The 113,420-nt window shown below is 61.2% G+C and carries 107 protein-coding genes, 3 tRNA genes, 1 pseudogene and 1 other annotated feature; of the genes and pseudogenes, 30 read left to right on the top strand and 81 right to left on the bottom strand.

Annotation, left to right across the window (positions count from 1 at the left end; genetic code table 11):
* Nucleotides 1–39: 39 nt before the first annotated feature.
* The 5 genes from H7A77_RS15395 to H7A77_RS15380 form a co-directional block, all read right to left on the bottom strand.
* Complete coding sequence (locus H7A77_RS15395) at nt 40–1,722, bottom strand: PhoX family phosphatase (RefSeq protein WP_370528330.1); 1,683 nt, start codon at nt 1,720–1,722, stop codon at nt 40–42.
* Nucleotides 1,723–1,787: 65 nt separating this feature from the next.
* Nucleotides 1,788–1,886, bottom strand: a complete 99-nt coding sequence (locus H7A77_RS25750) for an MYXO-CTERM sorting domain-containing protein (RefSeq protein ID WP_225735559.1) — start codon at nt 1,884–1,886, stop codon at nt 1,788–1,790.
* A gap of 223 nt (nt 1,887–2,109) precedes the next feature.
* A complete protein-coding gene (folA, locus tag H7A77_RS15390) occupies nt 2,110–2,592 on the bottom strand; it encodes a type 3 dihydrofolate reductase (RefSeq protein ID WP_033637073.1) in 483 nt (160 codons plus the stop codon).
* A gap of 143 nt (nt 2,593–2,735) precedes the next feature.
* On the bottom strand, nt 2,736–3,200 hold the full coding sequence (locus tag H7A77_RS15385; RefSeq protein ID WP_033651687.1) for a threonine/serine exporter: 465 nt from the start codon (nt 3,198–3,200) through the stop codon (nt 2,736–2,738).
* Nucleotides 3,197–3,997: a threonine/serine exporter ThrE family protein gene (locus H7A77_RS15380; RefSeq protein WP_033641829.1), complete on the bottom strand. Its 801-nt coding sequence runs from the start codon at nt 3,995–3,997 to the stop codon at nt 3,197–3,199. The genes H7A77_RS15385 and H7A77_RS15380 overlap by 4 nt, the downstream gene beginning before the upstream one ends.
* 128 nt (nt 3,998–4,125) lie before the next feature.
* Here H7A77_RS15380 and H7A77_RS15375 point away from each other — a divergent pair, with 128 nt between their 5' ends.
* Nucleotides 4,126–4,740 carry a LysE family translocator gene (locus H7A77_RS15375; RefSeq protein ID WP_182074375.1) on the top strand — a complete coding sequence of 205 codons (615 nt, stop codon included), beginning with the start codon at nt 4,126–4,128 and terminating at the stop codon, nt 4,738–4,740.
* Between the two features lie 34 nt (nt 4,741–4,774).
* Here H7A77_RS15375 and kefC read toward each other — a convergent pair whose 3' ends face one another.
* The 8 genes from kefC to pvcA all read right to left on the bottom strand — a co-directional run bounded on the left by kefC (nt 4,775) and on the right by pvcA (nt 16,506).
* Nucleotides 4,775–6,628 carry a glutathione-regulated potassium-efflux system protein KefC gene (kefC, locus tag H7A77_RS15370; RefSeq protein WP_033651689.1) on the bottom strand — a complete coding sequence of 618 codons (1,854 nt, stop codon included), beginning with the start codon at nt 6,626–6,628 and terminating at the stop codon, nt 4,775–4,777.
* The gene (gene kefF, locus H7A77_RS15365; protein ID WP_033641826.1) at nt 6,621–7,178 is read right to left on the bottom strand and encodes a glutathione-regulated potassium-efflux system oxidoreductase KefF; all 558 of its coding nucleotides are present in this window, start codon (nt 7,176–7,178) and stop codon (nt 6,621–6,623) included. The genes kefC and kefF overlap by 8 nt, the downstream gene beginning before the upstream one ends.
* A 170-nt stretch (nt 7,179–7,348) precedes the next feature.
* Nucleotides 7,349–10,573 carry a carbamoyl-phosphate synthase large subunit gene (carB, locus tag H7A77_RS15360; RefSeq protein ID WP_025301533.1) on the bottom strand — a complete coding sequence of 1,075 codons (3,225 nt, stop codon included), beginning with the start codon at nt 10,571–10,573 and terminating at the stop codon, nt 7,349–7,351.
* Nucleotides 10,574–10,589: 16 nt separating this feature from the next.
* Nucleotides 10,590–11,738, bottom strand: coding sequence for a glutamine-hydrolyzing carbamoyl-phosphate synthase small subunit (gene carA, locus H7A77_RS15355; RefSeq protein WP_071883584.1), 1,149 nt, complete (start codon nt 11,736–11,738; stop codon nt 10,590–10,592).
* A 470-nt stretch (nt 11,739–12,208) separates the two neighbouring features.
* A complete protein-coding gene (dapB, locus tag H7A77_RS15350) occupies nt 12,209–13,030 on the bottom strand; it encodes a 4-hydroxy-tetrahydrodipicolinate reductase (RefSeq protein WP_042783670.1) in 822 nt (273 codons plus the stop codon).
* A gap of 263 nt (nt 13,031–13,293) precedes the next feature.
* The gene (locus tag H7A77_RS15345) at nt 13,294–14,553 is read right to left on the bottom strand and encodes a glycosyltransferase (protein WP_033641823.1); all 1,260 of its coding nucleotides are present in this window, start codon (nt 14,551–14,553) and stop codon (nt 13,294–13,296) included.
* 25 nt (nt 14,554–14,578) lie between these two features.
* Entirely contained in the window at nt 14,579–15,442 is an 864-nt protein-coding gene (locus H7A77_RS15340; protein ID WP_147880099.1) for a TauD/TfdA family dioxygenase, read from the bottom strand.
* A 95-nt stretch (nt 15,443–15,537) separates the two neighbouring features.
* On the bottom strand, nt 15,538–16,506 hold the full coding sequence (gene pvcA / locus H7A77_RS15335; RefSeq protein WP_004932937.1) for an L-tyrosine isonitrile synthase: 969 nt from the start codon (nt 16,504–16,506) through the stop codon (nt 15,538–15,540).
* A gap of 191 nt (nt 16,507–16,697) precedes the next feature.
* Between pvcA and H7A77_RS15330 the strand changes: the two genes are divergently transcribed.
* Entirely contained in the window at nt 16,698–17,624 is a 927-nt protein-coding gene (locus H7A77_RS15330) for a LysR family transcriptional regulator (RefSeq protein ID WP_033641820.1), read from the top strand.
* A gap of 272 nt (nt 17,625–17,896) precedes the next feature.
* On the opposite strand, the gene ispH is transcribed toward H7A77_RS15330, so the two are convergent.
* The 5 genes from ispH to ribF all read right to left on the bottom strand — a co-directional run bounded on the left by ispH (nt 17,897) and on the right by ribF (nt 23,737).
* Nucleotides 17,897–18,850: a 4-hydroxy-3-methylbut-2-enyl diphosphate reductase gene (ispH, locus tag H7A77_RS15325; protein ID WP_033641819.1), complete on the bottom strand. Its 954-nt coding sequence runs from the start codon at nt 18,848–18,850 to the stop codon at nt 17,897–17,899.
* Entirely contained in the window at nt 18,831–19,301 is a 471-nt protein-coding gene (gene fkpB, locus H7A77_RS15320; protein WP_016929135.1) for an FKBP-type peptidyl-prolyl cis-trans isomerase, read from the bottom strand. The genes ispH and fkpB overlap by 20 nt, the downstream gene beginning before the upstream one ends.
* 1 nt (nt 19,302) lies before the next feature.
* Complete coding sequence (gene lspA, locus H7A77_RS15315; RefSeq protein ID WP_025301524.1) at nt 19,303–19,812, bottom strand: signal peptidase II; 510 nt, start codon at nt 19,810–19,812, stop codon at nt 19,303–19,305.
* A gap of 13 nt (nt 19,813–19,825) precedes the next feature.
* Nucleotides 19,826–22,642 carry an isoleucine--tRNA ligase gene (gene ileS, locus H7A77_RS15310; RefSeq protein ID WP_033641818.1) on the bottom strand — a complete coding sequence of 939 codons (2,817 nt, stop codon included), beginning with the start codon at nt 22,640–22,642 and terminating at the stop codon, nt 19,826–19,828.
* A 156-nt stretch (nt 22,643–22,798) separates the two neighbouring features.
* Nucleotides 22,799–23,737 (bottom strand): bifunctional riboflavin kinase/FAD synthetase, encoded by a 939-nt coding sequence (gene ribF, locus H7A77_RS15305; RefSeq protein WP_182074374.1) that lies wholly within the window; start codon nt 23,735–23,737, stop codon nt 22,799–22,801.
* Between the two features lie 390 nt (nt 23,738–24,127).
* Here ribF and rpsT point away from each other — a divergent pair, with 390 nt between their 5' ends.
* A complete protein-coding gene (gene rpsT, locus H7A77_RS15300) occupies nt 24,128–24,391 on the top strand; it encodes a 30S ribosomal protein S20 (protein WP_004932960.1) in 264 nt (87 codons plus the stop codon).
* A 71-nt stretch (nt 24,392–24,462) separates the two neighbouring features.
* Here the strand turns inward: rpsT and nhaR are convergent, their stop codons facing one another.
* The 4 genes from nhaR to dnaK all read right to left on the bottom strand — a co-directional run bounded on the left by nhaR (nt 24,463) and on the right by dnaK (nt 30,101).
* Nucleotides 24,463–25,362: a transcriptional activator NhaR gene (gene nhaR / locus H7A77_RS15295; RefSeq protein ID WP_004932962.1), complete on the bottom strand. Its 900-nt coding sequence runs from the start codon at nt 25,360–25,362 to the stop codon at nt 24,463–24,465.
* 192 nt (nt 25,363–25,554) lie between these two features.
* A complete protein-coding gene (gene nhaA, locus H7A77_RS15290; RefSeq protein ID WP_182074373.1) occupies nt 25,555–26,721 on the bottom strand; it encodes a Na+/H+ antiporter NhaA in 1,167 nt (388 codons plus the stop codon).
* A gap of 235 nt (nt 26,722–26,956) precedes the next feature.
* Nucleotides 26,957–28,081 (bottom strand): molecular chaperone DnaJ, encoded by a 1,125-nt coding sequence (gene dnaJ / locus H7A77_RS15285; RefSeq protein ID WP_004932969.1) that lies wholly within the window; start codon nt 28,079–28,081, stop codon nt 26,957–26,959.
* Nucleotides 28,082–28,187: 106 nt separating this feature from the next.
* Entirely contained in the window at nt 28,188–30,101 is a 1,914-nt protein-coding gene (dnaK, locus tag H7A77_RS15280) for a molecular chaperone DnaK (protein WP_033641815.1), read from the bottom strand.
* Nucleotides 30,102–30,426: 325 nt separating this feature from the next.
* Between dnaK and satP the strand changes: the two genes are divergently transcribed.
* Complete coding sequence (satP, locus tag H7A77_RS15275) at nt 30,427–31,026, top strand: acetate uptake transporter (RefSeq protein WP_033644189.1); 600 nt, start codon at nt 30,427–30,429, stop codon at nt 31,024–31,026.
* 44 nt (nt 31,027–31,070) lie between these two features.
* Here the strand turns inward: satP and H7A77_RS15270 are convergent, their stop codons facing one another.
* The 3 genes from H7A77_RS15270 to tal form a co-directional block, all read right to left on the bottom strand.
* Complete coding sequence (locus H7A77_RS15270; protein ID WP_182074372.1) at nt 31,071–32,378, bottom strand: MFS transporter; 1,308 nt, start codon at nt 32,376–32,378, stop codon at nt 31,071–31,073.
* A gap of 124 nt (nt 32,379–32,502) precedes the next feature.
* Entirely contained in the window at nt 32,503–33,090 is a 588-nt protein-coding gene (mog, locus tag H7A77_RS15265; protein ID WP_015376607.1) for a molybdopterin adenylyltransferase, read from the bottom strand.
* 151 nt (nt 33,091–33,241) lie between these two features.
* Nucleotides 33,242–34,195: a transaldolase gene (gene tal, locus H7A77_RS15260; protein WP_004932982.1), complete on the bottom strand. Its 954-nt coding sequence runs from the start codon at nt 34,193–34,195 to the stop codon at nt 33,242–33,244.
* Between the two features lie 384 nt (nt 34,196–34,579).
* On the opposite strand from tal, the gene H7A77_RS15255 reads away from it, so the two are divergent.
* Together H7A77_RS15255 and yaaA are read left to right on the top strand one after the other, a co-directional pair.
* Nucleotides 34,580–36,016 (top strand): sodium:alanine symporter family protein, encoded by a 1,437-nt coding sequence (locus tag H7A77_RS15255; RefSeq protein ID WP_004932985.1) that lies wholly within the window; start codon nt 34,580–34,582, stop codon nt 36,014–36,016.
* Nucleotides 36,017–36,121: 105 nt separating this feature from the next.
* Nucleotides 36,122–36,898 (top strand): peroxide stress protein YaaA, encoded by a 777-nt coding sequence (gene yaaA / locus H7A77_RS15250; protein ID WP_033641813.1) that lies wholly within the window; start codon nt 36,122–36,124, stop codon nt 36,896–36,898.
* 47 nt (nt 36,899–36,945) lie between these two features.
* Here yaaA and thrC read toward each other — a convergent pair whose 3' ends face one another.
* From thrC to H7A77_RS15225, 5 genes are all read right to left on the bottom strand, one after another.
* Complete coding sequence (gene thrC, locus H7A77_RS15245) at nt 36,946–38,235, bottom strand: threonine synthase (protein WP_182074371.1); 1,290 nt, start codon at nt 38,233–38,235, stop codon at nt 36,946–36,948.
* Nucleotides 38,236–38,238: 3 nt separating this feature from the next.
* A complete protein-coding gene (gene thrB, locus H7A77_RS15240; protein ID WP_004932993.1) occupies nt 38,239–39,168 on the bottom strand; it encodes a homoserine kinase in 930 nt (309 codons plus the stop codon).
* Between the two features lies 1 nt (nt 39,169).
* Nucleotides 39,170–41,629, bottom strand: a complete 2,460-nt coding sequence (thrA, locus tag H7A77_RS15235) for a bifunctional aspartate kinase/homoserine dehydrogenase I (protein WP_089191166.1) — start codon at nt 41,627–41,629, stop codon at nt 39,170–39,172.
* Between the two features lie 24 nt (nt 41,630–41,653).
* Nucleotides 41,654–41,771 (bottom strand) — a sequence feature (Thr leader region).
* Nucleotides 41,710–41,778 carry a thr operon leader peptide gene (thrL, locus tag H7A77_RS15230; protein ID WP_099785730.1) on the bottom strand — a complete coding sequence of 23 codons (69 nt, stop codon included), beginning with the start codon at nt 41,776–41,778 and terminating at the stop codon, nt 41,710–41,712. (Overlaps the previous feature by 62 nt.)
* 212 nt (nt 41,779–41,990) lie before the next feature.
* A complete protein-coding gene (locus H7A77_RS15225; RefSeq protein ID WP_182074370.1) occupies nt 41,991–42,680 on the bottom strand; it encodes a tRNA/rRNA methyltransferase in 690 nt (229 codons plus the stop codon).
* 629 nt (nt 42,681–43,309) lie between these two features.
* On the opposite strand from H7A77_RS15225, the gene arcA reads away from it, so the two are divergent.
* Nucleotides 43,310–44,026: a two-component system response regulator ArcA gene (gene arcA / locus H7A77_RS15220; RefSeq protein ID WP_004933003.1), complete on the top strand. Its 717-nt coding sequence runs from the start codon at nt 43,310–43,312 to the stop codon at nt 44,024–44,026.
* Between the two features lie 51 nt (nt 44,027–44,077).
* On the opposite strand, the gene creA is transcribed toward arcA, so the two are convergent.
* Complete coding sequence (gene creA, locus H7A77_RS15215; RefSeq protein WP_033641809.1) at nt 44,078–44,557, bottom strand: protein CreA; 480 nt, start codon at nt 44,555–44,557, stop codon at nt 44,078–44,080.
* 342 nt (nt 44,558–44,899) lie between these two features.
* On the opposite strand from creA, the gene robA reads away from it, so the two are divergent.
* Nucleotides 44,900–45,769 (top strand): MDR efflux pump AcrAB transcriptional activator RobA, encoded by an 870-nt coding sequence (gene robA / locus H7A77_RS15210; protein WP_033641808.1) that lies wholly within the window; start codon nt 44,900–44,902, stop codon nt 45,767–45,769.
* On the opposite strand, the gene gpmB is transcribed toward robA, so the two are convergent.
* The gene (gene gpmB, locus H7A77_RS15205) at nt 45,766–46,413 is read right to left on the bottom strand and encodes a 2,3-diphosphoglycerate-dependent phosphoglycerate mutase GpmB (RefSeq protein ID WP_025305227.1); all 648 of its coding nucleotides are present in this window, start codon (nt 46,411–46,413) and stop codon (nt 45,766–45,768) included. The two genes, robA and gpmB, sit on opposite strands and share 4 nt — an antisense overlap.
* A gap of 101 nt (nt 46,414–46,514) precedes the next feature.
* On the opposite strand from gpmB, the gene yjjX reads away from it, so the two are divergent.
* Complete coding sequence (gene yjjX, locus H7A77_RS15200; RefSeq protein ID WP_033641807.1) at nt 46,515–47,033, top strand: inosine/xanthosine triphosphatase; 519 nt, start codon at nt 46,515–46,517, stop codon at nt 47,031–47,033.
* An 11-nt stretch (nt 47,034–47,044) separates the two neighbouring features.
* Here yjjX and trpR read toward each other — a convergent pair whose 3' ends face one another.
* Together trpR and sltY are read right to left on the bottom strand one after the other, a co-directional pair.
* Nucleotides 47,045–47,374 carry a trp operon repressor gene (trpR, locus tag H7A77_RS15195; protein WP_016929152.1) on the bottom strand — a complete coding sequence of 110 codons (330 nt, stop codon included), beginning with the start codon at nt 47,372–47,374 and terminating at the stop codon, nt 47,045–47,047.
* Between the two features lie 54 nt (nt 47,375–47,428).
* Entirely contained in the window at nt 47,429–49,357 is a 1,929-nt protein-coding gene (sltY, locus tag H7A77_RS15190; RefSeq protein ID WP_046688214.1) for a murein transglycosylase, read from the bottom strand.
* A gap of 632 nt (nt 49,358–49,989) precedes the next feature.
* On the opposite strand from sltY, the gene H7A77_RS15185 reads away from it, so the two are divergent.
* From H7A77_RS15185 to ettA, 4 genes are all read left to right on the top strand, one after another.
* Complete coding sequence (locus tag H7A77_RS15185; protein WP_033651698.1) at nt 49,990–50,601, top strand: YfiR family protein; 612 nt, start codon at nt 49,990–49,992, stop codon at nt 50,599–50,601.
* Nucleotides 50,598–51,845, top strand: coding sequence for a diguanylate cyclase domain-containing protein (locus tag H7A77_RS15180; RefSeq protein WP_033641804.1), 1,248 nt, complete (start codon nt 50,598–50,600; stop codon nt 51,843–51,845). The genes H7A77_RS15185 and H7A77_RS15180 overlap by 4 nt, the downstream gene beginning before the upstream one ends.
* A gap of 38 nt (nt 51,846–51,883) precedes the next feature.
* Entirely contained in the window at nt 51,884–52,381 is a 498-nt protein-coding gene (locus H7A77_RS15175) for an OmpA family protein (protein WP_033641803.1), read from the top strand.
* Between the two features lie 142 nt (nt 52,382–52,523).
* Nucleotides 52,524–54,191, top strand: coding sequence for an energy-dependent translational throttle protein EttA (gene ettA / locus H7A77_RS15170; protein WP_025159620.1), 1,668 nt, complete (start codon nt 52,524–52,526; stop codon nt 54,189–54,191).
* 29 nt (nt 54,192–54,220) lie between these two features.
* Here the strand turns inward: ettA and H7A77_RS15165 are convergent, their stop codons facing one another.
* Nucleotides 54,221–55,132 (bottom strand): LysR family transcriptional regulator, encoded by a 912-nt coding sequence (locus H7A77_RS15165; RefSeq protein ID WP_047572716.1) that lies wholly within the window; start codon nt 55,130–55,132, stop codon nt 54,221–54,223.
* Between the two features lie 97 nt (nt 55,133–55,229).
* Here H7A77_RS15165 and H7A77_RS15160 point away from each other — a divergent pair, with 97 nt between their 5' ends.
* Nucleotides 55,230–56,231, top strand: a complete 1,002-nt coding sequence (locus H7A77_RS15160; protein WP_182074369.1) for a zinc-binding alcohol dehydrogenase family protein — start codon at nt 55,230–55,232, stop codon at nt 56,229–56,231.
* A gap of 31 nt (nt 56,232–56,262) precedes the next feature.
* On the opposite strand, the gene H7A77_RS15155 is transcribed toward H7A77_RS15160, so the two are convergent.
* From H7A77_RS15155 to serB, 4 genes are all read right to left on the bottom strand, one after another.
* Nucleotides 56,263–57,696: a glycosyltransferase family 39 protein gene (locus tag H7A77_RS15155; RefSeq protein WP_164057651.1), complete on the bottom strand. Its 1,434-nt coding sequence runs from the start codon at nt 57,694–57,696 to the stop codon at nt 56,263–56,265.
* Nucleotides 57,697–57,829: 133 nt separating this feature from the next.
* On the bottom strand, nt 57,830–59,104 hold the full coding sequence (gene nadR / locus H7A77_RS15150; RefSeq protein WP_033641798.1) for a multifunctional transcriptional regulator/nicotinamide-nucleotide adenylyltransferase/ribosylnicotinamide kinase NadR: 1,275 nt from the start codon (nt 59,102–59,104) through the stop codon (nt 57,830–57,832).
* Nucleotides 59,105–59,162: 58 nt separating this feature from the next.
* On the bottom strand, nt 59,163–60,548 hold the full coding sequence (radA, locus tag H7A77_RS15145) for a DNA repair protein RadA (protein ID WP_004933048.1): 1,386 nt from the start codon (nt 60,546–60,548) through the stop codon (nt 59,163–59,165).
* Nucleotides 60,549–60,567: 19 nt separating this feature from the next.
* Complete coding sequence (gene serB / locus H7A77_RS15140) at nt 60,568–61,545, bottom strand: phosphoserine phosphatase (protein WP_033641797.1); 978 nt, start codon at nt 61,543–61,545, stop codon at nt 60,568–60,570.
* 110 nt (nt 61,546–61,655) lie between these two features.
* On the opposite strand from serB, the gene H7A77_RS15135 reads away from it, so the two are divergent.
* Nucleotides 61,656–62,339, top strand: coding sequence for a YtjB family periplasmic protein (locus tag H7A77_RS15135; RefSeq protein WP_033641796.1), 684 nt, complete (start codon nt 61,656–61,658; stop codon nt 62,337–62,339).
* 169 nt (nt 62,340–62,508) lie between these two features.
* Here the strand turns inward: H7A77_RS15135 and deoD are convergent, their stop codons facing one another.
* From deoD to H7A77_RS15070, 13 genes are all read right to left on the bottom strand, one after another.
* Complete coding sequence (deoD, locus tag H7A77_RS15130) at nt 62,509–63,240, bottom strand: purine-nucleoside phosphorylase (RefSeq protein WP_004933059.1); 732 nt, start codon at nt 63,238–63,240, stop codon at nt 62,509–62,511.
* Between the two features lie 166 nt (nt 63,241–63,406).
* A complete protein-coding gene (gene deoB / locus H7A77_RS15125) occupies nt 63,407–64,630 on the bottom strand; it encodes a phosphopentomutase (RefSeq protein WP_033641795.1) in 1,224 nt (407 codons plus the stop codon).
* A gap of 192 nt (nt 64,631–64,822) precedes the next feature.
* Nucleotides 64,823–66,148, bottom strand: coding sequence for a thymidine phosphorylase (deoA, locus tag H7A77_RS15120; RefSeq protein WP_182074368.1), 1,326 nt, complete (start codon nt 66,146–66,148; stop codon nt 64,823–64,825).
* 66 nt (nt 66,149–66,214) lie between these two features.
* Nucleotides 66,215–66,994, bottom strand: coding sequence for a deoxyribose-phosphate aldolase (gene deoC, locus H7A77_RS15115; protein ID WP_033641793.1), 780 nt, complete (start codon nt 66,992–66,994; stop codon nt 66,215–66,217).
* Between the two features lie 370 nt (nt 66,995–67,364).
* Nucleotides 67,365–68,642, bottom strand: coding sequence for a NupC/NupG family nucleoside CNT transporter (locus H7A77_RS15110; RefSeq protein WP_004933076.1), 1,278 nt, complete (start codon nt 68,640–68,642; stop codon nt 67,365–67,367).
* 184 nt (nt 68,643–68,826) lie between these two features.
* Nucleotides 68,827–69,609 carry a TatD family hydrolase gene (locus H7A77_RS15105; RefSeq protein ID WP_089195452.1) on the bottom strand — a complete coding sequence of 261 codons (783 nt, stop codon included), beginning with the start codon at nt 69,607–69,609 and terminating at the stop codon, nt 68,827–68,829.
* Entirely contained in the window at nt 69,606–70,724 is a 1,119-nt protein-coding gene (locus tag H7A77_RS15100) for a patatin family protein (RefSeq protein WP_033651706.1), read from the bottom strand. The genes H7A77_RS15105 and H7A77_RS15100 overlap by 4 nt, the downstream gene beginning before the upstream one ends.
* Nucleotides 70,725–70,734: 10 nt before the next feature.
* On the bottom strand, nt 70,735–70,920 hold the full coding sequence (locus H7A77_RS15095; protein WP_182074367.1) for a stress-response protein: 186 nt from the start codon (nt 70,918–70,920) through the stop codon (nt 70,735–70,737).
* Nucleotides 70,921–70,988: 68 nt separating this feature from the next.
* Nucleotides 70,989–71,150, bottom strand: coding sequence for a DUF1328 domain-containing protein (locus H7A77_RS15090; protein ID WP_004933089.1), 162 nt, complete (start codon nt 71,148–71,150; stop codon nt 70,989–70,991).
* A gap of 161 nt (nt 71,151–71,311) precedes the next feature.
* Complete coding sequence (osmY, locus tag H7A77_RS15085; protein WP_033641790.1) at nt 71,312–71,926, bottom strand: molecular chaperone OsmY; 615 nt, start codon at nt 71,924–71,926, stop codon at nt 71,312–71,314.
* Between the two features lie 516 nt (nt 71,927–72,442).
* On the bottom strand, nt 72,443–74,032 hold the full coding sequence (gene prfC, locus H7A77_RS15080; RefSeq protein WP_033641789.1) for a peptide chain release factor 3: 1,590 nt from the start codon (nt 74,030–74,032) through the stop codon (nt 72,443–72,445).
* A gap of 151 nt (nt 74,033–74,183) precedes the next feature.
* The gene (rimI, locus tag H7A77_RS15075; RefSeq protein WP_033641788.1) at nt 74,184–74,627 is read right to left on the bottom strand and encodes a ribosomal protein S18-alanine N-acetyltransferase; all 444 of its coding nucleotides are present in this window, start codon (nt 74,625–74,627) and stop codon (nt 74,184–74,186) included.
* A complete protein-coding gene (locus tag H7A77_RS15070; protein WP_046688207.1) occupies nt 74,572–75,009 on the bottom strand; it encodes a DNA polymerase III subunit psi in 438 nt (145 codons plus the stop codon). Before H7A77_RS15070 ends, rimI begins: the two co-directional genes overlap by 56 nt.
* A 146-nt stretch (nt 75,010–75,155) precedes the next feature.
* Here H7A77_RS15070 and rsmC point away from each other — a divergent pair, with 146 nt between their 5' ends.
* Complete coding sequence (rsmC, locus tag H7A77_RS15065; RefSeq protein WP_033641786.1) at nt 75,156–76,196, top strand: 16S rRNA (guanine(1207)-N(2))-methyltransferase RsmC; 1,041 nt, start codon at nt 75,156–75,158, stop codon at nt 76,194–76,196.
* 51 nt (nt 76,197–76,247) lie between these two features.
* Here rsmC and H7A77_RS15060 read toward each other — a convergent pair whose 3' ends face one another.
* Nucleotides 76,248–77,240, bottom strand: a complete 993-nt coding sequence (locus tag H7A77_RS15060; RefSeq protein ID WP_182074366.1) for an aldo/keto reductase — start codon at nt 77,238–77,240, stop codon at nt 76,248–76,250.
* Nucleotides 77,241–77,358: 118 nt separating this feature from the next.
* Here H7A77_RS15060 and H7A77_RS15055 point away from each other — a divergent pair, with 118 nt between their 5' ends.
* From H7A77_RS15055 to H7A77_RS15040, 4 genes are all read left to right on the top strand, one after another.
* Nucleotides 77,359–78,303, top strand: a complete 945-nt coding sequence (locus tag H7A77_RS15055) for a LysR family transcriptional regulator (protein ID WP_089195449.1) — start codon at nt 77,359–77,361, stop codon at nt 78,301–78,303.
* Between the two features lie 72 nt (nt 78,304–78,375).
* Nucleotides 78,376–78,462 (top strand) — tRNA-Leu (locus H7A77_RS15050).
* A gap of 36 nt (nt 78,463–78,498) precedes the next feature.
* Nucleotides 78,499–78,585: transfer RNA gene (locus H7A77_RS15045), tRNA-Leu, on the top strand.
* Nucleotides 78,586–78,627: 42 nt separating this feature from the next.
* Nucleotides 78,628–78,714 (top strand) — tRNA-Leu (locus H7A77_RS15040).
* An 89-nt stretch (nt 78,715–78,803) separates the two neighbouring features.
* Here the strand turns inward: H7A77_RS15040 and H7A77_RS15035 are convergent.
* Nucleotides 78,804–79,088, bottom strand: coding sequence for a DUF1435 domain-containing protein (locus H7A77_RS15035; protein WP_033641783.1), 285 nt, complete (start codon nt 79,086–79,088; stop codon nt 78,804–78,806).
* Nucleotides 79,089–79,347: 259 nt separating this feature from the next.
* Here H7A77_RS15035 and H7A77_RS15030 point away from each other — a divergent pair, with 259 nt between their 5' ends.
* Nucleotides 79,348–80,442, top strand: coding sequence for a GGDEF domain-containing protein (locus H7A77_RS15030; protein ID WP_089192555.1), 1,095 nt, complete (start codon nt 79,348–79,350; stop codon nt 80,440–80,442).
* Here H7A77_RS15030 and H7A77_RS15025 read toward each other — a convergent pair.
* Nucleotides 80,439–81,350 carry a LysR family transcriptional regulator gene (locus H7A77_RS15025; protein WP_033651358.1) on the bottom strand — a complete coding sequence of 304 codons (912 nt, stop codon included), beginning with the start codon at nt 81,348–81,350 and terminating at the stop codon, nt 80,439–80,441. The two genes, H7A77_RS15030 and H7A77_RS15025, sit on opposite strands and share 4 nt — an antisense overlap.
* A gap of 108 nt (nt 81,351–81,458) precedes the next feature.
* Between H7A77_RS15025 and H7A77_RS15020 the strand changes: the two genes are divergently transcribed.
* Nucleotides 81,459–82,661 (top strand): MFS transporter, encoded by a 1,203-nt coding sequence (locus H7A77_RS15020; protein WP_042783650.1) that lies wholly within the window; start codon nt 81,459–81,461, stop codon nt 82,659–82,661.
* A gap of 1 nt (nt 82,662) precedes the next feature.
* Here the strand turns inward: H7A77_RS15020 and fucP are convergent, their stop codons facing one another.
* Genes fucP through H7A77_RS14985 form a run of 7 tightly spaced genes read right to left on the bottom strand, consistent with a single transcriptional unit; the run spans nt 82,663 to nt 88,824 of the window.
* Nucleotides 82,663–83,892, bottom strand: a complete 1,230-nt coding sequence (gene fucP / locus H7A77_RS15015) for an L-fucose:H+ symporter permease (protein WP_042783649.1) — start codon at nt 83,890–83,892, stop codon at nt 82,663–82,665.
* A gap of 40 nt (nt 83,893–83,932) precedes the next feature.
* A complete protein-coding gene (locus tag H7A77_RS15010) occupies nt 83,933–84,292 on the bottom strand; it encodes an L-rhamnose mutarotase (protein ID WP_015376547.1) in 360 nt (119 codons plus the stop codon).
* On the bottom strand, nt 84,289–85,065 hold the full coding sequence (locus H7A77_RS15005; RefSeq protein ID WP_046898073.1) for an SDR family oxidoreductase: 777 nt from the start codon (nt 85,063–85,065) through the stop codon (nt 84,289–84,291). The genes H7A77_RS15010 and H7A77_RS15005 overlap by 4 nt, the downstream gene beginning before the upstream one ends.
* Entirely contained in the window at nt 85,043–85,906 is an 864-nt protein-coding gene (locus tag H7A77_RS15000; protein ID WP_033651362.1) for an amidohydrolase, read from the bottom strand. Before H7A77_RS15000 ends, H7A77_RS15005 begins: the two co-directional genes overlap by 23 nt.
* Nucleotides 85,907–85,920: 14 nt before the next feature.
* Entirely contained in the window at nt 85,921–87,198 is a 1,278-nt protein-coding gene (locus tag H7A77_RS14995; RefSeq protein WP_033651363.1) for an L-fuconate dehydratase, read from the bottom strand.
* Between the two features lie 14 nt (nt 87,199–87,212).
* On the bottom strand, nt 87,213–88,058 hold the full coding sequence (locus tag H7A77_RS14990) for a fumarylacetoacetate hydrolase family protein (protein ID WP_042783645.1): 846 nt from the start codon (nt 88,056–88,058) through the stop codon (nt 87,213–87,215).
* Between the two features lie 25 nt (nt 88,059–88,083).
* Nucleotides 88,084–88,824, bottom strand: a complete 741-nt coding sequence (locus tag H7A77_RS14985; RefSeq protein WP_046898069.1) for an SDR family oxidoreductase — start codon at nt 88,822–88,824, stop codon at nt 88,084–88,086.
* A 236-nt stretch (nt 88,825–89,060) separates the two neighbouring features.
* On the opposite strand from H7A77_RS14985, the gene H7A77_RS14980 reads away from it, so the two are divergent.
* Both H7A77_RS14980 and ampH read left to right on the top strand, forming a co-directional pair.
* Nucleotides 89,061–89,819, top strand: coding sequence for a FadR/GntR family transcriptional regulator (locus tag H7A77_RS14980; RefSeq protein WP_033641770.1), 759 nt, complete (start codon nt 89,061–89,063; stop codon nt 89,817–89,819).
* A gap of 125 nt (nt 89,820–89,944) precedes the next feature.
* Nucleotides 89,945–91,087 carry a D-alanyl-D-alanine-carboxypeptidase/endopeptidase AmpH gene (gene ampH, locus H7A77_RS14975; protein ID WP_033651366.1) on the top strand — a complete coding sequence of 381 codons (1,143 nt, stop codon included), beginning with the start codon at nt 89,945–89,947 and terminating at the stop codon, nt 91,085–91,087.
* A gap of 33 nt (nt 91,088–91,120) precedes the next feature.
* Here ampH and hpaC read toward each other — a convergent pair whose 3' ends face one another.
* The 11 genes from hpaC to H7A77_RS14920 form a co-directional block, all read right to left on the bottom strand.
* Nucleotides 91,121–91,636, bottom strand: coding sequence for a 4-hydroxyphenylacetate 3-monooxygenase, reductase component (gene hpaC, locus H7A77_RS14970; RefSeq protein WP_089192550.1), 516 nt, complete (start codon nt 91,634–91,636; stop codon nt 91,121–91,123).
* A gap of 16 nt (nt 91,637–91,652) precedes the next feature.
* Nucleotides 91,653–93,215, bottom strand: coding sequence for a 4-hydroxyphenylacetate 3-monooxygenase, oxygenase component (gene hpaB, locus H7A77_RS14965; RefSeq protein WP_004933158.1), 1,563 nt, complete (start codon nt 93,213–93,215; stop codon nt 91,653–91,655).
* Between the two features lie 178 nt (nt 93,216–93,393).
* A complete protein-coding gene (gene hpaA, locus H7A77_RS14960) occupies nt 93,394–94,290 on the bottom strand; it encodes a 4-hydroxyphenylacetate catabolism regulatory protein HpaA (RefSeq protein ID WP_004933161.1) in 897 nt (298 codons plus the stop codon).
* Nucleotides 94,291–94,324: 34 nt separating this feature from the next.
* A complete protein-coding gene (hpaX, locus tag H7A77_RS14955; protein WP_021505400.1) occupies nt 94,325–95,695 on the bottom strand; it encodes a 4-hydroxyphenylacetate permease in 1,371 nt (456 codons plus the stop codon).
* Nucleotides 95,696–95,698: 3 nt separating this feature from the next.
* On the bottom strand, nt 95,699–96,493 hold the full coding sequence (gene hpaI / locus H7A77_RS14950) for a 4-hydroxy-2-oxoheptanedioate aldolase (protein ID WP_182074365.1): 795 nt from the start codon (nt 96,491–96,493) through the stop codon (nt 95,699–95,701).
* Between the two features lie 76 nt (nt 96,494–96,569).
* A complete protein-coding gene (hpaH, locus tag H7A77_RS14945) occupies nt 96,570–97,373 on the bottom strand; it encodes a 2-oxo-hept-4-ene-1,7-dioate hydratase (protein WP_182074364.1) in 804 nt (267 codons plus the stop codon).
* 14 nt (nt 97,374–97,387) lie between these two features.
* Nucleotides 97,388–97,774, bottom strand: coding sequence for a 5-carboxymethyl-2-hydroxymuconate Delta-isomerase (locus H7A77_RS14940; RefSeq protein ID WP_004933172.1), 387 nt, complete (start codon nt 97,772–97,774; stop codon nt 97,388–97,390).
* A gap of 9 nt (nt 97,775–97,783) precedes the next feature.
* Complete coding sequence (gene hpaD, locus H7A77_RS14935) at nt 97,784–98,641, bottom strand: 3,4-dihydroxyphenylacetate 2,3-dioxygenase (protein WP_015376537.1); 858 nt, start codon at nt 98,639–98,641, stop codon at nt 97,784–97,786.
* 50 nt (nt 98,642–98,691) lie between these two features.
* Complete coding sequence (gene hpaE / locus H7A77_RS14930; RefSeq protein WP_033651367.1) at nt 98,692–100,146, bottom strand: 5-carboxymethyl-2-hydroxymuconate semialdehyde dehydrogenase; 1,455 nt, start codon at nt 100,144–100,146, stop codon at nt 98,692–98,694.
* A complete protein-coding gene (locus tag H7A77_RS14925) occupies nt 100,143–100,907 on the bottom strand; it encodes a fumarylacetoacetate hydrolase family protein (protein WP_164106864.1) in 765 nt (254 codons plus the stop codon). The genes hpaE and H7A77_RS14925 overlap by 4 nt, the downstream gene beginning before the upstream one ends.
* Nucleotides 100,904–101,536 (bottom strand): fumarylacetoacetate hydrolase family protein, encoded by a 633-nt coding sequence (locus H7A77_RS14920; RefSeq protein ID WP_033651368.1) that lies wholly within the window; start codon nt 101,534–101,536, stop codon nt 100,904–100,906. The genes H7A77_RS14925 and H7A77_RS14920 overlap by 4 nt, the downstream gene beginning before the upstream one ends.
* A 328-nt stretch (nt 101,537–101,864) precedes the next feature.
* On the opposite strand from H7A77_RS14920, the gene hpaR reads away from it, so the two are divergent.
* A complete protein-coding gene (gene hpaR / locus H7A77_RS14915; protein WP_042783637.1) occupies nt 101,865–102,317 on the top strand; it encodes a homoprotocatechuate degradation operon regulator HpaR in 453 nt (150 codons plus the stop codon).
* Nucleotides 102,318–102,415: 98 nt separating this feature from the next.
* Here hpaR and H7A77_RS14910 read toward each other — a convergent pair whose 3' ends face one another.
* The 7 genes from H7A77_RS14910 to H7A77_RS14880 all read right to left on the bottom strand — a co-directional run bounded on the left by H7A77_RS14910 (nt 102,416) and on the right by H7A77_RS14880 (nt 108,422).
* Nucleotides 102,416–103,339, bottom strand: a complete 924-nt coding sequence (locus H7A77_RS14910) for a nucleotidyl transferase AbiEii/AbiGii toxin family protein (protein WP_072626682.1) — start codon at nt 103,337–103,339, stop codon at nt 102,416–102,418.
* The gene (gene abiEi / locus H7A77_RS14905; RefSeq protein WP_047025168.1) at nt 103,332–103,865 is read right to left on the bottom strand and encodes a type IV toxin-antitoxin system AbiEi family antitoxin; all 534 of its coding nucleotides are present in this window, start codon (nt 103,863–103,865) and stop codon (nt 103,332–103,334) included. The genes H7A77_RS14910 and abiEi overlap by 8 nt, the downstream gene beginning before the upstream one ends.
* 122 nt (nt 103,866–103,987) lie before the next feature.
* On the bottom strand, nt 103,988–104,776 hold the full coding sequence (locus H7A77_RS14900; protein WP_182074363.1) for an SDR family oxidoreductase: 789 nt from the start codon (nt 104,774–104,776) through the stop codon (nt 103,988–103,990).
* A 4-nt stretch (nt 104,777–104,780) separates the two neighbouring features.
* Entirely contained in the window at nt 104,781–105,578 is a 798-nt protein-coding gene (locus H7A77_RS14895; RefSeq protein ID WP_182074362.1) for a molybdenum cofactor biosynthesis F family protein, read from the bottom strand.
* A gap of 10 nt (nt 105,579–105,588) precedes the next feature.
* On the bottom strand, nt 105,589–106,371 hold the full coding sequence (locus H7A77_RS14890; RefSeq protein WP_033641761.1) for an SDR family NAD(P)-dependent oxidoreductase: 783 nt from the start codon (nt 106,369–106,371) through the stop codon (nt 105,589–105,591).
* Nucleotides 106,364–106,954 carry a DUF3156 family protein gene (locus tag H7A77_RS14885; protein ID WP_089192545.1) on the bottom strand — a complete coding sequence of 197 codons (591 nt, stop codon included), beginning with the start codon at nt 106,952–106,954 and terminating at the stop codon, nt 106,364–106,366. The genes H7A77_RS14890 and H7A77_RS14885 overlap by 8 nt, the downstream gene beginning before the upstream one ends.
* Entirely contained in the window at nt 106,929–108,422 is a 1,494-nt protein-coding gene (locus tag H7A77_RS14880; RefSeq protein WP_089192544.1) for an APC family permease, read from the bottom strand. The genes H7A77_RS14885 and H7A77_RS14880 overlap by 26 nt, the downstream gene beginning before the upstream one ends.
* A 96-nt stretch (nt 108,423–108,518) precedes the next feature.
* Between H7A77_RS14880 and H7A77_RS14875 the strand changes: the two genes are divergently transcribed.
* From H7A77_RS14875 to H7A77_RS14855, 5 genes and pseudogenes are all read left to right on the top strand, one after another.
* On the top strand, nt 108,519–108,791 hold the full coding sequence (locus H7A77_RS14875; RefSeq protein WP_145957787.1) for a hypothetical protein: 273 nt from the start codon (nt 108,519–108,521) through the stop codon (nt 108,789–108,791).
* 253 nt (nt 108,792–109,044) lie between these two features.
* Nucleotides 109,045–109,691 (top strand): annotated as a pseudogene (locus H7A77_RS14870) (response regulator transcription factor).
* Between the two features lie 140 nt (nt 109,692–109,831).
* Complete coding sequence (locus H7A77_RS14865; RefSeq protein ID WP_182074361.1) at nt 109,832–111,019, top strand: MFS transporter; 1,188 nt, start codon at nt 109,832–109,834, stop codon at nt 111,017–111,019.
* Complete coding sequence (locus tag H7A77_RS14860; RefSeq protein WP_164057712.1) at nt 111,016–112,128, top strand: class II histone deacetylase; 1,113 nt, start codon at nt 111,016–111,018, stop codon at nt 112,126–112,128. The genes H7A77_RS14865 and H7A77_RS14860 overlap by 4 nt, the downstream gene beginning before the upstream one ends.
* A gap of 96 nt (nt 112,129–112,224) precedes the next feature.
* A complete protein-coding gene (locus H7A77_RS14855) occupies nt 112,225–113,031 on the top strand; it encodes an alpha/beta hydrolase (protein ID WP_164057711.1) in 807 nt (268 codons plus the stop codon).
* Nucleotides 113,032–113,077: 46 nt separating this feature from the next.
* On the opposite strand, the gene H7A77_RS14850 is transcribed toward H7A77_RS14855, so the two are convergent.
* Nucleotides 113,078–113,420: cupin domain-containing protein (locus H7A77_RS14850; protein WP_182074360.1), on the bottom strand; the 343-nt coding region annotated here is incomplete at its 5' end.

Genomic DNA, 113,420 nt, shown 5'->3' with positions numbered 1-113,420 from the left:
AAGGCGGCCCGGTGGCCGCCTTTGTTCTGTATTGCCGCCTTACGCCCCAATCACTCCGCCATCTTCACGCGTGATCATCAACACCGATGAACGCGGGCGCGGGCTGTTGTTCGGGAAGTGCGAGTCGCCTTCTTCTCCGGGATGCTGTACGTTGACGAACATCGTCTTGTAGTCCGGGGTGAAGGTGATGCCGGTCAGTTCGCAGGACTTCGGCCCCACCATGAAACGGCGGATCTCGCCGCTGACCGGATCGCCCACCAGCATCTGGTTGTTGCCCTGCCCGACGTAGTCGCCCTTGTTGCTGTACTTGCCGTCGGTGAGGATCCACAGACGGCCGGCGCGATCGAAGCCCAGCCCGTCCGGGCTGTTGAAGGTGTTTTCCGCCGTGATGTTCGGCGTGCCGCGGTTGACGCCTTCGGGGTGGGCAATCGGGTTGCCGCACAGCGCATAGATGTCCCAGGCGAAGACGTCGGCGGTGGCGTCGCCGCCCTCGTCCCAGCGAATGATTTGGCCGTAGATATTGTTCGGTCGCGGGTTGGCGGCGTTCAACGGCATCCCTTCCTCGCCGCGCTTGCTGTTGTTGGTCAGCGTGCAGTACGCACGCCCGTCATGCGGGTTCACCGCGATCCACTCCGGGCGATCCATTTTGGTGGCGCCGACCTGCTGCGCCGCCTTACGGGCGAAGATCAGCACTTCGGCCTCATCGCGGAAACCGTTCTCCGGCGTCAGGCCGTTCTTGCCGAACTCAAGCGCAATCCAGCGCCCTTTGCCCTTCAGCGGCGTGCCGGCTTCATCGCCGTCGAACTGCGCCACGTACAGCGTCCCCTCATCCAGCAGCGTACGATTGTTGGCCGGATTGGCGGCGTTGACCACGCCTTTGGAGACGTACTTATAGATATGTTCGCCGCGCTCGTCGTCGCCCATATACACCACCAGACGGCCGTCTTTGGCCACGGTCACCGCCGCGTTTTCATGTTTGAAGCGGCCGAGCGCGGTGTGCTTGATGGGCGTCGAGGTCGGATTCAACGGATCGATCTCGACAATCCAGCCGTGACGGTTGAATTCGTTGGGATTCTTCGCCACATCAAAACGCTCGTCATAGTCCGGCCAGTTGCGTTCCGGTTCGCTGACCTTCAGCGTGTAGCGCTTCTGTTCCGGCGTGGTTCGATAATCGGCCTGACGGGTGCCGAAATAGGTGTCGAAGTTTTCCTCGCAGGTCAGGTAGGTACCCCACGGCGTCTTGCCGTTGGCGCAGTTGCCGAAGGTGCCCAGCACCTTGCGGCCGCTCGGATCGGCGGCGGTCTGCAACAGCGGATGTCCGGCGGCCGGACCGCTGAATTGCATCTCGCTGTTGGCGGTGATGCGGCGGTTATAGCGCGACGGGCGCTCCACCTCCCAGCGCTGGCCGTCGCCGACCCGCTTGACCGCGACAATGGAGACGCCGTGCGCCGCCTGCGATTTGCGCACCTCTTCCAGGCTGGTGGCCTTGGCGCCGCCGTGGGCGAACAGGTACTGCTCGTTAACGTATTCGTTATTGATGGCCATCACGCCGTGATTGTCATCGATAGGGAAAAAGCTCATGCCATCGTTGTTGTCGCCAAACTGTTTTTCCTGATCGGCGGCGCTGTTGTTGCCCTGCGGATCGAAGGCCGGCGCGCCGTCCACCAGCGGCTCGCCCCAGGAGATCAGTACCTCGGCGCGGTAGCCTGGCGCTATCGTCACTTCATCGGCGGTAGACGCGGCGATGCCCCGGAAGCCCAGCAGCGTGTTCGGCGGCAGATCCTCGGCTAACGCCTCGGCGGAGACCGACCAGATGCCGCCGCCGAGAAAACCGGCCAGGCCGACGGCGCCGGCGCTGCCGAGCAGCAGCTTGCGGCGAGTGGGATCGATCAGGCGGTCGGCGTCTAATTGCTCAAGTTGCTTGGTCATAACGTGGTTACCTTTTTAGTTATGGCGCCGCGGTCAAGATTCACCAGAGTTGCCGTGGCGCTCGGAGTTGGGCTTCATACTAATCAGGTAATGTGACGGAAAGGTTACGAATGACCGGCGCAAAAAGACCGGGGGCGCAATTGCTTGCGCCCCCGGGGATGACTGGCTAACGCGCTGAGATCAGCGGCGCTGCAGGATTTCGAAGCAGTAGCTGTGCGAGTTCAGATCGTCGGCGTCGTGGAATTCGCTGAACGTGGTTTCCCACTCGTCCGGCTCGTAATCCGGGAAGTGAGTATCGCCGCCGACTTCGGCGTCGATGTGTGTCAGGTACAGGCGATCGGCGCGCGGCAGCAACTGGGTATAAATGCGCCCACCGCCGATCACCATCACTTCTTCCACCTCACCCGCGGCGGCCAGCGCCTCATCCAGCGAGGTCACCCAGGTCACCCCGGCGGCATTGCCCGGGCGGCTGCTCAAAACGATATTGTGACGGCCCGGCAGCGGGCGGCCGATGGACTCGAAGGTCTTGCGGCCCATAATAACCGGCTTATTCAACGTGTTGCGTTTAAACCACGCAAGGTCCGCCGGCAGGTGCCACGGCATGGCGTTTTCCATGCCAATAACGCGATCCGCCGCCAAGGCAGCGATCAGGCTGATAATCATTGTTTAACCCTGTGTAGGCAGCAAAATTGGTGACACTATACGTAAAGGCCTGAGTGCCGTCGATAGGCTAATCAAGCAAGATGAATATATAAGATAGCTCTTATCAGCATATCTAATAACCAACGTTCTTTTGCCGGGGAATTTCACACGCCGGGGCGTTTGCGGTACAACCACAGGCCCGGTAACGACAGGCCGATCGACAACGCGCCGACGATGAAACTGGCCTTGAGGAAGTTGGTGATCATGGTCTCCATCAAAGCCTCGCTGTAGCCCAGATGCGAGATCTCCACCACCGTTATCATCGCGGTATAGGCGGAAATGCCGGGGAACATCGGGATCACCGCCGCCACGGTGAACACCTTCGGATGCGCCAACAGCCAGCGCGACCAATAGATACCGATGATGCCGATCAGGATCGCCGCCAGCAGCGACGCCCACTCGATGTTCATGCCCACGTGCATCATCAGCATGCGCGAGCCGCGCCCGATTGCCCCGAGCAACGCGCAATAGCGCAGCGCGCGCAGCGGCACGTTGAACACCATGGCGAAGCCCAGCGCCGGCACCGCCGCCAACAGCATCTCCTGCAACAATGCCCACAGCAGACTCATGACCACCCCCGCAGATCCCACAGCGACATCGCCATCACCACGCCGATACAGGTCGCCAGCGTCAACAGGCTGGCCATCGCCCAGCGCGCCAGCCCGGTGTTGACGTGCCCCTTGAACATGTCGGCCACCGCGTTGATCAGCGGGAAGCCCGGCACCAGCAGCAGCACGCTGGCGGCCATCGCCACGCTCGAGGTCTCTTTAAACACCGGCAGGCGCAGCAGCAGCCCGGATATCGACGTCGCGACAAACGCCGTCAGGCAAAAATTGATCAGCGGATTCATATGGCGGGCAGTGAGGATCTGGCGCACCAGCATCGCCGCGCCGCTGGCGATAAAGGTCACCAGGAAGGCGTCGCCGCCGCCGCCGTTGAGCATGCTGAAACACCCGCAGGACAACCCCACCATCAGCACCACCAGCCAGCGCGGATAGCGCAGCGGCCGGATCTTTTCGAAGCGCCGCGCCACGTCGTGCGTATCCGCCAGGTGATGCTCGGCGAGGATCACGATATGCTGCACTTCCGTCACCACCTGCATATTGATGCCGCGATCGACATTCTTGCGGGTCGTGGTCAGGCAGGCGCCGTGGCTGAGGGTGGTCAACACCACCGCATTGGCGGAGATTGAACTTTCCACGCTGTCCATCCCCAGCGCCAACCCCAGGCGGGTGGACAACTGCTCCACCACCGTGCTCTCGGCGCCGTGCTGCAACAGCAGCAGCGCGCATTGAATGCACAAGCGGGTGATTTCACGCTGTTGCCGGTGCGGTTCCGGCCTGTCTGTGGCGGTAGTCTGCTGCATGGTGCTCCGTCGCTGGCGATAGATGAATTATTATCATAGAGCCTAACAATACCTCATTGGGTTGATGCGCATCAGAGGAAGCGGCGTTATTATCGCCAACATACTGCCTTTTGCGCGAGACGCCTCCCATGCTTGAAACTTCACTGTTCGTCGCCGGCATTGCCGCCCTCGGCATGCTTTCCCCCGGCCCGGATTTTTTCCTGGTGATCAAAAACGCCGCCCGCTACCCGCGTCTGGCCGCCATGATGACCGCCTTCGGCGTGATCTGCGGCGTCGCCACCCACATGTCCTACTGCGTCGCCGGGCTGGCGGTGGTGATCACCACCACGCCGTGGCTGTTCAACCTGCTGAAATACGCCGGGGCGGTCTATCTGGTGTGGATCGGCATCCAGGCGCTGCTGTCGCGCGGCGGCGGCAAAATGAACGTCAGCAATCTGCCGCAGCAACAGGTCAGCCTGAAGAGCGCCTTTGCGCAAGGCTACCTGTGCAACCTGCTGAACCCGAAAGCCACCCTGTTCTTCCTGGCGGTCTTCACCCAGATGTTGCAGATCGATTCCGGTCTGGGTGACAAGCTGTGGTACGCGGGGATTATTCTCGGCCTGTCGGTCATCTGGTGGCCGCTGCTGGTGTTTTTGATCCAGAGCGGGCCGGTGCGCCGCGGGCTGGAAAAGACGCAGAAGATCGTCGACAAATTGCTGGGCGGCATGTTGATCGCCTTAGGCATCAAGGTCGCGCTGAGCTAAGCAAAAAAGGGGCGCCATCACGGCGCCCCTCCCCTTATCCTTTGGCTTCCACCACTTCGTCTTCCGGCGCCTTGCCGTCGATACTGCCGCGCCAGCCGGTCTGCTGCACCCGCGCCAGCCGATTCTGATCCTGCTCGATGGCCGCGCTGAGCATCTCCTTGGCCCGCTGCAGGCTGGCGATACGGAATTCAGTATCCTGGTAATTATCCAGCGTATCTTCCAGCATCTTCAGGTTATAGCGGCGGAAAGTGTCCGCTTTCTCGCGCGCCTCATAGGCGTCCAGCCCCAGCAGCTCCAGCGTTTCACGGCCGACGCGCAGCGAGCTTTCGAAGGTTTCGCGTTCCGGTTTTTCCACCCCCAGCTGCCGCAACTGATACCAATGATCGACGTCGCGCGCCCGCGCCACCACTTTCAGATGCGGGAAGTGCTGCCTGGCCAGCTCGGTTAATGCCAGGCTGTCCTCCACATCGTCGATGGCGTTGATCAGCACCTTGGCGTGAGCGGCGCCGGCCGCCTCCAGCAGATCGGCGCGCGTGGCGTCGCCGTAGAACACCTTGGTGTCGAATTTACGCAGCGTTTCGATATGGTCCGGATCGTGATCCAGTACCACGGTGTGCACGCCGTTGGCCAACAGTAAACGACCGGCGATCTGGCCGAAACGGCCGAAGCCGGCGATGATCACGCTGGCGTTCTCGTCATCAATGACATCAGCCGGGCGATCCTCTTTCGGCGCATTTTTCTCCAGCTGCGCGGCGATAACCAACAGCAGCGGGGTGGCCGCCATCGACAGCGCCACCGCCAGCGTCAGCGACTTGGCCCATTCAACCGGCAAGACGCCGGCCAGCTGCGCGGCGCTGAAGATCACGAAGGCGAACTCACTGCCCTGCCCCAGCAGAATGGCGAACAGGCCGCGCTGGCGCTTCGGCACCCCGAGCAGCGGGCCGATCAGCCACAGCAACGCCGCCTTGATCAGCATAAAGCCCAGCAGCAACGAGGCGATCAGCAACGGATGATGGAACAGCGTGCCGAAGTCGATCGACATGCCGACGCCGATGAAAAACAGCCCCAGCAGCAACCCTTTGAACGGCTGAATATCGCTCTCCAGCGCGTGGCGGTATTCCGAGCTCGCCAGCAGCACCCCGGCGAGGAACGCCCCCATCGCCATCGACAACCCGGCCATCTCCAGCAGGATGCCAAAGCCGAACACCAGGAATAGCGCCACGGCGCTGAACACCTCGCGCATGCCCGAACGGGCGACGAAGTGCAGCAGCGGGCGGGTGACGTAGCGGCCAAGCAGCACCACCATCGTCAACGCGCCCACCACTTTGGCCGCCGACAGTACGAAAGCGCCCAGCGTCGTGGTGGCGCCGCTGCTGGCCAGCAGCGGGATCATCGCCACCAGCGGGATCGCCGCGATATCCTGGAACAGCAGCACCGCAAACGCGCTGCGGCCGATCGGCGACGGCGTCAAATTGCGTTCGCTCATCGCCTGCATGGCGATGGCGGTCGATGAGAGCGCCAGCGTCAAACCGATCAGCAGCGCCACCTTCCAGTTGAGGCCGAGGAAGTAGCAGAAGGCGCTCAGCGCCAGGCCGCAGCCCACCATCTGAATGCTGCCGCCGCCGAACACCGAGGCGCGCAGCGTCCACAGCCGCTTGGGATCCAGCTCCAGGCCGATGATAAACAGCATCAGTACCACGCCGATCTCGGCGAAGGTCAGGATAGACTCGGCATCCGACACCAGCTTCAGCCCCCAGGGGCCGATAATGCAGCCGGCGATCAGGTAACCAAGCACCGAACCCAGCCCCAGGCGCACCGCAATCGGCACGAACAGCGCGGCGGAACCGAGATAGATCAGCCCCTCGATCATCATGTGGTGGTTATCCATGGCTGGCCTCCCGGGTTTCCGCTTCGGCATGTTCCATCAGGTAGTCGACCAACCGCTGCCGGTAGGCTTCGCCGGCGGCGATCAGCGCCGGTTCGTTGCAGGTAAAGGTGTTGTGCAGGGCGAAGTACGGCTGCCAGTTCATGCCGCAATAAATCGCCGTGGCCTGCAGCGGCTGCGCCAGCGCGGCGAAGTTGGGAAAATCGCCCAGTTCAAAATGGTGCTCGTCACCACCGCTGGTCACCGCCCACAGGCAGTCTTTGCCCACCAGCGCGTTGCCGTCGTGGCCATAGGCCCAGCCGTGCTCCAGCACTTTGTCGATCCACAGCTTCAACAGCGGCGGGAAGCTGTACCACTGCATCGGATGCTGCAGCACCACCATGTCGGCGCGCTCCAGCGCCTGTTGCTCGGCGTTGATATCGATATTGAAATCGGGGTACAGCTCATACAGCGAGCGCACCTCCACCTCGGGAAGATCCCTCACCGCCTGCAGCAGGCGGTGATTGGCATGCGAATGCCGGGGATACGGGTGAGCATAAATTATCAGAATCATTGTTATCGTCGTTCCTTCGTTCCTTGCCAATACACCAAGCATATACCAATCACACAGAGTGACAGTTTGCCCACTGATTGATAGCGGAAATTTTTAACGCCAGCCTACAAATTCACTGAATAAAAAAGGGCGCTGCATCTGCAGCGCCCTGGCGTAGCGTTCTCGCGCGGTTACTTACCAATACGCGCGTGCATTTCCTGCACCGATGTAACCTGCTCGGTCGGATCCGCTTTCAGCGCCATCGCGGTGGCGAAGCCGCCGTTCAGCGTGGTGTCGTAGTGCACCTTGTACTGCAGGGCGCTGCGGCGAATCAGCTTGGAGTCCTCAATCGCCTGACGGCCTGCCGTGGTGTTGACGATGTAGGTGTACTCGCCGTTCTTGATACGGTCCTGAATGTGCGGACGCCCTTCGTGCACCTTGTTGACCAGGCGCGGGTTGATGCCCGCTTCGCCCAGCACCACCGCGGTGCCGTGGGTCGCGTCCAGCTCAAAGCCCTGCTTCAGCAGGCTGGCGGCCAAATCGACCACGCGAGCCTTGTCGCCTTCGCGCACCGACAGCAGCGCGCGGCCCTGTTTCTTCATGCCCGAGTTGCTGCCCAGCATCGCTTTGGAGAAAGCTTCCGCGAAGGTGCGGCCCACACCCATCACTTCCCCGGTAGAGCGCATTTCCGGCCCCAAAATCGGGTCGACGCCCGGGAATTTGTTGAACGGCAGCACCACTTCTTTCACCGAGTAGTACGGCGGGATGATCTCTTCGGTCACGCCCTGTTCAACCAGCGTTTTGCCCGCCATCACGCGCGCGGCCACTTTGGCCAGCGGCACGCCGGTCGCTTTGGACACGAACGGCACGGTACGCGCGGCGCGCGGGTTAACTTCAATCAGGTAAACTTCGTTGTCCTTCACCGCGAACTGCACGTTCATCAGGCCGCGCACCTGCAGCTCGAACGCCAGTTTTTCCACCTGGCGACGCATCACGTCCTGAATTTCCTGGCTCAGGGTGTACGCCGGCAGCGAACACGCGGAGTCGCCGGAGTGCACGCCCGCCTGCTCGATGTGCTCCATGATGCCGCCAATCAGCACGCGCTCGCCGTCGCAGATAGCATCGACGTCCACTTCCACCGCGTCGTCCAGGAAGCGGTCCAGCAACACCGGCGCATCGTTGGACACGCTGACCGCGGTCTGGAAGTAGCGGCGCAGGTCGGTTTCATCATAGACGATTTCCATCGCCCGGCCGCCCAGCACGTAGGAAGGACGCACCACCAGCGGATAACCGATGCCCGCCGCCTTCTCGACCGCCTGCTCGATGGCGGTGACGGTGGCGTTGGCCGGCTGCTTCAAGCCCAGGCGGTTGACCGCCTGCTGGAAGCGTTCGCGGTCTTCGGCACGGTCGATGGCGTCCGGGCTGGTGCCGATGATCGGCACGCCTGCGGCTTCCAGCTCGCGCGCCAGCTTCAGCGGGGTCTGGCCGCCGTACTGCACGATAACGCCTTTCGGTTTCTCGATGCGCACGATTTCCAGCACGTCTTCCAGGGTCACCGGCTCAAAGTACAGGCGGTCCGAGGTGTCGTAGTCGGTGGAGACGGTTTCCGGGTTGCAGTTGACCATGATGGTCTCGTAACCGTCTTCACGCAGCGCCAGCGAAGCGTGCACGCAGCAGTAGTCGAACTCGATGCCCTGGCCGATACGGTTCGGCCCGCCGCCCAGCACCATCACTTTCGGCCGGTCGTTGGTCGGGTTGGACTCGCACTCTTCTTCATAGGTGGAGTACATGTAGGCGGTGTCGGTAGCGAATTCCGCCGCGCAGGTGTCCACGCGCTTGTACACCGGGTGCAGGCCGTGGCTGTGGCGCAGCTTGCGAATTTCGCTCTCGGCGACGCCGGCCAGCTTGGCCAGACGCGCATCGGCGAAGCCCTTGCGCTTCAACGTGCGCAGGAAGTCTTTGTCCAGGCCGTTGATGCCCGCTTCTGCCACCTGCTCTTCCAGGCGCACCAGCTCTTCAATCTGCACCAGGAACCAGCGATCGACGTTGGTCAGGTTGAAGACGCCGTCGACCGACAGACCGGCGCGGAAGGCGTCGGCGATGTACCAGATGCGGTCGGAACCAGCGTCTTTCAGCTCGCGGCGGATTTTGGTCAGCGCTTCCGGATCGTCCAGGCTCACTTTCGGATCGAAGCCGGTGGCGCCCACTTCCAGACCGCGCAGCGCTTTCTGCAGCGACTCCTGCTGAGTGCGGCCAATGGCCATCACTTCGCCGACCGACTTCATCTGGGTAGTCAGGCGATCGTTGGCGCCGGCGAACTTCTCGAAGTTGAAGCGCGGGATCTTGGTCACGACGTAGTCGATGGACGGCTCGAACGACGCCGGGGTGCGGCCGCCGGTGATGTCGTTCATCAGCTCATCGAGGGTATAGCCCACCGCCAGTTTGGCGGCGATCTTGGCGATCGGGAAGCCGGTGGCTTTCGACGCCAGCGCCGAAGAGCGCGACACGCGCGGGTTCATCTCGATGACGATCAGGCGGCCGGTTTTCGGGTTAACCGAGAACTGCACGTTGGAGCCGCCGGTTTCAACGCCGATCTCACGCAGCACCGCCATCGAGGCGTTGCGCATGATTTGGTATTCCTTATCGGTCAGGGTCTGGGCCGGCGCAACGGTGATCGAGTCGCCGGTGTGGATGCCCATGGCGTCAAAGTTTTCGATGGAGCAAACGATGATGCAGTTGTCGTTCTTATCACGCACCACTTCCATCTCGTACTCTTTCCAACCGATCAGCGATTCGTCGATCAGCAGCTCGTTGGTCGGCGACAGGTCCAGACCGCGTTCGCAGATCTCTTCGAACTCTTCGCGGTTGTAGGCGATGCCGCCGCCGGTGCCGCCCATGGTAAAGGAAGGACGGATGATGCACGGGAAGCCGACGTCAGCGGCTACCGCCAGCGCTTCTTCCATGGTGTGCGCGATGCCGGAACGCGCGGTATCCAAACCGATTTTCTTCATCGCCACGTCGAAACGGCGGCGGTCTTCGGCCTTGTCGATGGCATCGGCGGTCGCGCCGATCATGGTGACACCGAACTCGGCCAGCACGCCCTGACGCTCCAGCTCCAGCGCGCAGTTCAGCGCCGTCTGACCGCCCATGGTCGGCAGAACCGCATCCGGACGCTCTTTTTCGATGATCTTGCGCACCACTTCCCAGTGGATCGGCTCAATGTAGGTCGCATCGGCCATTTCCGGGTCGGTCATGATGGTCGCCGGGTTGGAGTTGACCAGAATGACGCGGTAGCCCTCTTCGCGCAGCGCTTTACACGCCTGGGCGCCCGAGTAGTCGAACTCACACGCCTGGCCGATAACAATCGGGCCAGCGCCGAGGATCAGGATGCTTTTTATGTCTGTACGTTTTGGCATTTTTTACTGCTCCTGATTATTTGGCGTTAGAACGGTAAGTCTCAATCAGTTCGATAAAGTGATCGAACAGCGGCGCGGCGTCGTGCGGGCCTGGGCTGGCTTCCGGGTGCCCCTGGAAGCTGAACGCCGCCTTGTCGGTGCGGTGAATGCCCTGCACCGTGTGGTCGAACAGCGATTTGTGCGTCACGCGCAGATTCGCCGGCAGGTCGTTTTCATCGACGGCGAAGCCGTGGTTCTGCGCGGTGATCATCACCGTGTTGTTGTCCAGATCCTTCACCGGGTGGTTGCCGCCGTGGTGGCCGAGCTTCATCTTCATGGTTTTCGCCCCGCTGGCCAGCGCCAGCAGCTGGTGACCCAGACAGATGCCGAACACCGGAATGTCGGTTTCCAGGAACTGCTTGATGGCGGCGATGGCGTAGTCGCACGGCTCCGGGTCGCCCGGGCCGTTGGACAGGAAGATGCCGTCCGGATTCATTTTCAGCACCTCGTCGGCCGGGGTCTGCGCCGGCACCACGGTCAGGCGGCAACCGCGATCCACCAGCATGCGCAGGATGTTGCGCTTGGCGCCGTAGTCGTAAGCCACCACGTGGAACGGCAGTTCCGCGGCGGTTTTGGCTTCCGGCAGGTCGCCTTCAAGCGTCCAGCTGCCTTGCTGCCAGCTGTAGGCCTCTTGAGTGGTGACCTCTTTCGCCAAATCCATGCCCTTCAACCCCGGGAAACCTTGCGCCTTGGCCAGAGCCAGCGCGGCATCCGGCGAATCGGCGGCGACGATGCAGCCGTTCTGGGCGCCTTTTTCGCGCAGCAGGCGAGTCAACTTACGGGTATCGATATCGGCGATCGCCACGATGTTGTGACGCTTGAGGTAGTCGGACAGGCTTTCTTCACTGCGGTAGTTGCTGGCGATCAGCGGGAGGTCACGAATGACGAGGCCTTGGGCGTGTACTGCGGAGGATTCTTCGTCGGAAGCATTGGTGCCGACATTGCCGATATGAGGATAAGTAAGAGTAACGATCTGGCGGGAATAGGAAGGATCAGTGAGGATTTCTTGATAACCGGTCATCGACGTATTGAAGACCACTTCCCCCACTGCCGTTCCCTCTGCCCCGATGGCCCGACCGTGGAATTGGGTTCCGTCTTCCAGAACCAATAGCGCTGACTTTATCAAAACATCCTCCGAGGAATAATCAATCACAATATTTGCATATTAATTCAGATATCGCGATCTAAATCAATGCAAAAACCGTCCGCGAGGCCAATTTTTGGCAAATTGGGCGCATTTTAATGATGAGTGTTCCGCTTGTCTACCCAAACCGCCATTTTTTGTTTTATTTTTGCAGTTCTCGATGCCCAAGCGGCTTGAGCTGCCATAAAAACACAGAAAACCGGGGCTGGAAAACGGTTGCGGGGAGGAATGACGGAAAACGGCGTCGGAATGGACCAAAAAAGACGCTAAAAAAGCCGACGGTGGAAAAAAAGCAGATAATTAGCAAGGTAAACATAAACAAATACCAGCCTTGACAATGAAACAACATCAAAACGATATTTATCATGTTAAAAAAAAGGACAATAAAATTATTGCCCTATTATCATAGCATTATGATCAACACAACCACATCACGATGGTATTCAGTTTAGTTATATCCGGTCCAAACTCAGCACGTCACGCATATCAAACAGACCTTTATCCCGACTCCGCAGCCAGGAAGCCGCGCGCACCGCGCCGCTGGCGAAAGTCATGCGGCTGGAGGCCTTGTGAGTGATTTCCACCCGCTCGCCGATGTCGGCGAACATCGCGGTGTGCTCGCCGACGATGTCGCCGGCGCGAATGGTGGCGAAGCCAATGCTCTTCGGATCGCGCTCGCCGGTATGGCCTTCGCGCGCATAGACCGCGCAGCTTTTCAGATCGCGCCCCAGCGCGCCGGCGATCGCTTCGCCCATGGCCAACGCCGTGCCCGACGGCGCATCCACTTTGTGCCGGTGGTGCGCCTCAACGATTTCGATATCGGTATAGTCGCCCATGACCTGCGCGGCCTTCTCCAGCAGTTTCAGCACCAGATTGACGCCGACGCTGAAGTTGGCGGCAAACACGATGCCGATATGCTGCGCCGCATCGCGGATCGCCTGTTTGCCGGCGTCATCGAAGCCGGTGGTGCCGATCACCATCGCCTTATGGTGCGCCACGCAAAATTCCAGGTAGCCCAGGGTGCTTTCAGGACGGGTGAAGTCGATCAAAATATCGAACTCGCTCGCCACTTTATCCAGACTGTCACTCACCTTGACGCCCAGCGCGCCGATGCCCGCCAGCTCGCCGGCATCAACGCCGACCAGGCTCGAGCCCGGGCGCGACAGCGCCGCCCCCAACACCACGCCTTCCGCCTGCTGCACCGCCTGGATCAATTGACGGCCCATCCGGCCGCCGGCGCCCGCAATCGCAATGCGGATTTGTGAATCTTTCATGCTTGCTCTCTTCTTGATGTAACGCGTATCCCATTAACCTATCGATTCAGGGTAACTGCCCCGCTGCGGCGCCGCCAGAGGATTCATTTCATAATTAGAAAATTATGATATTGCGCTTCTTTCATCAGCGGCGCTGTCGTGAGATTAACATTCAACCGATTTGGCGACCTGCGACGATTGTACATAATCATGCAGTTTTCATTGCAAGAAAATGCAGAAAAAAGGCGCCGAAAACGGCGCCTGAGGAACGGAGTGCGGCGGGGTCAAGCGGTAATGGCGGCCACTTCGTTGGCTATCGCCGTCAGCGCATCGTGGCGAGCATAGTCCTCCTGCACCAGCGCCGCGCGCCGGCGATAGATCGGCTGTTGCAGAATGCGCGTCGCTGCCGCCAGTATTTGTTCCGCGCTTGGCGTGCTGGTATGCAGACTGATGCCGCAACCGGCGGCCACCACGCGCGCGGCCGCCTCCAGCTTGTCCTCACCGGTGCCGGCGACAATCAGCGGCACGCCGCTGTCCAGCGCATAGTTGATCGAGCCGTAACCGCCGTTGGTGATCAAGAGCGCCGCCTGCGGCAACCAGTGTTCGAAGGAGATAAACGCCCGCACTCGGGCGTTGTCCGGCAATGCGTCCATCAGCCCTTCGGTCGCCCGCCCGCCGGTGGTGGCCAACACCCGCACCGGCAGATGCGCCAGCGCCTGCAGCGTCGGCACGATCAGCTGATGCAGATCGACATTGGCCAGCGTGCCCTGAGACACGATCACCAGCGGCCGACGATCGTCCTCCTCCCACAGCGCCTCTTCCGCGGCCGGTTGACCACCGCTGCGCAGCGGCCCGACGAAGCGCACGCCGCTCGGCAGGTCGTCGCGCTCATATTCCAGCGCCGTGGTGGCCAACTGCAGGAAACGCTCGCAGCCGCCGATCAACGCATCGGTAAACGGGCGATTCAGCGGCCGCCCGCCCGCTTGCACCAGCGCGGCATCAAAGCTTTGCTGCACCTCATCAAGCAACACCCGCGTCGCTTCATCCACCAATTGCTCGCGGGTCAGCGCCCGCGGCAGCAGCGCCGGCGGGATGCGCGGGCCATAGAAAATGGCGTCGCGCGAAGAATACGACAGCGGCGTGACGCCGATCCCGAAGACCGGCGGCCGTTCGGCGGACTGCAGCAGCGGCAGCACGCCGTAGAAGCAGTTCTCCACCATCAGCAGATCGGTCTTTTCGGCGGCGATGGCCGCACGCAGCTGACGATCCAACAGTGGGATCGGCGCGGCGAAGAAATCTTTCAGCGCCAGCGCCATCTGCGCATTGCCCGGCGGCAGCGCGGCGCGCTCGGGGAAATGCGCCTCCAGGTGGCGATAGTCGAAGTCCACCTGCGCGTCGAACGGCACGAAGCTCGCCCCAGCCGCTTCGGCGCGTTCGCGGAACAGCGCGCCGGTCATCACCCGCACCTGATGCCCTTGGGCGATCAGGTGGCGAGCGATGGCTAACATCGGGTAGACGTGCCCCGGAGTGGCGACCGCCGCCATCAGTATCCTTGCCATAATGCTCCTTTTAAGCTTCTGCGTTGGCCGGCTTCAGCGCCAGATTGGCGCACACCGGATTGCTTTGAATATGCACGCGCTGCAAATGACGCGCGGAACGGGCGGTAAAGCCCTCGCGACCGTGCAGCAGCGAGAAGTTGTCCGCGACCACCACGTCACCCTGTTGCCACTGGTGGGCATAATAGTGACGCGGATCGTACAGGTGCTGCTGCAGAGTACGGTGGAACTGTTCCTGCTGCTGCGCCGGCACGCCGTGATATTCCAGCGCATGCTGGTTGAGGAATTTTTTTCCCTCCGTCGGCGGTTCATTGTAGCGCATGATCAATCCTCTTCCGTTCGGGTGCTGCACCACCAGCGGCGAACAGACTTCGCCGCCGTAATGCACCACCTGCTTGATGCGGTAGGTGATAGACACCGACAGCCACTGCTCCAGCAACGCTTCGTCCGCATTGGCCAGCAAGCGCGTGGTGTCGACGAAGGTGGTACATCCGCCTTCGTCCGGCGACGGCGCCGCCACGCAGTGGAATAACTGGAACTCGGGGATGGTCGACTTATACATGCCATCCCAATGCAGCGGGACGTAGCTGCTGTCGAAGATATGATCCTTGGCGTCCGGATGTTCCTTCACGTCCAGCACCGCACCGAACGGCCACATCATGATCTCGCCCCACTGTTCGGCATAGCGAGTCAGGACTTCCGGCTCGCTGAAACCGGAGTCGAACCCGCGCAGCACCAGCAAGTGGTGCTCCTGCGCCAGCGCTCGCAGCGCCGCCACCGGCAGCTCGCTGACCTTTTGCCCCGGATGCTCCGGCGTCAGGATCGCGCCGAACGGGGTGTTCGGTTGAATGTGGCAATTAAGCGGTTGGTTGTTCATGGTGATTCTCCTTGCATCGAATGTGCTGCTCACACGGCAACGTGCCGTCAAAAAGGCGCCCGTCAGGATTTCGGGCGCAAAAGCATGCAGCGGCCTCAGGCCATCTGCGGTTGTTCGATCAGGTAATGGCTCGGCGTGCCGCGGATCTCAACCAACTCGCCGTCCAGGCTCTGCGCGTCTTTACGCTTCATCAGCACGAACTGGCCGTTCACGTTGGCCGCCACGCCATGCCACGGTGTCAGCCAGTCGTCTTTGGTCGGCATCATGTGGATGCCTATCTTCAGGCTGTCGGCCGGCTGCGGGTGAATCGACAGGCGGATCGCCGCCGGGAAATGCTGGGCCAGCAGGTTGCCCCAGGCCCAGCTGCGCTGGATAACGCCGCAGGCGCGCCGTTTGGCGTCTTTTTGCAGCGCGGCGTTGGAACCGCTGTAGCCCGGCAGGAGGCTGTCTTCATACAAGAAGCGCGTGATGGCGCGATACAGCATTAATCCCTGCTCGTCCTGCATCAGCTGACGCTTGATCGCCTCTTCCGATTCGGCATAACCGTCCACCAACAGCCGACGCAGCAGATCGTAGTCATCGGTATGCTCCGCCAGGCCTTTGACATCGCCAAGGTTGAACACGCTCAGGTGGGTTGCGCCCACTTCATGCAGCAGGCTTTCAATCTCACGTTGATAATGGTTGATCGCTTCGTCGCTGACGCGGATCAGATCGCCGAACACGTGGCCGTCGGAACAGATAACGATATGCGCGCCCGGCGGGTAATAGAGTTGAATGCGCTGGCACAGCGAGTTGAGGAAGATCAGCGACAGCCGCTCCGCCATGTCCGGCACCGCGCCTATCACCTTATTGGCGTTGGGTGACTTGGTCGGAAAAGCCGGCAGCACGAATTCGATGCGCTGGTCGTTTTCAATGAATGCCCGAATGCGCGGCAATTGCACCTGAGTGACCTGCCGCTCCTCTTCAGCCAGAGAAGCATCGTCGGCGATGAGGCGACGTCGATATTGCAATAATTCACGTAGGATTTTTAATGCTATCTCTTCTTTTTTCTGTGCGCTATCCACAATGAGCTCCTGTTGCGATGTGGCGCGGGTGTATTATTGGCAAGCGCAATAAGATTTATCAAAAAGAGATAAAGCGCATGCAAAATAATAATCAGCCCGGCGTTTATATGCTTCAGGCAATATAGGAAAGATGGTGCTATATTATTAGCCCGTATAACTCACAATCTAGGTTAAGTTGTGCTTAACAAACTATGAGCAATATTTTAAAACGCATGGCCATTTTCTCAAAAGTGGTCGATTGTGGCGCATTCAGCATGGCGGCAAAAGAATTGGGCATGACGACATCGGCCGTCAGCCAGCATATTCGCCAGCTGGAGGAACATCTGGGTATTCAATTACTGTTGCGATCGACGCGCTCATTGAGCCTGACCGAAGCCGGATTGTGCTTTTATGAAGATTGTCTGCTGATGATCCACGCCGCCGAGCGCGGGCAACAGCGGATCGCCGCGCTGCGCGGCGAGCTGGTCGGTGAACTGCGCGTCGCCACCTCGACCGAATTCGCCACCCATTATCTGGTGCCGGCGCTGCAGAGCTTCCTCGACGAACACCCGCGCATCACGCTGCGGTTGGAAATCCACGATGAGAGAATAGACCTCATCGCGCAACGCATCGATCTGGCGATACGCGGCGGCGCGCTGGCTGACTCCAGCTACGTCTCCACGCGGCTGGCGCGCTGCCGCGAAGTGCTGTGCGCCTCCCCGGCCTACCTGGCGAACTACGGGGTGCCGGATTCGCCGCAGGCGCTGACGCAACATCACTGGGTCACCTTTACGCCGCTCGGCAATCCGCAGTTTGTTCGCCTGATCCATCGCGACGGCGGCGAGCACCGCATGCGCATGACCGGGCGACTGTTCACCAACAGCGGCATGGCGATGAAGGAGCTGGCGCTGACCGGCAAAGGCATCATTCGCAATTTCTTCGCCAACGTCGAGCGAGAGTTGCGCAGCGGCGAGCTGATTGAAATATTGCCCGACTGGCGATTACCGGAAATTAATTGCTATGCCATTATGCCGCGACGGGAGATCCAGCCATTAAAAGTCCGGCGATTGCTGGAGCATATGAAGCTCTATTTAAAGGAGAAAGGATTAAACGACCTAGAACAGATTCGACAAGAATAAAATAAGAAACATCTGCAAGACCACTATTGTAATTATTGTAATCACGTTGACGACACCAGGCCCTATTTAGATTGCAGCCTAATGATATTCTATTTAATGACTTCATTCAGCCTATATAATTAATAGCGCCACCGCTATTTCAAATACTCAGAATAAATTTGGCTTTAGTTAGCAGAAAATTTGAATATGCTCAGCATTTTATTTTTAATGCCGTTGGCATTCCCAAAAAAAACGGGAAGCCTAAGCTCCCCGTTGTCATTCGCTCACGCACCTCAGTCAATCTGACGGACGTCCACGCGCAGCTCTTTCGGCACTTCGAACACGATGTTCTCTTCACGCCCGCTGATTTCATGCACGTCGACGCCGCCCAGCGCTTTCAGGCGAGAGATCACCTCCTGCACCAGCACGTCCGGCGCCGAAGCGCCGGCGGTGACGCCGATGTTGCGCGCTTCGCTCAGCCAACTTTCCTGAATATCCGCCGCCGAATCGATCAAATAAGCCGGTTTGCCCACGCGTTGCGCCAGTTCGGCCAGACGGTTAGAGTTGGAAGAGTTCTTCGACCCCACCACCAGCACCACGTCCGCATCGCCGGCCAGGTTACGCACCGCTTCCTGACGGTTGGTGGTGGCGTAGCAAATGTCATCCTTGCGCGGACCGATAATGCTCGGGAAGCGCTGACGCAGCGCATCGATCACGTCCGAGGTATCATCAACCGACAGCGTGGTCTGCGTCATGAAGCACAGGTTGTTTTCGTCTTTCACCTGCAGCTTCCACACGTCTTCCGGCGATTCGACCAGGTACATGCCGCCCTGCGGGTTGCTGTACTGGCCCATGGTGCCTTCCACCTCCGGGTGCCCGGCATGGCCGATCAGAATCGCTTCGGTGCCGCGGCGGCTGGCGCGCGCCACTTCCATATGCACCTTGGTCACCAGCGGACAGGTGGCGTCGAACAGCATGGTCAGATCGCGCGCCTTGGCTTCGGCGCGCACGGCTTGAGACACGCCGTGCGCCGAGAAGATCAGGATAGAGCCGTCCGGCACTTCGGCGATCTCTTCGATAAACACGGCGCCACGCTCACGCAGGCTGTCGACCACGTAGCGGTTGTGCACCACTTCATGCCGTACGTAGATCGGCGCGCCATACAGCTCCAGCGCGCGTTCCACGATGCTGATCGCACGATCAACCCCGGCGCAGAAGCCGCGCGGGTTAGCCAGCAATATTTGCATGCGTCTCCTCCTGCTGCGGATCGATCTCCAGCACTTCGATGTCGAAGGTCACCGGATGGCCCGCCAGCGGATGGTTGAAATCGACGGTGATCGAATCTTCCGCCACCGCGCGCACCACGCCCGGCATTTCGCTGCCGTCAATCGCGGTAAACAGCATGATGGTGCCCACGTCCGGCACGCCGGTTTCCGCGAAGTCGCGGCGCGAGAAGAACTGGACCAGATCCGGGTTCTCCGCGCCGAACGCCGCTTCCGGCTGCAGGGTAAAGGCGCGCTTGTCGCCCGCGCGCAGGCCGAGCAACTGCTCTTCCAGCGGCGCCGACAGGCTGCCGTCACCCAGGCGGAACAGCGCCGGTTTGCCGCTGCTGCGGGTGGATTCGGCGGTCGAACCGTCTTCCAGTTTCAGCGTAAAGTGAACCAGCACCGCGCTGTCACTGATAACCTGAGCCGTCATATTACTCACCTTTGCTCTTTGCGCCTTTGTTCGCCGGCGACAGGAAACCTTCCAGCACGATCATCGCCGCGCCCACGCAGATAAAGCTGTCCGCCAGATTGAAGGTCGGGTAGTGCCAGTCACCGACGTAAAAGTCGATGAAATCGACCACGAAACCGTGCCACAGGCGATCGAACAGGTTGCCCAACGCCCCGCCGATGATAAAGGCGTAGGCGATGTTGTTCAGCTTCTGTTGCGCCGCGCTGCGGTACATCATCACCAGCAGCACCGCGACGATGGCGATGGCGATGCCGGCGAAGAACCAGCGTTGCCAACCGCCATGATCGGCCAGGAAGCTGAACGCGGCGCCGTAGTTGCGCGCGTAAAACAGGTTGAACGACGGGATCAACGGCTGGGACTGGCCCAGCGTAAAGTTAGCGAGGATCCACTGTTTGCTGCCGAAATCCAGCGCCAGCACCGCCACTACAACCCACAGCCAACGCAGGCCGGTCGAACAAATTGGTTTACTCATCAGGCGCAAGTTCTCAGGCAAAGTTACGCTTCTCGCCGTCACCGGCGACGTTGCTCACACAGCGGCCGCAGATGTCTGCATGCTCCGCTACCAGGCCGATATCGGTGGTGTAATGCCAGCAGCGCGGGCACTTCTCACCTGGCGCCGTGCTGAAGGCGATCTTCAGCCCTTTCAGCAGCTCGGAGGCCTGCGCGTCGGCCGGCGCCTCCGCCAATGGCGCAACGCTTGCCGCGGAGGTCAGCAGCACAAAGCGCAGCTCATCCTGCAGGCTGTTCAGACGCGCCGCCAACTCGCTGTCGGCATACAGCGTCACCGCCGCTTCCAGCGAACCGCCGAGGCGTTTGTCCGCACGCGCCTGCTCCAGCACCTTGTTCACTTCGCCGCGCACTTTCAGCAGCTCAGCCCAGAAAGCGTCGTTCATCGGCTCGCCTTCCGCCAGCCCGAACAGGCCGTCGTACCACTCTTCGGTGAACACGTACTGCGCGCGTTTGCCCGGCATGAAGCCCCAGATCTCGTCTGCGGTGAACGACATGATCGGCGCCATCCAGCGCACCAGCGCTTCGACGATGTGATACAGCGCGGTCTGGCAGCTGCGGCGGGCGACGCTGTCGCTCTTGGCGGTATACTGACGATCCTTGATGATATCCAGGTAGAAGGAGCCCATCTCGACCGAACAGAACTGCATCAGGCGCTGCACCACTTCGTGGAAATCGTAGTTGGCATAAGCCTGCTCGATATCCTGCTGCGCCGCCAGCGCGCGGCCGACCGCCCAGCGATCCAGCACCACCATGTCTTCCGGCGCCACGCAATCGGTGCTTGGCTCGAACCCGTTCAGGTTGGCCAGCAGGAAGCGCGCGGTGTTGCGGATGCGGCGGTAAGAGTCGGCGGAACGCTTGAGGATCTCGTCGGACACCGCGATCTCGCCGGTGTAATCGGTCGACGCCACCCACAGACGCAGAATGTCGCCGCCCAACTTGTTCATCACGTCCTGCGGGCTGACGGTGTTGCCGATCGACTTGGACATCTTGCGGCCCTGGCCGTCGACGGTGAAGCCGTGGGTCAGCACTTCCTTGTACGGCGCCTTGCCCTTCATCGCGGTGGAAATCATCAGCGATGACATGAACCAGCCGCGGTGTTGGTCGGAGCCTTCCAGATACATGTCGGCGCCGTGGCCGTTGAATTCAGGACGCACGTCGACAACGGAGGCGTGGGTAGAACCGGAATCGAACCACACGTCCAGCGTATCCGGCACTTTCACGTAGTCGGCGGCTTCCGCGCCGAGGATGTCGGCCGCGTCCAGATCCCACCAGGCCTGAATGCCGTCTTGCTCAACGCGCTTGGCCACTTCTTCCATCAGCTCAACGGTGCGCGGGTGCAGCTGCTCGGTCTCTTTGTGCACGAACAGCGACATCGGCACGCCCCAGGTGCGCTGACGCGAGATGCACCAGTCCGGGCGGTTGGCCACCATCATCTCGATGCGCGCCTGGCCCCAATCCGGGATCCACTGCACGCCCTTGATCTCTTCCAGCGACTGCTGACGCAGGCCTTTCTGATCCATGCTGATGAACCATTGCGGCGTGGCGCGGAAGATGATTGGCGTCTTGTGGCGCCAGCAGCATGGATAGCTGTGCAGGAACTTCTCGACGTGCAGCAGCGCGCCTTTCTCGCGCAGCAGATCGACGATCAGATCGTTGGCCTTGAAGACGAACTTGCCGTCCAGCAGCGGGTAGGTGCCGGTCAGGTAGCAGCCGTTCGGCCCTACCGGGTTGGCCACTTCCAGGCCGTATTTCTGGCCGATCACGAAGTCGTCCGGGCCGTGACCCGGCGCTGTGTGCACCGCACCGGTACCGGCGTCCAGGGTCACATGCTCGCCGAGGATTGCCGGCACGTCGAAGTCCATGAACGGGTGTTTGAAGCGCAGCAGCTCCAGATCGGCGCCTTTGCAGCTGCCCAGCACCGTCCACTCGGTGATGCCGGCGCGTTTCATCACGCTTTCCACCAGTTCGGCCGCCAGGATCAGGCACTGGCCGTCAACCTGCACCAGTTGATAGGTGAAGTCCGGGTGCAGAGAGATCGCGCGGTTAGCCGGCAAGGTCCACGGCGTGGTGGTCCAGATAACCAGCGAAATGGCGCCGTTGAAGTGGCTCACGCCGAACTTGGCCGCCACGGCAGCCGCGTCGGCCGCATGGAAGGACACGTCGATCGACGGCGAAGTCTTGTCGTAATACTCCACTTCCGCTTCCGCCAGCGACGAGCCGCAGTCGGTGCACCAGTGAACCGGCTTGGCGCCTTTCAGCAGGTGGCCGTTGCTGATGATCTTGCCCAGCGCGCGGATGATGTTGGCTTCGGTTTTGAAGTCCATGGTCAGGTATGGACGATCCCAGTCGCCCAGCACGCCCAGGCGGATGAAGTCCTTCTTCTGGCCTTCAACCTGCTCGGCCGCGTATTCGCGGCACTTCTGGCGGAACTCGGCCGCCGTCAGCTTCTCGCCCGGTTTGCCGTACAGCTGCTCAACCTTCAGTTCGATAGGCAGGCCGTGGCAATCCCAACCCGGCACATAAGGCGAGTCGAAGCCGGCCATCCCTTTCGACTTGATGATAATGTCTTTGAGAATCTTGTTAACCGAGTGACCAATGTGAATGCTGCCGTTCGCATACGGAGGGCCGTCATGCAAAATGAAGGTTTTTTTGCCCTTTTTGGCAGTACGAATAATCCCGTACAGATCCTGTTCATACCAACGTTGCAGCATGCCAGGCTCGCGCTTGGCGAGATCGCCGCGCATCGGGAACCCTGTTTCCGGCAAGTTCAGGGTATTCTTGTAGTCACTCATGAGATTCTCGTTTCCGTTTTCGGCTATTTACCCGTCACACTTCAAGCTGCATCTTTGTCGGCCGCCCTTTCTCACCCGAATCACTTGCCTGTGCAAGCTCATCGGGGTTCGCGCGGTTGCCGCCGCGATGCAACTCGAATTGTTTAGGGTAAACGATTAAACCAGTGTTTTTAACCCGAAGAACTTCCGGGCCGTCACCACATCATTGGCGATTTGCTGCTTCAGGGCATCGAGCGAAGCAAACCGTTGTTCATTGCGCAATTTTGCGCGGAGCACCACCTCAATATGGCGCCCGTAAAGATCCATTGTGACATCCAGCAGATGCACTTCCAGCTGCTGGCGCACGCCGGCGACGGTCGGGCGCGTGCCGATGTTGGCCACGCCCGGCAGCGGCTGCGGCCCCAGGCCGTACACCTCCACCGCATACACCCCTTTCACCGGCGCCACCAGGCGCTTGAGCGGCAGGTTGGCGGTCGGGAAGCCGATGGTGCGGCCCAGCTCATCGCCGTGCACCACGCGCCCGGAGATGCTGTACGGGTGGCCCAACAGGGTCTCCGCCAGCGGCAGATCGTCCTCGCTCAGCGCAGTGCGGATCGCCGTACTGCTGATGCGCCGGTCGCCTTCGCGGAAGGTCGGGGTGCTGACCACGTCGAAGCCGTACTCTTTTCCGGCCTGCTGCAATAGCGGAAAATCGCCCTGACGCCCGGCGCCAAAGCGAAAATCATCCCCCACCATCAGGAATTTGACGCCGAGCTTCTCCACCAGCAGCTCGGCGACGAACGCCTGCGCGGTGTTGGCGGCCAAACGCGGATCGAACTTGACGCACAGCAGGTAATCAACGCCCGCCTGCGCCAGATAGTTGGCCTTATCGCGCAGGCGCGTCAAACGGGCCGGCGCCTTGTCTGCGGCGAACATCTCCAGCGGCTGCGGCTCAAAGATCATGACCATCACCGGCAGCCCGAGGCGTTGCCCTTGTTGCTTCAACTGCTCCAGCAGCGCCTGATGACCGCGGTGTACGCCGTCAAAGTTGCCGATGGTGAGCACGCAACCATGGTGGCGCGCCCGGATATTGTGAATGCCGCGAATTAGCTCCATAGCTGGCTCAAAACAGTGGAAATCGGCGGATTATACCTTGTACAGCCGGTAAGGTTAACCCGCGATTGGTGCCTTTATGTAATAGACATACCATACCGGAGATAATCTGCGCGTGAAACGGCTTCACCGCAGTTTATCCCGCGCCGCCGGGCCGATTCTCGACCGCGGCCAACGGCTTGCGCCCGCCGCGGCAAATCATTGGCGAATTTTCTCGCGAAACACTGTATTCCCAAGAGCGAAGCTGGTAAAATCCTGCGCCATCACAACGTAGCGAGTGCCGCCTGTACAAACGGCGCTTATTTGCACAAATCCATTGACAAACGAAGGCTAAAAGGGCATATTCCTCGGCCTTTGAATTGTCCTCAATAGAATATATTTGGGAGTTGGACCTTGGCTAATATCAAATCAGCTAAGAAACGCGCCGTACAGTCTGAGAAACGCCGCAAGCATAACGCAAGCCGTCGCTCAATGGTGCGTACCTTCATCAAGAAGGTAGACGCAGCTATCGCAGCTGGCGACAAAGAAGCAGCACAAAATGCATTCCTGGTAATGCAGCCACTGGTGGACCGTCAGGCAGCTAAAGGCCTGATCCACAAAAACAAAGCAGCGCGTCATAAGTCAAACCTGACTGCACGCATCAACGCAATGCAATAAGCATTTCGTTATCTGCTTGATAAAAAAACCGGCTCAGGCCGGTTTTTTTACGCCCTGCGTTCAGTGAACCGCTAGCAGGAAAACAGCGCCGAGAAGTCTTTGTTGCACACCCGCTGCACCGCCGGATGCTGGATCATGCGCTCGGCGAAAATAATGTAATACTCCTCCTGCACGCTGTCGATGCGCCCAATCTCCACCACGTTGTCATCGTTGTAGGTATCCTGCGCATACAGCGTCGGCGCCACGAAAATCGCGTTGTGGTACATGCCGAAGGCCTTCATCAGCGCCGCATCGTCGAACTCGCCCAAGATCTCCACCTGAATGCCCTGCGTATTGAACCAGTTAAGCAGCTTGCGCCCCAGCATCGAGCGGCGGCCGGGGATCAGCAACTTGCGCTGCTCCAGACAGGCCGGGAACGGCAACTCCGGCGCCGGCTGGCGGCAGAAGAAGCTGATGCCGCACTCGCCCAGCTTCAGCGAGAACAGCCCTTCCTGCTGGCTGGAGTCCACCGGGCAATCCGACAGGATCATATCCAGCTTGTGCTGGCTGAGCTGCTCCAGCAGCATCTCGTGCGTCGATTCAAAACAACGCAGGTGGATCTGCTCGTTGTCCACCACCACCGCCGTTTCCAATACCTGGCTGACCAGCCGCTTCGACAACGCATCCGCCACGCCGACGTCGAACAGCAGGTTCGACTCTTTGCGGTAGTTGACGATATCCAGCATTTCCTGGCTGAGCATAAACATCTTGTCGGCATAGCGGAACACCAACTGCCCCAGCTCCGAAGGCACCAACCCGCGCCCCTGGCGTTTGAACAACTTGCCGTCCAACCGCTCTTCCAGCGCCTTGATCTGGCCGGTGATGGTCTGCGGCGTCAGAAACAACGCTTCAGCGGCGCCGACCACGGAACCGGCCTTGCAGACCTGCCAGAAATAGTAAAGGTGATTAAAGTTGATATGCGACATCCTCACGAGCGGCTCTCCTTAACAACGTTTCGCAGCGGCAAACGGTGTGCCGTGACGAGCGACAAACTTCCTTTCCCTGCTTCAGACAACGTATAGCCCCATTAGTCCCAACGAAGAACGGCCGAAGCTGCACATATTTTATACCGTACAGCTCCGACCAGCCATTTTATTATGTGCCCTTACCGGGCACATTCAGGATTAACGCACGCGCGGCAACGCCAGACGCAGCAATCCATACCCTACCACCGCCGCAGCCGTGGAGCCCAACAGGATCCCCAGGCGGGAATAGGTGCTGAGCGCCACATCCGCCTCGCCGAACGCCAGCGAGGCGATAAAAATCGACATGGTGAAACCAATGCCGCAGAGCACCGAAACGGCAAATACCTGTTTGAAGCCGATGCCTTCAGGCAAACGGGCGATGCCTATTTTCACCGCCAGCAGGCTGAAGAGGAAAATCCCCAGCGGCTTGCCGATAAACAAGCCAGCCGCAATCCCAACCGGCAACAGCGACGTCAATCCTTCCAGCGACACGCCCTGCAAAGAGACCCCGGCGTTGGCGAAAGCGAACAGCGGCAGGATCATAAACGCGACCCAAGGGTGCAGCTCATGCTCCAGCGTTTCCGACGGCGATGGCCCCTTCTTCACGTTCAGCGGGATCATAAAGCCGACGATCACCCCGGCCAGCGTCGCGTGCACCCCGGACTTGAGGATCGCCACCCACAACACCAGGCCAACCATCATGTACAGCGAAGTTTTGCCCACGCCACGCCAGTTCATCACCGCCAGCAGCACCGTCGCGGCCGCCGCCACGCCCAGCGCCACCATCGACACTTCGTGGGTGTAGAACAGCGCGATGATGATGATCACGCCCAGGTCGTCGATGATCGCCAGCGCCAACAGGAACACTTTCAGGCTGGTCGGCACGCGGTTGCCCAGCAAGGCCATGACGCCCAGCGCAAAGGCGATGTCGGTCGCGGCCGGGATCGCCCAGCCCTGGCGGGTAACTTCATCTGCGCCGTTGAACAACAGGTAAATCAGCGCCGGCGCCAGCATGCCGCCCAGCGCAGCGATCGCCGGAAACACCGCCTTGTCACGCCCGGACAGCGAGCCTTGCATCAGCTCGCGCTTGACCTCGAGCCCCACCACCAGGAAGAAGATGGCCATCAGCCCGTCGTTGATCCACAGCAGCAGCGGCTTGGCGATCTCCAGCGAAGCTACCTTCACCATCACCGGCAGGTTAAGGAATGCCTGGTAGATCCCCTGCGCCGGGCTGTTGGCCATGATCAGGGCGACGATCGCCGCCGCGATCAGGATGATGCCGCCCGCGGCTTCCTGACGTAAAAATTGACGAATGATGTTGGTCACAATACGTCTCTCCAAATCTGAGCAAGGCGTAGCGCCCTGCGAAGCACAGTCATGAAGTGAGTATAGAGGGCGTTTTAGCTCGAAAAAATAAGTTTATAAATGCTAAACAGCTCGAAAAAACCGATTAAAAGCACGAATAAGTCACATTTATATAAGGGATTAGCGGTTTGGCGCGCAAATAAAAACCCCGGGACAGTAGCCCGGGGTTCGCGCATAAGCTAACAGAAACAGAAGGTTAGCGAGTCAGATCGTCAAAGAACTTTTTCACCCCGTCGAAGAAGCTCTTCGAACGCGGGCTGTTCTTGTCGCCGGACGGGCCGCCCAGGCTCTCTTCCAGCTCACGCAACAGCTGCTTCTGTTTGTCGTTCAGATTGACCGGGGTTTCCACCACCACGCGGCACAGCAGGTCGCCCTGGCTGCCGCCGCGCACCGATTTCACGCCCTTGCCGCGCATGCGGAACAGCTTGCCGGTTTGGGTCTCCGAAGGCACCTTCAGTTTCACCCGGCCATCCAGCGTCGGCACTTCAATCTCGCCGCCCAGCGCCGCCATGGCAAAGTTGATCGGCACTTCGCAGTACAGGTTGTTGCCTTCACGCTCGAAGATCGGGTGCGCCTTCACCTGCACCTGAACGTACAGATCGCCCGCCGGTGCGCCGTGCTCGCCGGCTTCGCCTTCACCCGCCAGGCGGATGCGATCGCCGGTATCCACGCCGGCCGGAATTTTCACCGACAGCGTTTTGGATTTTTCTACCCGGCCGTGGCCATGGCATTTGTTGCACGGATCTTTGATGATCTGACCGCGGCCATGGCAATGCGGACACGCCTGCTGCACGGTGAAGAAGCCCTGACGCATCTGCACCTGGCCCTGACCATGACAGGTTGGGCAGGTGACCGGCGAACTGCCCGGCTTGGCGCCGCTGCCGTGGCAGACGTCGCACTCTTCCAGCGTCGGGATGCGGATCTCTTTGGTGACGCCACGTACCGCTTCCTCGAGGGTCAGCTCCATGTTATAGCGCAGATCGGAACCGCGGCTGGCGCGCTGACGGCGGCCTCCGCCGAAGATGTCGCCAAACACGTCGCCAAAGATATCGCTGAAGTCGGCGCCGCCGCCAAAGCCGCCGCCGCCCATGCCGCCCTGTTCAAAGGCCGCGTGCCCGTACTGATCGTAAGCCGCGCGTTTCTGGTCGTCGGTCAGGACTTCGTAAGCTTCTTTAACTTCTTTAAACTTGGTTTCGGCGTCTTGTTCCTGGTTGCGGTCAGGATGGTATTTCATCGCCAGGCGTTTGTACGCCTTTTTGATCTCACGTTCATCCGCCGTCTTGCTGACGCCGAGAATCTCGTAATAGTCTTTCTTCGCCATTCTTTCGCTTACCCTTAACATGCGTGCACGGGCGCAGAGTTGCCTCGACGCCCGTGCTGGTTTCCGGGAGCGGCATCTCCGCCGCCCCGTGCCCGCTTAAGGGCGATTATTTTTTGTCTTTAACTTCTTCGAACTCGGCGTCAACCACGTCGTCTTCTTTCTGCGCCGCGTTGTCCGCGCCGGCGTCAGCACCCTGCTGAGCCTGCTGCGCCTGAGCCATTTCCAGCAGCTTGCCGGAAACCTGCACCAACGCCTGGGTCTTCGCTTCGATCTCGGCTTTGTCTTCGCCTTTCACCGCCGCTTCCAGATCTTTCAGCGCCGCTTCGATCGCCGTTTTGTCTTCCGCCGGCAGTTTGTCGCCCGCTTCTTCCAGCTGTTTGCGCGTGCCGTGGATCAGGTGATCCGCCTGGTTGCGAGTCTGTACCAGCTCTTCGAACTTGCGGTCAGCTTCAGCGTTCAGCTCGGCGTCGCGCACCATTTTCTGGATTTCGTCCTCGTTCAGGCCAGAAGACGCCTTGATGGTGATCTTCTGCTCACGACCGGTGTTCTTGTCTTTGGCAGACACGTGCAGAATGCCGTCGGCATCGATGTCGAAGGTGACTTCGATCTGCGCCATGCCGCGCGGTGCCGCCTGGATGCCGTCCAGGTTGAACTGGCCCAGAGATTTGTTATCGCTGGCGCGCTTACGCTCACCCTGCAGCACGTGGATGGTGACCGCAGACTGGTTGTCTTCCGCAGTAGAGAACACCTGGCTGTGCTTGGTCGGGATCGTGGTGTTTTTGGTGATCAGCGGCGTCATCACGCTGCCCATGGTTTCGATACCCAGCGACAGCGGGGTAACGTCCAGCAGCAGAACGTCTTTCACATCACCGGCCAACACGCCGCCCTGTACCGCAGCGCCCACGGCAACCGCTTCGTCCGGGTTCACGTCTTTACGCGGCTCTTTGCCGAAGAAGTCTGCGACTTTCTTCTGCACCATTGGCATACGGGTCTGGCCACCCACCAGGATCACGTCCTGGATGTCGGAAACCGACAGGCCTGCGTCTTTCAGCGCCACTTTCAGCGGCTCGATGGAGCGCGCCACCAAATCTTCAACCAGCGACTCGAGTTTGGCGCGAGTCACTTTGATGTTCATGTGTTTTGGACCGGTCGCGTCTGCCGTGATGTACGGCAGGTTAACGTCGGTCTGCTGAGCGGAAGACAGTTCAATCTTCGCTTTCTCGGCGGCTTCTTTCAGACGCTGCATCGCCAGCGGATCGTTGCGCAGATCGATGCCCTGATCTTTCTTGAACTCTTCCACCAGGTAGTTGATCAGACGGCTGTCGAAGTCTTCGCCGCCCAGGTGGGTGTCACCGTTGGTCGCCAGCACTTCGAAGGTTTTTTCGCCGTCAACGTCGTCGATTTCGATGATGGAGATATCGAAAGTACCGCCGCCCAGGTCATAAACCGCGATGGTGCGGTTGCCGACTTCTTTGTCCAGGCCGTAGGCCAGCGCCGCCGCGGTCGGTTCGTTGATGATGCGCTTGACTTCCAGACCCGCGATGCGGCCGGCGTCTTTAGTCGCCTGACGCTGGGCGTCGTTGAAGTAAGCCGGTACGGTGATAACCGCTTCAGTTACCGGTTCGCCCAGGTAATCTTCCGCCGTTTTCTTCATTTTCTTCAGCACTTCCGCAGAGATCTGCGGCGGAGCCATTTTCTGGCCTTTCACTTCCAGCCAGGCGTCGCCGTTGTCGGCTTCGATGATTTTGTAAGGCATGATCGCTTTGTCGCGCTGCGCTTCTTCATCCTGGAAGCGGCGGCCGATCAGGCGCTTGATGGCGAACAGGGTGTTTTCAGGGTTGGTCACTGCCTGACGCTTAGCCGGCTGGCCAACCAGAGTTTCACCGTCCTGGGTATATGCGATAATAGAAGGAGTGGTGCGGTCGCCCTCGGCGTTTTCCAGCACGCGTGCCTTGGCACCATCCATAATTGCTACGCAAGAGTTGGTAGTACCCAGGTCGATACCAATAATTTTGCCCATCTAAACGTCTCCACTAAAAAATTCATAAGTCAGTCAGGTTGCTAACCTATATGCGGGCGATTTTTTGCTTTTCAACTGCCCGATATCTCAGTGCGACCCGCGGTTAGCAGCTGCGGTTGCAAATAAGATGGGGCCATCCAGCTCGGCATCAAGGGGCAAAGCAAAAAAAATTTCTTTTTTTATCGTCATTCAGATCATTGTTTCCGGCTGCGGGGATCATTATGATGCGCGCGCTCTGATGGAAAACTTCGATTTTTTGGCCATTCAGACCATTTATGATTTTACTTCGCTGTTTCCGTTAATTTTCTGTTATCGCAGAGGACTTATGCACACCAACAAGTTGGCGAATCCCGGCCCTCTCGGCCTGATGGGCTTCGGGATGACCACCGTCTTGCTGAACCTGCACAACGCGGGCTTTTTCCCACTGAACTCAGCCATCATCAGCATGGGGATTTTCTTCGGTGGCCTGGCCCAGATCCTGGCCGGTCTGCTGGAGTACAAGAAGGGCAACACCTTTGGTATGACCGCATTCACCGCCTACGGCAGCTTCTGGCTGAGCCTGGTCGGCCTGCTGCTGCTGCCGCGTTTGGGCCTGGCGGAAGCCACCGAGGCGCACGTGTTGGGCATCTACCTGGCGCTGTGGGGCGTCTTCACCCTGTTCATGTTCTTCGGCACCCTGGGCGCCAACCGCGTGCTGCAGTTCGTGTTCGCCAGCCTGACGCTGCTGTTCGCCCTGCTGGCCGTCGGCAACATCACCGGCAACCACGCGCTGCTGACCTTCGCCGGTTATGAGGGCATCATCTGCGGCGCCAGCGCCATCTACCTGGCGATGGCCGAAGTGCTCAACGAGCAATACGGCCGCACCGTGCTGCCGATTGGCGAACCGGCCTCGGCCCGCGTCGCGGCATCGCCGGTCACGGCGTAATCGCCCGCCCCTGACGAAAAAGCCCTGCAATGCAGGGCTTTTTTTTAGCTGTAGGAACCGGCTCGCCGCTCGCCGGCTTCGCTGTTCAGGTCGCGATGCAGGTAGACACCGAGCAGCAGCCCGATTAGCGACAGCGCCAGCACATAGTAAGCGGGCGCTAACGGGGTTAATTTCATGATCAGCGTCACAAAAATAGGGGTTAAACCGCCAAAAATAGCGTACGAGACGTTATATGAGAACGAGATGCCGGTAAACCGCACTTCCGCCGGGAAAGCCCGCACCATCACGTACGGCACGGCCCCCACCACGCCTACGCTGAAACCCACCAACGCATAGCAGGCGAACAGCATTTCCGGGCGCACGCCCACCGTCTGATAGAACAGCCAGCTGCAGCCGGCCAGCAGCAAACTGCCGACCACCAGCGTTTTGCTGGCGCCGAAGCGATCGGCCGACAAACCGGCGACGATGCAGCCGGCGATCAGCATGATGGTGGCGATGCTGTTGGCCTGCAGCGTCAGGGCCGGCGCAATGCCGAACTGTTTTTGCAGATAGGTCGGGGTCATCAGGATCACCACCACGATACCGGCGGAGAGCAGCCAGGTCAGCAGCATCGACACCGCCACTTCCCGTTTGTGGTTGAGCACCACCGATTTCAGCGGCAGCTCCTCGGCCAGTGCTTTGCGCGCCTGCATCTCGATGAAGATCGGCGTTTCCTGCAGCCAGCGGCGCAGGTACATCGCCACCAGGCCGAACATGCCGCCAAGCAGGAATGGAATGCGCCAGCCGCCGCCGGCAATGCTCTGCGGGCTAAGCGTGGTGTTGATCACCGTCGCCACCACCGATCCCAGCAGGATGCCCACCGTCAGCCCGGCGGTCAGCATGCCGCAGGCGAAACCAATGCGCCGGCGCGGCACGTGTTCGGCGACGAAGACCCAGGCGCCCGGCACCTCACCGCCGATCGCCGCCCCCTGCAGCACGCGCATCAGCAGCAGCAACAGCGGCGCGGCGATGCCGATGCTGGCGTAGGTCGGCAGCAGGCCCATCGCCAGCGTCGGCAACGCCATCAGCAGAATGCTCAGGGTAAACATCTTTTTGCGGCCGACCAAATCGCCGAAGTGCGCCATCACGATGCCGCCCAGCGGGCGGGCCAGATAGCCGGCGGCGAAAATGCCGAAGGTTTGCACCAGCCGCAGCCATTCCGGCATGTCCGCCGGGAAGAACAGATCGCCGACCACGGCGGCGAAGAACACGAAGATGATGAAGTCGTAAAACTCCAACGCGCCGCCCAACGCGGCCAACGTCAGCGTTTTGTAGTCTTGCCGGTTCAGCCGGCGATTAGTGTCGTGAGGCATAGGGCACCGTCGGTAAAGGCTGTAAAAATAAAAGCCGCAGGCTTTCTGTAAAAGAATCCTTACTATAGCGGCAAATTATTTTCACACCAAACGGGCTGAAGCCGATCTCGCAGATTACTGAAATTTAGAGGTTTATCTCGCGACGCGCGCTCTTTGGCCGAAATGCTGCTACCACTGCGGCATGCGTTTCGACATAAGGCCCGTCGAGCAACTGAATGCAATAAGGCACGCTGGCGAAGATGCCGTGCACCACCGCATTGCCCTGCTCGTCCTTCACCCCTTCCAGCGTTTCCTTGATCGACTTTGGCTGGCCGGGCAGATTGATGATCAGCGCCTGCTTGCGGATCGCCCCCACCTGGCGAGAAAGAATTGCCGTTGGCACATAGTGTAGGCTGATCTGACGCATTTGCTCGCCGAAACCGGGCATCACGCGATCGGCGATCGCCAGAGTGGCGTCGGGGGTGACGTCGCGACGCGCCGGCCCGGTGCCGCCGGTGGTCAGCACCAGATGGCAGCCCATTTCGTCCACCAGCTCACACAGCGTTTGTTCAATTTGCGTCTGCTCATCGGGGATCAGCCGGGTTTCCAGCTTGAACGGCGTCGCCAGCGCGCCGGCCAGCCATTCCTCCAGCGCCGGAATGCCTTTATCCTGGTAAACGCCGCCGGAAGCGCGGTCAGAAACGGAAACCAAACCAATACGTAAAATATCCATGCGTAACCTCTACAGCCTGATGGGGTCCGAACGGGTTCGTCTCCCGTTCTGTTGTCATTGCCGAGAGTATAAGGGCTTCCCCCGCCGGCGGGAGCGTCGGGCATAAAAAAAGGTGGCCTGAGCCACCTTTTTACTGCGCGATCTGCGGGAATTACAGCAGGTCGGCGATCATTTTTTCCAGTTTGCCCTGGTCTACGGCGAACTTGCGGATGCCGTCGGTCAGTTTCTCGACCGCCATCGGATCCTGGTTGTGCTGCCAGTAGAACTCAGGTTCGGTCAGTGCGGCAGGACGCGCCTTCACTTCACCGGTGTAAGACAGTTTGCGCTCCAGCGCGCCTTCGCTCTCCGCCAGCTCTTTCAGCAGCGCAGGGGCGATGGTCAGGCGGTCGCAGCCGGCCAGCTCGATGATTTCGCCAACGTTGCGGAAGCTGGCGCCCATCACTACGGTGTTGTAACCGTGTTGTTTGTAGTACTGGTAAATCTCGGTCACGGAGATCACGCCCGGATCTTCGTGCGGCGCGAACTCTTTCTTGTCGCCGTTGGCTTTGTACCAATCGAGGATACGGCCGACGAACGGCGAGATCAGGTAAACGCCGGCTTCGGCGCAGGCGCGAGCCTGAGCGAAGGAGAACAGCAGCGTCAGGTTACAGTTGATGCCTTCTTTCTCCAGCTGCTCCGCCGCGCGGATGCCCTGCCAGGTCGAGGCCAGTTTGATCAGAATGCGATCGTTGCTGATGCCGGCTTCGTTGTACAGCTTGATCAGGCGCTTGGCCTTGGCCACGCTGGCGACGGTGTCGTAAGACAGACGCGCGTCAACCTCGGTGGAGATGCGGCCCGGAACCAGTTTGAGGATCTCCAGACCGATGTTGACCGCCAGCTTGTCGGCGGCGTCGGCGATCTGCTGCTCGCGATCGCTGCTCTGGCCGCGCGCCCAGGCGATGGCTTCGTCAATCAGTTTGCGGTATTCAGGAATTTGGGCTGCATTGAGGATCAGCGAAGGGTTGGTTGTGGCGTCCTGCGGTTGATACAGCTTCATTGCCGCGATATCACCCGTATCTGCAACCACTGTAGTCAGCTGGCGCAGGGAAGTTAATTTGTCGGTCATGTTGGCATTATCTCATCGTTTGTGCATGAACTTTTGGCATTGTTCAACCATGCCCTGCCCTGATAATAACATGCGCCAAGCCCGGCGCAAGGCTGGAAAACCGCGGCGCGCAAGCATCTGTTTTATCCTTGGGCGAGCAACCGTTTACGCCGATATCTTTCGCCATTACCGAGCGGATGGAAAGGCAATAACGTGCTATTGCCCGAATAAATTATGTTAAATTCGAAAAAATTGATGCAATTCGTCCGCCAATCTGCGAAAAATCTTAATCGCCTGACGCCGGACCGATTCCAGCTAAGCTCTTGTAAAAAATAGGCCAATATTTCTCACCTGCGGTGGATGCTGCCAGGTGCGCATGACATTTCGATAAGGAGGAGGGATCCCTTGACGGACCTGATGAATTTTATAAACAACATTTTGTGGGGGTCGGTGCTGATTTATCTGCTGCTCGGCACCGGCATTTACTTCACGCTGCGCACCCGTTTTATCCAGCTCCGCCACTTCAGCCACATGTTCTCGGTGTTGAAAAACAGCAATAAAAGCGACAGCGCCGGCATCTCCTCTTTCCAGGCGCTGTGCACCACGCTGGCGGCGCGCGTCGGCACCGGCAACCTGACCGGCGTCGCCATTGCCCTGACCGCCGGCGGCCCCGGCGCCATCTTCTGGATGTGGGTGGTGGCGTTTATCGGCATGGCCACGTCATTTGTGGAGAGCTCGCTGGCTCAGCTCTACAAAACCAAAGACGACAACGGCAACTACCGCGGCGGCCCAGCCTATTACATGGAAAAGGGACTCGGCATGCGCTGGATGGGCGTGCTGTTCTCCATTTTCCTGATCATCGCTTTCGGCCTGGTGTTCAACGCCGTACAGGCCAACTCCATCGCGCAGGCCTCCGCCGTCGCCTTCCATTTACAGCCGCTGCACGTCGGTATTGGCCTGGTGCTGCTGAGCGGCGTGGTGATCTTCGGCGGCATCCGCTCCATCGCCAAAGTGGCCGAGCTGGTGGTGCCGCTGATGGCCGGCGCCTACCTGCTGCTGGCTCTCTGGGTGATTGGCCATAACATCGAGCACATGCCGGCGATCCTGACGCTGATCTTCAAAAGCGCCTTCGGCCTGCAGGAAGCCGCGGCCGGCGCCGTCGGTTACGGTATCTCCCAGGCGATGACCCAGGGCGTGCAGCGCGGCCTGTTCTCCAATGAAGCCGGCATGGGATCGGCGCCCAACGCGGCGGCGTCCGCCTCGCCTTATCCGCCGCATCCCGCTTCACAGGGCTACGTGCAGATGCTCGGGGTATTTATCGACACCATCGTCATCTGCAGCGCCACCGCGGCGATCATCCTCTCTTCCGGCATTCTCGATCAGCCGACCGACAGCATCAGCGGCATCGATCTGACCCAGCGCGCGCTGTCGACCGCCGTCGGCAGTTGGGGGACTCCGTTCGTCGCCATCGCCATCTTCTTCTTCGCCTTTACGTCGATCATCGCCAACTACGCTTATGCCGAGAGCAACCTGGTGTTCCTCGAGCACAACCACCCAGGCGGCCTGTTGATTTTCCGCTGCGTGGCGCTGGGCATGGTGATGTTCGGCGCGCTGGCGGAGCTGCCGCTGGTGTGGAAAATGGCGGATACCTCCATGGCGCTGATGGCGATCACCAACCTGACGGCTATCTTGCTGCTGTCGCGGGTCGCGCTGAAGCTGGCCGACGACTACCATCGCCAGCGCCGCCTGGGCAAGCTGCCGACCTTCGACGCCAACCGTTACCCGGAGCTGAAATCGCAGCTGGAGCCGGGCGTGTGGGACGACAAGCAGCCGCCGCGCTGAGTATTCCGGGGCGCGTGCGATGCGCGCCCCGCCTATTGGACCGATAGCCCCTTTTTCCCGCGCTTTTTGCTACAGTATGCGCACTTGGATAAACAGGATCTGGCCATGCTCGTTATTATTTCACCTGCAAAAACGCTCGATTACGACAGCCCGCTGGCGACAAAACGCTTCACGCAGCCCGAACTGCTGAACAAGTCTAAGCAGCTTATCAACATTTGCCGCGAGCTGACGCCGGCGCAAATCGCCAGCCTGATGAGCATCAGCGACAAGCTGGCCGGGCTGAACGCCGCGCGCTTTAGCGAATGGCAACCGACATTTACCCCGGACAACGCCCGTCAGGCGCTGCTGGCGTTCAAGGGCGACGTATATACCGGCCTGCAGGCGCAGGACTTCAACGAAGCCGATTTCGACTTCGCCCAGCAGCATCTGCGCATGCTGTCCGGCCTGTATGGCGTACTGCGCCCGCTCGATCTGATGATGCCGTACCGGCTGGAGATGGGCATCAAGCTGGAAAACCCGAAGGGCAAAGATCTGTACAGCTTCTGGGGCGATCAGATCACCAAAAAGCTCAACGAAGCGCTGGAGCAACAGGGCGACGACGTGGTGGTCAACCTGGCGTCAGACGAGTATTTCAAAGCGGTGAAGCCGGCCAAGCTGCACGGCTCGCTGATCAAACCGGTGTTCCTCGACGAGAAGAACGGCAAGTTCAAGGTCATCAGCTTCTACGCCAAGAAAGCGCGCGGGTTGATGAGCCGCTTTATCATCAAAAACCGCCTGACGCGCAGCGAGCAGCTGGCGGACTTCAACCTGGAAGGCTACGCCTTCGACGAAGCCGCTTCGCAAGGCAATGAACTGGTGTTCAAACGCCCGGAGCAGGCATAAAAAAAAGCCGTCGCAAGACGGCTTTTCGCATTTTACCCTGCCGAACTTCAGGCCGGCAGCCCCATCAGGAACTTGCGCAGCTCGCCGAAGTTGGCCGGCAGCGTGTACGACAGCAACGGCAGCTCAGCCCGCAGCGCCAGCGCTTTCGGCAACGGCAGCTCTTGGCCGAGTATCGCTTCCACACTCTCTTTAAACTTGGCCGGATGCGCGGTGCCGAGGAACAGGCCGAACTCCCCTTCCTGCAATTGGTCACGCAGCGCACGGTAGGCGATGGCCGCGTGCGGTTCGGAGATATAGCCCAGCTCGGCCAGCTCACGCATCGTGTCTTTGGTGGTCTCGTCGCTGACCGCCGCGTGACCCAGCTCTTTCAACTGCCAGACCTTGCGACGGAACAGCTCTTCCACGCGCGGCCAGTTGTTCGGCTGGCTGACGTCCATGGCGTTGGACAGCGTCGCGACCGTAGCGTGCGGCTGCCACTGGCCGCTGGTCAGGAAGCGCGGCACGGTGTCGTTGGCGTTGGTGGCGGCGATGAAGCGCTTCACCGGCAGGCCCAGCGATTTGGCCAGCAGCCCGGCGGTCAGATCGCCGAAGTTGCCGCTCGGCACCGAAATCACCAGTTGATTGCGCGCTTCCTGCGGCAGCTGCGCCACCGCTTCGAAGTAGTAGCAAATCTGCGCCAGCAAACGGCTGATGTTAATCGAGTTGGCCGAGTTCAGGTGCAGCGCGTCTTTCAATTCCTGATCGTCGAACGCCTGCTTCACCAGCGCCTGACAAGCATCGAAGTCACCGTCGATCGCCACGGTGTGAATGTTGCCGCCCAGGGTGCAGAACAGCTTTTCCTGCAGCGGGCTGATTTTGCCCTGCGGATACAGGATCACCACCCGCACGTTTTTCAGGCCGTAGAAGGCGTGCGCCACGGCGGCGCCGGTGTCGCCGGAGGTGGCGGTCAGAATGGTCACCGGCTGCTCGCCGGCCACTTCCGCCAGCATCTGCGCCATAAAGCGGCCGCCGAAGTCTTTGAACGCCAGCGTCGGGCCGTGGAACAGCTCCAGGCAGGAGACGTCATCGGTCACTTTCGCCACCGGCGCCGGGAACTCAAAGGCGGCCTGCACGCGTTTCTTCAGCGCCGCTTCCGGCACCTCTTCGCCGATAAAGGCCGACAGAATGCGGCTGCTGCGGGTGACAAAATCCTGTTCCAGCAGGTGGTCGATTTCGGTCAGTTCGAACTCCGGCAGCTCCAGCGGGAAGAACAGCCCCTGTTGCTTGCCCAGGCCTTGTTTGATCGCCTGCGCGAAGCTGACCTGCTCGTTGTGATCCTTAAGGTTGTACAGTTTCATGCGTTATCCCAGTAGTCGAGCGCCTGCGGTATCCAGACGGCAAATATGAACAAAACCTTCGTCGTTTTGCAGATAGTGTTGTTGCAGCCAGGCGGCCATGCGTTGCGCGGTGGCGCCGTCGTTGCAGACGGCGAACAGCGTCGGGCCAGAGCCGGAGATGCCGCAGGCCAACGCGCCGATCTCCTGCGCCGCCTTGCGCGCTTCGGCGAAGCCCGGCAGCAGCCGGGTGCGGTACGGTTCGGCGATCACGTCCTGCATCAATTTGGCGGCCAGCTGCGGCTGCCGGGTATGGCAGGCGTGAATAAAGCCGGCCAGATAGCGGCCATGGCTGATGCAATCCTGACGACGGTATTGTGCGGGTAAAATGGCGCGCGCTTCGGCGGTGGACACTTTGATGCCCGGATAGGCCATAACCCACAGCCAGTCGTCAAAGCACGGCACCTCCTGGCTGATAATGCCTTCTTCTTCCAGCATCAGCTGCAGGCCGCCCAGATAGCAAGGCGCCACGTTGTCGTAATGCACGCTGCCGGAAATGCGCCCTTCCAGCTCGCCCATCAGGCCGAGCAGCGTCGTCTTATCCAACGGGCGATCGCAGAATTCGTTCATCGCCATCAGCCCGGCGACCACCGAACAGGCGCTGGAACCCAGCCCCGATCCGATCGGCATGTTCTTTTCCAAACGCATCGCCACCGGCACTTCGCGGCCGATCTCCTGGCAGAAGCGCTCCCAGCATTGATAAACGATGTTCTCTTTCGGCTCGGCCGGCAGCTTACTGACGAAGCGCCCGGCATTCTGCAAACTGAACGTCTCGGCGGCTTCGACGCTGACGCAGTCGCCCAGCAGCGTGCCGTCGATCGGCGAAACCGCCGCGCCCAGCACGTCGAAACCGACGCTGACGTTGCCGATCGAGGCCGGTGCATACACCTTAACCATATTAAACTCCCAACTTCCATGACAGTGTGCGCAGCAGATCGGCGAATACGCCCGCTGCAGTCACATCGTTACCGGCGCCGTAGCCGCGCAGCACCAGCGGCAACGGCTGATAGTAGCGGCTGTAGAAGGCCAGCGCGTTCTCGCCGTTCTTCACTTTATACAACGGATCGTTGCCGTCCACCGCCTCAATGCGCACCTTGCAGCGCCCTTCGTCGATCAGGCCGACATAGCGCAGCACCTTGCCTTGCTCGGCGGCGTTGGCCACGTTGCGCGCGAACTCTTTATCCAGCTCCGGCAACCGCGCCAGGAAGGTGTCCACGTCGCCCGACGCGTCAAAGGACGGCGGCAGCACCGGCTCGACCTCGATATCGCTCAGTTCCAGTTTATAACCGGCCTCGCGCGCCAGGATCAGCAGCTTACGCGCCACATCCATCCCGGACAGATCGTCGCGCGGATCCGGCTCGGTGTAGCCGTTGGCCCGGGCCTGCAGGGTCGCCGCCGACAGCGACAGCCCTTCGTCCAGCTTGCCGAAGATAAAGGACAGCGAGCCGGACAGGATGCCGGAGAAACGTACCAGTTCATCACCGGCGTTCAGCAGATTTTGCAGGTTCTCAATCACCGGCAGACCGGCGCCGACGTTGGTGTCGTACAGGAACTTGCGATGCGAACCGGCGGCGGCCGCGCGCAGCTGCTGATAATAGTTCATCGACGAGGTGTTGGCCTTTTTGTTCGGCGTCACCACATGGAAGCCGTCCGCCAGGAAGTCCACGTACTGATCGGCCACCGCCTGACTGGAGGTACAGTCGACGATCACCGGGTTCAGCAGGTGATATTCCTTCACCAGCCGGATCAGACGACCGAGATTGAACGGCTCCTGCGCGCCGGCCAGCTCGTCGCGCCAGCTGTCCAGCGCGATGCCGTGCACATTGGTCAGCATCACGCGCGAGTTGGCGATGCCGCACACCCGCAGATCGATATGTTTTTGCTTCAGCCACGGCTGCTGGCGATAGATCTGCTCGATCAGCGCCCCGCCGACGCCGCCGACGCCGATGACGAACACTTCGATCACCTGATCGGTGTTGAACAGCATCTGGTGGCTGACGCGCACGCCGGTGGTGGCGGAATCATTGCTGACCACCACCGAAATGGAACGTTCGGAAGAACCTTGGGCGATGGCGACGATATTGATGTTGGCGCGCGCCAGCGCGGAGAAGAAGCGTGCGGAAATGCCGCGCAGGGTGCGCATGCCGTCGCCGACCACCGAGATGATCGCCAGGCGTTCCATCACGTCCAGCGGATCCAGCACGCCGTCTTTCAGCTCCAGATAGAACTCCTCTTCCAGCGCGCGACGAGCACGCTGCAGTTCACCCTGCGGCACACAGAAGCTGATGCTGTATTCGGAAGAGGATTGGGTGATCAGCACCACCGAAATGCCGGCGCGCGACATCACGGCGAAGACCCGTGCGGCCATGCCGACCATGCCTTTCATGCCCGGGCCGGAGACGTTGATCATCGCCATGTTGTTCAGGTTGGTGATGCCCTTCACCGGCATATCGGCATCGGTGCTGTCTTTGCCGATCAGCGTGCCGGGGGCCTGCGGGTTGGAGGTGTTTTTAATCAGGCAAGGGATTTGGAACTGGGCAATCGGAGTGATGGTGCGGGGGTGTAACACTTTGGCGCCGAAATAGGAAAGCTCCATCGCTTCCTGGTACGACATCGATTTCAGTAACCTGGCGTCCGGCACGGTGCGCGGATCGCAGGTATAAACGCCGTCGACGTCGGTCCAGATCTCGCAACAGTCGGCGCGCAGGCAGGCGGCCAGCACCGCGGCGGAATAGTCGGAGCCGTTGCGGCCCAGCACCACCAGCTCGCCCTTGTCATTACCGGCGGTGAAACCGGCCATCAGCACGATGTGATCGGCCGGGATCGCCGCGGCGGCGATGCGCAGCGTAGACTCGGCGATGTCCACGGTGGACTCCAGGTAGTGGCCCTGCGCCAGCAGTTTCTCCACCGGGTTAATCACCGTGACCGGATAGCCTTTGGCGCGGAACACCCCTTCCATGATGGCGATGGAGAGCTTTTCGCCGCGGCAGATGATCGCCGCATTCACGCTGTCCGGGCACTGCCCCAGCAGCGAGACGCCATGCAGCACCTGTTTGAGCTGCGCGAATTCCTGATCGACCACGCCTTTCAAACGATCGTATTCAAAGCCCGGCAGCGCCTGCGCCAGCCCGCTCAGCAGGTCGGCAAAGATCCGCTCGGCGTCGCTCATATTCGGCAGAATGTCCTGGCCCGCCACCGTTTTGTCGATCATCGCCACCAGATGGTTGGTGATCTTTGCGGGGGCGGACAAGACCGTGGCTACCTGTCCCTGACGCGCGTTACTCTCCATGATGTCGGCGACGCGCAGAAAACGTTCCGCATTCGCTACCGAGGTTCCGCCAAATTTCAGCACTCGCATTTGTGATCTCTCCGAATTTAAGCCGAAAAAAAAGCCCGCACTGATTAGGTGCGGGCTTTTTTCTGTGTTTCCTGTGCGCGTCAGCCCGCCCCGTTACCTGTGGTATCGGTGGTGGTAATAATTGTGGTAGTCAGGCTGATATTGCGCATGTTGTCTGTCTGTCTCATGAAATACTCTGTCCCCTCTATTGGTTAAAGCAATCGCTATCCCAAGTCAAACGATTTCTTTTTTTTGCTTATTTTCCGTTCAGCGGCGGTAATGCGCGATGCAACAGGTGAAAAGCAAAATGACAGAACAAAAAAACAACCTAAAGCCGGTTTAATAGTGGATCACACTGAGTAACCGCCTGCTGGAGCCGCTATCACTTGGCGAGTTTTTTTTCGATGTCGTGCAGCAGCGTATGCAGCATCGCCGTATCTCGCTGCGGCAACGCACCGAGGCGCTGGTGCAGCCAGTCGCGCAATTTTTGGTCATCGCCGACCTCCAGGGCATCCAACAAAGCATCGGCGCGGTGGCGCAACGCCCTGAGTTGCCCTTCAGGCGCCGCAGCCTCTTGCGGCGCGGCGTTGACGCCCATCAGGCTCGCCAACTGGTAGCAGTACACCATCACCGCCTGGCCCAGATTGAGCGACGGATAATCCGCCTGCATCGGCACGCCGGTCAGCAAATCCGCCAGCGCCAGCTCTTCGTTGGTCAGACCGGAATCCTCGCGGCCGAATACCAGCGCGGCCTGGCCGACCCACTGCTTACGCTCACTCAGCTGTTCCAGCAGCTCAGGCGGCGTGCAGTAGTAGTGAAAACGCGCGCGACTGCGGGCGGTGGTGGCGACGGTGAAATCCACATCCGCCAGCGCCTGTTCCAGCGTGGCGAACGTTTGCACGCCGTCGAGGATCTCGCCGGCCCCATGTGCCACCCAGCGCGCCGCCGGCTGCAGATGCGCCTCGCTGTCGACAATGCGCAACGAAGCGAAACCCATGGTTTTCATCGCGCGCGCCGCCGCGCCGACGTTTTCCGGCCGCGCCGGAGCCACTAGAACAATATGAATCTGCATCATTCTTCCACCGAAGGCGGGCCTGCATTTTTGACGATAGCGCAGCGCCCGCATGTATTTACAATTGCGTAACAATAAACGCGTTAATAGCAACAAACAAGATTAAACGGCTCGTTGAGCTAATAAACCTGTCGTAATAGTCATTATTCATGCTTATGTTTTACTGCATTTATTTATCAATGAGTTAAAAAAACGCGATGATCAATAAGCGAATAATTGTATCCTATCGGGCCGGATAATGCTGAATCGTTCACAGAATTTGAGGTTCTGTGACTTAAACTGGCATTTCTGTAAGTGTTTTTCACAAATCTGTTAACGTGCTACAATTGAATTTGATATATGTCAACAAAGCGTAGTTTTGTTGGGTGATGAATTCGGCACGCGCTGTTATATTGCTGTTAATGGGGTTAGGATATGCGCCGTTTTGGCACCCAAGGGGTTGTAGGGAACGGCATCCCCACCAGGCTAGCGATCTTGTTGACATGAGATGGAAAGTGCATCAAGAACGAGTTTACGTACTTTAGTCATTTGCTGAGAGGGAACGTGGCGCTATCTCTGCCCTCCTCTAAGAAAACAGAGACTTCTGTACTTCCTATTTTCTATTTTGTTGGCAATTTTAGGTAGCAAATATGCAGACCCCGCACATTCTGATTGTCGAAGACGAGTTAGTCACTCGTAACACCCTGAAGAGCATTTTCGAGGCGGAAGGCTACATTGTTCATGAAGCCAATGATGGTGCAGAGATGCACAATATCCTGTCTGAAAATGATATCAATCTGGTCATCATGGACATCAATCTGCCAGGCAAAAACGGCCTGCTGTTGGCGCGCGAACTGCGTGAACAGGCCAGCGTCGCCTTGATGTTCCTGACCGGCCGCGATAACGAGGTGGATAAAATCCTCGGCCTGGAAATCGGCGCCGACGATTACATCACCAAACCGTTCAACCCGCGTGAGCTGACCATCCGCGCGCGCAACCTGCTGTCGCGCACCATGAATCTGGGCAGCCTCGGCGAAGAGCGCCGCCTGGTCGAGAGCTACAAGTTCAACGGGTGGGAGCTGGACATCAACAGCCGCTCTTTGATCAGCCCGGCCGGCGAACAGTACAAGCTGCCGCGCAGCGAATTCCGCGCCATGCTGCACTTCTGCGAAAACCCGGGCAAGATCCAGTCCCGCGGCGAACTGCTGAAGAAGATGACCGGCCGCGAGCTGAAGCCGCATGACCGCACCGTGGACGTCACCATCCGTCGCATTCGCAAGCACTTCGAATCGACGCCGGACACGCCGGAAATCATCGCCACCATCCACGGCGAAGGCTACCGCTTCTGCGGCGATCTGGAAGAGTAACTCCAGCCTGCCGTCATGAAAACGGGGTTCAGCATGCTGAACCCCGTTTTTTTATTTTGCCTCAGCCCACGGCATGATCGGCACCGCGCTCAGCGCATTCTTCGGCGAGCCGTCGATCACCTTGTCGGAGTAGCTCAGGTAGATCAGCGAATTGCGTTTGGCGTCGTAGAAGCGCACCACCTGCAGCTTCTTGAACACCAGCGACGTGCGTTTCTGGAACACCACATCGCCTTCCGCCTTGCCGTTTTTGATCTTGTCGCTCAGCTCGATAGGCCCGACCTGCTGGCAGGAAATGGCCGCGTCGGCGGTATCTTCCGCCAGCCCCAGCCCGCCTTTGATGCCGCCGGTTTTGGCGCGGCTGATATAACAAGTTACATTTTTAACATCCGGATCGTCGAACGCTTCGACCACGATTTTGTGGTCCGGCCCCAACAATTTAAACACCGTATCAACGGAACCCACTTGCTCCGCCTGTGCGCTTCCCACGGTTGCGCAAACCAAACCGAATAAAAATATCCAGCTTTTTTTCATTTACTTAACTCCGATATAACCTTGCCGCGAAAATGGGCTCGGCGATCACCATTATTTATGTCTAAGCTCACGGAATCGGGTTTTTACGGGTCCGCACCGTCCGTTTTAGCACAGAGCGTGACAAAAATCTTTGAGAGTCGCGGAGGAAAAAAATTGCTATGATGCGGCGTCGTTATTTCTTTGCGCCCACTACGGTGTACCCCAATCCAACTCTGGCGCGGCATGCGCAGCAGAGGCAAAGAGTGCAACGCATAATGGCTCATGGATCGGTCTGATAGCGCAGCACCAGCGTGACGAATCAACAGTTCGGGTTCCTACCCCCAAGCTTTACGAGGAAGATCTATGGATCAAGCCGGTATCATTCGTGATCTGCTTAGCTGGCTGGAAAGCCATTTGGACCAACCCTTGTCGCTGGATAACGTGGCGGCCAAGGCCGGCTACTCCAAATGGCACCTGCAACGGATGTTCAAAGATATTACCGGTAATGCCATCGGTGCTTACATCCGGGCAAGAAGGCTGTCCAAGGCCGCCGTCGCGCTGCGCCTGACCAGCCGGCCGATTTTGGATATCGCTCTGCAATATCGCTTCGACTCGCAGCAGACCTTCACGCGCGCCTTCAAGAAACAGTTTGCGCAAACGCCGGCGCTGTACCGCCGCGCCGAAGACTGGAACGCGTTCGGCATCTGCCCGCCGATCCGTCTGGGGGCCTTCACTCTGCCGCAGCCCGAGTTCCTCTCGTTGCCGGATAAGCATCTGGTCGGCCTGACCCAAAGCTACTCCTGCACGCTGGAACAGATCACCACCGTGCGCACCGAACTGCGCTCGCAGTTCTGGCGCCAGTTCCTCGGCGAAGTCGAAACCTTGCCGCCGGTGCTGTACGGGTTGCACCACTCGCGTCCGAGCCAGGAGAAGGACGACGAACAGGAAGTGCTGTACACCACGGCGCTGGAGCCGGATCAGGTGCCTGATAAAGTGCAGGAAGTTCAACCGCTGGTGCTGCCGGGCGGCGAATTTGCAATGTTCAGCTATGAAGGGCCCATCGGAGGCCTGCAGGACTTTATCCTGACGGTCTACGGCACTTGCCTGCCGGAGCTCAAACTGACGCGCCGCAAAGGGCACGACATCGAGCGCTTCTACCCGAAAGGCGAGCGCCGTCCGCATCAGGCGCCTACCGAGATCAAGTGCGATTACCTGATCCCGATTCGACGTTAACGCTGCAGTTCGTCCAACGCGGGCATGTCCAGATGCGTGACATCGCCCGCCGTTTCGACGATCCAGCCGGAAGCCAGCCACGGGCTCTGCTGGTGATCGACGCGCGACAGTGAGCAGTTGCGCAAGCGCAGGCGACGTTCCGCATAGGCCGGCAGCCCGAGCACCGTACTGATCAAACACCCCAACGCGATGCCATGGCTGACGAGCAGCGGCTTGCTGCCCTCCGGCAGCATCAGGCAGCTCTCCAGCGCGGCGCGCATGCGCTCGCCCAGCTCCTCCATGGATTCGCCTTGAGGGATACGGCCGTCAGGAGTACCATCGACCATCTGTTTGCGCCACTGTTCTTCCTGCGGCGTCAAACTGTCGATCAGGCGTTCTTCCAGAACCCCCATGTGCAGCTCACGCAAACGCGGATCGCCAATCACTTCGCAGCCACAGGCTTCGGCGATGATCTGCGCGGTGCGGCGCGTGCGCCCCAGGTCGCTGGTAATGATATGCGTAATGCCTTCTTTGCTGACGCGCCTGGCGACCAGACGGGCCTGGTGTTCCCCCATGGCGGTTAACGGGCTGTCGGACTGACCCTGGATGCGGCGAGCCGCGTTCCATTCCGTTTCGCCGTGGCGAACGAGGTATACCTGTAACATTTTTGTTTTCCGTTATACTGCGTGAAATTTGCGTTTATCCCCGGCCCGGCGGCGCTTTTGCCGCTGCCCGGCGTATCGGCCAGAAGGATATCAAACCCGTTATGTACCATGTTGTCGCTGCAACTACCAACCCGGCAAAGATCAAGGCTATTCAATTGGCCTTCGATGACGTCTTCGGCGCAGGCCAATACCGCATTGAACCCGTCGACGTCGCCAGCGGCGTTTCGCTGCAGCCGATAGGCAATCACGAAACGCGCACCGGTGCGCGTCAACGCGTGATGGAAGCGCGCCAGGTCAGGCCCGAGGCCGATTTTTGGGTCGGCGTGGAAGCCGGGATTGAAGAGAATATGACCTTCGCCTGGATGACCATCGAGAACCCGTCCATCCGCGGCGAATCCCGCTCGGCGAGCCTGATGCTGCCGGAAGTCATCTTACAAGGTATTCGCGAAGGCCGCGAATTGGGCAGCGAAATGGCGACGATCACCGGCAACGCCGAGGTGAAGCGCCAGGGCGGCGCCATCGGCGTCTTCACCGACGGCCGGCTGAGCCGCACCAGCGTTTATCATCAGGCGCTGCTGCTGGCGCTGGTGCCGTTCCACAACGCCATCTATCAGCAATAACGCAGAGTCTGCTAGGGCGCGTCATGCAGCAGCTGCTGCTCAAGCCACTGTTTCAGCGCGGGTGAAGCCGCTTTCAGGCTGTTAGAACCGCGGGTGATGGTGGCGATCCCCGCGCCCAGTTCATTTTTCAGCTCGCGCTGGCTCATCTCGCCGCGCATCAATTCCTGAATGATCCGCACCCGGGTGCCCAGCGCGGTGCGCTCGTCCGGCGTCAGCATCAATTGCAACAGCGGTTGATGCAGTTCTTGCGCAAACGAATTCTGCAGCAGCGCGACGAAGCGCAGCCAATCCTCATTGCCTTGTTCTGAAAGAGCGGGGTCGTTTAACGATAATTGCGTCATGGCAGCCACCATACTATTTAACTAGTACAGCAGCATACCATAGGGCCGTCAAAATCAATAACGTCTCTGCCACTCGGCGTCGGTCAGCACCTTGGCCGGCCGGTGCGTCAGATAGCGGTAAAACGCATCGTAAGCCAGCACGTTCTTGACGTAGCCGCGGGTTTCCGAGAACGGAATGCTTTCGATGAACGCTACCGGATCGATCCGCCCCGCGCTGTTGCCCAACCAGGTGTTCACTCGCGACGGGCCGGCGTTATAAGCGGCGCTCGACAGAATGCGGTTGCGGCCGAACTGCTGATAGACCGACTCCAGATAGCTGGTGCCGATGGTGATGTTGGTCTGCGGATCGAACAATTGGCTCGGCCCGACATAGCCGGGAATATTGTACATCTGCACCGTATGCTGCGCGGTGCGCGGCATGACCTGCATCAGGCCGGAGGCGCCGACCGGCGACTGCGCCTTCGGATTCCAGGCGCTCTCCTGACGCGCGATCGCCATCGCATAGCTGCTGGTGATCCCTTTGTCATCGGTGGCGCGGCGGAACTCCTGCGGCCAGGCGACCGGGAAACGCTCTTCCAGATGATCCCACAGCTTGCCGACGATGGTCGCCTGCACGCTCAGATCGGCCCATTTTTGCTCAAAGGCGTAACGCGCCAGCGCCTCTTGTTCAGGCCGGCTGCGGCTGGCGACATAGGAACCCCACTCGCTGCGGGCCAGGTTGTCCATATTCCAGTACATCAGCTCGCGCACTCGGGCCACTTCCGGCCCGTCGGTCAGCGACGCGCGCGGCTTGGCCGCCACCGCCACCATCACCGGATAGGTTGCGTTCAGCTTCTGCGCCGCCACCATCGGATAGAAGCCGCGTTCGGTCATCAGGTTGCGCAACATCTCCTCGCCTTCGGCGCGTTTGCCTTCGTCCATCAGCTGACTGGCGCGCCAGTAGCGCCACTCATCCTTGTTACGCGATTCTTCCGGCAAGCGAGCCAGCCAGGTCGCGACGCCCTGCCGATCGCCGTTGCCCAGCGCCATGCGCACCCTGCGCTCCAGCAGCGAAGGCGAACGGCTGCGCAGAATCACCTGATCGCGCCACTGCGCCTGTTCATAGGTAGCGTCGCTGCCCATCAGGCGCCAGGCCACCGCCTCTTCCAGCCCCAGCCGCTCCTCGTCGCTCATTTTCTGCAGCCGCGCGAGCGTCGGGATCATCGCCCGCGCGTTTTCCACATCCTGCCGCGCCAGGCGCTCAAAGGCGATGCCGGTGGCGGCACGGGTAAAGTCGGTCGGCCCTACGCTGCGGGCGAAGGCTTCCACGGTGGTCGGATCGTTTTGCAAGCGCACCAGAGCGTTGCCCATGGTTTGATAGTCGGCCGGCAGTTGGCTGTAGAGGTTGCTGACCAGCGAGCTGTTGCCCTCTTTCAGCGCCAGCTTCATGCGCGCCAGAATATCGAGCGGCGTTTGCTTGCCTGCGCCGCGCCAGACGCTGAACAGCCGATCGCAGGCGCCCGGCAGCGTTTTGCCGTTCAGCCACAGCTCGTCGGCGCCGCTCCAGGCCGCCTGCTGGTCGCCGGTAGCCCATTTGGCGTAGTAATAGTTGCAGCGCGCCGCCACCGGTTTGGGCGGCTGCGGGCTGAAGGCCAGCAGGGTGCGCCAATCTTCGCGCCGCGCCAGTTCATTGACGAAGCGCGGCGCCAGCGATTTCGCCGGCGGCAGCGTCGGGTTGCGTTTGATAAAGTCGTTCACTTCGGAGAACCCCGCCTGACTCAGATCCTGAGTCAGCTCGCGGTATTCCAGATAAGGATAAAGCGGGTAATCGCGCAGCGTCGGCATCAGCTGCGCCACCACGTCCATCTGATTGCCGTCCCACGCCTGCTTGATCTGCTGGTAGCGCTGACGTTGCGCATCCAGAGAATCCGCCAGCGCCGCGCCGGAAAACGCCGTCAGGCACAGCCCCATCGCCAACAGCCGTCGCTTGTCCACCTTGACCATCCTCGCTCTTTCCTCACTGATTGTGCCGCGGGAGCCACCCAGCTCCCCGGTAACCGCCGCGCCACGGCGCCGCAGAACAAAATAAAACCGGGCGCACGGCCCGGACGCAGATATCTACCATAGACAGCGCAATCGCTCATCCATTCAATACTGTAGAAGAAGAAGTGTATCGCCATGATCGGAGCCAGGTAAAAAACGTTTACTTTGGCTGACAAATCAGGGCGGCGAGATATTATCGCCGGCCGGATTTTTATTAGCCGCAACGGCGTTTATTGGAAAAGTAAAATACTTTCTAATTATTAGTTATCACATTATTGCATTTAAGAGATAGCGCCGACGTTGCGCAAATCGCCTGACAGCTGGCCAAACGCGCCAACTTTGCAGAAAAGCGGTGGCAAACCCGAGAGGGCATTTTTATACTATCAAAAATAAGTAGGATAATTCCGAGAAAACAGCACATAAAGCGCCCAACGAAGACATCTTATAATACAATCCGCGCCAATTATGGGTAGATAGTGTTCATTAGGCAGTGCGACTGACAGCTTTCAGCAAAACGATTGTCCCTTCAAGCGGGCCGGATTTTTACTTGTCGGGCCACGGCCTGCGGGCGGTGGATCAGGCCGGAATGGCGGGTGAAGATGGCGAGTAATACCGCGATAACGATGCGTTGCGCAAAAAGCCCCGTGCCGGGCTTCCTTGCCGCACGCCTGAATATCGGCCGCCTGTTGCTGATCGTTTTGTTGGCGCTGCTGACGTTGCCCGGGCCTGCGCGCGCCGCCGATGATCCCTATCAACAGCGCACGCACGCCGTGACGACCGTGGTGGTAGGCATCATCAGCTACGCCCGCTGGTCACGTGAACCCAATCCGATCCGGTTGTGCGTGACCGCACCCACCCAGTATGCCGAGGGGCTGTTCGATCCGATCCTGCTCAGCGCGCCGCGTCCGATTAAAACCGAACGCGTGCCGTTCGACAGCCCGACGCTGAGTACCGGCTGCGATGTCATCTATTTAGGGAACATCAACGCCGCGCAGAGACAAAATTTCATGCAGCGCATTTCCGGCAACTCCATTCTCAGCATCAGCGAGAACGATAGCGAATGCTCCGCCGGCAGCGCATTTTGCCTGCAGATCAACGGCGACCAGGCCGGCTTCAAGGTCAACCTGGACGCCCTGGCGCGCAGCGGCGTGCGCGTTCACCCCAACGTGCTGCAGCTGGCGCGCAAACAGGCGCCGCCGCTATGAGGCTGTTGCGTAGAAACCGTTCCGGCAATGCGCGCCCGACGTTGGGCCGGGTGCTGCAGCGGGTGCATCTTGGGCTGGCGTTGATCGCCGTCGGCACCGCCGGCATCTTTCTGACGCTGGTGGCGCTGTTCGCGCTGCGCGCCTATGCCAACCACAACCTGCACCTGATCGCGCGCTCCATCAGCTATACGGTTGAAGCGGCAGTGGTGTTTGGCGATCGCCCCTACATTCGCGAAGCGATGGTGCTGATCGCCGCCAAAGAAGAGGTGTCGGAGGCCAAAATTCTGAACAACGCCGGTGACGTGCTGGTCAGTTGGCATCGTCCCAAAGATGGCCCGCTGCACGGCATGGAGCAGGTTATCGCCCACTGGGCGCTGCCCGAGCCGGTCATCCTGCCTATCTCCCACGAGGGCAAACAGGTCGGCCAGGTCTGGCTGAGCGGCAACGGCGGCAGCCTGTTGCGTTTCCTGTTGCGCGGGCTGGTCGGCATGATCGCCTGCATGGTGCTCAGTACCCTGTGCGCCCTGGTGTTGTCGCGCCGCATGCTGGTCGGCATCGTCAGTTCGTTGGACGACATCGCCAACGTGGCGCATGCGGTGCGGCGAGATCGCACCTTCGGCCTGCGGGTGCCCTCGGCGCCGATCGCCGAGCTGCATGAGCTCAGCAATGATTTCAATGGCTTGCTCGATGAACTGGAGGCCTGGCAGGCCCATCTGAAGCAGGAAAACGACTCGCTGGCTCACCGGGCAACGCACGACAGCCTGACCGGCTTGCCGAACCGCGCCTTCTTCGAAGGCCGGCTGAGCCGCGCCCTGGGCGATATTGCGCCGCCGGCGAAATTGGCGGTGCTGTTTATCGACGGCGATCGCTTCAAGGAAGTGAACGACAGTTACGGTCACGCCGCGGGCGATGCGGTGCTGACCACCATTGCCGGACGCATTCGCGCGCAGCTGCGCGAAACCGATCTGGTCGCACGCCTGGGAGGAGATGAATTCGCCGTGCTGCTGGCGCCGGTGCACAGCACGGAAGATGTCTTGCAGATCGCCGACAACATCATCGATTGCATGACGCAACCGGTTATTTTACCGAACGACGAGACGATCATTACCTCTCTGAGTATCGGCATTGCGCTGTACCCTGATCACGCGTCGACGCCTCAGGGTCTTTTGCACGAAGCTGACGATGCGATGTATCAGGCAAAGCATCGTTATAACGGAGGCTGGCGGCTGGCTATACATAAATAAGAGCCCCGGCTATAACACTTGAACTAGGGATTTTGACTATGATACAGCAACTGTTTAAAGGTCGTTTTTCACTGCTGACGATGGCGTTCGTCGCCCTGCTGGCGCTCGCCGGTTGCCAGAGCAAGCCGCAAGGCCTGACGCCCGAGCAGGTTGCGCTGTTGCAATCGCAGGGCTTCAAACTGACCGACAACGGTTGGGAATTCGGCCTGTCGGATAAAGTGCTGTTCGGCAACAACATCGGCAAGCTGAACCCGGAAAGCACCGAGACGGTGCAGAAGATGGGCCGCGCGCTGCTGAGCGTCGGCATCACCAAGTTCCGTCTGGACGGCCATACCGACAACTACGGCGAAGACAGCTATAACGATCAGCTCTCCCTGCGCCGCGCCGATGCGGTCGCGGATCTGCTGGCCAGCGTCGGTATTCCGCGCGCCAACATCGAAACCCGCGGCATGGGCAAGCGCGATCCCGTCGCCGACAACCGCACCTCCAGCGGCCGCGCGGAAAACCGCCGCGTCGCGATCGTCGTCACGCCATAAGCCACCAATATGCGCCTTTATCGGCGCATAAACGGTTATACTTAGCGATCGCTGAGCGATGTCTGGGATCCAAGATCGAAACGGGCTACACTCATGCCGCCAGACATCCTATAAATACTGATATAGAGAGGCTTAGAGCAACGTGGCTCAATACGTCTATACCATGCACCGCGTCGGCAAAGTGGTACCGCCGAAGCGTCATATTTTGAAAAACATCTCCCTGAGCTTCTTCCCTGGGGCAAAAATCGGCGTACTGGGCCTGAACGGCGCCGGTAAGTCCACCCTGCTGCGCATCATGGCCGGCATCGATACCGATATCGAAGGGGAAGCGCGCCCGCAGCCAGGCATCAAGATAGGTTATCTGCCGCAGGAGCCGCAGCTTAACCTCGAACACACCGTGCGTGAGTCGGTGGAAGAAGCGCTGGCGGAAGTGGTCGGCGCGCTGAAACGCCTGGACGAAGTGTACGCGCTGTACGCGGAAGAAGGCGCAGACTTCGACAAGCTGGCCGCCGAACAGGGCCGCCTGGAAGAGATCATTCAGGCGCACGACGGTCACAACCTCAACGCGCAGCTGGAACGCGCCGCCGATGCGCTGCGCCTGCCGGACTGGGACGCCAAAATCGCCCATCTGTCCGGGGGTGAACGCCGCCGCGTCGCGCTGTGCCGCCTGCTGCTCGAAAAGCCGGACATGCTGCTGCTGGACGAACCGACCAACCACCTGGACGCCGAGTCCGTGGCCTGGCTGGAACGCTTCCTGCACGACTTCGAAGGCACCGTCGTGGCGATCACCCACGACCGTTACTTCCTGGATAACGTAGCCGGCTGGATCCTCGAACTGGACCGCGGCGAAGGCATTCCGTGGGAAGGCAACTACTCGTCCTGGCTGGAGCAGAAAGACGCGCGTCTGGCGCAGGAAGCGTCCGCCGAAGCCGCTCGTCGCAAGTCGATCGAGAAAGAGCTGGAGTGGGTGCGCCAGGGCGCCAAAGGCCGCCAGTCCAAAGGCAAGGCCCGTCTGGCCCGCTTTGAAGAGCTGAATAACACCGAATACCAAAAACGTAACGAAACCAACGAACTGTTCATTCCACCTGGCGCGCGCCTGGGCGATAAAGTGGTCGAAGTCAGCAACCTGCGCAAGTCTTACGGCGACCGCCTGCTGATCGACGACCTGTCGTTCTCGGTGCCGAAAGGGGCGATCGTCGGCATCATCGGCCCGAACGGCGCGGGTAAATCCACGCTGTTCCGCATGATGTCCGGTCAGGAGCAGCCTGATTCCGGCAGCATCGTGCTGGGCGATACCGTCAAGCTGGCGTCCGTCGATCAGTTCCGCGACAGCATGGACGGTTCGAAAACCGTGTGGGAAGAGGTCTCCGGCGGGCAGGACATCATGCGCATCGGCAACACCGAGATGCCGAGCCGCGCCTATGTCGGCCGCTTCAACTTCAAGGGCGTCGATCAGGGTAAACGCGTGGGCGAGCTGTCCGGCGGTGAGCGTGGCCGTCTGCACCTGGCCAAGCTGCTGCAGGTTGGCGGCAACGTGCTGCTGCTCGATGAACCGACCAACGACCTGGATATCGAAACCCTGCGCGCGCTGGAAAACGCCCTGCTGGAATTCCCAGGCTGCGCCATGGTGATCTCGCACGACCGTTGGTTCCTCGACCGTATCGCCACCCACATCCTGGACTACCAGGACGAGGGCAAGGTGGAATTCTTCGAAGGCAACTTCACCGAGTACGAAGAGTACAAGAAGCGTACGCTGGGCGCCGATGCGCTCGAACCGCACCGCATCAAGTACAAAAAGATCGCCAAGTAATCCCCAAGGCGCCGCATGCGGCGCCTTTTTTACTCCCGCGTCAGCTCGCGCGCGTAGTCGTCAAACGCCGGGTGCTGCAATACCACATCGATGAAACAGGCCAGCGCCGGGGAATTCAGCTTGCGGCTCGGGTAGACCAGATACAGTTCATTCCCTTCTGCGCGCCAGGCCGGCAACACCTCCACCAACAGCTTCTGCGCCACCACCTCGCGGCTGAGAAACGCCGGCAGCAGCGTGATCCCCGCGCCGGCGATAGCGCATTCGCGCGCATACAGCAGATTGTCGGTGGTGTGCGCCAGCGGCAGCTGCCAGCGGTAATAATCGTCGCCGCAGCGCAGGTTCCAGGCCGTCCAGGCGCGGTGGGCAATGCAGCGATGTTGCTGCAGCTGCTGCGGGTGCTCGATCGGCGGGTGCTGCGCCAGATAGGACGGCGCAGCCAGCAGATAGCGCGGCGCATACCCGAGGCGGCGGCCGATCAGCGAAGAATCCTGCGGCTTGCCGGTGCGCAGCGCGGCGTCGAAGCCTTCCTGCACCAGATCCACCATGGCGTCGGATACCGACACCTCCAGCGATACGTCCGGGTACTGGCGCTGAAAATCCGCCGCCAGCCGCGCCACCAGGGTTGCCCCCAACCCGGCCGGCGTCGAGATGCGCAGGCGGCCGCTCGGGTTGTCGCGCAGCCGCTGCAGCGCCAGATCGGCCCGCTCGGCGGCGGACATCATCGCCTGGCAATGTTCCAGATAGCGCTCGCCGGCGAAGGTCAGGTTCAACTGGCGCGTGGTGCGGTTGAGCAAACGCAGCCCCAGCGTCTGTTCGAGCTGGCTGATGCGCTGACTGACGCTGGACTTCGGCAACCCGACACGCTGCGCGGCGGCGGTGAAACTGCCGCACTCCGCCACCAGCGCGAACAGCGCCATGTCCTGCAGCTGTTTGAACTCCATTGTTCACCTCTGACGAACACTCAGTTAGATATTGTCCATCTTATCACCCCACTGCTGCGGGTCTACACTGGGGGCATCATTTGAAAGGAGCACAATCATGTCGATAAAAGCCATTGCCGTAGACCCGCAGAACCCCACCGGTTTCATCGAAATCTCACCGGAGATGCCGGTGCCCGGCCAGTACGATCTGCTGGTGGAAGTGAAAGCGGCCTCGGTCAACCCGGTGGATACCAAAGTACACGCCGGTCTGCAGAAAAGTGGCCTGCAGCAGCCGCGCGTCCTCGGCTGGGACGCCAGCGGCGTCGTGCTGGACGTGGGCAGCGGCGTCAGCGGCTTCAAGCCCGGCGATGAAGTGTGGTACGCCGGCGATATCACCCGGCCCGGCAGCAACAGCAGCCACCAACTGATCGACTCTCGCATCGCCGCGCACAAACCGCGCAGCCTGAACTGGGCGGAGTCCGCCGCCATGCCGCTCACCGCCCTCACCGCGTGGGAGGCGCTGTTCGAGCACCTGAACATTCAGGATGCGCCGGAGCACAAGACGCTGCTGATCATCGGCGGCGCCGGCGGTGTCGGTTCGCTGGCCATTCCGCTGGCCGCGCTGCGCAGCAAGGTGAAAGTGATCGCCACCGCGTCCAGGCCGGAATCCGCCGCCTGGTGCCGCGAGCGGGGCGCCGACCTGGTGGTGGACTACCGCGATTTGAAGGGCAACCTGGCGCAACACGGCATCGAGCAGGTGGATTACATCCTCTGTCTGAACGATACCGACGGCCACTGGCCGGCGATGGCCGAACTGATCGCACCGCTCGGCCATATCTGCACCATCGTCGAGAACGCGCAGCCGTTGGATCAAAACGCGCTGAAGCTGAAAAGCGCCGCGCTGCACTGGGAATTCATGTTCACCCGCAGCATGTTCACCACCCCGGACATCGCGCAACAGGGCCGGATCCTGCAGCAGGTGGCACAACTGCTGGACGAAGGCAAGCTGAGCACCACGCTGAGCGAAACCCTGCACGGGTTGTCGGTAGACACGCTGACCGCCGCGCATCAACAGCTGCTCGGCGGCCATATGCAAGGCAAGCTGGTTATCGCTTACTGAGTTCGCATCGCGGCGGCGTTCTGCGCCGCCGTTACTGCGGGCGAACAAAGCCGACGCACAGCACCTGCTCGTCGCTCTGCGGATCGGCGCGGAAGGTCAGCGTCTGCTGCCAGTCGAGGCGCATCTTCGGCCAGTGGGCCAGTTCGCCGCCGAAGTCGCTGTGCGCGCAGTCTTCACCCAACCGACCGAACAAGGCGACGCCATGCTGCGCAATCTGCGGATAGCTGATGTTGACGTTGTAGATGTTCGGCCGCGTATGATTGGACCAGCGCGTAATGGTCTGCGGCCGGGAACCGGCATACACCGTCATCCACTGCGACAGGTATTCGCCGCCGACGTAACGCAGACTGACGCCATACCGCTCCTGCCACAGCTGCTCCACTCCGGCGCTGAACGCCTTGATGCCCACCATTTTCTGACCGGCATTGCGCACGTTGCCCAGCATCACCGCGGCATAGCCCAGATAGACCGCCAGCGCCGCGCACATCAGCCCAATAGTCGCCGCCCGCAGCGAACGCACCGGCGGCTGACGCACGCAGCCGACCAGCAGCGCGGGCGCCAGCATGAAGAACGGCTGCAGCCACTCGGTCAAGCGGCCGCCGACGTTGAAGGAGAACCAAAAGGTGATGATGCCGAGCGGCAGCAGGTAGATCCACAGCAGCACCCGCATCGGCAAGGCTTTCGGCCAGGCCAGCACCGCCCCGCTGCGGCGCAGGATCCACCACAGCACCAGCGACGGATAGAACACCAGCAGCAGCGACTGCAGCATGTCGAGATTGAGCTGCATCTTGATCTGCGAATCCACCCACTTAAAGGCGGCGAAGTCGTGGTTCCACAGCCAGAATACGTTCGGCAACACCAGCGCCAGCCAGATCGCCACCGCCAGATAGAACTGTGGTTGGCGATAGCAGCGACGGATCTGCGGCACGAACAGCGTCGACAGCGCCGCGAAATAGACGAAGGCGAAGGTCGAATACTTCGCCATCATCGCCAGACCGGCGGCCAACGCGAAGGCCGGCCACCAGTTGGCCGAACGGGAAATCGCCATGTTGAAGAACAGCGCCATCCACGGCCACAGCATCACCAACAGGTAGTTGTCGTTGTAGGGAATGATGTCGAAATTGATGATACCGGACAGGTTGAGCGTCAGCAGCGCCATCCAGGCCAGCGAAGTGCTGCCGCTCAGGCGTCGCGCCAGCAGCCAGACGCCCAACATGCCGATGGCGATGGCGATGAAGTGCCCGCCGTACCAGTAAACGTTCAGCGGCAGCCACGACAGCCAGATCGCCGGCTGCATCGCCGCACCGACCAACCAAGGATTTTTCGGTGAGCCCCACTCGCCGTTGAGGCCCCAATTGAGCGCCTCGACGGCGTCGTAAGGCAGGGTAGGATCGAGATGAACGGTCAGCAGCGTCCAGGCTGCGGCATAGCAGATCAACCAGAGAGCGAGTAAGCGATAAGACATGTCTTCTTCTGAGCGTTATTGTAAAGAAAACCTTAACGTAGTCGCTACCGAATGAACCATGTTTAAACAGGCCTTTAAATGTGCGTCCGTGCGGCCGTTTCTGCCGCGCGATCGCACATTACGCTAATTTTTCTCAGCCTGCGGCGTGGCGCTGGGCGGGCGCATTCGCCAGCCGGCCGGCGTCCGCCGCCAGCAACTGTTGCACCAGCTCGACACAGCGCAGGAAGCGCTCTTCGTAATCGCTGGACTCAACGTGCACGTACTCGATGTTGTTGGCGCGCAGCATCTCCTCCAGCAGGCGCTGGAACGCCAGGCGATCGGCGGTGCTGCCGAGACTGCGCAGGCCGTCCGCCACCCACGGCGTGTTGTTTTCCAGCAGGATCACCAGATCGAAGCGGTATTCGTCGATCAGCGCCTGCACGAAGGGATGCTCACGCCCTTCGTACTTTTTGCAAAACGCCTGGGTGGTGACGAAATCGGTATCGATAAACGCCACCTTGTTGGCGTACTTGACCGCGAAATCCACGTATTGCGCCTGCCCGAGGGCAATTTTGTCGTAGTCGGAGTACTGCAGCGCCATCTCGTCGCCGCCCAGGTGCGAGAACACGTAATCGCGGCCATATTCCCAGGCGCTGGTGGTGTTGAAGATGTTGGCCAGCTTGTTGACCAGCGTCGATTTGCCGCTCGACTCGCCGCCGAGGATCGCCACGGTGCGCACGAAGAACGGTTTCACCTCGGTCGGGATGTAATCCCAATAACGGAACGGATCCTGACGGATCTGATTGCCGCTGATGTTCATGAACGAGCGTTCGGGGTCGACCAAAATGGTTTCGATGCCCAGATGCTCGCGGTAGCGCGGCGCATCCTGCGCTTCGCTGGAATAGATGAAGCTCGGCACGATGCCTTTCTGTTCCATAAAGGCCTTCATGCCGTCGCTCCACACGTTCCAGCCGTGCGGGTACGGTTCGATGCCCTGCTCGTCGAACGAGTGGATATGGATGTTTTTCTGGTACTTGAAGGTCTGCAGCAGCCAGCGCAGGCGATCGCTGACCGTCGGCTGTTGCGACATCGAACTGTTCTCGAACAGCTCACGGTCGCGCGGCTCGTCGTGGCACAAGATAACGTGCAGCTCATCCACCTGGCTGCAGGCGCGCTGGATCAGATAGATGTGGCCGGTGTGCAGCGGGTAAAATTTACCAAACACCACGCCGACTTTGACCTCTTTGCGCGGGAACTCAAGCCCGAGAAAACGGTGCAGCGCCTCGAGCTTTTGCGCGCTCGGGCTTTTGATCTTGTCGTTCAACAGCTGGCTGAGATAGCCTTTGGTCATGCCGCTGGCATCCGCCACCTGCTGCAACGTGCAGCCCTTTTGCTTGATGGACGTCTTCAGGTAATCAAATTGCGGCATGGCCACCTCCGTTTAGTATGCTAAACAAAATAGCATATCTTTCTCGCCGTCGGCGACATTAATAAAACCCTTCCAGCACGTCCAGCGCGTCCGCCAGCTTCTTGACCCCGAACACCTGCATATTGGCCGGCGGCTTTTTCGGCATATTGCCGTGCGGCACGATGGCGCGTTTGAAACCGTGCTTGGCCGCTTCGGCGATCCGCTCCTGACCGCTCGGCACCGGACGGATCTCCCCCGCTAACCCCACTTCGCCGAACACCACCAAATCGTTCGGCAGCGGCCGATCGCGCAGGCTTGAGACCAGCGACATCAGCAGCGCCAGATCGGCGCTGGTCTCGCTGACCTTCACCCCGCCGACCACGTTGACGAACACGTCCTGATCCGACATCTGCAGCCCGCCGTGCCGGTGCAGCACCGCCAGCAGGATCGCCAACCGGTTCTGCTCCAACCCCACCGCCACGCGGCGCGGGTTGGACATCATCGAATGATCCACCAGCGCCTGGATCTCCACCAGCAGCGGCCGGGTGCCTTCCCACACCACCATCACCGAACTGCCGGAGGTAACTTCGTCGCCGCGGCTGAGGAAGATAGCCGAAGGGTTGCTCACTTCGCGCAGCCCCTGTTCGGTCATGGCGAACACCCCCAGCTCGTTGACCGCGCCGAAGCGGTTCTTGTGGCTGCGCAGGGTGCGGAAGCGGGAATCGGCGTCGCCGTCCAGCAGCACCGAACAGTCGATGCAGTGTTCCAGCACTTTCGGCCCGGCCAGCGAGCCGTCTTTGGTGACGTGGCCGACCATCACGATCGCCACGCCGCGCGTCTTGGCAAAGCGCGTCAGGTAGGCGGCGGTTTCTCGCACCTGCGCCACGCTGCCCGGCGAAGACTGAATGTCCGCCATGTGCATCACCTGAATCGAGTCGATCACCATCAGCTTCGGCTGTTCCTGCTCGGCGATCAGGCAGATCTGCTCGATGCTGGTTTCCGACAGCATGTTCAGGCCGCCGGTCGGCAGTCCCAGACGGTGGGCTCGCATCGCCACCTGCTGCAGCGATTCCTCGCCGGTGACGTACAGGGTTTTCATCTGTTCGGACAGTTTGCACAGCACCTGCAGCAACAGGGTGCTCTTGCCGGCGCCGGGGTTGCCGCCGATCAGAATCGCGCTGCCGGGCACCACACCGCCGCCCAGCACGCGATCGAACTCGAGAAAGCCGGTGGTGAAGCGCGGCAGCGCCTCAAGGCTGATTTCCGACAGCTTCTGCACTTTGCTGACGCCGGCGTCGCCGGCATAGCCGCTGAGGCGATCGTTGCGCGCCGCAGCGGGCGACGCGGCCAAACGCACTTCCGTGATGGTGTTCCAGGCATGGCAGGCGCTGCACTGCCCCTGCCAACGCGGATAGTCCGCCCCGCACTCATTGCACACAAATGCCCGTTTTGCCGCTTTTGCCACGTCTTACCTCAATCTTTCGTTATCGCACTTCGTGTTTCAGGCTGCCGGTGAGAATACACAGCACGCCCATCAAATCCGCATGCCGGATCGCCACCTGCGCTTTTTCATACACTTTCGGTTTGGCGTGGTAGGCGATGCCCAGCCCCGCCGCCTGCATCATTTTCAAATCGTTGGCGCCGTCGCCGATGGCCACGGTTTGCGCCAGCGGGATTTCCAGCTTCTCCGCCAGCCGCAGCAGCGTATCGGCTTTGAACTGCGCGTCCACCACCGGCCCCAGCACTTCGCCGGTCAGCTTGCCGTCGCGGATCTCCAGCTCGTTGGCCGCCGCCGCCACCAGCCGCAGCCGGTTGCGCAGGTATTCGGCATAGTAGGTGAAGCCGCCGGAGGCGATCGCCACATGCCAGCCCATCGCCTGCAGCTTGCCCACCAGGCTGGTCAGCCCCGGCATCAGCGGCAGCTCGTCGCGCACCTGCTTAAGGATGTTGGCGTCGGCCCCTTTCAGCGTACCGACGCGCTGGCGCAGGCTGGCGGTAAAGTCCAGCTCGCCGCGCATCGCGCGTTCGGTCACTTCCGCCACCTGCTCTCCGACGCCCGCCAGCTTGGCGATCTCATCGATGCACTCGATCTCGATCGCCGTTGAATCCATGTCCATCACCAGCAGCCCCGGCGTGCGCAGGTGCGGGATTTTGCCGAGCGGCGCCACATCCAACCCGCTCTCCGCCGCCAGCAGCTTGGCGCGCGGCGTCAAGGTGCCCGCCAGCCGCACCACCTGATAGTCGTCCACGCCCCAGGCGGTGACGATCACCATCGCCGCGCCCAGCTTGCGTTGGAATTGGGTAATGCGCGCCTTGTCCAGCTCCCTGCCATATAACAGCCACCCGGTATTGCCCGCCCGGTAGTCCAGCGGCATCACTTCGTCGCCGCTGAGCGAAAGGGGAAGACCCGGCCATTGAGAGATCTCCGCCGGAAGATCGCAATAGGTCAGACTGTTTGACATCATTGACTCCTGAATGGACAAAAACGCTGCATGATAAAACGACGCATCAAGCTATCCTATCGCCAGCGGTTCTGGCAACATAAAGTGTCCCCGATGCCCAAGGAACCTGCATGGCTCGCGCTAAACTGAAATTTCGCCTGCACCGCACCGCTATTATCCTGATTTGCCTGGCTTTGCTGGTGCTGCTGATGCAGGGCGCCTCTTATTTTAGCCTGAGTCACCAAATGGCGCGATCCGAGCAGGTTGAAGAGCTGGCGCAAACGCTGACCAAACAGGTCGCCTACAGCCTGGCGCCGCTGCTGGACGACGACGGCAACAATCCGCGCATCGACGCCATCCTCAAGCAGCTCACCGATCACAGCCGCATTCTCGACGTCAGCGTGTATCAGCTGGACGGCACGCTGGTCTCCCACGCCGGGGAACAGATAAGTATACGCGATCGCCTGTCGCTCGACGGCAAACGCGCCGGCAGCTACTTCAACCACCAGTTGGTCGAATCCATTCAGGGCAAAGACGGCCCGATCGGCTTTATCCGCATCACCCTCGACACCCACGTGCTGGCGACCGAATCCAAGCAGGTGGACAACACCACCAACCTGCTGCGCCTGATGATCCTGCTGGCGCTGGCGATCGGCATCATTCTGGCGCGTACCCTGTTGCAACACCGCCGCAGCCGCTGGCAGCAGTCGCCCTACCTGTTGACCGCCAACACGCCACTGGAAGAAGGCAATACGGTGGAAGACGATGAAGACGATGCGCCGGAGAAAAAACAGGAAGCGCCTAAGCAGGGGTAATTCAGGCCAGGCGTTGAATGCGTTCGTGCCGTTTTCTTGTCCTTTCGCTGAATAGATTGTCCGTAACAACGGGATCCACATCCAATTGAAAGGTAAAGCGTTAGCCAAAAACGGCCATGCGGAGTGAATAGATTGACGGGCGGGCGCCATGACGACGCCCGCCGCGGTATTACGCTTTGTCGCCCAGCAGCACGGATTCCAGCGCGATAACGATCATTTCGTTAAAGGTGGTCTGGCGTTCCGCCGCCGTGGTCGCTTCGTGACGCAGGATGTGGTCGGACACGGTGCAGATGGTCAGCGCCTTACAGCCGAACTCTTCGTACAGCTCCGCCGCCACGCCGTAGATGCCGGCCGCTTCCATTTCCACGCCCAGGATGCCGTACTTCTTCATCACCTGGAACATATCCGGATCCGGGGTGTAGAACAGATCGGCGGAGAAGATATTGCCCACGCGCGCCGGGATGCCCTGCGCCGCCGCCGCGTCGACCGCGTTGCGCACCATGTCGAAGTCGGCGATCGCCGCGTAGTCGTTGTCCTTGAAGCGCAGACGGTTCACCTTGGAGTCGGTGCACGCGCCCATGCCGATCACCACGTCGCGCAGTTTGATATCGTCACGCACCGCGCCGCAGGAACCCACGCGAATGATCTTCTTCACGCCGAATTCGGCGATCAGCTCGCGCGCGTAGATAGAGCAGGACGGAATGCCCATGCCGTGGCCCATTACGGAGATGCGGCGGCCTTTGTAGGTGCCGGTGAAACCCAACATGCCGCGCACGTTGTTCACTTCCACCGCGCCTTCCAGGAAGGTTTCGGCAATGTATTTTGCGCGCAGCGGGTCGCCCGGCATCAGTACTACGTCAGCGAAGTCACCCATCTCAGCATTAATGTGCGGCGTAGCCATAATTTTCTTCCTTTAGAAATCTTATTTAATAAAAACGTCAAACGTCCAAGCCTTGAATTTCGAGTTGCAGCCAGGCAGCTGGCGGGGGAATCCCCAGGAGCTTACTTGAGTAAGCGACTGGGGTTCACGCGTGAAGCTAACAACGCTGCGGCTTGAAAGACAGGGTTTAGAACAGGGTCTTACCGTAATCCATCGGCGACAGGCCAAAGTAATTGGCGACGGTCTGGCCGATGTCGGCGAAGGTCTCGCGGTGGCCCAGCGAACCCGGTTTCACTTTCGGGCCGTAAACCAGCACCGGAATGTGCTCGCGGGTGTGGTCGGTGCCGCTCCAGGTCGGATCGCAGCCGTGGTCAGCGGTGAAGATGATGATGTCTTCGTCTTTCACCAGCTTCAGCAGTTCCGGCAGGCGGCGGTCGAACAGCTCCAGCGCGGCGGCGTAGCCCGCCACGTCGCGACGGTGACCGTAGGAGGAGTCGAAGTCCACGAAGTTGGTGAACACGATGGTGTTGTCGCCGGCCTTTTCCATTTCGATCAGGGTCGCGTCGAACAGCGCGTCGATGCCGGTCGCCTTCACCTTCTTGGTGATGCCGACGTTGGCGTAGATGTCGGCGATTTTACCGATCGACACCACTTCGCCGCCCTTCTCGTCCACCAGCTTTTTCAGCACGGTCGGCGCCGGCGGCTCTACCGCCAGATCGTGGCGATTGCCGGTGCGCTGGAAGTGGCCCGGCTTGTCGCCGACGAACGGACGCGCGATCACGCGGCCGATGTTGTAACCGCCTTCGGTCAGCTCTTCACGCGCGATTTCGCACAGCTCATACAGGCGCTCCAGGCCGAAGGTCTCTTCGTGACAAGCGATCTGGAATACCGAGTCGGCGGAGGTGTAGAAAATCGGCTTGCCGGTTTTCATATGCTCTTCACCCAGCTGATCGAGGATCACGGTGCCGGATGAGTGGCAGTTGCCCAGGTAGCCCGGCAGATTGGCGCGCTCCACCAGCTTATCCAGCAGCGCCTGCGGGAAGCTGTTGTGCTCGTCCTTGAAGTAGCCCCAATCGAACAGCACCGGCACGCCGGCGATTTCCCAGTGGCCAGACGGCGTGTCTTTACCGGAAGAGAGCTCGCTGGCGTAGCCGTAGGCGCCGATGATGTCGGCGTTGCGATCCAGCCCCTGCGGGAAGTTGCCGGTCGACTCTTCCGCCGCTTTGCCGAGGCCCAGACGGCTCAGGTTAGGCAGCGTCAGCGGGCCCTGACGGCCCACGTTGGCCTCACCGCGCGCGCAAACCTCGGCGATGTGGCCCAGGGTGTCGGAACCCTGATCGCCAAAACGTTCGGCGTCTTCGCTGGCGCCGATGCCGAAGGAGTCCAATACCATAATAAATGTGCGTTTCATCTGTGCTCTCCTGCGTGTTCTCACGCTATTGCGACCGCAAAACTGCAATCGCCCTTATTCTCTAAATTTATACCCAATGGATTTCAAGTTGTAGCTAGGCGGCTAGCGCGTGTATCCCAGGAGCTTACTCAAGTAAGTGACTGGGGTGCACGCGTGTAGCCAACAACGCTACGGCTTGAAAGACGAGGGTCATCACGCTTGAGTGATGCGCTTATACACCACCGGCGTCGCTTCCGGCGCCTTATCGCTCAGCGTCATTGCGCTGCGCACCGCATCGGCCGCCTGCTGCCAGCTCTCTTCATCGTTGGCGTGGATCATCGCCAGCGGCTGCTGGGAATCCGCCGTATCGCCCAGGCGCGCCATCTCGGTCAGGCCGACGCTGTAATCGATGGCGTCGCTCGCCCGACGGCGGCCGCCGCCCAACGACACCACCGCCATGCCCAGCGCACGGGTATCCATGGCGCTGATGATGCCCGGCTTTTCAGCATACACCGGCTTGCTCAGCGTTGCCGCCGGCAGATAGCTATCGTAGCGTTCGACGAAGTCTATTGGCCCCTGCTGCGCCGCCACCATGCGGCCAAACACCTCCGCCGCCTTGCCGTTATCCAGCACCGCCTGCAGCTTGGCGCGCGCGTCGGCCTCGTCTTTCGCCAGGCCGCCGGACAACAGCATCTCTACGCTCAGCGCCAGCGTCACTTCCAGCAGGCGCGGGTTGCGGTATTCGCCGGTCAGGAAGCGCACCGCTTCGCGCACTTCCACCGCGTTGCCGGCGCTGGAAGCCAGCACCTGATTCATGTCGGTCAGCAGCGAGGTGGTCTTGCAGCCCGCGCCGTTGGCCACGCCGACGATCGCCTGCGCCAAATCTTGCGACAGGGCATAGGTCGGCATAAAGGCGCCGGAGCCGACCTTCACGTCCATCACCAGCGCATCCACCCCTTCCGCCAGCTTCTTGGCCAGAATGGAGGCGGTGATCAGCGGGATAGAATCCACGGTGGCGGTGATATCGCGGGTGGCGTAAAAACGCTTGTCCGCCGGCGCCAGCGAGCTGGTCTGGCCGATGATCGCCACGCCGACGTCCTGAATGATTTTGCGGAAGGCGTTATCGTCCGGGAAAATATTGAAGCCCGGAATGGCTTCCAGTTTGTCCAGCGTGCCGCCGGTATGCCCCAGGCCGCGGCCGGAGATCATCGGCACATAGCCGCCGCAGGCCGCCACCATCGGGCCGAGCATCAGCGAAGTCACGTCGCCAACGCCGCCGGTCGAGTGCTTGTCGACGATCGGGCCGTTCAGCGCCAAACTCTTCCAGTCCAGCACGGTGCCGGAATCGCGCATCGCCATGGTGAGCGCCACGCGCTCCGGCATGCTCATGTCATGGAAATAAATGGTCATCGCCAGCGCGGCGATCTGCCCTTCCGACACCACATTGTCGCGAATGCCGTTGATGAAAAAGCGGATTTCCGCTTCGCTTAACGGCTGGCCGTCGCGTTTTTTACGAATAATTTCTTGAGCCAGGAACAAGGCATCCCCCTGTGTCGCCGAGAGTCGGTGCAGACGGGCGCGCCTGGCGCCCGCCAACGATATCGATCAGTAGCCGCCGCCGGCGGTCTGGGTTTGGTGGCCCAGCGCGGCCAGCAAGCTGGCCAGCAGGCTGGAAGCGCCAAAGCGGAAATGCCGCGCGTCGGCCCACCCTTCGCCCAGAATACGATCGGCAAGTTGCAGATAATGCAGCGCGTCTTCCGCGGTGCGCACGCCGCCGGCCGGCTTGAAGCCCACCGTCTTCGCCACGCCCATATCGCGGATCACTGACATCATCAGCTCGGCGCTCTCCAGGGTGGCGTTGACCGGCACCTTGCCGGTGGAGGTCTTGATAAAGTCGGCGCCGGCCTTGATGGCGATCTCGGACGCCTTGCGGATCAGATCGGCCTGCTTCAGCTCACCGGTTTCGATGATCACTTTCAGCAGCACGTTGGCCGCCTGGCAAGCCTGTTTGCACTGTTTCACCAGCTCGAAACCGACCTGTTCGTTGCCGGCGATCAGCGCGCGGTAAGGGAACACCACGTCCACTTCATCCGCCCCATAGGCGATGGCCGCGCGGGTTTCCGCCAGCGCGATGTCGATATCGTCGTTGCCATGCGGGAAGTTGGTCACGGTGGCGATACGGATGTCCGGCGTGCCTTGCTCGCGCAGCGCCTTACGCGCCACCGGGATAAAACGCGGGTAGATGCAGATGGCCGCCGTGTGGCCGGCCGGGCTGTTGGCCTGACGACAGAGGGCGATCACTTTCTCGTCGGTGTCATCATCGTTCAGCGTGGTTAAATCCATCAAGTTCAGCGCACGTTGCGCTGCTGCGGTTAATTCGGTCATAAAACTCTCCAACTGAGTACCTGGGTGTTGGCGAGCGGACTTGGTTCCATGAAGATAGCGCAGGGGAACGGCGTTCCCGCGGCGGCAACTGAGATCCTTCTCACCGCACATGGCCACCCGCCTTGCGGCCGGCCAGTAATAGCTATTTGAACACGAATGCCGGGGGCGATTCGCGTTCATCGTCACACTATATGAAATAGCACTGTAACAGACCGGAATTATATGTGAAGAACATCACAAAATAACGCGATATCGTTCACAAATTCGCTAAAGAAGCGGCTGAAGATCGCGGGTGCGGCGAACACCCGCGTTGCTTAGAGTATAGGCGGAGTCCCGCGATCGGTCGCGCCGTCGCGGGCTCAGCGAGGGTTTACAGCGCCAGGAAGAAGCCGGCGATGGTGGCACTCATCAAGTTGGACAGCGTGCCCGCCGCCACGGCCTTCAGACCGAAACGCGCGATGTCATGGCGACGATTGGGCGCCATGCTGCCCAAACCGCCCAGCAGGATTGCCACCGAGGAGAGGTTGGCGAAACCGCACAGCGCAAAGGAGATGATCGCCTTGGTGTGCGTTGACAGCACCTGCAGGCCTTCCGCCGCCACCACATCGTCCGGGCGCAGATAGGCGCCGAAGTTCATATAGGCGACAAACTCATTGACGATGATCTTCTGGCCGATAAACGAACCGGCGGTCATCGCTTCACTCCACGGCACGCCAATCAGGAAGGCGATCGGCGAGAACACCCAGCCGAGGATCAGCTCGAGCGACAGCTGCGGGTAGTCGAACCAGCCGCCGATGCCGCCGAGAATGCCGTTGAGCAAGGCGATCAGCGCGATAAACGCCAGCAGCATCGCGCCGACGTTCAGCGCCAGCTGCATGCCGGAAGCCGCGCCGGAAGCCGCCGCGTCGATCACGTTGGCAGGACGATCCTCTTCGGCGATCAGCTTCATCGCATCGTCTTTATCGTGGGTCTGCTCGGTTTCCGGCACCATCAGCTTGGCGAACAGCAGCCCGCCCGGCGCGGCCATGAAGGACGCGGCGATCAGGTATTCCAGCGGCACGCCCATCTGCGCGTATCCCGCCAGCACCGAACCGGCCACCGAAGCCAGGCCGCCGCACATCACGGCGAACAGTTCTGACTGGCTCATGGTGGCGATATACGGACGCACCACCAGCGGCGCTTCGGTCTGGCCGACGAAAATGTTGGCGGTCGCCGACAGCGATTCGGTGCGCGAGGTGCCCAGCAGCTTGTGCAGGCCGCCGCCCAGCACGCGGATCACCAACTGCATGATGCCGAGGTAGTACAGCACCGCAATCAGCGAGGAGAAGAACACGATCACCGGCAGGACGCGCAGCGCGAACACGAAGCCGCCGCCGCCGAACACCTCAAACATCTTGTCGGACACCAGCCCACCGAAGATGAACGAAATGCCCTGATTGCCGTAAGCGATAACGTTTGCCACGCCGTTAGACATACTGCCGAGGATGCTGCGGCCCAGCGGCACGTACAGCACCAGCGCGCCGATACCGACCTGAATGATGAACGCCCACACCACGGTGCGCAGTTTGATGGCCCGACGGTTGCTGGAGAGCAGCACCGCAATGGCGATCAGCACCGCCATCCCGACCAGACTCATGATGAGTTGCATGCAAAGTTTCCCTGTTGCAAAAAATAAAATACATCCCTGCTCATGAAGAGAGGTCTGCTATTGGAGTGTTTCGGGGGGGATTATACTGAGCGAGGTCACCCTCGCACCGATTTATGTCACAAATGTATACAACGAGACGCAAATGAAAATCTTATAACGTGACGCAAGTCACGTTATGCAGACCTCAATTCGGCATGGCGAACAGCGCTTGGGTATTGCGTTGCAGGTGGGCGGCTATCTCGTCGGCCGGTTCCGGCCGCAGTTCGCACAGCGCGTGAAACACCTCGGCGGCGCGCTCGGGGCGGTTCGGCTGCCCCTGATAGCCGGCCAGCGGCATGTCCGGCGCATCGGTCTCCAGCAGCAGCGCCTCAAGCGGCAGCTGCGCCATCACGGCGCGCGTTTTCTGCGCCCGCTCATAGGTGATGGTGCCGCCCACGCCGATGTAATAGCCGAGGCGGATAAACGCCTGCGCCTGCGACAGGCTGCCGGCAAAGCCGTGCACCACGCCGCGGCGCGGCAGTTGCATGCGTCGCAGCGCGGCGGCCAGCTGGTCGTGGGTGCGGCGCGAATGCAGGATCACCGGCAGGTCATGCTGTTTCGCCAGCTTCAGTTGGGCCAGCAGCACGCTTTGCTGCCGCTCGAACTGTGGGTTATCCATATACAGATCGAGCCCGATCTCCCCCACCGCCACCAGCTTGTGCGGCCGTTCGGCCAGCAGCGCCGCCAACTGTTCCAACTGCGGTTCATGATGCTGCGCGATATACAGCGGGTGCAGCCCCAGTGCGGCGAACAGCGGCGCATGCTCCTGCGCCAGCCGCAACACCCGCGCGAAGCGATCGGCGGTGACGGTCGGGATGATGATGCGCTTTACGCCGGCGCTTGCCGCCCGCGCCAGGCTCTCGGCCTCATGCCCGGTAAAGGGCGGGAAATCGAAATGGCAGTGGGTGTCGGTAAAGGCGTAACTCACAGCGCGCCCCCTTCACCCGGCGGCAGATCGCCCGGCAGGATGATTTTCGGCGCCGCCACCGCGGCCTCCGGCTGCGCCGCCCGCTCGGTGGGCATGGCGATGTCGGTCACGATCGGCGAAGGCATTCTGACGTTCTCCGGCTGGATCAGGCGGCGCGACAACGCTTTTCGCACCTTCATGCCGTCGGGCTCCTGCTGCGCCATCCACTGGCCAACGGTGGCCAGGAAGTAGCGGCCGCAGCGGCGCCCCAGGTGATAATCCTGATTGAGCGCCCCCAATCGGCTGCCCAGCGCATTGCTGGCCAGCGGCTTCGGCGGGAAGATCTCGAAGATGCGCAGCTTGCCCGGCGGCTTTTCGATAAAGCGCTGGATGCGGTGATAGCTTTGCTCGTGATGCTGCAGGATGCGCACCATCTGCTGCAGGCTGCTGTCGCTCAGCCAATGCTCCATGCGCTTCATCCACTGCGGGGTGTAGTACATTTGCGAAGGCACGGTGCGGATCACCACGATGGTGTCGGCGCCGCGGCGATAGGCCTCTTCCACCGGGATCGCATCGCTGATGCCGCCGTCCTGATAGCTGACGCCGTCCAACTCCACGCCCTGACGGTAGAAGCCGGGAATGGCGCTGGACGCCTTGATGGCCGGCAGCCAGCGTTCGCGCTGCGCCGGCAGATAGGTCGGTTCGAAATCGTCGCTGCGGCAGGCGCACAGCAGGAATTCGCGCCCGTCGGTAAAATGCTGTTCCGCCACGTCCATCGCCAGCGGCATCTGCGCCGCCGCCGTATCAACCAGCCAATCGAGATCGATCAGATGCCCGCCGCGCACGAAGCGCAGCGGATTGAAGAACTGTGCCGAAGTGGTGTAACGGGTGATCACCCGGCGCGCGTAGCCCATCTGCCCGCAGATATAGGCAGACAGATTCTGAGCGCCGGCCGATGTGCCGATCAGCAGATCGAAAGGGTTAAAGCCCGCGCGCTGAAACTCGTCCAGCACGCCGGCGGTGAAAATGCCGCGCTGGCCGCCGCCTTCGCAGACCAACGCCATTTTTCCTGGTCGAAAAGGTTTAGACGCCAGCGGTTCTATATTGCCGAGCGTGATGGGTATTCTGTATCCCAACTTGGCATCCTCAGTAAGACGTTTTCTCCGAGGATACCGCGTCTCGCTCTCTTCCGTAATCCTCTTGCAGCACGCCGACGAGGAAATCATTGCTGCCGGCCAACCAGGCACCATCGCTGCCGGACCATTCGGCCCAAGCCTGCCATACCTGACCTTTCAGCTGTTTCCAGCGCCCGACGATGATGTCGCTGTTCATGGCCGGCCCTCCCCGACGTGAGAAAAGGAATTAAGCTTTGTTACAGTTTGCAGGAAAATGCCGGCCGGCTAAGGGCGCCGACGGCCGGTGAACAGACTGACCAGGAACAGGATGATGCCGACAACGAACACGACTTTGGCGGCCCAGGCGGCGGTGCCCGCCAGCGAACCGAACCCCAGTGCCGCAGCGATAAGCGCGATGACTAAAAAGATAATGCCCCAACGAAACATAAGCTTCTCCTTACCATTGTGAAAAAATTCGCTGCCGTCTACCGCCCCGACAACGGGACATCGACGGCAAATCAGTTTCTTTTTTTGGTGGTACACGTCGGGCCGCCTTGACGGCCCGACAGATGCGGCTTGTTGTTACTTGTTACGGGCGCCTGGCGGGATTACTGCTTGACCACCAGGTCGTTTTTCACGCTTTTCACGCCGTCGATAGCCTTGGCGATGCTTTCGGCACGCTCAGACTGCGCCTGCGTTTTCACTTCACCGGAAAGCTGCACCACGCCATCGGTGGTTTCCACTTTCACATTGCGCGACGGCACGATGTCATCGGCCAGCAGCTTGGCTTTCAGCTCGCTGGTGGTGGCGGTGTCGCCGGCATACGATTTGATCGACTGGTTGGCTTCATCTTTCACGTGCAGCTTGTCGCTGACGGTTTTGACGCCTTCCACCTTGCCGGCAACCGCAACCGCATGCTCCGCCTGCGCCTGGCTGCCGACAAACCCGCTCAGGATCACGGTGCCTTTTTCGGTTTTCACCGAAATGTCAGTGCTTTTGATGCTCTTATCGTCCACCAATGCACTTTTAACTTTAGCCGTTATCGCGCTGTCATCCATGTAACCGTCAACTTTTTTCATGGAGCTATCGATTTTGGCACCGGCACTGTCCGCGGCGTTAGACGCCTTGTTGAGCAGACTGTCTTCGGCCAGCGCAGTGCCGCTCACCAAAGCAGAACCCAAAACAACAGCCATCAGCGAGTGTGCAAATTTGGTCTTTTTCATCGATCTCTTCCTTTTGTTGGGGGCCCCAGCGCCAGAGCGCCGGAACCCTTCAGCCGCCTTCACGCGGCCTCTCGGTAAATACTTCATCATCGCTATACGATTAAGCGTTCACGACAGGAATATTGCAACCGCCGTGCCAACTCCATAAACACCTTAAAAATCAAACAAAAAAAGCGTTGAGTCGGATTTTTAATCAAAAAACTGTCGCCTATTGACGACAGACCAAGTGACACGAAACGGTAAAACAGTCATCTCATTGATATTTAAGGAAACAGACTGTCTCCTATCGGCAACACATCAGAATAACTCACCAAACAATCAGCGTATTACAGTGATTTACTCTCAAGCAATGTGCGGACATCTCGTTAAAGATAGACCATGCGGCGGAAAACGCAGGCCAATCGCGTCTCGCCTGGGCGACATCGATTCGCAGGATAAAATATGAGGAAGATTTATTAATTAGCGGAGTGAGAATACGGGGAATTGGCAGGGCGCACCGGGCGCCCTGCCGATGTATCAGTGTTCGCGGGTCTTGCGGAAGGTCACGTCAGGATAGCGTTCCTGCGTCAGGTTGAGGTTCACCATGGTCGGCGCGATGTAGGACAGGTTGTCCCCACCGTCCAACGCCAGGTTGATCTCGTTCTTGCGCTTGAACTCTTCGAACTTCTTCACGTCGTCGCACTCGACCCAGCGCGCCGTCGACACGTTGACCGACTCATACAGCGCTTCCACGTTGTACTCGCTCTTCAAACGCGCCACGACCACGTCGAACTGCAGCACGCCGACCGCGCCGACGATCAAATCGTTGTTGGCGATCGGGCGGAACACCTGCACCGCGCCCTCTTCCGACAACTGCACCAGCCCCTTCAGCAGCTGTTTCTGCTTCAGCGGATCGCGCAGGCGAATGCGGCGGAACAGTTCAGGCGCGAAGTTCGGGATGCCGGTGAACTTCATGTCTTCACCCTGAGTGAAGGTATCGCCGATCTGGATGGTGCCATGGTTGTGCAGACCGATGATGTCGCCCGGATAGGCTTCTTCCACGTGCGAACGGTCGCCGGCCATAAAGGTCAGCGCGTCGGAGATCACCACGTCTTTGCCGGTGCGCACCTGACGCAGCTTCATGCCCTTCTCGTAACGGCCGGACACCACGCGCATAAAGGCCACGCGGTCGCGGTGCTTCGGATCCATGTTGGCCTGGATCTTGAACACGAAGCCGGTGAATTTCTCTTCCGCCGCCGTCACTTCACGGGTGTCGGTTTTGCGCGGCATCGGCGCCGGCGCCCAGGCCACCAGGCCGTCCAGCATATGATCCACGCCGAAGTTGCCGAGTGCGGTACCGAAGAACACCGGGGTCAGCTCGCCGCTCAGGAACGCCGCCTGATCGAACTCGTGGGAAGCGCCCTGCACCAGCTCCAGCTCATCGCGCAGCTGCGCCGCCAGATCTTCGCCTACGGCGACATCCAGCTCCGGGTTGTTCAGGCCTTTGACGATGCGCACTTCCTGAATGGTGTGGCCTTTACCGGTCTGGTACAGGTAGGTTTCATCCTTGTACAGGTGGTAAACGCCTTTAAACAGCTTGCCGCAGCCGATCGGCCAGGTGATAGGCGAACAGGCGATTTTCAGTTCGCGCTCGACTTCGTCCATCACTTCCATCGGATCGCGGATGTCGCGGTCCAGCTTGTTCATGAAGGTCAGGATCGGCGTGTCGCGCAGACGGGTGACTTCCATCAGCTTGCGGGTGCGATCCTCAACGCCCTTGGCGGCGTCGATCACCATCAGACAGCAGTCCACGGCGGTCAGGGTGCGATACGTATCTTCGGAGAAGTCCTCGTGCCCCGGGGTATCCAGCAGGTTGACCAGGCTGTCGCGATACGGGAACTGCATCACCGAGGTGGTGATCGAGATCCCACGCTGCTTTTCCATTTCCATCCAGTCGGATTTGGCGTGCTGGCTGGAGCCGCGGCCTTTTACCGTACCGGCGGTCTGGATCGCCTGTCCGAACAGCAGCACTTTTTCGGTAATGGTGGTTTTACCGGCATCGGGGTGCGAGATGATGGCGAAAGTTCTTCTTTTGGAGACTTCGCGGGCAAATTCACTAGGAGACATGGTTTTCAGGTTCTACGGTTAGTCCGCCCTGCGACATCATCAGAACGCGCCGATCGCGGCGCCGGGCAAAGCGGTGAATAAAAGATAACAGCCGGGCATTTTCGCCGATTTGCCAACCGGTGACAATCAATGCTTTTTCCGGCCGGGCTGATTACCCCAGCGGCAGCGCCATCACGATCGCGTCTTCGCGGCCGTGGGCGCTCGGGTAATAATTGCGGCGCACGGTGACTTCGTTGAAACCGAGATCTTCATACAGCGCGATCGCCGCCTGGTTGGAGGCACGGACTTCCAGCCACAGCGTAACCACGCCGCGGCTCTCCAGCTGTTCGATCAACGCGTTGAGCAGCAGGCGGCCAAAGCCCCGGCGCTGGTGCTGCGGATGAATGGCGATGTTGAACAGCGTGGCTTCGTCCAGCACGATCTGCGTGATGGCGAACCCCGCCATCTCCCCATCGGCGCTCAGCTTCAGGTTAAGGTAGCGATCGCCCTGATTGCTGGCAAAGGTGGTTTCCGTCCAGGGGAAAGCGTGGCTGGCTTGCTCAATGTTGAAGGCCGTGGCCAGGTCGGCCGCCGTCAGGGTAGAAATCGTGTTCATGATGACAAATCTGCTGCCAGAGGGCGCGTTTGGCCCCCGCGTCTTGGGAAAGCTCGGCCAGCGCCGGGCTGTGTAGCTGCGCGCCGGCGACCGCGAGCGGTTCCGTCACGCCCAGCCGCCAACTGTTGCATGCGGTCTCTTCAGGCAGCATCGCCACCTGTTCCGGCGTCAGGCTGTAGGTTTGCGCCGGCGTCAGCCCCAGGCTGCGCAGCACGTCGCAAAACAGCGGATCGTCGGGCGCCGGCAGCGTCTGCGCCACCACCAGCAGGCGCGTCTCGGGCGGCAGACTGACCGCCACTTCGCCCTGCAACACGCCCGGGCGGCGCAATGTCCACTGCGTAATACCCAGTTGTTGTAACAGCCAGTCGCGTTTTGATGCCATGCCGATTCCTACCCGTTGTGGTGCGCCATGCCTGCCATGCGCCGCGCTATGCTAACAAACCCGCGCAGCCCGCGCCAACAAACCCGTCGAACATATCGCCACAAAGCTCTATAATCCCCGGTCTCATTTTCAGGAGCCAATATCTGATGTCTGCATTAACCCCCGCCAGTGAAGTCATGCTGCGCCACAGTGATGAATTTATCGAACGCCGCGTGCTGTTTGCCGGCGACCTGCAGGACAGCCTGCCGGCCCAATTCGAGGCCGCGGACGTGCGCGTCCACACTCAGCAATACCATCACTGGCAGTTACTGAACCGGACGATGGGCGATAACGTGCAGTTCGGTTTGACCGTCGATCCCGCTTTCGTCGCCGACTGCGACACGCTGGTTTACTACTGGCCGAAGAGCAAGCAGGAAGCGCAATTCCAGCTGTGCAACATCCTGGCGCTGCTGCCGGTGGGCGCGGACGTGTTCGTGGTCGGTGAAAACCGCAGCGGCGTGCGCAGCGCCGAGCCAACGCTGGAAGGCCACGTCACGCTGGTGAAAATCGACAGCGCGCGCCGCTGCGGCCTGTATCACGGCCGCCTGGACGCGCAGACCGAGTTCGACCTGAACGACTGGTGGGACAGCTATCAGCTGCACGATCTGGAAGTGAAAACGCTGCCGGGCGTGTTCAGCCGCGACGGTCTGGACGTCGGCAGCTCGCTGCTGCTGTCGACGCTGGAAAAACACATGAAAGGCAAGGTGCTGGACATCGGCTGCGGCGCCGGCGTCATGGCCTCGGTAATGTCCAAGCTGTCGCCGAAAGTCAAATTGACCCTCAGCGACGTCAACGCCGCCGCGGTGGAATCCAGCCGCGCGACGCTGGCCGCCAACGGCATCGAAGGGGAAGTGATCGTCAGCAACGTTTACTCCGACATCACCGGCCGTTTCGACATGATCATCTCCAACCCGCCGTTCCACGACGGGCTGCAGACCAGCCTGACCGCCGCCGAAACCCTGATCCGCGGCGCGGTGAAGCACCTGCCGATCGGTGGCCAACTGCGCATTGTCGCCAACGCCTTCCTGCCATACCCGGACATTCTGGACGCCACCTTCGGCAGCCACGAAGTGCTGGCGCAGAACGGCCGCTTCAAGGTGTACCAGGCGACCGTCGGCCGTCCGCCGCGCGCGCCGAAGAAGAAATAATTCGCCGTTGGCGGAAAACGACAGAGCGCGGCCTGCAGGCCGCGCTTTTTTTTAACCGTTGATGTAGGTCATCGACTCCGCGCCGTAGCGATCGCCGGCCGCCGCGCTCAGCGGGAACACCGCTTCAATCGCCGCCAGCTCAGCCGCGCTCAGCGTTATCTCCGCCGCCGCGACGTTCTCTTCCAGGTAACGACGGCGTTTGGTGCCGGGGATCGGCACGATGTGTTCCCCCTGCGCCAACACCCAGGCCAGCGCCAGCTGCGAAGGTTTAACGTCCTTCTGCGCCGCCAGCTCGCTCACCTTCTCCACCAGCGCCAGATTGCGGCTGAAGTTCTCCCCCTGGAAGCGCGGGTTGCTGCGGCGGAAGTCGTCCTCGGCCAGATCCTCCGGCCGCCGGATAGCGCCGGTGAGGAAACCGCGCCCTAACGGGCTGTAGGGCACAAAGCCGATGCCCAGACGCTCGCAGGCCGCCAGCACGCCCTGCTCGGCGTCGCGCGTCCACAGCGAATATTCGGTCTGCAGCGCCGTGATCGGATGCACCTTGTGCGCCCGCTCCAGCGTGGCGACCGACGCCTCGCTCAGGCCGATATGGCGGATCTTGCCTTCGCGGATCAGATCCGCCATCGTGCCGACGACGTCTTCGATCGGCACCTGCGGATCGACCCGATGCTGATAATAAAGATCGATCTCCTCCACGCCCAAGCGCCGCAGGCTGCCCTCGACGGAGCGTCGGATATACTCGGGGCGGCTGCTGACGCCGCGCGCCGAAGGATCCGCCGGATCGCGCAGGATGCCGAACTTGGTGGCCAGGAACACCTGTTGCCGTTTGCCTTTGATCGCTTCCCCCACCAGCTCTTCGTTGGTGTGCGGGCCATACATGTCGGCGGTGTCGAGCAGCGTGACGCCCAGCTCCAGCGCCCGGTGCAGCGTGGCGATGGCTTCCTGCCGATCGGCGCCGGTGGAGTAGAAGTCGCTCATGCCCATGCATCCCAACCCCAGGGCGGAGACGACGGGACCGTGGGAACCGAGTTTACGTTGTTGCATTGTGCTGCCCTCATGCGGTGAATGGATAACGCAGCAAAGTCTGGTTGTTTACGCGACAAAGATAAATAATGCAGATTGCACATCACTGTTCAAAAATCACCAACAATCCGGAGTGGTAATGGATCAGGTTCAAGCCATGCGCATTTTTACCCGCATCGTCGAACTGGGCAGCTTCAGCCGGGCGGCCGAACGCCTGCAGCTGCCGCGCGCCACGGTCAGCAACGCGCTGAAACGGCTGGAACAGCGGCTGGGCGTACGCCTGCTGATCCGCACCACCCGCCAGGTGCAGGTGACCAGCGAAGGCAGTCTCTACTATCAACGCTGCGTGCAGTTGCTGGGCGCGCTGGAGGAGGCGGACACGCTGTTCAGCCACCATAAGCTGCAGCCGTCCGGCAAAGTGCGCATCGATATGCCCCATTCGCTGGCGCGCGAGGTCGTCATTCCGGCGCTGGACGACTTCTACCGGCGCTATCCCGACATCACGCTGGCGCTGGGCGCCAACGACACCCACGTCGATCTGCTGCGCGAAGGCGTGGACTGCGTGCTGCGCGCCTGGGAAACCGAAGACGACAGCCTGGTGGCGCGGCGGATCGCCCAGCTGCCGCAGGTCACCTGCGCTTCCCCCGCTTACCTGCAGGCCCAAGGTACGCCGCTCGACATCGATAGCCTGGCGCCGCACCGCGCGGTGGGGTATTTTTCGCTGGCCAGCAACCGCGATTACCCGCTGGAGTTTTGCCGCGGCGGCAAGCTGGAACTGCGCGAACTGCCCGCCCGGCTGAGCGTCAGCGGCGCCGACGCCTATATCGCCGGCGCGCGTGCCGGCATGGGATTGATACAGGCGGCGCGCTATTCGCTTGCCCCTTGGCTGGAACAGGGCGAACTGGTGGAAGTGCTGGCGGAAACGCCACCTCCGCCGATGCCGATTTACATCATGTATCCGCCCGGCCGTTTCCTGGCGCCGCGGGTCAGAGTGTTGATTGATTGGCTGATTTGGCTGTTTGACCAGCAGAAAAGCGGCGATATGGCTGTTTTTCCAGCAAACGCCCGCAAAGCGGGGAAATAACTGTTGACGTGTCCGCCAAAATCTCTAGAATTCGCCTCCGTGGTAACGTTACTCCGGTAATGTTTCTGGTACGCGAAGGTGGCGGAATTGGTAGACGCGCTAGCTTCAGGTGTTAGTGTCCTTACGGACGTGAGGGTTCAAGTCCCTCTCTTCGCACCAAATAACCACATGATTTATATTGCACTCAGCATCGATGCGAAGGTGGCGGAATTGGTAGACGCGCTAGCTTCAGGTGTTAGTGTTCTTACGGACGTGAGGGTTCAAGTCCCTCTCTTCGCACCACGCTGGCGACGTAATATAAATCAAAGCAACAACATCGACTGTGCGAAGGTGGCGGAATTGGTAGACGCGCTAGCTTCAGGTGTTAGTGTCCTTACGGACGTGAGGGTTCAAGTCCCTCTCTTCGCACCAATTGATGATCTCCCCGGCAGTATCCTCGAAAAAATCCCAAAGCATTGATGAATCACACGCAAAAGCGTGATTTTTCCGTTTCCGGCGTTTCACCCGAAGCTGAAGTTCAGGCTGACAGCCGCCAGGCCGCCCGCCAGCGCCATACAGGAAGGCAGCAGCAGATAGTGGCGCAGCCGGCTGTTGAACAGCATCACCAGCGTGGCCAACATCGCTATCACGATCAGGGTGCGCAACTGCACCATATCCAGGTCGATCAAGGCCAGCAGCGGCATCAGCGCACAAGGCAGCAAAACGCCCCAGGCGCTGGCCAGGCGATCCCCGAGGCACCAACTGACGCCCCACAGCCCGCACGCGGCAATCATGGCGGTGAGCATGACAACCCCCTTCAAGTGATAATGATAACCAATATCATATAACACTTTTTTGGCCGCCGCATCATTTTCACTGCGCTGACCAAACCCAGATGACACCAGCATGAAAAAATGATAATTTGACATAAGAAAATTCCTAGTCCTGTTTGCATGATAATAATCACAATCCTCAACCATGCAATTCAAGTGGATATTCGCGCCAAAGGAATGCTTCTCAACCTTAATTATTCGACAGAACGACTTTGCAAAGAGTGACCTCCGTATGAACGCCCGTTCTTATCAGGAATTACTGAACAGCAAGCAGCGCCTGGCATTATTTCTTTTTCTGATAATGAATGCCGCCTCTTCCGTATTTACATTATTGTTCCCTTTTAGGGATACGCCCGCATTTACCCTACCTTTATTATGTATACCGCTATTTTGTCTGGTAGCGGCGCTATTTTCCCTGCAAACGCCACGCAAATACTTGTGCAAACTCAACCTGTTCGCCGGCGTGCTCGGCCTGCTCTGGGCCGCACATATTTACGTTAAAAGTCAATATTGCCTACCGAATAACCAAGATTTTTTATTAATTAGTTTGTTTAGCATCTTTTTTATCAGCGCTATTTCCCTGACGGACAACTTTACCGCCTTTTGTTTACACGCCGTGCCTTCCGCAATGGTGATCCTGGCTTTAGACGGCATGCATAATACCCTGCGGATATTATTCACCACGCTATTACCTATTATCGCTTTCTCCATCCACCACCTGATGTTGAAACGCAGTGAAATCTTTACTCACGCGCTGGTGGCCAACCTGTATAACGAGCGCGATAAATTCAATAATTTGAGCATGATCGATCCTCTGACCGGCCTTTATAACCGGCGCGGGCTGGAGAATAAGATCACGATGCTGCTGGAACCGCAAACCGGCCATCATTACGTGCTGTTGCTGGATATCGACCACTTCAAGGTCTATAACGACAGCTACGGCCACGCCATGGGCGATCGGGCATTGGTGCAGGTGGCGGTCGCCATCCGCGATGCGGTGCGTTCGCGCGACATCGTGGTGCGTTACGGCGGGGAAGAATTTTTGGTGCTGCTGACCAACGTGCACGAAGGCTACGCGGCGCAACTGGCCGAACGGGTGCGCCAGCGGGTGGCGGAGCTGAACATCCCGCACGGCGCCAGTCCGCAGCACAGCGGCACGCTGACGCTCAGCGCCGGCATCTCCGCGCTGGAAAAACTGGACATCGAATCGGCGATAGGCGCAGCCGACGCCGCGCTCTATCTGGCGAAGCACAGCGGCCGCAACAATATTCAGCTGGCGCAAAACGTCGAGCCCGCCCTGCTGCAACCGCAGGAATTGACACGCTAAACGGTTTCCCAAATCGCCTTGCCCTGCCAGCGCCGTTCGATCGCCGCCAGAAACAGTTTCACTTTGGGGGAGAGATGGCGTCGGCTGGGATAGACGGCGCAGATCGGCGGCCCCGGGCGACAATAGCGTTCCAGCACCGGCACCAGCGTGCCGGCCGCCATCTGTTCACCGACCAGAAACGCCCCTACCTGACACAGACCGGCCCCGGCGACGGCCGCATCCCGCAATGCCTCGACGTTGTTGAAACGCATCCGGCCGCGCACCGGCTGTTCGTGCAGTTGGCCGTTAACCCGATAGCGCCAGGGCGCCGGCAATCCCTGGTGGCTGAAGACCAGCGTCTCGTGATCGCCCAGCGCCTCCGGTGTCGCAGGCGTGCCGTAGCGCGCCAGATAGTCCGGCGCCGCGCAGGTGATCAGGCGGTGCGGCGCGAGCACCCGCCGCACCAGCCGACTGTCGTCGCTGCCGCCGACGCGGATCGCCACGTCGATACCGTCGCGCACCAAATCGCTGTAATCGTCGGAGAAGCTGACGTCGGCGTCCACCTCCGGCCACTGCGCCAAAAATTCCCGCAGAATCGGCAAAATATGCAACCGCCCCAACGAGACCGGCACATCCAGCCGCAGCCGCCCGCGCGGGGTTTGCCGCCGCGTATTGAGCGCCGTTTCCGCCTCTTCGGCCTGCGACAGGATGCGCTGCGCATATTCGTAAAACACCGCGCCGTCTTCGGTCAGGCTGACGCTGCGCGTGGTGCGTTGCAGCAGCCGGGTCGCCAATCGCGCCTCCAATCGGTTCACGCATTTGCCCGCCGCCGATCGGGAGATGCCCAGTCTCTCGGCCGCCAGCGTGAAGCTGCAGGCGTCGGCGACGCGAATGAATACCAGCAGGTCGGTCAGGTTATCCAACGGCATAGACGGTAAATTAGCCACGCTTTGTCCCCAATGTTGCGCATTCAGGCCAGTTTATCAGCCATTTTGGCGCGGATACACTGAGGTTCGTCATCTGTTGGGAGAGTCATTATGAGTGCCTTACACGCCGACGGCGGCGCAAAAGCGTGGCTGGCGACCTTCGCGGTCGGCCTGTCCACCTTTACCGTCGTCACCGCAGAAATGCTGCCCGTCGGGCTGCTGACCCCGATCGTCAACACCCTGAACGCATCGATCGGCCGCGCCGGGCTGCTGATTTCCCTGCCGGCCCTGTTCGCCGCGCTGTTCGCCCCGCTGGTGGTGCTGGGCGCCCGGCGCACGGACCGCCGCAACCTGCTGGCGGGCTTTCTGCTGCTGCTGACAGCCGCTAACCTGCTGGCCGCCGCCGCCACCTCCCTGGCGCTGCTGTTCGCTGCGCGCATCCTGCTGGGCTTTTGCATCGGCGGTATCTGGGCCATCGCCGGCGGGCTGGCGGAACGCCTGGTGCCGCCGGCCTCCGTCGGATTGGCGCTGTCCATCATCTTCGGCGGCGTAGCGGCGGCCTCGGTATTCGGCGTGCCGCTCGGGGTATTCCTCGGCGAAGCGCTGGGCTGGCGCATGGCGTTTCTGGCGGTCGCCGTTCTGGCGGCGCTGACCCTGCTCCTGCTGGTGTGCGTGCTGCCGCCGCTGCCGGTCACGCAGGCGATCGGCTGGCGGTCGTTCACCGCGCAACGCGCGAATCGCCGGCTGCTGACCGGGCTGCTGCTGACGTTTCTGCTGGTCGCCGGCCACTTTATGGCTTACACCTTTGTCCGTCCGCTGCTGCAGACGGTCTCCGGCATCGAGAGCCGCTGGGTGGGGCCGCTGCTGTTCGCCTACGGCATCGCCGGCCTCGTCGGGAATTTTATCGCCGGCCAGGCCGCCGCCAAACGACTGCGCCGCACCCTGGCGCTGATCGCCCTCGGGCTGGCGCTCGCCGTCCTGCTGCTGCCGCTGCTGGGCCACACGCCGCTGAGCGGCGGCGCCTTCCTGCTGCTGTGGGGCATCGCCTACGGCGGCGTTTCCGTTGCGCTGATGGCGTGGATGCTCAAGGCGGCGCCCGATGCGGCCGAGGTCGCCTCTTCACTGTATATCGCGCTGTTTAACCTGGCGATTTCCTGCGGTTCGCTGGTGGGCGGGCTGGTGGTGGATGCCGGCGGCCTGACGATAAACGGCGCGCTGTCCAGCCTGGTGCTGCTGCTGGCGTTGGCCATCCTGATGGGGACCCGGCGGCAGAGGCCGAAAACGGCGGCGAAAGCCGATTCGCCGCCGGGGTGAGTCAGGCGCGGCGCTGCCGCAGGCCGTAAACCAACACCACCGCGAAACACAGCAGCGGCAGCAGATAAGAGAGCGCGGTGCTGTAACGGTCGGCCAGCGCCCCCATAAAGTAAGGCATGATGGCGCCGCCGACGATCGCCATGATCATGAACGAGCTGGCGCGCTTGGTGTGCTTGCCCAGATTTTTCACCCCCAGGGCGAAAATGGTCGGGAACATGATCGACATAAAGAAGAACACCGCGATCAGCGCCACCACCGAGACGCCGTCGACGCTCAGCATTACCACACCGCACAGCGCAATGTTGATCAGCGCATAGACCGCCAGCAGCGTCGCCGGTTTGACCCGTCCCATCAGCCAGGTGCTGAAGAAACGTCCGACCATAAAGCAGATCATGGCGATCGACAGCAGGTAAGAGGCGCTCTGGTTAGACACCTCGCGCCAGTGCTCGGTGGCGTAGTTGATGAAGAACGCCCCCACGCCCACCTGCGCCGCCACGTAGAAAAACTGCGTGATGACCCCGCCGACGAAATGCGGATGCTGCCACAACCCCTGCGCTATCACGCCGTGCACCGGTTTTTCCTCTTCGCGGATCGCCGGCAGCCGGGTGCGGCTGAACAACAGCGCGATCAGCAGCACCAGCGCGGCGATCGCCACATAGGTCATCTTCACCGCGCTCTGATCGCCGCCGCCGACGGACTGGCCGGCGGAGAAGAACAGCGTGCCGCCGATCAGCGGGCCGATAAACTGCCCGAGGCCGTTGAACGACTGGGCCAGGTTGAGCCGCCGTTCGGCGCCCTGCGCGTCGCCCAACACCGTGGCGTACGGGTTGGCCGCCGTTTCCAGGCAGCCCAGGCCGCTGGCGATAACGAACAGCGCGAACAGGAATACGGCGAAGCTGTTGGCCGACGCCGCCGGCACGAACAGCAGCGCGCCCAGTGCGTACAGGCACAGCCCGACCAGAATGCCCGCCTTATAGCCCTTGCGATCCATGAAATAACCGGCGGGCAGCGCCACCAGGAAATAGGCGCCGAAGTACGCCGCCTGCAGCAGCCCCGACTGCGCCTTGGTGACGTGCAGCGTCTCCTGAAAATGTTTGTTTAATACGTCCAGCAGGCCATAGGACAGCCCCCACATGAAGAACAGGCTGGTGACCAGGATAAAGGCCCAGCGCAGATTGGCGGTCACGGGGACGCCCGGCTGCGCGGAGGCCGCACTTTTTTCAGCAAGCATGGTGATACCCTCGTATCGTCTGGCGATGATGATGTTGGCGTTATTGCTGTTGCAGAGAGAAAATCCGCGCCATTTCCACCCATTTTTCGCCCTGCGGCGTCCAGGGGGTGGCGGCCTGGTAGTGCCACATCAGCGCTTCCCATCGCTGCACTTCGGGGTTGTTCAGGCTGGCGGCGTCAAAACGCGCGGCGTCGAAATCGGCGCTGACCTCCACGATCATGAACAGCCGGGTGCCCAACCGGTAAATCTCCATGTCCAGAATGCCGTGCTCGCGCAAATGCGCGGCGATGCCCGGCCAAATGCGCTGATGATGCTGCTGGTACTCCGCAATCAGCGCCGGTGAGTCAATCAGATCGAGCGCCTGGCAGAAACGGCGCCGCCCTGCCGCCGCGCCGCTCACGTCAGCGCCCGATCGAGATGCAGGTAGCCGCCGTCCACCGACAGCCACTGTCCAGTGGTGTGTGATGACCGCGACGACAGCAGAAACGCCACGGTATCGGCGATCTCCTGCGGCGTGGTCATGCGCTGCCCGAGCGGAATGCGCGCGGTGATCTTCTCCATCTGCCGCTGCGGCTCGGCGAAGGTGTTGAGCCAGCGCTGGTACTGCGGGGTGATCACCTCCGCCGGCACCACCGCGTTCACCCGCACCCCATCATGGCGCAGCGACACCGCCCATTCGCGCGTCAGCGCCAGCACCGCGCCCTTGGCGGCGGTGTAGCCGCTGGTGCCCCCCTGCCCGCTGAGTGCGGTCTTGGAGGCGATGTTGACGATGGCGCCCCGGCTCTCCCGCAGCGCCGCCTGGCACAGGTGCGCCATCAGGTAGTAATGCACCAGATTCTTTTCCAGCGAGCCGACGAACGCTTCGCGCCCCGCCTCCAACCCGACGCCGTCGTTGACCCCGGCGTTGTTCACCAGCCCGTCAATGCGGCCGAAGGTCGCCAGCGTCTGGCTGACCGCCCGGCGGCAGGCCGCCTCGTCGCACAATTCGGTGAGGATCACCCCGGTGCGCGGCTGCAACCGCTGTAAATCGGCCAGCAGCGCCGCCTCCGGCGCGGCGTTGGTGACCAGCACCGGGATCGCCCCTTCCTCGGCCAGCACATGAGCAATCGCCGCGCCGATGCCGGCACCGCCGCCGGTGACCAGCACCACCTTATCTTGCAGATACAGATCCATAACCAGACTCCGTTAACCCGTAAATTCTCCAGGCGGTGTCGCCCCAAATCGCCGCCTGCTCGGCAGCCCCCAGCGTCGAGAGGGCCCGTTCACACAGTTGCACCACCTGGCGGTAGTCGCCGGCCAGCAGGCACACCGGCCAATCGGAGCCGAACATCAGCCGCTGCGGGCCAAACGCCTCCAGCGCGGCATCGAAGAACGGCAGCAGTTCTTCCGCGCGCCACCGGCCACCCGGCGCCTCGGTGATCAGCCCCGAGAGCTTGCAGGCCACGTGCGGCAGCGCCGCCAACGGCCGGATTTGCTGCGCCCAGTGCCGCGCGCCGCGCATGATGTCCGGCTTGCCGAAGTGATCCAGCACCAGCCAGTGTTGGTCGTGGCGGCCGGCAAACGCCGCCGCGGCCGCCAGATCCCGGTGCGTCACCAGGATCTCGTACACATACCCGGCGCGCTGCAGCGTTTGCATGCCGCGATCCACCTCCGGCCGCGCCAGCCAGGCCGCCGGATCCGCTTCGTCCTGCACCTGATGACGCACCCCGCGCAGCGCGCTGTAAGGCCGCCAGGCCTCCAGACGCTGCGCCAGCTGTGGCGCGGCGATATCCAACCAGCCCACCACGCCGCATACGCCCTCGCTCTGCTCAGCCAGCGCCAGCAGGGCCAGCGTCTCGTCCTCGCTGGGGCGCGCCTGCACCGCCAGTGCGCCGTCGAAGCCGTGTTCCTGCAACAGCGGCCGCAGCCGGGGCGGATCGAAATCCTGTCGCAGCACGCGCATCCGCTCGTCGATCCACGGGTAGTGCTGCGGGTGGTAGCGCCAGTAGTGCTGGTGAGCGTCGATGCGCGGCATGCGATCCTCCCGCCTCACCCGCGGAACCGATACTGCTCGATCGACGACGGATGCATCTCGATCGAGTAACCGGGACGGCTCGGCGGCATGTAGGCCGCGCCGTTGATCACGCAGGGATCGACAAAGTGTTCATGCAAATGATCGACGTACTCGATCACCCGCCCTTCGTGGGTGCCGGCGATGCACAGGTAGTCGATCATCGACAGGTGCTGCACGTATTCGCACAGCCCGACGCCGCCGGCGTGCGGGCAGACCGGCAGCTGGTATTTGGCCGCCATCAGCATCACCGCCAGCACTTCGTTGACGCCGCCGAGACGGCAGGCGTCGATCTGCACCACGTCCACCGCGCCGCGCATGATGAACTGCTTGAACATGATGCGGTTCTGGCACATCTCACCGGTGGCCACCTTGACCGGCGCCACCCCTTCGCGGATGCGGCGATGCCCTTCCACGTCGTCCGGGCTGGTCGGCTCTTCGATAAACCAGGGGTTGGCGAACGCCAGATGTTTCACCCACGGAATGGCTTCGCCCACCTCCCACACCTGGTTGGCGTCGATCATCAGCCGGCGATCCGGGCCGATCACCTCACGGGCGATGCGCACCCGGCGAATGTCGTCTTCTAGATCGCGCCCGACCTTCAGCTTCAGGTAGGAGAAACCGGCGTCGACCGCTTCCTGGCACAGGCGGCGCAGCTTGTCATCCGGGTAACCCAGCCAGCCGGCGGAGGTGGTGTAACAGGGGTACCCTTCCTGCAGCAGCCGCTCCAAGCGCCGTTCTTTGCCCTCGGCCCGCTGTTTCAGCAGCGCCAGCGCTTCCTGCGGCGTGATGCAGTCGGTGATGTAACGGAAGTCGATGCAGCGCACCAGTTCCTCCGGCGTCATCTCCGCCACCAGCCGCCACACCGGCTTGCCGACCGATTTGGCCCACAGATCCCACACCGCGTTGACCACCGCGCCGGTCGCCAGGTGAATGGCGCCCTTGTCCGGCCCAATCCAGCGCAGCTGGCTGTCGCTGGTGAAGCGCCGCCAGAAGGCGCCCATGTCGGCGGCGATCGTCTCCAGTTGCTCACCGACGATCTGATGTTCCAGCGCGCGGATCGCCGCACAACAGATCTCGTTGCCGCGGCCGATGGTGAACGTCAGTCCGTGGCCGCTGAGATCCGCGCGATCGGTCTCCAGGATCACGTAGGCGGCGGAATAGTCGGGATCCGGATTCATGGCGTCGGATCCGTCCAGCCCCAACGAGGTGGGGAAACGAATGTCTTCAACCCGCAGTGCGGTAATGGTGGTCATGGCGGCGCTCCCGGTTAAGCCTGTACGGTTTGCTGGCGCTGTTCGCCCAGCCCTTCGATGCCCAGACGCATCGTCTGGCCCGCCCGCAGATAGACGGGCTGCGGTTTCTGCCCCATGCCGACGCCCGGCGGCGTACCGGTGGAGATCACGTCGCCCGGCTGCAGGCTCATAAAGCGGCTGAGGTAGCTGACGATCTGTGGAATGCGGAAGATCATGGTGCTGGTGTTGCCGTCCTGATAGCGCTTGCCGTCCACCTCCAGCCACAGGTTCAGGCTGTGCGGATCGGCGATTTCGTCGGCGGTCACCAGCCAGGGGCCGATCGGCCCGAAGGTGTCGCAGCCTTTGCCCTTGTCCCAGGTGCCGCCGCGCTCAATTTGATATTCGCGTTCTGAGACGTCGTTGATCACGCAATAACCGGCGACGTGGCGCATCGCGTCCGCTTCGCTGATGTAGCGCCCGCCCAGGCCGATCACCACGCCCAACTCCACTTCCCAATCGGTTTTCTGCGAGCCGCGCGGGATCTCCACCCGGTCGTAGGGGCCGACCACCGCGCTGGTCCATTTGTTGAACACCACCGGTTCTTCAGGAATGGCCGCGCCGGTTTCCGCCGCGTGATCGGCGTAGTTCAGGCCGATGCAGATGAACTTGCCGATGCCGCCGACGCAGGCGCCGAGGCGCGGCTGCCCCTCGACCAGCGGCAACGCGGCGCTGTCCAGCGCGCGCAGTTTGGCGAGCGACGCCGGCGATAACGCGGCGCCGCCCACGTCGGCGATATGCTGCGACAGATCGCGCAGGCGGCCCTGCGCATCCAACATGCCGGGGCGCTCTTGCCCGGGTTCCCCATAACGTAAAAGTTTCATGCGTTCCTCTCTCAAAAATGGCGGCTCAGTTGCTCCAGCCGCCGTCGATGATCTGCACCGTGCCGGTGGTGTACGAACTGGCGTCGGAGGCCAGATACAGCGCCAACTGGGCAATTTCCTCGGTGGTGCCGATGCGCCCGATCGGCTGGCGGGCAACGAACGCCTGATACACCTCTTGCTCGCTACGCCCCTGCTCGCGCGCCTGCTCATTGATGCGCTGGCGTAGCGACGGCGATTCCACCGTGCCGGGGCAGATGGCGTTGCAGCGGATGCCCTGGGTGACGTAATCCGCCGCCACCGAGCGCGTCAGGCCAATCACCGCCGCCTTGCTGGCGCCGTAGGCGAAGCGGTTAGGCACCCCTTTCACGCTCGAGGCCACCGAGGACATGTTGATGATCGAGCCTTTGCCGCGCGCCAACATGCCCGGCAGGAAGGCGCGGATCATGCGGAACATCGCGGTCACGTTGAGATCGAGCGCGAACGCCCACTGATCCTCGCTGCAATCGAGGATCGATCCGCTGTGCACCACGCCGGCGCAGTTGAACAACACGTCGATCGGGCCGATCGCTTCCGCCGCCGCCGCAATGGCGGCCGGATCGGTGACGTTCAGCGCCAGCGCGCGGATCCCGGCGCAGCCCTGCAGGCGCTCGAGGTTGATGTCGCTGGCGATCACGTCGGCGCCGGCGGCGGCGAACAGCCTGGCGGTGGTGAATCCGATCCCTTGCCCGGCGGCGGTGATCAGTACGCGTTTCCCGGTTAAATCCATCTTGACTCCTCGGCCTAAAGGTCTAATGGTCAGGCCAATAAAGGCGGTTAAAGGTCAGGCCTCTAACATGACAAAAGACGCTTTACGCGTTATCGTTGGGGGAAGAAGTTAATAAAAACAGCCTTGAAACCGCATTTCGATTAACCTTTTTTTTACACTTGAATAACGATTACTCAAGCGCCTTGTCGCATAATTGTGCGCCAAATCACTGAACGCCGAATCGTCAAAGGTCAAAAATGCCGATTACCCGACTGGAAAACCCAAGGATTTACAGACAGATAGCTGACCAGCTCAAACGTCTTATCGAGAACAACGAATTTCCGCCGGGCAGCCGCCTGCCCTCGGAGCGCGATCTTGCCCAGCAGTTGCAGGTCAGCCGCGCGTCGGTGCGCGAGGCGCTGATCGCGTTGGAAGTGATTGGCCTGGTGGACGTCAAGGTGGGCAACGGGGTGATCGTGCGTTCGCAAACGCCGCCGCCGGCGTCGCAGGAACCGGTCATGGCCCAGGCCGGCCGCAACCAGTGGGCGGAAATCGACGACGAACTGAATATCGAGCTGGATTTCAACGCCGAGCTGCCGCCGTTTTCACTGCTGCAAACCCGCCTGTTGATCGAACCGGAGACCGCCGCGCTGGCCGCGCGCCATGCCACCGACGAAGAGCTGGCGGGCATCCGCGCCGCCTATGAGCAGAACTGCCGCGATAACCGCGCCGGCTCCGCCACCCACCCCGGCGATCGGCTGTTCCACATCCGCATCGCCCAGGCCAGCGGCAACCCGGCCTATGCGTTCATCATCGGGCACCTGCTCGGCCACCGTTACGGCAGCATGTTCCGCGTGCTGCAGCGCCACTATACGCCGGACGACATGCCGCACCGTTCCGAGCTGGAACACCGGGCGATCCTGGCGGCAATTGAAGCGCGCGACGTGCGCGGCGCCCGCAAGGCGATGAAGGCGCACCTGGACGAAGTGATCGCCATTTTCGCCCGCGCGCAATAGGCCGCGGCGGTTAAAAATTTTTATCGCCACCGCTCTTTTTTCTACATGCAGCAGGGGCCTGGGGGCATTACACTGGGCGACGAATAACGCCCTTTCCCGCTGCATTGTTAAATGGATAACGACCGTTGAAGAACTCTGTCTCCGCTTTATTGCTGGCGCTGGGCCTGTGCGCCGCGCCGCTGGCCGTGCAGGCCGCGCCCCCGCAGCTGGCTTCGCAAATCGTCGACCAGTATGCCGAACATATTTTCTACAACAGCGGCGCCACCGGCATGGCGCTGGTGGTGATCGACGGCAATCAAGTGGTTAACCGCAGCTTTGGCGACACCAAGCCCGGCAACAACCTGCGCCCGCGCCCGGATTCGCTGATCCGCATCGCCTCGATCACCAAGCTGATGACCAGCGAAGTGATGGTGAAGATGGCGGCGGAAGGCCAGGTCAAGCTGACCGACCCGCTGCGCAAATATGCCCCCAAGGGCGCCTATGTGCCGGCTTACAACGCCGGCCAGCCGATCACCTTATTGAACCTGGCGACCCACACCAGCGCGCTGCCGCGCGAGCAGCCGGGCAAGAAGCCGCCGAAAACGCCGGTGTTCACCTGGCCGACCAAGGCCCAGCGCTGGCAGTGGCTGGCGCATGCCAACATCACGACGCCGCCGGGCGTGCACGCCGCGTATTCCAACCTGGCGTATGATCTGCTGGCCGACGCGCTGTCGCGCGCCGCGGGCAAGCCATACAACGCGCTGCTGAAAGAGAAAATCACCGCACCGCTCGGCATGGTCGACACCACGCTGACGCCGAGCCCTGAACAATGCTCGCGCCTGATGGTGGCGGCGGCCGGCCCAAGCGCCTGTCGCGACACCACCGCCGCGGCCGGCAGCGGCGGCGTCTACTCCACCCCGCGCGACATGCAGCGCTGGATGCAGCAGTTCCTCTCCTCCAGCGCCAGCGGCCCGCGCAAAGCCACCGCCGCCAGCGAGCAAACCATGTACTTCCAGCGCCACGATCTGGTGTCGCTGAAGGGCATGGACGTGCCGGGGCAAGCGGATGCATTGGGATTGGGCTGGGTGTATATGGCGCCGAAGGACGGGCTGCCGGGCATCATTCAGAAGACCGGCGGCGGCGGCGGATTCATCACCTACATGGCGATGATCCCGGCGAAAAACGTCGGGGTGTTCGTGGTGGTGACCCGTTCGGAGCTGAGCAAGTTCACCAACATGAGCGATCCGGTCAACCGACTGGTGAGCGATCTGGCGGCCAACAAGAGTTGAGATGGGGGGCGCAGCTGGCTGCGCCCCCAGGCGTCAGGCCGGCACCGCCATCTGATGAATCACCGTATGGAAGTTGCGCTTGAAGTAGATCAGGCCGTTGCCCGCTTCGCTCAGCGCGATCTGCTTGATCTGCACCAGGTACATCTGGTGGGTGCCGATGCTCTGGATCTGCTCGATCTCCCCTTCCAGGCTGGCCAGGGTATTGCGCAGCACCGGCTGCCCCAGCGCGCCGAGCTGCCACTCTTCCAGCCGGAAACGATCTTCCATGCTGACGCCGGTCATGCCGGCGAAGTGGCGCGCCATCAGCTCCTGCTCGTGGTTAAGCACGTTGACGCACAGCCTGCGGTTTTCCTGAAACACCGGGTTCATCGCGCTGTTGCGGTTGATGCACACCAGCAGCGTCGGCGGCGTATCGGTCACCGAACACACCGCCGTGGCGGTGATGCCGCAGCGCCCCGCCGGGCCGTCGGTGGTGACGATATTCACCGCCGCCGACAGGCTGGCCATCGCGTCGCGAAAGCGCAGGCGCTGTTCATTTTCCTGAGACATACAACCTCCTCCTGAATTACTTCAGCAGATTATCCAACTGATTAATATCGTCATTGTTCCGCAGGTGCGGCACCTTCCAGCCGTGCTGATCGTAATCGGCCAGGCACTTGTCGACCATCTGCATCATGCGATCCATGTTGCCGGATCCCTGCGCGTGGCGCAGGCACTGCAGGCGGATCTCATCCTGGCTGCCGGCGTAGTTGATCTCATACAGCTCGTGGCGCCCGCCGAACTCGCTGCCGATCGCATCCCACATCAGTTTGAGGATCTTGATGCGCTCGACGTGATCCATGCCGTCCGATCCGCGCACGTAGCGCGCCAGGTACTTGTCGATCTCCGGGTTGTTCATGTCGCGCACGCTGGACGGCAGATAGATCAGGCCGCTGGTGACGTTCTTCTCGATGATGTGTTTCACCTTGGTGTAGGCCATCGGCGCCATCACGCGGTAGGTTTGCAGCGCGGCGGAATCCGGCAGGTAGGCGCCGTTTTCCCATTGCGTGGCTTCGGCGCACATCGCGTCGCTCAGCGACCAGAACAGGTTGCGCCAGGCCACCACTTCGCCCAGATCGGCCTGCACGCCGCGGAACTCCAGCACGCCGGTGCACGAGAGGCTCTTTTGCAGCAGCGCGGTGATGAAGTCCATCTTCACCGCCAGACGCACGCAGGCCTGCAGCGGGAACAGCCGGGCGAAACCGCCCTGGGTGCTCCAGCGGCGACAGCGGTCGAAATCGCGGTAGATCAGCACGTTTTCCCACGGGATCAGCACATGATCCATGATCAGGATCGCGTCGTTCTCGTCGAAGCGGCTGGTCAGCGGGTAGTCGAACGGCGAACCGGTCGCGCCGGCCACCAGCTCGTAGGAGGCGCGCGAAATCAGCTTCACCCCTTCGGCGTCCATCGGCGCCACGAACATCAGCGCAAAGTCCGGATTATCGCCCATCACCTGCGCCGAACCGAAACCGATGAAGTTGTAGTGGGTCAACGCCGAGTTGGTGGCCACCACTTTGGCGCCGCTGACGATGATGCCGGCGTCGGTTTCTTTCTCCACCTGAATGTAGACGTCCTTCACCTCGTTGACCGGCTTATGACGATCGATCGGCGGGTTGACGATAGCGTGGTTGAAATAGAGCCCGGTTTCCTGAATGCGTTTGTACCAGTGGCGCGCGTTGTCGGCGAACTGGCCGTAGAACTCCGGATAAGCGCCCAGCGCGCAGCCGAAGGCCGCCTTATAATCCGGCGTGCGCCCCATCCAGCCGTAACTTTGGCGCGACCAGTCGGCGATGGCGTCACGCTGCTGGCGCATCTCCTCCGGGCTGCGGGCATAGCGGAAGAACTTGTGGGTGTAACCGCCGTTGCCGGTGTCGGTATTCCAGCACAGGCGATCCTGGCTGGCCGGATCGTGCAGCGCGTCGTACAGCTGGCCGACCGAGGCCGCCGCATTGCGGAACGCCGGGTGGGTGGTGACGTCTTTTACGCGTTCGCCGTAAATGTAGATTTCGCGGCTGTCCTGCAAACTTTTCAGGTACTCGGCGCCGGTGAACGGACGCTTGCTGTCGGCACGAAAGTCTTCTGGTTTCATCGGGTCTTCCTCGTAATCGGCATTTTTCAGGCCGTGGAGTCGGCCATTTGTTAAAATAATGTTTTCTTTTGGTTGCTTAATTGAAGCTGCCAAAGCCGGTTTCGAGAAGAGACTTTTGCGGCAATCGCCGGTACTTTTCAGGTCAGTTTGCCGCTTTCGCGGCAAACTGTGATCGCGGTTACGAAAGGGCGTGTTGCGCCGCGCGGTAGGTTGAAGGGGAGCAGCCTTCCAGCCGATTGAAAAAACGGGCGAAATAGGCCGGATCCTTGAAGCCGAGGCTGTAGGCGGTTTCATGCACCGTGCAGGCGCTGAACAGCAGCATGCGCTTGGCCTCGCGCAGCAATCGATCGAAGATCAGCCGCTTGGGCGGCCGGTTGGCGAAGCGCCGACACAGGTCGTTGAGCCGCGATTCGGTCACGCCCAACGCCTGCGCATACTCCGGCACCGGCAGATGCTCACGGAAACGCTCGTCCACCATCTTGTTGAAGCGTTGAAACAGCTGCAGTTCGCCGCGCACGCCGCTGTTGGCGCTGTCTTCCAGCGCGGTGTTGCGCAGCAGCAGCGTGAACACCGCCTGCGCCAACAGCGCCAGCGTCTGTTCGCGCCCGGCCAGGTTCTGCGCGAACTCGCGGCGGATCAGCGCCCAATAATGGCTGAGCGCCGTCAGCTCCTGCGGCGCATCGGCCAGCGACAGGCAGATGCCCGGCATGTCCAGCGCCAGATTGCTGCCGGGATACAGGCGCTCCAGCAGCGGCCAAATCAGCTCCTGACGCACCGTCAGCACGTGGCCGTCGCTGTCCGGTTCGGTGAAGAACGCATGCGGCACCGACGGCGGCGTGAGGATGAACAGCGGCGCCTGCACCGAATAGTGCTGATCGTCGAGCTGCAGCTCTATCTTGCCGGTCTCCAGAAAATGCACCTGGAAGAAGCAGTCGTGCCAGTGCACCTGCATGTCGCGGCCGAAGAACGCCGCCAGCCCGGCGAAGGTTTCGTAGTGCACCTCGTCGGCGGCGTAGCGCGCGTCATACTCTTTGCAAATATCGATGTTGGCGATAAAACCGGTACTTTTCCGCACCTCATTACCTCCTGCAATCCTGCCTATCTGCGTATCAAGGCGTCGCTCTCGGGCGCGAATCCTTCATCGGGATGCGCCACACCAGCACGGCGCCGACGATCAACAGCGCCGAGACGAAATACAGCCCGGAGTTGAAGCTGCCGGTCATGTCCTTGAACCAGCCGATCAACAGCGGGCTGAGCGCCGATCCGATATTGCCGGTGGCGTTGATCACGGCGATCCCCACCGCCCGCGCTTCCAGGCTGATCGACTGATCCGGCGTGGTCCAGAAGATCGCCATGGCGGTAAAGGAACCGACCGACGCCATCACGATCCCCAGCAGTTGGATCAGGCTGTGATCGGTGGCGGAAGCCAATAGCCAGCCGGCGGCGGCGAACAGATACGGCAGCGCGGTGTGATGCTTACGCTCCTGCAGCCTGTCGGATCGTTTGCTCCACCACACCATGCCGGCGATGGTGCAGATCTGCGGGATCGCCGCCAGAATGCCGATCGTCACGTTGCTGCTGCCCTGGTTGAAGCTCTGCAGGATCTGCGGCGTCCAGATATTGATCGCGCTCAGGGTGTTGGTCAGGCAGAAATAGGCCAGCGTGTACATCAGCACGATCGGCGTGAAGATCTCGCGCCACAGGCTGCGCTGCTGCAGCGCGCGGTGGCTGCTCGGCCCGTTGGGTTGCACCAGCTGCAGCTTGTCGGCCTCCATCATCGCTTTCAGGCTGGCTTTTTCCTCGTCGGTCAGCCACTTGGCCTTGGCCGGGGTGTCGTCGAGGTAGAACCACACCACCACGCCCAACAGCACCGACGGGATCCCTTCCAGCAGGAACAGCCACTGCCAGCCCTTCAGGTTCATCACCCCGTCCAGCGCCAGAATATAGCCGGAGACCAGCGAACCGATCGCCATGGTCACCGGCATGGCGATCATGAACAAGGCGTTGGCCCGGGCGCGGTAAAACGCCGGGAACCAGTAGGTGAGGTACACCAGAATGCCCGGCAGGAAGCCGGCCTCGGTGATGCCGACGATCATGCGCAGCACATACAGGCTGGTCGGCCCGGTGGCGAACATCGTGCAGGTGGAGGCGATGCCCCACAGCACCATGATGGTGGCGATCCAGCGCCGCGCGCCGACCCGGCTCAGCATCATGTTGCTCGGAATGCCGAAGATCACGTAGGTGGCGTAGAACAGCGTCGCCGCCAGCCCGAACATGGTCGAGCTGAGGCCGAGATCCTTGCCCATCGTCAGCCCGGCGAAGCCGATGTTGATGCGGTCGAGGAAAGAAAAAACAAACAACACGAACAGGAAAATGATCAGGCGCCGAAACAACTTTTTAATCACCGATTGCTCGGCGGCGGTTAACGCTTTATGTTGCTGCGCCGGGTTGGCCGGCGGCAGCGAATCGACGTGGTTCATGGTTCAGTAGACTCCCGATGAAGGCGCTTGCGCCCCGCCCTGTTTGAACTCGTTCGCCAGGGCTTCCGCCGCCCGCGCCAGCAGGGTGGTATCCACTCCTACCGCGACGAACAGCGCGCCGGCTTCCAGATAGCGCTGCGCCAGCGCCTTGTTGGCCATCAAAATGCCCGGCGCCTTGCCGGCGGCGCGGATGCGCGCAATGGCGTCATCGATGGTGCGCTGCACCTCCGGGTGCTGCGGATTGCCGGCGAAGCCCATGTCGGCGCTGAGATCCGCCGGGCCGATAAACACGCCGTCCACCCCTTCCACCTGCAGGATCGCCTCCAGGTTTTTCACCGCCTCGCGGGTTTCAATCTGCACCAGCACGCACATCTGCTCGTCGGCCTGCTGCAGGTAATCGGGCACCCGGTTCCAGCGCGAGGCGCGCGCCAGGGCGCTGCCGACGCCGCGCACGCCATGCGGCGGATAGCGCGTGGCGCGCACCGCGTCGCGCGCCTGTTCGGCGTTCTGAATCATCGGGATCAATAAGGTTTGCGCGCCGACGTCCAGCAACTGCTTGATGATCACCGCGTCGTTCCACGGCGGCCGCACCACCGGCTGGCTCGGGTAAGGGGCGATCGCCTGCAGCTGCCCCAGCACCGTCTGCACGTTGTTGGGCGCATGTTCGCCGTCGATCAGCAGCCAGTCGAAACCGGCGCCGGCCAACAGTTCGGCGCTGTAGCTGCTGCACAGCCCGAGCCACAGCCCGATCTGCGGGCGTTTTTCCTGCAGCGCTCGCTTGAAGTGGTTGGTTAACATCGCATTCTCCCTGACAAGCGGGCGCGGCGCGTGGCCCCCGCCCGGTTATTGCGGCTCGGTTCGCCGAGCCTGCTTATTAGACGAAGCGGCAGCTGATGCAGCCCATCGGGCCGTAATCGACGTGGAAAGTATCGCCGCGCCGCGCCGGCACCGGCCGGGTGAAGGAACCGCCGAGGATCACCTGCCCCGCTTCCAGCTCCACCTCATACGGCGCCAGCTTGTTGGCCAGCCAGGCCACGCCGTTGGCCGGATGATTGAGCACCGCCGCCGCCACGCCGGACTCTTCAATCACGCCGTTGCGGTACAGCAGCGCAGAGATCCAACGCAGATCCAGCGCATCCGGCTTGATCGGCCGCCCACCCATCACCACCCCGGCGTTGGCGGCGTTGTCGGAGATGGTGTCGAACACCTTGCGCGGCCGCTGCGTCTCGGGATCGAAGTTGTGGCTGCGCGCGTCGATGATCTCCAGCGCCGGAATGACGTAGTCGGTGGCGTTGTAGACGTCGAACAGCGTGCAGTTCGGCCCGCGCAGCGGCTTGGCCAGCACGAACGCCAGCTCCACCTCCACCCGCGGCACGATGAAGCGATCGATCGGAATATCGCTGCCGTCGTTGAAGAACATGTCGTCCAGCAGCGCGCCGTAGTCCGGTTCGGTGATCTGCGAGCTGACCTGCATGGCGCGCGACGTCAGGCCGATCTTGTGGCCTTTGAGCGCACGCCCCTCGGCGATCTTCAGCGCCACCCACTGCCGCTGAATGGCGTAGGCGTCTTCGATGGTGATCTCGGGATGATCGAGCGACAGCGCGCGGATCTGCTCACGACTCTTTTCCGCCTGATGCAGGCGCTGCACGGCGCGGTTAACCTGCTCTTTATCCAGCATTTACGACCCCTTATTCACGCTTTATTGAACAGCGCGTGGACATTGTTCTGTTTGTAATTCAGCACCGGATCCAGCTCTTCCATGGTGAAAGAGAGCGCCAGGTAACGCTGCGCCATCAGCGCGGCGAAGTGTTCCTTGATCAGCGCAAACAGCATCTCGCCCACCTGCTGACGGCTTTCCAGACTGCGGCCGTGGCCGATTTTCAACGTCATGTGCACGAAGGCGTAATCCTGCTTGCCGTCGGCCATCTGCCAGGTATCGAGCCAGATGGCCCGGCTGCGCACGCCGGCCAGCGGGAAGATGCCGGTCGCCGCCAGCGCCTCGTTGACCTTGGCGAACAGGGTGGGCAAATCCGCCTCGCGGCGGATGTTGTCGGTACATTCAGCGTAAAAATGGGGCATTCACACACCTCAGGCTTCAGCGGGCAAAGGGAACACGGCGTTGACCTGCCCGGTGCCGGAACTGGCGAACAGCGGGGTGATGAACTCCACCTTGCCGTCGTACTTGTCCCAGCCGAGCAGGCCCAGCAGCATCACGGTGTCGTGCATGTTGCCTTCGCCGTAGCAATAATCGGCATACTCCGGCAGCATTTCGCAGAACTCGCGAAAGCGCCCCTCTTCCCAGAGCTTGACCACCCGTTCGTCCATTTGCTGGTCGAACTGACGGGTGTAGCTGTTCATGCCCTCTTCGGCGCGCTGATCGTCGATAAAGCGGTGCGACAGCGAGCCGCTGGCCAGCACCGCCACGGTGCCGTCGTATTTCTCGATGGCGCTTTTGAGCGCTTCGCCCAGCCGGCGGCTGTCGGCGAAGTCATGCACGGTGCAAAACGCCGAGATCGACACCACCTTGAAATGCTTGTCGGCGTTCATGTAACGCATCGGCACCAGCGTGCCGTATTCCAGCTTCAGGCTCGGGATGTCGTGCGCCTTGGCGCGTACGCCCCGCTTGCAGGCCTCATCGGCGATCAGCTGGCCCAGCGCCGGGTTGCCGTCGTAGTCGTAAGTCATGTCGCGGATGAAATGCGGCAGCTCGTTGCTGGTGTACACGCCGGAGAAATGCGCGCTGCAGTTGATGTGATAGGCGCTGTTCACCAGCCAGTGGGTGTCGAACACCACGATGGTGTCGACGCCCATCTCGCGGCAACGCGCGCCGATCTCTTTATGGCCGTCGATGGCCGCCTGCCGGCAGCCAAAGTTTTTCCCAGGGATTTCCGACAGATACATCGATGGCACATGTGTAATCTTGGCGGCTAACGCTAACTTACCCATAAGTCCTCACATGAAACAAAAATGATTCCGTGAACGATGCCGGGGCCTGATTAAACGCCCCAGCGTGGGATCGGGTGATCACCCATGGAAATGCACACGTTCTTCATCTCGGCGAACACTTCGAAGCTGTATTCCCCGCCTTCACGGCCGGTGCCGGAGGCTTTCACGCCGCCGAACGGTTGGCGCAGATCGCGTACGTTTTGGGTGTTGACGAAAACCATGCCCGCTTCAATGCCGCGGGCCAGGCGCAGAACCTTGCTCACATCCTGCGTCCAGATGTACGACGCCAGGCCGTACTCCACGTCGTTGGCCATGCGCAGGCCGTCTTCTTCTGATTTGAACGGCAGCAGGCAGGCCACCGGCCCGAAAATCTCCTCCTGCGCCACGCGCATCCGGTTGTCGACATCCGCCAGCACCGTCGGGCGCAGGAAGTTGCCGTGGCTCAAGCCGGCCGGTTTATCCGGGCCGCCGGCCAACAGGGTCGCCCCTTCCTCCACCCCGAGGCGGATATAGCCGGAGACTTTTTCCCAGTGCTGCGGGCTGATCAACGCGCCCACCTGGGTGTTGGGATCTTGCGGATCGCCGACGCGCAGACGGTTGGCGCGCTCGGCGAAACGTTTGACGAATTCCGGGTAGATGCTCTCCTGAATGAAGATGCGCGAACCGGCGGTGCAGCGTTCGCCGTTGATCGAGAAGATGGTGAACAGCGCGGCGTCGAGCGCCCGCTCGATGTCGGCGTCTTCAAAGATCAGCACCGGCGACTTGCCGCCGAGCTCCATGGAGAATTTCTTCAGCCCGGCGCTTTCGATGATGCGCCGGCCGGTGGCGGTGCCGCCGGTGAAGGAGACCGCGCGCACGTCTTTATGGCGCACCAATGCGTCGCCGGCGGTGGCGCCGTAGCCCTGCACCACGTTCAGCACCCCGGCCGGAATGCCGGCTTCCAGAGCCAGCTCGCCCAGGCGATCGGCAGTCAGCGGCGACAGTTCGGACATTTTCAGCACCGCCGTGTTGCCCAGCGCCAGGCAAGGCGCGGTTTTCCAGGTGGCGGTCATGAACGGCACGTTCCACGGCGACACCAGCGCGCATACCCCCACCGGCTGCACCAGCGTGTAGTTGAGCATCTTGTCGTCCACCGGGTAGGTCTTGCCGTTCATCTGCTGGCACACCTCGGCGAAAAATTCGAAGTTGTGCGAGGCGCGCGGGATCAGCACGTTTTTGGTCTGATGGATAGGCAGACCGGTGTCGGCGGTTTCCATTTCGGCGATCTGCGGCACGTTCTGGTCGATCAGTTCACCCAAACGGCGCATCAGGCGCGCGCGCTCTTTCATCGGCGTATTCGCCCACTTGGGGAACGCCTCTTTCGCTGCGGCCACCGCCTGGTCTATCTCCAGCTGGCCGCCGGAGGCCACTTCCGCCAGCACCTCGCCGTTCGCCGGGTTGGTGGTGGTGAAATACTCTTTGCTGGCGACGTTCTTGCCGTTGATCCAGTGGTTGATGGTTTTCATCGCAGGCTCTCCTCGTAATCTTTTTCACTGATAATGTGGTTAACCAAACGGCCGATGCCTTCGATCTCCACCACCACTTCGTCGCCCGGCTGCACGTCGGCCAGCCCTTTCGGCGTGCCGGTGGCGATCATGTCGCCCGGCTGCAGCGTCATGAATTCGCTCAGGTAGGCGATCAGGAACGGAATGTCGAAAATCATGTCGGCGGTGCTGCCGCGCTGGCGCAGCTCACCGTTGACGTAGGTGCTGAGCGCCAGCCGATGCGGATCGGCGACGTCGTCGCGATCGACGATATACGGCCCGATCGGCGTCAGGGTATCGCGGCTCTTCACCCGCAGATTCGGCCGGTAGTAGTTCTCCAGGTAGTCGCGGATGGCGTAGTCGTTGCACAGGGTGTAACCCGCCACATACTCCATGGCGCGCTCGCGGCTGACGTTGCGCGCGGTCTTGCCGATCACTGCCACCAGCTCGGCTTCGTAATGCATGTACTCCACGCCGGCCGGACGCACCGACACCTGACGGTGACCGATCAGGGTGTTCGGCGCCTTGAGGAACACCAGCGGCTCTTCCGGTGCTTTAAATTCCAGCTCGCTGGCGTGGTCGGCATAGTTCAGCCCCAGGGCGAACACCGTGCCCTGCGCCGGCGGCAGCCATTCCACTTCACGCTCCTGCAGCACCTCGCCGTTCGGCAGCGTGACGCGCAGCTGGTCGTCTACCTGAACGTTGACGATCTGGCCATGATGGCGAATACGGGCATGTTTCATGATGCGGCTCCTGCCTGAGTGACGCGGTTGGTCAACGTGGGCAGGCCGGCGGCGCGCACCGTCACCTCATCCCCCGGTTTGATCGCCACCCGCTGGTGCGGGGTGCCGATCAGCACCGCATCGCCCGGCTGCAGGGTGATGAAATCGCTGATGGCGGCGATCAGCTCCGGTACCGAGCGCACCAGATCGGCGGTGGACCAGCGATCCTGCTCCACGCCGTTGATCTCGGTGACGATCTCCAGCCGATCGGCGTTCTCCAACTGCCCCATCTCCCCCAGCGGGCAGAAGCCGTCGCGGCATTTGGCCTTGATCGCCGGGCGATAGAAGCTGCTCTCCGGCAGGCTGACGTCGTTGGCCAGCGCGTAACCGGCCAGATAACGGCTCACCTGCGCCGCCGGCACCTTGCGCGCGGTGTCGCCGATGATCACCGCCAGCGTGCCGCCGCTCTGCACGGTTTCACCGGCCGGAAACGGGATCGCCCCGCCGTTGGCGAGGTGGGTATTGCGCGGTTTGATAAACCACACCGGGGTTTTGGGCGGGGTTTGATACGGCGGCTGGTGAAACGCCTGATCCCAGGCGTCCAGTTGGCTGCGGTGGTTCAGCGCAACGGAAAATACGGTGCCTTTCATGCGAACTCCTCCAATGGCAAAAACATGACAACCGGCATTCATTAATATATTAATGATTACTTTTATACGCTGTGCAGCTTTTACGCAACGCGCTTGGAGTGATTTGTGATCGTGATAACAAAATATTCACAAATTACGAACATTAGCGTGATTATTCAATGCATTAACCATTTTTCACGCCATTTTTAGCTGCGCCTCGCATTTTTGCTTTATCCCTACGGGTAACTTTGGCTACTATTAAGTTATTAACAAAATCGGGCTTTGCGGGGCAGGCGCCCCCATAACGAGCGCCGTAACAACGAACACCTTGATAGCTAAGGCCAAACTTATGCATGAATCGTTAACCATCGCCCTGCTGCAGGCGCGTGAAACCGCCATGGGGTTCTTCCGCCCGATCCTGAAAAGCCACAATCTCACCGAGCAGCAGTGGCGCATCATCCGCGTGCTGGCCAACAGCCGTTCGATCGAATTCCACGAACTGGCGGCGGAAACCTGCATCCTGCGTCCCAGCCTGACCGGCATTCTGTCGCGCATGGAGCGCGATAAGCTGATCTTCCGCCTCAAACCGGTCAACGATCAGCGCAAGCTGTACGTGTCGCTGACCCAGCAGGGTCAGGAGCTGTATGAAGTGGCGCGCCATCAGGTGGAGCAAGGCTACGCCGAGATTGAAGCCGCCTTTTCGCGGCAAAAAATGGACCAGCTGATGACATTGCTGGACGAGCTGATCACCCTGGGCGACAGCCTGCCCGCCAACGTCACCGCGCATCCCGCCAAGAAGTGACGCCACTGGCCGGAATACGCCATTGACAACTGACTGTGCGGCTAACCTTTACCCAAGAAAAAGCCCGAACTCGTCGGGCTTAGAGGGATAAATTGCCGTTACATTTTGAACGGTGGGACAGCCGCAGGCTTATCGTAGAGTTGCCTTTGCACGGTAGTCAGCAACTCGCGCAACGTAGTCTCAAGATATTGCATAAACTGCGGCTGACTGATGGTGCGCTCATAAACCTCAACGGGCAGGAATCGCCTCATTTCAGCCTGGAGTTCCCTGCTTTCGATAATGACGTTTAAGGTACCGATGCGAGCCTGTAGCAGCGCTTCAAACTTGGGACCCAGGCCATAATCGGCCAGCTTTCTTGCCACCAGCTCCGCATCAACATCCGCATTTTGCTGCTTTAACCAAGCCAGATCCCAGATGTCGCGATAGCGGATGCGGCGCGTAGTCGCAGGCAGGGAAACGAGTTTGTCAGCCATAATTTCATTCAATGTCTCAACCTGAACAATCAAATCAGAATAACCGTCCGGCAACTGAGAATAATTCCTTATCAGCATCCGTGGGTCGCTCGTATAGGCTGGAATATTGGCTATCTCGATTTTGATACGTTGCTTCGGTAATTCTTTTCGTTCCGGGAACGTCGTCACCGACATCTGCCATTTGTCCACGGTAACATCAACGTAGTCAGGCTCCCGTCTCAGTTCCGCAGGCTCTTTAACCGTCACTGCCAGGCCATACCGACTTCCGACATAGCGCTCAATGCACGCCTTAATTTCCTTCATGTTTGCAGAGCAGAAATGACGGCCTCCCGCAAAGTCCAAGTCCTCGCTGAAGCGGTTAGAGCCGTAGCACAGGCGCAGCGACGTGCCCCCCTGAAATATCAGAGACTTTAAGAATCCCGCATTCGCGAGCGCGTACAAAATGTCATAATGCAACAGCTCCTTTTCCACCACGGGCCTGACGGACGCCAGATTACCTGACCTGACGATGTCATCGACCAGCTGATTAAAATCGACGGAATCAGACATCAGTCAGCTCTCCCTGTTGAATGAGGTGCGTATTCCTCCCGACCCGAAACAGATCTTTTATCGCCGTTTCTTTCGTCGCGATGCGTAGCGGGCCCCGGCCTTCAAGGCTGCCTCGAAGAATATCGATGGGTTTCTTGCTGGTATGGGTGATTTCGATAACGCCCCAGGGCGTGACGAATTCACCAGAACGGCCGGTAGACATGATAGTGAGTCTATCGATAGGAATCTGTGAGATGACGCCGTACTGAGATAAAGCAGATTCCAAGCTGATATAATTGTATTCCCCCCGCCGGAGGTTGATCGCGATGCTCTCAAGAGGGTACCCCCCCAGAGAAGCCCGGCCGTTCGCATAAACGCCCTTCGCCACTCGCGTAAGGATACCGGCAGCCACTAAACGATCGACTGATTTTTGCAATGTTCGCGGCGACTCGGCAGGGAAAAGGGTGGCGAGATCTTGAGTAAGAAAAATGTGCTTTCCCAACCTGCTGAATTTATCCAGCGTATTGATGGCTGTCATTTTATCCACAGTATCGCTCCTGCTAACCTCCCCGATTTGGGGGTGATTATGTATAGATACGATAACAATAACATCTTAACAAATAAACCCCTTAAAAGGGGTTTATTTGTATACATAAAAAATCTTATAAATCAGAGTTGAGCATTCGTTTCCGGCAACAGCGCGCCGCCGTCCACCACCAGCGTCTGGCCAGTGATGTAGGCCGCCGCCGGCGAGGCGAGAAACACCATCGCCTCGGCGATGTCTTCCGGTTCCCCCAGCCGCCCGAGCGGCACCGCGGCGGCGATCACCTGATTCACCTGCGCGTCGCCCAGGTTGGCCATCGCCGGCGTGCGGATCATCCCCGGCTCCACGCCGTTGACGCGAATGTTCTCCGCCGCCAACTCCAGCGCCGCCGCGCGAATAAAGCCGTTTACCCCGGCCTTGGAGGCGGCGTAATGCGCCAGTCCCGGATACGCCACCCGCGGGCCGGTCACCGACGAGGTCACCAGCAGGCTGCCGCCGCCGGCGCGGCGCATCCACGGCAGCGCCGCCTGCGCCAGAAAGAACGGCGCCATCAGATTGACGCTCAGCGTGCGTTGCAACAGGGCCGCGTCGATGGCGGCGAACGGCGTCAGCGGAAAATAGGCGGCGTTGTGGATCACCACGTCCAGCCGTTGGTGCCGCTCGCCCACCGCCGCCACCAACTCGGCAATCTGCCCCGGCTCGGCCAGATCGCAGGCCAGCGCCTGCACTTTCCACCCTTCGCCCCGCAGCGTTTGCGCCGCCGCCTGCGCCTGCGGCAGCTGCACGTCCGCGATCGTCACCTCGGCGCCCAGCCGGGCAAAGGCACTGACGATCGCCAGCCCAATGCCCTGCGCGCCGCCGGTCACCAGCACCGCCTGCCCGGCGAAGGCGTCGGCCGCATAGGTTGCGCTCATCGGCCTATCCTCGCGGGTGGCGCGTGGTGTTCAGCACCTGTGCGTGGGCACCGACCGCAAAGTTGCTCAGCGCGCTGAAATCGCTGCCCTGATAACCGAGGATCTTGCCGTCGGTGCGCATGCCCTGCAGATCGATCACCACCACGCCCAGCGTCGGAATGATCTTCTCGCGCCAGACGAACAGATAAAGCTGCTCCGCCACCTTCACGTAGTGGCAGCGATCGACGTCCGCCAGCCCCTTCTCCACTCCGTCCAGACACTGCCAGGCGTAGAAGTTGTCGTTCAGGTAGATGTGCTCGTACCGTTCGGTCGGGCTGTAGGTGTACATGTTGCGCATGCCGATCAGCTCATCGGTAAAGCCCGGCGGCGCCACGTCGGCGTCATCCAGCGTGCCGAAGCGGAATTCGGCCTCGACCGCGGTCAGCGGCAGCCCCTGCTCCACCCGGCTAAAGGCGTCGAGCCGCGCCTGCGCTTCGTCCGGCAGTTGGCCGTATACCGCAGTGAAGTTGCCCTGATTGCGGTCGCACACCAGCGTAATGCTGGCGTTGGCGCGGGCGGGATCGAGAAAATCGATGAACAGCACGCCGGGGCGAATGCTGGTGGCGCGATAGGCGATACCGCGCCGCTCCCCCCACTCCAGCGTCTGCGCATCGGTAAACCGACAGCGCTGCGTCGCGCCGTCGCTGAAACGCAGCGTCAGCGTGGTGCCCGCCAGGCCGTGCTGGCGTTCCAGCGTATTGCTGTGCGGCGCAAAGCCTTCCGCCAGCGCGCCAACCTGAATGAATACCGCTTCTGAACTCATGGAATGCTCCTTACAGGGAAGTGAAAGCCAGGGTCGGCACATCGACAATGGTGGAGCCGCCGTCGGCCACCAGCGCCGCGCCGGTAATGATTGAAGCTTCGCTGGAGCAGAGGAAACGGCAGACGCGGGCGATCTCCTCGGCGCTGGCCGGCCGGCGCAGCGGCACGTCGCGGCAGACCATCTGGTAAGCCTGTTCCAGCGAAATCTGATGGGCGTCCATCAACAGCTGCATCTCTTCGTCCGCCATCGGCGTGGTCACCCAGCCCGGGCACACCGCGTTGGCGCGCACGCCCAGCGGGCCATAGTCGCGGGCGATGGAGCGCATCAGGCCGATCAGCGCGTGCTTGGCGGTGACGTAGCCGCAGACCTCCGGCCCGGCGGCCAGCGAAGCGATAGAGGCCACGAACAGCAGGTTGCCGCCGCTTTTAATCAGCTCCGGCAGGCAGGCGCGCGCGCTGGCGAAAGCGCTGTTGAGGTTGCTGTCCATCGCCCCTTGCCACTGCGCGTCGCTCATCTCGGTAATGCGCTTGAAGCCCATGCCGCCGGCGCTGCCGATCAGGCAGTCGATGCGCCCGGCGTCGCGCAGAATCGCCGGCAGCAGCGTGTGGGCCCAGCTCTCGCCGCTGGCGGCGTCGCCCACCAGCGCCTGCGCGCCGATCTCTTGCGCCAGCGCCGCCAACGGTTCCGGGCGGCGGCCGATGATGAACACCCGATCGCCCTGCGCCGCCAGCAAACGGGCGCAGGCAGCGCCGACGCCGGTGCCGCCGCCGGTAATCACAACCACTCTATTCATGATTCAGCTTCTCCATCAGTTGGCCGATCATCAGCAGGCTGCTCAACAGCAACCGCCGCTGTTCGGCATCCAGCCGCAGATAGCGGCGGCCGGCCGGCACGCGGCTGACCACCTCCGAGGCGGCGAAATGCTCGATATCCGCCTGCCAGCGCCCGTCGTTCACCGTCAGCCGCACGCGGCGAAAATCCAGCTGCGCCAGCGTCTCGCCGATCTGCGGGTAGCGCAGCAGGCCGTCCAACAGCCGCTGCGCGGCCGCATGGCGCTGGCGCAGCAGATAGCGCACTCCGCGCCGCCGCAGCCAGCCGCCGGTCACCACGTCCAGCGTCAGCGGAGGCTGCGCTGTGCACGTGCCCTGCAACCGAAAGCGGTGGCTGACGATATGCGCCATAAAAAGCCCCTGCACCTGTTCGCTGACCTCGATCTGCGGCCCCTGCGGCAGCGTCAGCCGCAGCAGGCCCGGCGCCAGGCGTTCGCACGCGTAGGGTTCCAGGTTGCGCGCCAGACGGTCCAGCGCGGCGCCCGGCCGATAGCCCGACGGCGCTCGCCGCCAGGCGCGATTAAGTGAGGGAAGTAAGCCGATCAAACTGCGCCTCCTCGTTTTCGCCCTTGGCGAACGCGTTCTCCAGCACCTGCTCGACCGGCACCGGCTTAAACGGATTCACTTTCTGCACGCACAGCGTCCAGAACAGCGCATAGGCAGCGGTCAGGCCGATCATCCAGCCGAAGGGAATGTAGACGTCGCGCGGATTCATCCCCGGCGGCGTGATGTAAACGATGGCCAGCACGATGCCGACGCTGGAGACGATCTGCGGCAGCGGGAACCACGGCGATTTATAGGCGCGCGGCAGATCGGGGCGGCGCAGGCGCAGCAGCACCACCGAGCAGGTCACCAGCAGGTAGGCCACGCCCCAGGCGCACACCGCCGCCAGCACCAGCGGAATGATCTTGTCGAGGTTGCCCTGAATGGCGAAGGCATGTACGCAGGGGATCAAGACCGCCACCAGAATGCCGACCACCGGCGTCTTAAAGCGCGGGTGCAGATAGGCGAACATGCGCGGCAGCGCGCCGTCCAGCGCCATGCCGTACAGAATGCGCGGCACCGCCGCCATCAGCGTGTTGATGGTTGCCGCGCCCGCCAGCAGCAGGCCGACGCCCAGCCAGTACTTGCCGAACTGGCCCATCACCTGGCCGGCGAACGCCGGGATGGCCATCGGCGTTTCCAGCAGACGCGTGCCGCTGGCGGCGTCGATCACCACGTTTTCCACCTGGTGGCTGAGCGCCGCGCCGTACAGCGCCATGCATACCGCCACGCCGCACAGCCCGAGCGCCATCGCCCGCGGGATCACCCGATCGCAGCGTTTGATCTCCGGCGCCATCGGCGTCACCAGTTCGCAGCCGACGAACATGAACATCGCCATGCCGATCAGGCTGAACACCGCGAAGGGATCGTTCAGGTTCAACGTGCTGCCGAACCAGCCCTCGAGCGGCACCGCATGCGGCGACAGCAGCCCGACGATGCCAAAAATCACCAGCGTGCTCCACATGGCGAAGGTCAGCACGATCTCCGCCTTGCCGAAGGCCTCGATGCCGAACGCGTTGAGCATGCCGAACACGACAACCAGCCCGACGCCGACCATCCAGGAGGCGTTGTGGCTTTCCATCAGGGTGTTGAGGTGTTCGAAGTTCACCAGCGCCATAATGCCGGAGAGAATGGTCTCGGCGGTGCCGGCGAAGATATGCACGATCAGGTAGGCCGACAGCGCGCCGGTGATGGCGAAAAAGCGCCCCATGCCGCAGGAAATATAGTCGTAAACGGAACCGGAGGTCGGCAGCAGCGCCGCCGCTTCGGAGAAGGTGGTGAGCTGCGCCTGCATCATGACGAAAGCGATCAGCATCGCCAGCGCGAAGGTGTCGCCGCCGATGCCGAAGCCGCTGGTGACGGTCAGGATCACCGGGCTGGCCATGATCACCCCGACCGAACTGGCCAGGGTGGTGGGAAAGCCGACCTTGCCTCGAGCCAGGTGGGCGTGCAACCGCGACGACAGGTTCATGGTTATTTCCTCTTATAGTTTTGGCCTGATGCATGCAGGTGCTTGCAGGTTTTTCACCGCCAGCGGCGGTCATCTCACTATAGAGAGGAAAGGAAAATGCTGACTATCGTCCTTAAGGACGAGACGGTTTCAACCTGCGGCCGCGCTCACGGCGGCGCGCTCGCTCAGCATGAAGCGGATCGGCTCAGCCCAAGCAAGGTCATCATTTTTTCGTCTTATACGTTTGGCGCCGACTGGCGCTATCTTCAATGCGCAATACAGGAAACGGCGGAAAAGCCTGGCTATCGTTCTTTAGAACGAGGGGCAGCGGAAGCGACGTCGGCTGTAGCACGCGCGCAGCGGCGAGGGCCTCCCCCGGGCAGGCGTTGAAAAGCGCTGTAAATTCAGCGGGAAAAACGTCGAATTATTTCATTAACCTATTAATGAAAATCGCGATAAATCCGAACAAAAAAGCCCTGATCAACGCAGTGTCATCTTGTTATTTCTGTGTTTTATTGCAATCGGCCTCACGTTGTTAATATGTTTTTATTGTGTTGCCAAATTGCTACAACTATGCTTGTATCGTTCATATATTGACCGCCAACATTCTCCAGATTGAACGATAAAGGGAGGAATACGAATCATGCACAGCACAGCATCCGATGCCTTTATCAACAGTTGTTTGGCGACCATCACGCACCTGATCCCGGTGTCCGCCGGGGTTTTTATCTGGTCGATCGCGACCTGCGGCCGGATCACTACATTCTGCACGGCATGCCCGATAAAACGCATCAGCAATACCTGAACCACTTCCAGCAAATAGACCCGCTGCAGCCGGCCAACTTCCATCGGCAAGACATCACCATGGTCGGCATGAGCCCGGCGGCGATCGCCGACAACCGCCGCTATTACCACGACTTTATGCTGCCGAACGACATGCGCGACATGACGGAAATTTTCATTCGCCAACGCAAACGCATCGTCGCCGGGGTGTCGTTGATCCGCGATACGCCGTTTACCGAATTGGAGCGCGGCCGCCTGCGCGCGGTGCTGCCGCTGATTGAGCTGGCGACGCGCGATCTGCTGCCCGACAGCGAGGCGCAGCTGCTGACCGCCAAGGAACAAGAGATCGTCAACCTGGTGCGCGAAGGCGCCAGCAATAAGCGCATCGCCCTGAAGCTGGGCATTTCGCTGTCCACGGTGAAAACCCATATGCGCAACATTTTCGCCAAAACCGACGTGGTGAACCGCACCGAACTGGTCGCCGGCGGCTTTCTCGCCCACGGTTAACGCCCAATAACGGCCGCCGCTGCCGGCGGCCGGAAAATAATGCCAAAACGTATTCGCCATTTATGGCGCGGCTCCCCCCTGCCCGCAATCGGGCCGGGCGGGATATTTCATCGTCACTCAACGCTTGGGGAATAAGGTTTATGTCCAGTGATTCGGTTTCCGCGCCCGCCGCCGGCGCGGCGCTCCCCTGCCCGCCGCGGCTGCTGACCGCCATTATCGTCTTCGCCGCCATCGCGCCGGGCATTCTGATGACCGCACCCGCCGTGGCCGCCCAGCTCGCCGCACAGTGGCAGCTCGGCCCGGCGCAGATCGGCCGCCTGTTCTCCACCGAACTCGGCGCCATGAGCCTGGCCACGCTGCCGGCGTGGTGGTGGATCGGGCGCATCAACTGGCGGCGGGTCGCTGCGCTGTCGGCGCTGGTGTTTATCGCCGGCAACCTGGCTTCGGCGCTGGTGCAGGATTTCACCCTGCTGCTGCCGCTGCGCTTTATCGCCTCGTTGGCGGGCGGCACCCTGATGATCCTGTGCATCACCTGCGCCGCCGGCACCGCCAATCCCAGCCGGGTCTATGCCTTCTGGGTGCTCGGCCAGCTGGTGCTGGGCGCGGTGGGGCTGCTGGCGCTGCCGCCGCTGTTCGCGCACTTCGGCCTGATGGCGGTCTACCTGATTTTGGCCGCCATCATGTTGTGCTGCCTGCCGCTCATCCCGGCGTTTCCCAACGGTTTCACCGCCGCGCGCAGCGCCCGCAGCGGAGCCGCCGCCTCGCCGGCGCGCAAGCTGTGCGCCGTGCTGGCGGTGCTGACCTTTTACATCAGCCTGAGCGCGGTTTGGACCTTTATCGGCGGCATCGCCGCCGGCGCCGGGCTGTCGCCGGCCCACAGCGGCCAGGTGCTGGCCGTCGCCACCTTGCTCGGCATCGTCGGCGCCGGCGCCGCAGCGTTGATCGGCGCGCGCTTCGGCGGCGGGCACCCGATCGCGCTCGGTTACGCCCTGCTGCTGGCCAGCGTGGCGCTGCTGGCGGGTCAACCCTTGCTGCTGCGCTTCGCCCTGGCGGCCCTGCTGTTCAAATTCACCTGGACCTTCGTGCTGCCGTTCATTCTGGCGCGGGTCGCCGGGTTGGATAACGACGGCAAGCTGATGAACGGCATCAACCTGGTGATCGGCGGCGGCATGGCCATCGGCCCGACGCTGGCCGGCTATCTGATCGAATCTTCCGGCGGTTTCAACGCCTTGCTGTTCGGCGCGCTGGGCTGCGCGCTGCTGTCGCTGCTGTTGATTTCGCTGGCTGCACCGCGCGCACCGCGCCGTATAACAGGAGGAGAAAGGTGAAAAGAACAACCGGTTTCTTGTTTGATGAACGCTGTTTCTGGCACAGCACCGGCCTGCACGCCACCACCCTGCCGGTCGGCGGCTGGGTGCAACCGCCCTCGAGCGCCGGCCATGCCGAATCGCCGGAAACCAAACGGCGCATGAAGAACCTGATGGACGTGTCCGGCCTGTCACGCCAGCTCACCCTGCTGAGCGCCGAACCAGCGACGGAAGAAGACCTGCTGCGCATCCACCCCGCCCACTATCTGCAGCGCTTCAAACAGGTGAGCGACAGCGGCGGCGGCCTGCTGGGGGAAGAGGCGCCGCTGGGGCCGGGCAGCTATGAAATCGCCAAACTCTCCGCCGGGCTGGCCTGTGCGGCGGTGGAGGCGGTGCTGCAGGGAGAGCTGGATAATGCCTATGCGCTGTCGCGCCCGCCGGGCCACCACTGCCTGCCGGATCAATCGATGGGCTTCTGCTTCCTGGCCAATATCCCGATCGCCATCGAGCGCGCCAAGGCCCGTTACGGCCTCGGAAAAGTGGCGGTGCTCGACTGGGACGTGCACCACGGCAACGGCACCCAGCACATCTATTGGCGGCGCGGCGACGTGCTGACGCTGTCGCTGCATCAGGACGGCTGCTTCCCGGCGGGCTATTCCGGCGAACAGGATCGCGGTGAAGGCGCCGGGGCGGGCTGCAACGTCAACGTGCCGATGCTGGCCGGCGCCGGCGACGACGGCTACCTGCACGCCATGCGGCGCATCATCATCCCGGCGCTGGAAAAATTCGAGCCGGAAATGATCATCGTCGCCTGCGGTTACGACGCCAACGCGCTCGATCCGCTGGCGCGCATGCAGCTGCACAGCGACAGCTTCCGCGCCATGACCGCGCTGGTGCAGGAGGCCGCCGATCGGCTGTGCGGCGGCAAACTGGTGATGGTGCATGAAGGCGGCTACGCCGAATCCTACGTGCCGTTCTGCGGGCTGGCGGTGATGGAACAGCTGAGCGGCGTGCGCACGGAAGTGCAGGATCCGCTGCTGGCGTTCATCCAGCAACAGCAGCCGCGCGACGCGTTCAACCGCTTCCAGCGCGAAGCGCTCGACGCGTTGGCGCGCCAGTTCGGCCTGTAATCCCCCTCTCTGCGGGCGCCGCACCCGGCGCCCCTGACAACCTCGCCGCCAGCCGCTACGCTGAAGGGCAACCCTACCCACCATGAGAACAATAACATGTCCGAACAAACCGTCAGCTTTATCAAAGGCCGTCACGGCGACATCGCCGTGCACGACTGGGGCAACGACAAGCCGCGCTATCTGGCGCTGCTGGTGCACGGCTACGGCGAGCACCTCGGCCGCTATCAATACGTGGCGCGTACGCTGCAGGCGCAGGGGGCGCGGGTGTTCGGCCCCGACCACCTCGGCCACGGCCTGTCGCAGGGCGAACGCGTGCTGATCGAAGATTATGACGCCGTGGTCGACGACGTGCAGCGCGTGGTCAGCCATTTCCGGCAGCAATACCCCGCCTTGCCGCTGGTGGTGATCGGCCACTCGATGGGCGGCATGATCGCCACCCGCTACGTGCAGCGCTACGGCGAGGAAGTGCGCGCCTTGGTGCTGTCCGGCCCGCTGCTCGGCGACAGAACGGCGATTTCCGATCTGGCCGAACTGCCGACGATCCCCGACGCGCCGCTGGATACCGCCACCCTGGCGCGCGATCCGGCGGTTGGCGCGGCCTATCAGGAAGATCCGCTGGTGTGGCACGGGCCGTTCAAGCGCCCCACCCTGCGCGCCATGCAGCGGATCCTCGCCGCCATCAACGCCGGGCCGGGCTTCGGCGCGCTGCCCACGCTGTGGATCCACGGCGACGACGATCGGCTGGTGCTGCTGAGCGAAACGCAAACCGCGCTCGATCGTCTGCAGGGCGACGATTTCGAACGGATGATCAATGCGGGCGGGCGGCACGAGAGCTTTAACGAAACCAATAAGGATCAGATCCTCACGCGGGTGACCGATTTTATTGCGCGGGCGTTAGGCTAAGGCGCTCCCCCTCGGCATGCAGCCTGCTGAGGGGGGCATGACGGCGTCAGCCTTCGACGATGGCGAGGTAGTGCTTGACGAAGCGATCCGAGGTGATGTCCCAGCGCACCGGGGTGCCTTTCTCGACGAACCAGGAATCGCCGGCCTGATACTGCACCGATTCGCCGGTACGTTCGTTGGTCAGGGTCGCGCTGCCTTCCCACACCGTGGCGTGCTCGGCGAACGGATACTCCATCACGAAGCTGCCGCGGGTGCAGCTGAACACGCCGCAGTTCAGGTTGTCGGTCGGCTCGCCGAAGATGCTGGCCACGCCGACGTTTGGCGTGCCGGCGATCACCGTGGCGCCCAGGTTGCTGACGCTGCCGATCTCCAGCAGTTCAGGCAGCGGT

It is taken from the genome of Serratia sp. ME47 (genome assembly GCF_903970925.1).
In the GTDB taxonomy this organism is placed as follows: domain Bacteria; phylum Pseudomonadota; class Gammaproteobacteria; order Enterobacterales; family Enterobacteriaceae; genus Serratia; species Serratia ureilytica.
Note: the sequence above shows the minus strand (reverse complement) of the source record. Positions and strands in the feature narration are given on the sequence as shown.

What these genes read in the sequence shown, in the direction of transcription:
- serB (WP_033641797.1), bottom strand. Translation starts at nt 61,545, where the DNA reads ATGTCAAACAGTCTGACCTATTGCGATCTTCCGGCGGAGATCTCTCAA.
- dnaJ (WP_004932969.1), bottom strand. Translation starts at nt 28,081, where the DNA reads ATGGCGAAGAAAGACTATTACGAGATTCTCGGCGTCAGCAAGACGGCG.
- folA (WP_033637073.1), bottom strand. Translation starts at nt 2,592, where the DNA reads ATGATTATCAGCCTGATCGCTGCCTTGGCGGCGGATCGCGTTATTGGC.
- rsmC (WP_033641786.1), top strand. Translation starts at nt 75,156, where the DNA reads ATGTCTGCATTAACCCCCGCCAGTGAAGTCATGCTGCGCCACAGTGAT.
- H7A77_RS15385 (WP_033651687.1), bottom strand. Translation starts at nt 3,200, where the DNA reads ATGAGTCTGCTGTGGGCATTGTTGCAGGAGATGCTGTTGGCGGCGGTG.
- H7A77_RS15380 (WP_033641829.1), bottom strand. Translation starts at nt 3,997, where the DNA reads ATGCAGCAGACTACCGCCACAGACAGGCCGGAACCGCACCGGCAACAG.
- H7A77_RS14990 (WP_042783645.1), bottom strand. Translation starts at nt 88,058, where the DNA reads ATGAAACTTTTACGTTATGGGGAACCCGGGCAAGAGCGCCCCGGCATG.
- ispH (WP_033641819.1), bottom strand. Translation starts at nt 18,850, where the DNA reads ATGCAAATATTGCTGGCTAACCCGCGCGGCTTCTGCGCCGGGGTTGAT.
- tal (WP_004932982.1), bottom strand. Translation starts at nt 34,195, where the DNA reads ATGACCGACAAATTAACTTCCCTGCGCCAGCTGACTACAGTGGTTGCA.
- carB (WP_025301533.1), bottom strand. Translation starts at nt 10,573, where the DNA reads ATGCCAAAACGTACAGACATAAAAAGCATCCTGATCCTCGGCGCTGGC.
- prfC (WP_033641789.1), bottom strand. Translation starts at nt 74,032, where the DNA reads ATGTCTCCTAGTGAATTTGCCCGCGAAGTCTCCAAAAGAAGAACTTTC.
- mog (WP_015376607.1), bottom strand. Translation starts at nt 33,090, where the DNA reads ATGGATATTTTACGTATTGGTTTGGTTTCCGTTTCTGACCGCGCTTCC.
- H7A77_RS15055 (WP_089195449.1), top strand. Translation starts at nt 77,359, where the DNA reads ATGGATCAGGTTCAAGCCATGCGCATTTTTACCCGCATCGTCGAACTG.
- yaaA (WP_033641813.1), top strand. Translation starts at nt 36,122, where the DNA reads ATGCTCGTTATTATTTCACCTGCAAAAACGCTCGATTACGACAGCCCG.
- dnaK (WP_033641815.1), bottom strand. Translation starts at nt 30,101, where the DNA reads ATGGGCAAAATTATTGGTATCGACCTGGGTACTACCAACTCTTGCGTA.
- H7A77_RS14880 (WP_089192544.1), bottom strand. Translation starts at nt 108,422, where the DNA reads ATGAACCTGTCGTCGCGGTTGCACGCCCACCTGGCTCGAGGCAAGGTC.
- H7A77_RS14875 (WP_145957787.1), top strand. Translation starts at nt 108,519, where the DNA reads ATGCTGACTATCGTCCTTAAGGACGAGACGGTTTCAACCTGCGGCCGC.
- satP (WP_033644189.1), top strand. Translation starts at nt 30,427, where the DNA reads ATGCACACCAACAAGTTGGCGAATCCCGGCCCTCTCGGCCTGATGGGC.
- trpR (WP_016929152.1), bottom strand. Translation starts at nt 47,374, where the DNA reads ATGACGCAATTATCGTTAAACGACCCCGCTCTTTCAGAACAAGGCAAT.
- sltY (WP_046688214.1), bottom strand. Translation starts at nt 49,357, where the DNA reads ATGGTCAAGGTGGACAAGCGACGGCTGTTGGCGATGGGGCTGTGCCTG.
- H7A77_RS15035 (WP_033641783.1), bottom strand. Translation starts at nt 79,088, where the DNA reads ATGCTCACCGCCATGATTGCCGCGTGCGGGCTGTGGGGCGTCAGTTGG.
- H7A77_RS14895 (WP_182074362.1), bottom strand. Translation starts at nt 105,578, where the DNA reads ATGAGTTCAGAAGCGGTATTCATTCAGGTTGGCGCGCTGGCGGAAGGC.
- H7A77_RS14890 (WP_033641761.1), bottom strand. Translation starts at nt 106,371, where the DNA reads ATGAATAGAGTGGTTGTGATTACCGGCGGCGGCACCGGCGTCGGCGCT.
- hpaE (WP_033651367.1), bottom strand. Translation starts at nt 100,146, where the DNA reads ATGAAAACCATCAACCACTGGATCAACGGCAAGAACGTCGCCAGCAAA.
- H7A77_RS15165 (WP_047572716.1), bottom strand. Translation starts at nt 55,132, where the DNA reads ATGGAGTTCAAACAGCTGCAGGACATGGCGCTGTTCGCGCTGGTGGCG.
- dapB (WP_042783670.1), bottom strand. Translation starts at nt 13,030, where the DNA reads ATGAAAGATTCACAAATCCGCATTGCGATTGCGGGCGCCGGCGGCCGG.
- H7A77_RS15110 (WP_004933076.1), bottom strand. Translation starts at nt 68,642, where the DNA reads ATGCAACTCATCATGAGTCTGGTCGGGATGGCGGTGCTGATCGCCATT.
- deoB (WP_033641795.1), bottom strand. Translation starts at nt 64,630, where the DNA reads ATGAAACGCACATTTATTATGGTATTGGACTCCTTCGGCATCGGCGCC.
- H7A77_RS15375 (WP_182074375.1), top strand. Translation starts at nt 4,126, where the DNA reads ATGCTTGAAACTTCACTGTTCGTCGCCGGCATTGCCGCCCTCGGCATG.
- yjjX (WP_033641807.1), top strand. Translation starts at nt 46,515, where the DNA reads ATGTACCATGTTGTCGCTGCAACTACCAACCCGGCAAAGATCAAGGCT.
- H7A77_RS14995 (WP_033651363.1), bottom strand. Translation starts at nt 87,198, where the DNA reads ATGACCACCATTACCGCACTGCGGGTTGAAGACATTCGTTTCCCCACC.
- H7A77_RS14980 (WP_033641770.1), top strand. Translation starts at nt 89,061, where the DNA reads ATGCCGATTACCCGACTGGAAAACCCAAGGATTTACAGACAGATAGCT.
- H7A77_RS14900 (WP_182074363.1), bottom strand. Translation starts at nt 104,776, where the DNA reads ATGAGCGCAACCTATGCGGCCGACGCCTTCGCCGGGCAGGCGGTGCTG.
- robA (WP_033641808.1), top strand. Translation starts at nt 44,900, where the DNA reads ATGGATCAAGCCGGTATCATTCGTGATCTGCTTAGCTGGCTGGAAAGC.
- thrB (WP_004932993.1), bottom strand. Translation starts at nt 39,168, where the DNA reads ATGGTTAAGGTGTATGCACCGGCCTCGATCGGCAACGTCAGCGTCGGT.
- H7A77_RS15030 (WP_089192555.1), top strand. Translation starts at nt 79,348, where the DNA reads ATGAACGCCCGTTCTTATCAGGAATTACTGAACAGCAAGCAGCGCCTG.
- H7A77_RS15060 (WP_182074366.1), bottom strand. Translation starts at nt 77,240, where the DNA reads ATGCAACAACGTAAACTCGGTTCCCACGGTCCCGTCGTCTCCGCCCTG.
- H7A77_RS15330 (WP_033641820.1), top strand. Translation starts at nt 16,698, where the DNA reads ATGAGCAATATTTTAAAACGCATGGCCATTTTCTCAAAAGTGGTCGAT.
- ribF (WP_182074374.1), bottom strand. Translation starts at nt 23,737, where the DNA reads ATGGAGCTAATTCGCGGCATTCACAATATCCGGGCGCGCCACCATGGT.
- H7A77_RS15090 (WP_004933089.1), bottom strand. Translation starts at nt 71,150, where the DNA reads ATGTTTCGTTGGGGCATTATCTTTTTAGTCATCGCGCTTATCGCTGCG.
- H7A77_RS14910 (WP_072626682.1), bottom strand. Translation starts at nt 103,339, where the DNA reads ATGTCTGATTCCGTCGATTTTAATCAGCTGGTCGATGACATCGTCAGG.
- H7A77_RS15070 (WP_046688207.1), bottom strand. Translation starts at nt 75,009, where the DNA reads ATGGCATCAAAACGCGACTGGCTGTTACAACAACTGGGTATTACGCAG.
- fucP (WP_042783649.1), bottom strand. Translation starts at nt 83,892, where the DNA reads ATGCTTGCTGAAAAAAGTGCGGCCTCCGCGCAGCCGGGCGTCCCCGTG.
- kefF (WP_033641826.1), bottom strand. Translation starts at nt 7,178, where the DNA reads ATGATTCTGATAATTTATGCTCACCCGTATCCCCGGCATTCGCATGCC.
- arcA (WP_004933003.1), top strand. Translation starts at nt 43,310, where the DNA reads ATGCAGACCCCGCACATTCTGATTGTCGAAGACGAGTTAGTCACTCGT.
- fkpB (WP_016929135.1), bottom strand. Translation starts at nt 19,301, where the DNA reads ATGACGGCTCAGGTTATCAGTGACAGCGCGGTGCTGGTTCACTTTACG.
- kefC (WP_033651689.1), bottom strand. Translation starts at nt 6,628, where the DNA reads ATGGATAACCACCACATGATGATCGAGGGGCTGATCTATCTCGGTTCC.
- hpaX (WP_021505400.1), bottom strand. Translation starts at nt 95,695, where the DNA reads ATGAACCACGTCGATTCGCTGCCGCCGGCCAACCCGGCGCAGCAACAT.
- H7A77_RS15025 (WP_033651358.1), bottom strand. Translation starts at nt 81,350, where the DNA reads ATGCCGTTGGATAACCTGACCGACCTGCTGGTATTCATTCGCGTCGCC.
- thrC (WP_182074371.1), bottom strand. Translation starts at nt 38,235, where the DNA reads ATGAAACTGTACAACCTTAAGGATCACAACGAGCAGGTCAGCTTCGCG.
- H7A77_RS15020 (WP_042783650.1), top strand. Translation starts at nt 81,459, where the DNA reads ATGAGTGCCTTACACGCCGACGGCGGCGCAAAAGCGTGGCTGGCGACC.
- H7A77_RS15160 (WP_182074369.1), top strand. Translation starts at nt 55,230, where the DNA reads ATGTCGATAAAAGCCATTGCCGTAGACCCGCAGAACCCCACCGGTTTC.
- H7A77_RS15340 (WP_147880099.1), bottom strand. Translation starts at nt 15,442, where the DNA reads ATGAACAACCAACCGCTTAATTGCCACATTCAACCGAACACCCCGTTC.
- H7A77_RS15005 (WP_046898073.1), bottom strand. Translation starts at nt 85,065, where the DNA reads ATGGATCTGTATCTGCAAGATAAGGTGGTGCTGGTCACCGGCGGCGGT.
- nadR (WP_033641798.1), bottom strand. Translation starts at nt 59,104, where the DNA reads ATGCCGCAATTTGATTACCTGAAGACGTCCATCAAGCAAAAGGGCTGC.
- H7A77_RS14925 (WP_164106864.1), bottom strand. Translation starts at nt 100,907, where the DNA reads ATGAAACATGCCCGTATTCGCCATCATGGCCAGATCGTCAACGTTCAG.
- hpaI (WP_182074365.1), bottom strand. Translation starts at nt 96,493, where the DNA reads ATGTTAACCAACCACTTCAAGCGAGCGCTGCAGGAAAAACGCCCGCAG.
- H7A77_RS15270 (WP_182074372.1), bottom strand. Translation starts at nt 32,378, where the DNA reads ATGCCTCACGACACTAATCGCCGGCTGAACCGGCAAGACTACAAAACG.
- hpaD (WP_015376537.1), bottom strand. Translation starts at nt 98,641, where the DNA reads ATGGGTAAGTTAGCGTTAGCCGCCAAGATTACACATGTGCCATCGATG.
- H7A77_RS14940 (WP_004933172.1), bottom strand. Translation starts at nt 97,774, where the DNA reads ATGCCCCATTTTTACGCTGAATGTACCGACAACATCCGCCGCGAGGCG.
- H7A77_RS15135 (WP_033641796.1), top strand. Translation starts at nt 61,656, where the DNA reads ATGGCTCGCGCTAAACTGAAATTTCGCCTGCACCGCACCGCTATTATC.
- thrA (WP_089191166.1), bottom strand. Translation starts at nt 41,629, where the DNA reads ATGCGAGTGCTGAAATTTGGCGGAACCTCGGTAGCGAATGCGGAACGT.
- H7A77_RS15225 (WP_182074370.1), bottom strand. Translation starts at nt 42,680, where the DNA reads ATGCAGATTCATATTGTTCTAGTGGCTCCGGCGCGGCCGGAAAACGTC.
- H7A77_RS15000 (WP_033651362.1), bottom strand. Translation starts at nt 85,906, where the DNA reads ATGCCGCGCATCGACGCTCACCAGCACTACTGGCGCTACCACCCGCAG.
- gpmB (WP_025305227.1), bottom strand. Translation starts at nt 46,413, where the DNA reads ATGTTACAGGTATACCTCGTTCGCCACGGCGAAACGGAATGGAACGCG.
- deoC (WP_033641793.1), bottom strand. Translation starts at nt 66,994, where the DNA reads ATGACCGAATTAACCGCAGCAGCGCAACGTGCGCTGAACTTGATGGAT.
- hpaB (WP_004933158.1), bottom strand. Translation starts at nt 93,215, where the DNA reads ATGAAACCAGAAGACTTTCGTGCCGACAGCAAGCGTCCGTTCACCGGC.
- osmY (WP_033641790.1), bottom strand. Translation starts at nt 71,926, where the DNA reads ATGAAAAAGACCAAATTTGCACACTCGCTGATGGCTGTTGTTTTGGGT.
- H7A77_RS14920 (WP_033651368.1), bottom strand. Translation starts at nt 101,536, where the DNA reads ATGAAAGGCACCGTATTTTCCGTTGCGCTGAACCACCGCAGCCAACTG.
- H7A77_RS14855 (WP_164057711.1), top strand. Translation starts at nt 112,225, where the DNA reads ATGTCCGAACAAACCGTCAGCTTTATCAAAGGCCGTCACGGCGACATC.
- deoD (WP_004933059.1), bottom strand. Translation starts at nt 63,240, where the DNA reads ATGGCTACGCCGCACATTAATGCTGAGATGGGTGACTTCGCTGACGTA.
- H7A77_RS15155 (WP_164057651.1), bottom strand. Translation starts at nt 57,696, where the DNA reads ATGTCTTATCGCTTACTCGCTCTCTGGTTGATCTGCTATGCCGCAGCC.
- H7A77_RS15345 (WP_033641823.1), bottom strand. Translation starts at nt 14,553, where the DNA reads ATGGCGGCGGTCGCCACTCCGGGGCACGTCTACCCGATGTTAGCCATC.
- H7A77_RS14865 (WP_182074361.1), top strand. Translation starts at nt 109,832, where the DNA reads ATGTCCAGTGATTCGGTTTCCGCGCCCGCCGCCGGCGCGGCGCTCCCC.
- H7A77_RS15095 (WP_182074367.1), bottom strand. Translation starts at nt 70,920, where the DNA reads ATGAACAGCGACATCATCGTCGGGCGCTGGAAACAGCTGAAAGGTCAG.
- H7A77_RS15180 (WP_033641804.1), top strand. Translation starts at nt 50,598, where the DNA reads ATGAGGCTGTTGCGTAGAAACCGTTCCGGCAATGCGCGCCCGACGTTG.
- H7A77_RS15175 (WP_033641803.1), top strand. Translation starts at nt 51,884, where the DNA reads ATGATACAGCAACTGTTTAAAGGTCGTTTTTCACTGCTGACGATGGCG.
- hpaH (WP_182074364.1), bottom strand. Translation starts at nt 97,373, where the DNA reads ATGCTGGATAAAGAGCAGGTTAACCGCGCCGTGCAGCGCCTGCATCAG.
- hpaC (WP_089192550.1), bottom strand. Translation starts at nt 91,636, where the DNA reads ATGTCTCAGGAAAATGAACAGCGCCTGCGCTTTCGCGACGCGATGGCC.
- rimI (WP_033641788.1), bottom strand. Translation starts at nt 74,627, where the DNA reads ATGAACACGATTTCTACCCTGACGGCGGCCGACCTGGCCACGGCCTTC.
- H7A77_RS14985 (WP_046898069.1), bottom strand. Translation starts at nt 88,824, where the DNA reads ATGGATTTAACCGGGAAACGCGTACTGATCACCGCCGCCGGGCAAGGG.
- ileS (WP_033641818.1), bottom strand. Translation starts at nt 22,642, where the DNA reads ATGAGTGACTACAAGAATACCCTGAACTTGCCGGAAACAGGGTTCCCG.
- hpaR (WP_042783637.1), top strand. Translation starts at nt 101,865, where the DNA reads ATGCATGAATCGTTAACCATCGCCCTGCTGCAGGCGCGTGAAACCGCC.
- creA (WP_033641809.1), bottom strand. Translation starts at nt 44,557, where the DNA reads ATGAAAAAAAGCTGGATATTTTTATTCGGTTTGGTTTGCGCAACCGTG.
- lspA (WP_025301524.1), bottom strand. Translation starts at nt 19,812, where the DNA reads ATGAGTAAACCAATTTGTTCGACCGGCCTGCGTTGGCTGTGGGTTGTA.